The sequence below is a fragment of the Pseudomonas paraveronii genome (assembly GCF_963681955.1).
Classification (GTDB): Bacteria; Pseudomonadota; Gammaproteobacteria; order Pseudomonadales; family Pseudomonadaceae; genus Aquipseudomonas; species Aquipseudomonas paraveronii.
This window is the reverse complement of record NZ_OY817130.1, coordinates 4500655-4615997: the sequence shown is the minus strand read 5'-3', so window position 1 is coordinate 4615997 and position 115343 is coordinate 4500655. Positions and strand designations below refer to the sequence as shown.

Annotated in this window: 110 protein-coding genes (2 of these 110 only partly in view); 71 read left to right on the top strand and 39 right to left on the bottom strand. The window is 61.1% G+C overall.

Annotated elements, in window-relative coordinates:
• A protein-coding gene (locus U5A08_RS21250) for a UDP-2,3-diacylglucosamine diphosphatase (protein WP_198718044.1) crosses the window boundary here: on the top strand, positions 1–707 show its 3' portion. 103 nt of this gene lie to the left of the window's left edge; the window shows 707 of its 810 coding nt (coding positions 104–810); its start codon lies beyond the left edge, outside the window; the stop codon is at positions 705–707.
• A 67-nt stretch (positions 708–774) separates the two neighbouring features.
• Here U5A08_RS21250 and U5A08_RS21245 read toward each other — a convergent pair whose 3' ends face one another.
• The 3 genes from U5A08_RS21245 to phhA form a co-directional block, all read right to left on the bottom strand.
• On the bottom strand, positions 775–1971 hold the full coding sequence (locus U5A08_RS21245; protein WP_321848446.1) for an amino acid aminotransferase: 1197 nt from the start codon (positions 1969–1971) through the stop codon (positions 775–777).
• Complete coding sequence (locus tag U5A08_RS21240; protein WP_198718042.1) at positions 1971–2327, bottom strand: 4a-hydroxytetrahydrobiopterin dehydratase; 357 nt, start codon at positions 2325–2327, stop codon at positions 1971–1973. The genes U5A08_RS21245 and U5A08_RS21240 overlap by 1 nt, the downstream gene beginning before the upstream one ends.
• A gap of 105 nt (positions 2328–2432) precedes the next feature.
• Positions 2433–3224, bottom strand: a complete 792-nt coding sequence (phhA, locus tag U5A08_RS21235) for a phenylalanine 4-monooxygenase (RefSeq protein ID WP_198718041.1) — start codon at positions 3222–3224, stop codon at positions 2433–2435.
• 256 nt (positions 3225–3480) lie between these two features.
• On the opposite strand from phhA, the gene U5A08_RS21230 reads away from it, so the two are divergent.
• On the top strand, positions 3481–5067 hold the full coding sequence (locus tag U5A08_RS21230; RefSeq protein WP_321848444.1) for a sigma-54-dependent transcriptional regulator: 1587 nt from the start codon (positions 3481–3483) through the stop codon (positions 5065–5067).
• A gap of 40 nt (positions 5068–5107) precedes the next feature.
• Here the strand turns inward: U5A08_RS21230 and U5A08_RS21225 are convergent, their stop codons facing one another.
• Positions 5108–5890, bottom strand: a complete 783-nt coding sequence (locus U5A08_RS21225) for a hypothetical protein (protein ID WP_321848442.1) — start codon at positions 5888–5890, stop codon at positions 5108–5110.
• A 598-nt stretch (positions 5891–6488) separates the two neighbouring features.
• On the opposite strand from U5A08_RS21225, the gene U5A08_RS21220 reads away from it, so the two are divergent.
• The 36 genes from U5A08_RS21220 (at position 6489) to U5A08_RS21045 (ending at position 41143) form a co-directional block, all read left to right on the top strand.
• On the top strand, positions 6489–7229 hold the full coding sequence (locus U5A08_RS21220; RefSeq protein ID WP_198717168.1) for a flagellar basal body rod protein FlgF: 741 nt from the start codon (positions 6489–6491) through the stop codon (positions 7227–7229).
• Positions 7230–7296: 67 nt separating this feature from the next.
• Positions 7297–8082, top strand: a complete 786-nt coding sequence (gene flgG / locus U5A08_RS21215; protein ID WP_198717167.1) for a flagellar basal-body rod protein FlgG — start codon at positions 7297–7299, stop codon at positions 8080–8082.
• A gap of 53 nt (positions 8083–8135) precedes the next feature.
• A complete protein-coding gene (gene flgH, locus U5A08_RS21210; RefSeq protein WP_198717166.1) occupies positions 8136–8831 on the top strand; it encodes a flagellar basal body L-ring protein FlgH in 696 nt (231 codons plus the stop codon).
• A gap of 27 nt (positions 8832–8858) precedes the next feature.
• Positions 8859–9947 carry a flagellar basal body P-ring protein FlgI gene (locus U5A08_RS21205; protein ID WP_164887039.1) on the top strand — a complete coding sequence of 363 codons (1089 nt, stop codon included), beginning with the start codon at positions 8859–8861 and terminating at the stop codon, positions 9945–9947.
• Between the two features lie 4 nt (positions 9948–9951).
• The gene (gene flgJ / locus U5A08_RS21200; protein ID WP_198717165.1) at positions 9952–11217 is read left to right on the top strand and encodes a flagellar assembly peptidoglycan hydrolase FlgJ; all 1266 of its coding nucleotides are present in this window, start codon (positions 9952–9954) and stop codon (positions 11215–11217) included.
• A 10-nt stretch (positions 11218–11227) separates the two neighbouring features.
• Entirely contained in the window at positions 11228–13273 is a 2046-nt protein-coding gene (gene flgK / locus U5A08_RS21195) for a flagellar hook-associated protein FlgK (RefSeq protein ID WP_321848439.1), read from the top strand.
• A 14-nt stretch (positions 13274–13287) separates the two neighbouring features.
• On the top strand, positions 13288–14883 hold the full coding sequence (locus U5A08_RS21190; RefSeq protein ID WP_198717163.1) for a flagellar hook-associated protein 3: 1596 nt from the start codon (positions 13288–13290) through the stop codon (positions 14881–14883).
• A 279-nt stretch (positions 14884–15162) separates the two neighbouring features.
• Positions 15163–16092 (top strand): ketoacyl-ACP synthase III, encoded by a 930-nt coding sequence (locus U5A08_RS21185; RefSeq protein ID WP_198717162.1) that lies wholly within the window; start codon positions 15163–15165, stop codon positions 16090–16092.
• A 277-nt stretch (positions 16093–16369) separates the two neighbouring features.
• The gene (locus U5A08_RS21180) at positions 16370–18067 is read left to right on the top strand and encodes a flagellin N-terminal helical domain-containing protein (protein ID WP_253397719.1); all 1698 of its coding nucleotides are present in this window, start codon (positions 16370–16372) and stop codon (positions 18065–18067) included.
• Positions 18068–18143: 76 nt separating this feature from the next.
• On the top strand, positions 18144–18488 hold the full coding sequence (locus tag U5A08_RS21175; protein ID WP_253397718.1) for a flagellar protein FlaG: 345 nt from the start codon (positions 18144–18146) through the stop codon (positions 18486–18488).
• A gap of 83 nt (positions 18489–18571) precedes the next feature.
• Positions 18572–19939 carry a flagellar filament capping protein FliD gene (gene fliD / locus U5A08_RS21170; protein ID WP_253397717.1) on the top strand — a complete coding sequence of 456 codons (1368 nt, stop codon included), beginning with the start codon at positions 18572–18574 and terminating at the stop codon, positions 19937–19939.
• Between the two features lie 139 nt (positions 19940–20078).
• A complete protein-coding gene (gene fliS / locus U5A08_RS21165) occupies positions 20079–20468 on the top strand; it encodes a flagellar export chaperone FliS (RefSeq protein ID WP_017845372.1) in 390 nt (129 codons plus the stop codon).
• Positions 20469–20493: 25 nt separating this feature from the next.
• Positions 20494–20790: a flagellar protein FliT gene (fliT, locus tag U5A08_RS21160; protein ID WP_253397716.1), complete on the top strand. Its 297-nt coding sequence runs from the start codon at positions 20494–20496 to the stop codon at positions 20788–20790.
• Positions 20791–20959: 169 nt separating this feature from the next.
• Positions 20960–22435 (top strand): sigma-54 dependent transcriptional regulator, encoded by a 1476-nt coding sequence (locus U5A08_RS21155; RefSeq protein WP_253397715.1) that lies wholly within the window; start codon positions 20960–20962, stop codon positions 22433–22435.
• 110 nt (positions 22436–22545) lie between these two features.
• Positions 22546–23757: a sensor histidine kinase gene (locus U5A08_RS21150; RefSeq protein WP_253400422.1), complete on the top strand. Its 1212-nt coding sequence runs from the start codon at positions 22546–22548 to the stop codon at positions 23755–23757.
• Positions 23758–23763: 6 nt separating this feature from the next.
• Positions 23764–25140, top strand: coding sequence for a sigma-54-dependent transcriptional regulator (locus U5A08_RS21145; RefSeq protein ID WP_253397714.1), 1377 nt, complete (start codon positions 23764–23766; stop codon positions 25138–25140).
• A gap of 131 nt (positions 25141–25271) precedes the next feature.
• Positions 25272–25601 (top strand): flagellar hook-basal body complex protein FliE, encoded by a 330-nt coding sequence (gene fliE, locus U5A08_RS21140; RefSeq protein ID WP_253397712.1) that lies wholly within the window; start codon positions 25272–25274, stop codon positions 25599–25601.
• 16 nt (positions 25602–25617) lie between these two features.
• A complete protein-coding gene (gene fliF, locus U5A08_RS21135; protein WP_253397711.1) occupies positions 25618–27396 on the top strand; it encodes a flagellar basal-body MS-ring/collar protein FliF in 1779 nt (592 codons plus the stop codon).
• Positions 27389–28408, top strand: a complete 1020-nt coding sequence (gene fliG / locus U5A08_RS21130) for a flagellar motor switch protein FliG (protein ID WP_253397709.1) — start codon at positions 27389–27391, stop codon at positions 28406–28408. The genes fliF and fliG overlap by 8 nt, the downstream gene beginning before the upstream one ends.
• 10 nt (positions 28409–28418) lie before the next feature.
• Positions 28419–29183, top strand: coding sequence for a flagellar assembly protein FliH (gene fliH / locus U5A08_RS21125; protein WP_253397707.1), 765 nt, complete (start codon positions 28419–28421; stop codon positions 29181–29183).
• Positions 29173–30531 carry a flagellar protein export ATPase FliI gene (gene fliI / locus U5A08_RS21120; RefSeq protein ID WP_253397705.1) on the top strand — a complete coding sequence of 453 codons (1359 nt, stop codon included), beginning with the start codon at positions 29173–29175 and terminating at the stop codon, positions 30529–30531. Before fliH ends, fliI begins: the two co-directional genes overlap by 11 nt.
• A 3-nt stretch (positions 30532–30534) precedes the next feature.
• Positions 30535–30984, top strand: a complete 450-nt coding sequence (gene fliJ, locus U5A08_RS21115) for a flagellar export protein FliJ (protein WP_198717149.1) — start codon at positions 30535–30537, stop codon at positions 30982–30984.
• Between the two features lie 85 nt (positions 30985–31069).
• Complete coding sequence (locus tag U5A08_RS21110; protein ID WP_198717148.1) at positions 31070–31375, top strand: STAS domain-containing protein; 306 nt, start codon at positions 31070–31072, stop codon at positions 31373–31375.
• A complete protein-coding gene (locus U5A08_RS21105; RefSeq protein WP_253397703.1) occupies positions 31372–33090 on the top strand; it encodes a fused response regulator/phosphatase in 1719 nt (572 codons plus the stop codon). The genes U5A08_RS21110 and U5A08_RS21105 overlap by 4 nt, the downstream gene beginning before the upstream one ends.
• A 30-nt stretch (positions 33091–33120) precedes the next feature.
• On the top strand, positions 33121–33465 hold the full coding sequence (locus tag U5A08_RS21100) for an Hpt domain-containing protein (RefSeq protein WP_198717146.1): 345 nt from the start codon (positions 33121–33123) through the stop codon (positions 33463–33465).
• 97 nt (positions 33466–33562) lie between these two features.
• Positions 33563–34939: a flagellar hook-length control protein FliK gene (locus U5A08_RS21095; RefSeq protein ID WP_321848430.1), complete on the top strand. Its 1377-nt coding sequence runs from the start codon at positions 33563–33565 to the stop codon at positions 34937–34939.
• Between the two features lie 223 nt (positions 34940–35162).
• On the top strand, positions 35163–35669 hold the full coding sequence (gene fliL / locus U5A08_RS21090; RefSeq protein ID WP_247408027.1) for a flagellar basal body-associated protein FliL: 507 nt from the start codon (positions 35163–35165) through the stop codon (positions 35667–35669).
• 9 nt (positions 35670–35678) lie between these two features.
• Positions 35679–36647 (top strand): flagellar motor switch protein FliM, encoded by a 969-nt coding sequence (fliM, locus tag U5A08_RS21085; RefSeq protein ID WP_198717143.1) that lies wholly within the window; start codon positions 35679–35681, stop codon positions 36645–36647.
• A gap of 56 nt (positions 36648–36703) precedes the next feature.
• Positions 36704–37171: a flagellar motor switch protein FliN gene (gene fliN, locus U5A08_RS21080; protein WP_198717142.1), complete on the top strand. Its 468-nt coding sequence runs from the start codon at positions 36704–36706 to the stop codon at positions 37169–37171.
• A 1-nt stretch (position 37172) separates the two neighbouring features.
• Positions 37173–37610, top strand: coding sequence for a flagellar biosynthetic protein FliO (gene fliO, locus U5A08_RS21075; protein ID WP_253397699.1), 438 nt, complete (start codon positions 37173–37175; stop codon positions 37608–37610).
• Positions 37610–38353, top strand: coding sequence for a flagellar type III secretion system pore protein FliP (gene fliP / locus U5A08_RS21070; protein ID WP_198717140.1), 744 nt, complete (start codon positions 37610–37612; stop codon positions 38351–38353). Before fliO ends, fliP begins: the two co-directional genes overlap by 1 nt.
• Positions 38354–38357: 4 nt before the next feature.
• Positions 38358–38627, top strand: a complete 270-nt coding sequence (fliQ, locus tag U5A08_RS21065; RefSeq protein ID WP_253397697.1) for a flagellar biosynthesis protein FliQ — start codon at positions 38358–38360, stop codon at positions 38625–38627.
• 4 nt (positions 38628–38631) lie between these two features.
• Positions 38632–39417, top strand: a complete 786-nt coding sequence (gene fliR / locus U5A08_RS21060; RefSeq protein WP_198717139.1) for a flagellar biosynthetic protein FliR — start codon at positions 38632–38634, stop codon at positions 39415–39417.
• Positions 39418–39420: 3 nt separating this feature from the next.
• On the top strand, positions 39421–40557 hold the full coding sequence (flhB, locus tag U5A08_RS21055; RefSeq protein WP_198717138.1) for a flagellar biosynthesis protein FlhB: 1137 nt from the start codon (positions 39421–39423) through the stop codon (positions 40555–40557).
• A 134-nt stretch (positions 40558–40691) separates the two neighbouring features.
• Positions 40692–40892 (top strand): cold shock domain-containing protein, encoded by a 201-nt coding sequence (locus U5A08_RS21050; RefSeq protein ID WP_198717137.1) that lies wholly within the window; start codon positions 40692–40694, stop codon positions 40890–40892.
• A 44-nt stretch (positions 40893–40936) separates the two neighbouring features.
• Positions 40937–41143 carry a cold-shock protein gene (locus U5A08_RS21045; protein ID WP_198717136.1) on the top strand — a complete coding sequence of 69 codons (207 nt, stop codon included), beginning with the start codon at positions 40937–40939 and terminating at the stop codon, positions 41141–41143.
• A 57-nt stretch (positions 41144–41200) separates the two neighbouring features.
• Here the strand turns inward: U5A08_RS21045 and U5A08_RS21040 are convergent, their stop codons facing one another.
• A complete protein-coding gene (locus U5A08_RS21040) occupies positions 41201–41341 on the bottom strand; it encodes a DUF6124 family protein (RefSeq protein WP_372436518.1) in 141 nt (46 codons plus the stop codon).
• Between the two features lie 227 nt (positions 41342–41568).
• Between U5A08_RS21040 and flhA the strand changes: the two genes are divergently transcribed.
• From flhA to yegS, 15 genes are all read left to right on the top strand, one after another.
• Positions 41569–43683: a flagellar biosynthesis protein FlhA gene (gene flhA / locus U5A08_RS21035; protein ID WP_198717170.1), complete on the top strand. Its 2115-nt coding sequence runs from the start codon at positions 41569–41571 to the stop codon at positions 43681–43683.
• A gap of 11 nt (positions 43684–43694) precedes the next feature.
• Entirely contained in the window at positions 43695–45011 is a 1317-nt protein-coding gene (gene flhF, locus U5A08_RS21030; protein ID WP_253397695.1) for a flagellar biosynthesis GTPase FlhF, read from the top strand.
• A gap of 105 nt (positions 45012–45116) precedes the next feature.
• Complete coding sequence (fleN, locus tag U5A08_RS21025) at positions 45117–45950, top strand: flagellar synthesis regulator FleN (RefSeq protein WP_003192912.1); 834 nt, start codon at positions 45117–45119, stop codon at positions 45948–45950.
• Positions 45947–46687 carry an RNA polymerase sigma factor FliA gene (gene fliA / locus U5A08_RS21020; RefSeq protein WP_198717134.1) on the top strand — a complete coding sequence of 247 codons (741 nt, stop codon included), beginning with the start codon at positions 45947–45949 and terminating at the stop codon, positions 46685–46687. Before fleN ends, fliA begins: the two co-directional genes overlap by 4 nt.
• 167 nt (positions 46688–46854) lie before the next feature.
• Positions 46855–47229: a chemotaxis response regulator CheY gene (locus U5A08_RS21015; RefSeq protein WP_198717133.1), complete on the top strand. Its 375-nt coding sequence runs from the start codon at positions 46855–46857 to the stop codon at positions 47227–47229.
• Positions 47230–47247: 18 nt separating this feature from the next.
• Positions 47248–48036 carry a protein phosphatase CheZ gene (locus U5A08_RS21010; RefSeq protein ID WP_017845401.1) on the top strand — a complete coding sequence of 263 codons (789 nt, stop codon included), beginning with the start codon at positions 47248–47250 and terminating at the stop codon, positions 48034–48036.
• Positions 48037–48047: 11 nt separating this feature from the next.
• Complete coding sequence (locus U5A08_RS21005) at positions 48048–50279, top strand: chemotaxis protein CheA (protein ID WP_321848424.1); 2232 nt, start codon at positions 48048–48050, stop codon at positions 50277–50279.
• Between the two features lie 48 nt (positions 50280–50327).
• Positions 50328–51452 carry a protein-glutamate methylesterase/protein-glutamine glutaminase gene (locus tag U5A08_RS21000; protein ID WP_321848422.1) on the top strand — a complete coding sequence of 375 codons (1125 nt, stop codon included), beginning with the start codon at positions 50328–50330 and terminating at the stop codon, positions 51450–51452.
• Positions 51452–52192 (top strand): flagellar motor protein, encoded by a 741-nt coding sequence (locus U5A08_RS20995; protein ID WP_198717130.1) that lies wholly within the window; start codon positions 51452–51454, stop codon positions 52190–52192. Before U5A08_RS21000 ends, U5A08_RS20995 begins: the two co-directional genes overlap by 1 nt.
• A 15-nt stretch (positions 52193–52207) precedes the next feature.
• The gene (gene motD, locus U5A08_RS20990; RefSeq protein WP_321848421.1) at positions 52208–53095 is read left to right on the top strand and encodes a flagellar motor protein MotD; all 888 of its coding nucleotides are present in this window, start codon (positions 52208–52210) and stop codon (positions 53093–53095) included.
• A 50-nt stretch (positions 53096–53145) separates the two neighbouring features.
• Positions 53146–53934 (top strand): ParA family protein, encoded by a 789-nt coding sequence (locus U5A08_RS20985; protein WP_198717128.1) that lies wholly within the window; start codon positions 53146–53148, stop codon positions 53932–53934.
• Complete coding sequence (locus U5A08_RS20980) at positions 53934–54734, top strand: CheW domain-containing protein (protein ID WP_321848419.1); 801 nt, start codon at positions 53934–53936, stop codon at positions 54732–54734. Before U5A08_RS20985 ends, U5A08_RS20980 begins: the two co-directional genes overlap by 1 nt.
• Positions 54735–54819: 85 nt before the next feature.
• Entirely contained in the window at positions 54820–55302 is a 483-nt protein-coding gene (locus U5A08_RS20975; protein WP_198717126.1) for a chemotaxis protein CheW, read from the top strand.
• Positions 55303–55695: a DUF2802 domain-containing protein gene (locus tag U5A08_RS20970; protein ID WP_198717125.1), complete on the top strand. Its 393-nt coding sequence runs from the start codon at positions 55303–55305 to the stop codon at positions 55693–55695.
• Between the two features lie 143 nt (positions 55696–55838).
• Positions 55839–56759 carry a lipid kinase YegS gene (gene yegS, locus U5A08_RS20965; RefSeq protein ID WP_321848417.1) on the top strand — a complete coding sequence of 307 codons (921 nt, stop codon included), beginning with the start codon at positions 55839–55841 and terminating at the stop codon, positions 56757–56759.
• Here the strand turns inward: yegS and U5A08_RS20960 are convergent.
• The 3 genes from U5A08_RS20960 to U5A08_RS20950 form a co-directional block, all read right to left on the bottom strand.
• Entirely contained in the window at positions 56718–57377 is a 660-nt protein-coding gene (locus U5A08_RS20960) for a response regulator (RefSeq protein WP_198717123.1), read from the bottom strand. The genes yegS and U5A08_RS20960 overlap by 42 nt on opposite strands.
• Positions 57374–58267, bottom strand: a complete 894-nt coding sequence (locus tag U5A08_RS20955) for a sensor histidine kinase (protein ID WP_247406286.1) — start codon at positions 58265–58267, stop codon at positions 57374–57376. The genes U5A08_RS20960 and U5A08_RS20955 overlap by 4 nt, the downstream gene beginning before the upstream one ends.
• Before the next feature lie 281 nt (positions 58268–58548).
• Positions 58549–58995: a hypothetical protein gene (locus U5A08_RS20950; RefSeq protein ID WP_321848414.1), complete on the bottom strand. Its 447-nt coding sequence runs from the start codon at positions 58993–58995 to the stop codon at positions 58549–58551.
• Between the two features lie 554 nt (positions 58996–59549).
• Between U5A08_RS20950 and U5A08_RS20945 the strand changes: the two genes are divergently transcribed.
• Positions 59550–60485 carry a chemotaxis protein CheV gene (locus U5A08_RS20945; protein ID WP_198717120.1) on the top strand — a complete coding sequence of 312 codons (936 nt, stop codon included), beginning with the start codon at positions 59550–59552 and terminating at the stop codon, positions 60483–60485.
• A gap of 40 nt (positions 60486–60525) precedes the next feature.
• Positions 60526–61332 carry an MOSC domain-containing protein gene (locus U5A08_RS20940; protein WP_321848412.1) on the top strand — a complete coding sequence of 269 codons (807 nt, stop codon included), beginning with the start codon at positions 60526–60528 and terminating at the stop codon, positions 61330–61332.
• Positions 61333–61395: 63 nt separating this feature from the next.
• Here U5A08_RS20940 and ppnP read toward each other — a convergent pair whose 3' ends face one another.
• The 8 genes from ppnP to U5A08_RS20900 all read right to left on the bottom strand — a co-directional run bounded on the left by ppnP (position 61396) and on the right by U5A08_RS20900 (position 71517).
• The gene (gene ppnP, locus U5A08_RS20935; RefSeq protein ID WP_198717118.1) at positions 61396–61680 is read right to left on the bottom strand and encodes a pyrimidine/purine nucleoside phosphorylase; all 285 of its coding nucleotides are present in this window, start codon (positions 61678–61680) and stop codon (positions 61396–61398) included.
• A 63-nt stretch (positions 61681–61743) separates the two neighbouring features.
• Positions 61744–62286 (bottom strand): 3'-5' exonuclease, encoded by a 543-nt coding sequence (locus tag U5A08_RS20930; RefSeq protein WP_198717117.1) that lies wholly within the window; start codon positions 62284–62286, stop codon positions 61744–61746.
• A gap of 73 nt (positions 62287–62359) precedes the next feature.
• On the bottom strand, positions 62360–64273 hold the full coding sequence (locus U5A08_RS20925; protein WP_425262812.1) for an acetyl/propionyl/methylcrotonyl-CoA carboxylase subunit alpha: 1914 nt from the start codon (positions 64271–64273) through the stop codon (positions 62360–62362).
• The gene (locus tag U5A08_RS20920) at positions 64270–65037 is read right to left on the bottom strand and encodes an enoyl-CoA hydratase/isomerase family protein (protein ID WP_253397684.1); all 768 of its coding nucleotides are present in this window, start codon (positions 65035–65037) and stop codon (positions 64270–64272) included. The genes U5A08_RS20925 and U5A08_RS20920 overlap by 4 nt, the downstream gene beginning before the upstream one ends.
• Positions 65034–66191 carry a citronellyl-CoA dehydrogenase gene (gene atuD, locus U5A08_RS20915; RefSeq protein WP_253397683.1) on the bottom strand — a complete coding sequence of 386 codons (1158 nt, stop codon included), beginning with the start codon at positions 66189–66191 and terminating at the stop codon, positions 65034–65036. Before atuD ends, U5A08_RS20920 begins: the two co-directional genes overlap by 4 nt.
• A gap of 523 nt (positions 66192–66714) precedes the next feature.
• The gene (locus U5A08_RS20910; RefSeq protein WP_177033629.1) at positions 66715–67731 is read right to left on the bottom strand and encodes an IS110 family RNA-guided transposase; all 1017 of its coding nucleotides are present in this window, start codon (positions 67729–67731) and stop codon (positions 66715–66717) included.
• Between the two features lie 315 nt (positions 67732–68046).
• Positions 68047–69663 (bottom strand): acyl-CoA carboxylase subunit beta, encoded by a 1617-nt coding sequence (locus U5A08_RS20905; protein ID WP_253397682.1) that lies wholly within the window; start codon positions 69661–69663, stop codon positions 68047–68049.
• Between the two features lie 75 nt (positions 69664–69738).
• Positions 69739–71517, bottom strand: a complete 1779-nt coding sequence (locus tag U5A08_RS20900; protein WP_253397681.1) for an acyclic terpene utilization AtuA family protein — start codon at positions 71515–71517, stop codon at positions 69739–69741.
• Positions 71518–71670: 153 nt separating this feature from the next.
• Here U5A08_RS20900 and U5A08_RS20895 point away from each other — a divergent pair, with 153 nt between their 5' ends.
• Both U5A08_RS20895 and U5A08_RS20890 read left to right on the top strand, forming a co-directional pair.
• A complete protein-coding gene (locus U5A08_RS20895) occupies positions 71671–72294 on the top strand; it encodes a TetR/AcrR family transcriptional regulator (RefSeq protein WP_253397679.1) in 624 nt (207 codons plus the stop codon).
• A gap of 93 nt (positions 72295–72387) precedes the next feature.
• Entirely contained in the window at positions 72388–73176 is a 789-nt protein-coding gene (locus U5A08_RS20890; protein ID WP_253397673.1) for a substrate-binding periplasmic protein, read from the top strand.
• 34 nt (positions 73177–73210) lie between these two features.
• Here the strand turns inward: U5A08_RS20890 and U5A08_RS20885 are convergent, their stop codons facing one another.
• Positions 73211–73762 carry an RNA polymerase factor sigma-70 gene (locus U5A08_RS20885; protein WP_198718010.1) on the bottom strand — a complete coding sequence of 184 codons (552 nt, stop codon included), beginning with the start codon at positions 73760–73762 and terminating at the stop codon, positions 73211–73213.
• Between the two features lie 315 nt (positions 73763–74077).
• On the opposite strand from U5A08_RS20885, the gene U5A08_RS20880 reads away from it, so the two are divergent.
• Positions 74078–76759 carry a hypothetical protein gene (locus U5A08_RS20880; protein WP_321848408.1) on the top strand — a complete coding sequence of 894 codons (2682 nt, stop codon included), beginning with the start codon at positions 74078–74080 and terminating at the stop codon, positions 76757–76759.
• A gap of 59 nt (positions 76760–76818) precedes the next feature.
• Here U5A08_RS20880 and dsbG read toward each other — a convergent pair whose 3' ends face one another.
• Genes dsbG through dsbD form a run of 3 tightly spaced genes read right to left on the bottom strand, consistent with a single transcriptional unit; the run spans position 76819 to position 80131 of the window.
• Positions 76819–77583, bottom strand: coding sequence for a thiol:disulfide interchange protein DsbG (gene dsbG, locus U5A08_RS20875; protein WP_198718008.1), 765 nt, complete (start codon positions 77581–77583; stop codon positions 76819–76821).
• Positions 77559–78404, bottom strand: a complete 846-nt coding sequence (locus tag U5A08_RS20870) for a TlpA disulfide reductase family protein (RefSeq protein WP_247406818.1) — start codon at positions 78402–78404, stop codon at positions 77559–77561. Before U5A08_RS20870 ends, dsbG begins: the two co-directional genes overlap by 25 nt.
• A complete protein-coding gene (gene dsbD / locus U5A08_RS20865; RefSeq protein ID WP_321848405.1) occupies positions 78404–80131 on the bottom strand; it encodes a protein-disulfide reductase DsbD in 1728 nt (575 codons plus the stop codon). The genes U5A08_RS20870 and dsbD overlap by 1 nt, the downstream gene beginning before the upstream one ends.
• Positions 80132–80308: 177 nt before the next feature.
• Between dsbD and U5A08_RS20860 the strand changes: the two genes are divergently transcribed.
• The 4 genes from U5A08_RS20860 (at position 80309) to U5A08_RS20845 (ending at position 83657) form a co-directional block, all read left to right on the top strand.
• Positions 80309–80989, top strand: coding sequence for a response regulator (locus tag U5A08_RS20860; protein WP_321848404.1), 681 nt, complete (start codon positions 80309–80311; stop codon positions 80987–80989).
• A complete protein-coding gene (locus tag U5A08_RS20855; protein ID WP_321848402.1) occupies positions 80989–82308 on the top strand; it encodes an ATP-binding protein in 1320 nt (439 codons plus the stop codon). The genes U5A08_RS20860 and U5A08_RS20855 overlap by 1 nt, the downstream gene beginning before the upstream one ends.
• A 124-nt stretch (positions 82309–82432) precedes the next feature.
• Positions 82433–83200, top strand: a complete 768-nt coding sequence (locus U5A08_RS20850; protein ID WP_321848400.1) for an N-acetylmuramoyl-L-alanine amidase — start codon at positions 82433–82435, stop codon at positions 83198–83200.
• A 235-nt stretch (positions 83201–83435) separates the two neighbouring features.
• Positions 83436–83657 carry an MbtH family protein gene (locus U5A08_RS20845; protein WP_253397663.1) on the top strand — a complete coding sequence of 74 codons (222 nt, stop codon included), beginning with the start codon at positions 83436–83438 and terminating at the stop codon, positions 83655–83657.
• Positions 83658–83726: 69 nt separating this feature from the next.
• Here U5A08_RS20845 and U5A08_RS20840 read toward each other — a convergent pair whose 3' ends face one another.
• The 7 genes from U5A08_RS20840 to minC form a co-directional block, all read right to left on the bottom strand.
• Positions 83727–85895, bottom strand: a complete 2169-nt coding sequence (locus U5A08_RS20840) for a mechanosensitive ion channel family protein (RefSeq protein WP_321848397.1) — start codon at positions 85893–85895, stop codon at positions 83727–83729.
• A gap of 72 nt (positions 85896–85967) precedes the next feature.
• Positions 85968–86144 carry a hypothetical protein gene (locus U5A08_RS20835; protein ID WP_253397649.1) on the bottom strand — a complete coding sequence of 59 codons (177 nt, stop codon included), beginning with the start codon at positions 86142–86144 and terminating at the stop codon, positions 85968–85970.
• A 162-nt stretch (positions 86145–86306) separates the two neighbouring features.
• The gene (locus tag U5A08_RS20830) at positions 86307–87596 is read right to left on the bottom strand and encodes a M18 family aminopeptidase (RefSeq protein ID WP_198717262.1); all 1290 of its coding nucleotides are present in this window, start codon (positions 87594–87596) and stop codon (positions 86307–86309) included.
• A 161-nt stretch (positions 87597–87757) separates the two neighbouring features.
• Positions 87758–88393, bottom strand: coding sequence for an RluA family pseudouridine synthase (locus U5A08_RS20825; protein WP_010208822.1), 636 nt, complete (start codon positions 88391–88393; stop codon positions 87758–87760).
• Positions 88394–88489: 96 nt separating this feature from the next.
• Positions 88490–88744, bottom strand: a complete 255-nt coding sequence (minE, locus tag U5A08_RS20820) for a cell division topological specificity factor MinE (protein WP_003175252.1) — start codon at positions 88742–88744, stop codon at positions 88490–88492.
• 3 nt (positions 88745–88747) lie between these two features.
• Positions 88748–89560: a septum site-determining protein MinD gene (gene minD, locus U5A08_RS20815; RefSeq protein ID WP_048721002.1), complete on the bottom strand. Its 813-nt coding sequence runs from the start codon at positions 89558–89560 to the stop codon at positions 88748–88750.
• A gap of 199 nt (positions 89561–89759) precedes the next feature.
• Positions 89760–90497 carry a septum site-determining protein MinC gene (gene minC / locus U5A08_RS20810; protein ID WP_198717263.1) on the bottom strand — a complete coding sequence of 246 codons (738 nt, stop codon included), beginning with the start codon at positions 90495–90497 and terminating at the stop codon, positions 89760–89762.
• A 119-nt stretch (positions 90498–90616) separates the two neighbouring features.
• Between minC and U5A08_RS20805 the strand changes: the two genes are divergently transcribed.
• Positions 90617–91552 carry a lipid A biosynthesis lauroyl acyltransferase gene (locus U5A08_RS20805; RefSeq protein WP_198717264.1) on the top strand — a complete coding sequence of 312 codons (936 nt, stop codon included), beginning with the start codon at positions 90617–90619 and terminating at the stop codon, positions 91550–91552.
• A 30-nt stretch (positions 91553–91582) separates the two neighbouring features.
• The gene (locus U5A08_RS20800) at positions 91583–92737 is read left to right on the top strand and encodes a patatin-like phospholipase family protein (protein ID WP_198717265.1); all 1155 of its coding nucleotides are present in this window, start codon (positions 91583–91585) and stop codon (positions 92735–92737) included.
• 48 nt (positions 92738–92785) lie between these two features.
• Here the strand turns inward: U5A08_RS20800 and U5A08_RS20795 are convergent, their stop codons facing one another.
• The 6 genes from U5A08_RS20795 to puuE all read right to left on the bottom strand — a co-directional run bounded on the left by U5A08_RS20795 (position 92786) and on the right by puuE (position 98570).
• Positions 92786–93571, bottom strand: a complete 786-nt coding sequence (locus tag U5A08_RS20795) for an outer membrane protein OmpK (protein WP_198717266.1) — start codon at positions 93569–93571, stop codon at positions 92786–92788.
• A gap of 560 nt (positions 93572–94131) precedes the next feature.
• Positions 94132–95415, bottom strand: coding sequence for a urate hydroxylase PuuD (locus tag U5A08_RS20790; protein ID WP_321848391.1), 1284 nt, complete (start codon positions 95413–95415; stop codon positions 94132–94134).
• Between the two features lie 51 nt (positions 95416–95466).
• Positions 95467–95970 (bottom strand): ureidoglycolate lyase, encoded by a 504-nt coding sequence (locus U5A08_RS20785; protein ID WP_198717268.1) that lies wholly within the window; start codon positions 95968–95970, stop codon positions 95467–95469.
• 118 nt (positions 95971–96088) lie between these two features.
• On the bottom strand, positions 96089–97090 hold the full coding sequence (alc, locus tag U5A08_RS20780) for an allantoicase (RefSeq protein WP_253397645.1): 1002 nt from the start codon (positions 97088–97090) through the stop codon (positions 96089–96091).
• 41 nt (positions 97091–97131) lie between these two features.
• A complete protein-coding gene (gene uraD, locus U5A08_RS20775) occupies positions 97132–97647 on the bottom strand; it encodes a 2-oxo-4-hydroxy-4-carboxy-5-ureidoimidazoline decarboxylase (RefSeq protein WP_198717270.1) in 516 nt (171 codons plus the stop codon).
• Complete coding sequence (gene puuE, locus U5A08_RS20770) at positions 97644–98570, bottom strand: allantoinase PuuE (protein WP_321848389.1); 927 nt, start codon at positions 98568–98570, stop codon at positions 97644–97646. Before puuE ends, uraD begins: the two co-directional genes overlap by 4 nt.
• Before the next feature lie 389 nt (positions 98571–98959).
• Here puuE and uraH point away from each other — a divergent pair, with 389 nt between their 5' ends.
• Positions 98960–99313, top strand: coding sequence for a hydroxyisourate hydrolase (gene uraH, locus U5A08_RS20765; protein WP_198717272.1), 354 nt, complete (start codon positions 98960–98962; stop codon positions 99311–99313).
• Between the two features lie 142 nt (positions 99314–99455).
• Positions 99456–104726, top strand: coding sequence for a dermonecrotic toxin domain-containing protein (locus tag U5A08_RS20760; protein WP_253397643.1), 5271 nt, complete (start codon positions 99456–99458; stop codon positions 104724–104726).
• On the opposite strand, the gene U5A08_RS20755 is transcribed toward U5A08_RS20760, so the two are convergent.
• The 3 genes from U5A08_RS20755 to U5A08_RS20745 form a co-directional block, all read right to left on the bottom strand.
• A complete protein-coding gene (locus U5A08_RS20755; protein WP_253397642.1) occupies positions 104723–105349 on the bottom strand; it encodes a LysE family translocator in 627 nt (208 codons plus the stop codon). The two genes, U5A08_RS20760 and U5A08_RS20755, sit on opposite strands and share 4 nt — an antisense overlap.
• A gap of 66 nt (positions 105350–105415) precedes the next feature.
• Entirely contained in the window at positions 105416–106747 is a 1332-nt protein-coding gene (locus U5A08_RS20750; RefSeq protein WP_253400420.1) for an NCS2 family permease, read from the bottom strand.
• A gap of 197 nt (positions 106748–106944) precedes the next feature.
• Positions 106945–107379: a MarR family winged helix-turn-helix transcriptional regulator gene (locus U5A08_RS20745; protein ID WP_276194152.1), complete on the bottom strand. Its 435-nt coding sequence runs from the start codon at positions 107377–107379 to the stop codon at positions 106945–106947.
• An 81-nt stretch (positions 107380–107460) separates the two neighbouring features.
• On the opposite strand from U5A08_RS20745, the gene U5A08_RS20740 reads away from it, so the two are divergent.
• Together U5A08_RS20740 and U5A08_RS20735 are read left to right on the top strand one after the other, a co-directional pair.
• Positions 107461–108627, top strand: a complete 1167-nt coding sequence (locus U5A08_RS20740) for an aminotransferase-like domain-containing protein (RefSeq protein WP_321848388.1) — start codon at positions 107461–107463, stop codon at positions 108625–108627.
• 10 nt (positions 108628–108637) lie between these two features.
• The gene (locus U5A08_RS20735; protein WP_321848387.1) at positions 108638–109240 is read left to right on the top strand and encodes a glutathione S-transferase family protein; all 603 of its coding nucleotides are present in this window, start codon (positions 108638–108640) and stop codon (positions 109238–109240) included.
• Position 109241: 1 nt separating this feature from the next.
• Here U5A08_RS20735 and U5A08_RS20730 read toward each other — a convergent pair whose 3' ends face one another.
• Entirely contained in the window at positions 109242–110159 is a 918-nt protein-coding gene (locus U5A08_RS20730; RefSeq protein ID WP_198717279.1) for a LysR family transcriptional regulator, read from the bottom strand.
• Between the two features lie 111 nt (positions 110160–110270).
• Between U5A08_RS20730 and U5A08_RS20725 the strand changes: the two genes are divergently transcribed.
• The 3 genes from U5A08_RS20725 to U5A08_RS20715 are packed head-to-tail and all read left to right on the top strand — an operon-like array spanning position 110271 to position 113213.
• Positions 110271–111563, top strand: a complete 1293-nt coding sequence (locus U5A08_RS20725) for a CitMHS family transporter (RefSeq protein ID WP_321848386.1) — start codon at positions 110271–110273, stop codon at positions 111561–111563.
• Position 111564: 1 nt separating this feature from the next.
• On the top strand, positions 111565–112890 hold the full coding sequence (locus U5A08_RS20720; protein WP_198717281.1) for an acyclic terpene utilization AtuA family protein: 1326 nt from the start codon (positions 111565–111567) through the stop codon (positions 112888–112890).
• A complete protein-coding gene (locus U5A08_RS20715; protein ID WP_198717282.1) occupies positions 112887–113213 on the top strand; it encodes an AtuA-related protein in 327 nt (108 codons plus the stop codon). Before U5A08_RS20720 ends, U5A08_RS20715 begins: the two co-directional genes overlap by 4 nt.
• A gap of 301 nt (positions 113214–113514) precedes the next feature.
• Here the strand turns inward: U5A08_RS20715 and U5A08_RS20710 are convergent.
• Together U5A08_RS20710 and U5A08_RS20705 are read right to left on the bottom strand one after the other, a co-directional pair.
• A protein-coding gene (locus U5A08_RS20710) for an IS3 family transposase (protein ID WP_425262811.1) occupies positions 113515–114889 on the bottom strand; the annotation gives its coding sequence in 2 pieces (ribosomal slippage) (positions 113515–114408 and positions 114410–114889; 1374 coding nt in all).
• A 128-nt stretch (positions 114890–115017) separates the two neighbouring features.
• On the bottom strand, positions 115018–115343 hold the 3' portion of the coding sequence (locus U5A08_RS20705; RefSeq protein ID WP_198717283.1) for a glutathione S-transferase N-terminal domain-containing protein. 46 nt of this gene lie beyond the right edge of the window; 326 of the gene's 372 nt are visible here — the last part of the coding sequence; its start codon lies beyond the right edge, outside the window; its stop codon occupies positions 115018–115020.

Genomic DNA, 115343 nt, shown 5'->3' with positions numbered 1-115343 from the left:
TGTCGCAATTCCTCAAGGGCTACCACGCCGATAAGGTGTACTTGGTCGGCGACATCATCGATGGCTGGAAACTGCGCGGCGGCATGTATTGGCCCCAGGCCCACACCAATGTGATCCGCCGCCTGTTGACCATGGCCAAGCGCGGCACGGAGGTGATCTACGTCACCGGCAACCACGACGAATTCCTGCGCCGCTACTCCAAGCTGATCCTGGGCAACATCCAGTTGGTGGACGAAGCCATCCATGTCACCGCCGATGGTCGCCACCTCCTGGTGATCCACGGCGACCAGTTCGATGTGATCACGCGCTATCACCGCTGGTTGGCGTTCCTCGGTGACTCGGCCTACGAGTTCACCCTGACGTTGAACCGTTGGTTGAATCACTGGCGTGCGCGGTATGGCTACGGCTACTGGTCGCTCTCGGCGTATCTGAAGCACAAGGTGAAGACCGCGGTGAGCTTTATCAGCGATTTCGAAGAAGCCATCGCCCATGAAGTGACCCGGCGCGAATTGCATGGGGTGGTGTGCGGGCATATTCACCACGCGGAGATTCGCAAGGTAGGCGAGGTGGACTACCTCAACTGCGGGGATTGGGTGGAGTCGTGTACGGCGTTGATCGAGCACTGGGATGGGAGTATCGAGTTGTATCGGTTGGCGGATGCGCAGGCCAAAGAGGCGCAGCTGAAATTGGAGAGGGTCGCGGGTTAAGGCCTTGCTCGGCCCAACAAGTGGGCGCGAGCAAGCCCGCTCTCACATGGGGGGCCGATTTCGTCAGTCAGTCTTTGCAGACATCGGCAATCGCTTGCGCCAGCAGGGTCAATCGCGTTGCGTCGATCCCCGCCACATTCGCCCGCCCCGAGCTGACCATATACACGCTGTGCGTCTCGCGCAGTTGCTTGACCTGCTCGGCACTCAAGCCGGTATAGGAAAACATCCCACGTTGCGCGCCGATATGCGCAAACTGCTCGGCCAGCCCGTGTGGCGCGAGGGCCTCGACCAGTCCGGAGCGCAACTGCGCAATACGCGCGCGCATCGCTTCGACTTCGCCGCTCCACTGCGCCTTCAGCTCGGCGTCACCGAGGATCGTCGCGACGACTGCCGCGCCGTGATCCGGTGGGGTTGACCACAGGTTGCGCGCGATATTCGCCAACTGGCTGCGTACATCCGTGAGTTTCTCGGCATTCGCCGCACACACGATCAGCGCGCCGACACGGTCGCTATACAGGCCGAAGTTCTTCGAGCAGGAGCTGGTGATCAGCACTTCCGGCAGCTCGGCCGCGAACAGCCGCACCGCCCAGGCGTCCTGCTCCAGGCCGTCGCCAAAGCCCTGGTAGGCGAAGTCGATCAGCGGCAGCAGGTGGCGCTCGCGCACGATCTGCAAGACCTGGCGCCAGTCCTCCTGGGACAGGTCGAAACCGGTCGGGTTATGGCAGCAGGCATGCAGCAGCACCACGTCGCCCTCGGGCACCGTGGACAAGGTCGCCAGCATTGCGCTCACATCCAGCCGATTGTCCGCGCCGACGTAAGGGTAGTGACCGACCTTGATCCCGGCCTTGGCGAAGATGCTTTCGTGGATCGGCCAGGTTGGGTTGCTCAGCCATACGCCACGGCCAGGCAGGCTGTGGGCGATAAAGTCGGCGCTCAGGCGCAGGGCCCCGGTGCCGCCTGGGGTCTGGGTCGCGCCGGCGCGGTGTTCACGCAGCAGCGCGGACTCGGCGCCGAGCACCAGCTCGCTGATCAACTTGCCGAACGCGGCGTCGCCGTGGCCGCCAATGTAGGTCTTGGTGGTTTGCCGTTCCACCAGGCGCTGCTCGGCGCGCTTCACGGAAGGCGGAATCGGTGTCAGCCCCTGGTCGTCCTTGTATACGCCCACGCCGAGGTCGAACTTGTTCGGGTTGGCATCCTGGGCATACAGGTCCATCAGCCCGAGGATCGGGTCGCCGGGCACGCGGCCAATCGCATCGAAATGCATTACTTGCGGCCCTCGGCATCCTTGGCCACTTCGTCGGTGCGCGCGGCCATGATGAAGTCGTTGCGGTGCAGGCCTTTGATGGAGTGGCTCCACCAGGTCACCGTGACCTTGCCCCACTCGGTGAGCAGGCCTGGGTGGTGGCCTTCAGCTTCGGAGATTGCCCCCATGGAATTGGTAAAGGCCAGGGCGAACCTGAAGTTCTTGAACAGGAAAACCTTCTCCAACTGCATGACGCCATCGCGCACTTCAATGTTCCAGTCGGGGATCTGTTTGAGCAGCACCGGTAGTTCTTCATCGCTGACTTGCGGGGCATCGGCGCGGCAGGCTTCGCAGTGGGCTTGGTTCAAGGTCGTCATGTGGGGTGTCCTGAATTCGAGTGTTTGGAAAACGGTCGTCAGTGGCGTCACCCTAAAGCAACGCGGGACCAGGGAACAGATTCACCTGGTATCAAAACCTACGGTTCACGCCGCTTTGGGTTTGGGGGCGAAGAGCGGTGCGTGCAGACCCAGCTGCATCCCACGCTCGACCATGCCCATGATGTCTTCCTGCGCTACGTCGAACAGGCGCTTGAGCTCGGGCAAGACAAAATATAGCGGTTGCAGGATGTCGATGCGATACGGCGTGCGCATCGCTTCCAGCGGATCGAAGGCTTGATGTTTGGGCTCGGACGACAGGCTGTACACCGTCTCCTTGGGCGACGACAAAATACCGCCACCATAGATGCGCCGACCGGCGGGCGTGTCCACCAGGCCAAATTCGATGGTCATCCAATACAGGCGCGCCAGGTACACCCGCTGCTCCTTGGTGGCCGCGAGGCCGAGCTTGCCGTAGATGTGGGTGAATTCGGCGAACCAGGGATTGGTCAGCAGCGGGCAGTGGCCGAAGATCTCGTGGAAAATATCCGGCTCTTGCAGGTAGTCCAGTTCTTCGTGGGTGCGAATAAAAGTCGCCACCGGAAACTGCTTGTTGGCGAGTAATTCGAAAAACGTCTGGAAGGGAATCAGCGCTGGCACGCGGGTGACTTGCCAGCCGGTGGTCTCGGCCAGCACCGTGTTGATTTCGCTCAGTTGCGGGATGCGATCCAGGGGCAGGCCGAGCTTGTCGATGCCGTCCAGGTATTCCTGGCAGGCGCGTCCCTCAAGCACTTTCAACTGGCGCGTGATCAGGGTGTTCCACACCGCATGTTCTTCCGGCGGGTAGTGGATAAAACCTTGCGCATCGGGCTCGCGGGCCACGTAGTGCGTCTGCTTCATACGGCTCTCCTGCTAGGCATTCGTTCTTGTTATGTCCTGCGATGTACGTATTGATAACCCGGCTGGAGCGAGATTCCATCCGCCTACGCGAGGAGGTTGTAGGAAAATTTACTGCTATTCGTAAAGTATTCGTTACGGATGAGCCGCTAATCGATGGATTGGGCTGTGAAAAGGTCGCCAGGTGTCACATAATCTTGACGATTATCTGCGGCCAGCGACAAAAAGACGCGGCGCCTACCCTTCTTCGGGCCTTTTCATGCGTATCAAAGTGCATTGCCAGAACCGCATTGGCATCCTGCGGGACATTCTCAACCTGTTGGTGGAGTACGGCGTCAACGTCGCCAAGGGCGAGGTCGGCGGTGAGCATGGCAACGCCATTTACCTGTTTTGCCCGAACCTGGTGAACATGCAATTCCAGGCGTTGCGCCCGCAGTTCGAGGCGATTGCCGGGGTGTTTGGTGTAAAGCGTGTAGGGCTGATGCCCAGCGAGCGTCGGCACATGGAGCTCAATGCGCTGCTCGGTGCCCTGGAGTTTCCGGTGCTGTCCATTGATATGGGCGGCTCGATCGTCGCCGCCAACCGCGCGGCCGCGCAGTTGCTCGGGGTGCGGGTGGACGAGGTGCCGGGCATTCCGCTGTCGCGCTACGCCGAGGATTTTGACTTGCCGGAACTGGTGCGCGCGAGCAAATCGCGGATCAATGGCCTGCGGGTCAAGGTCAAGGGTGACGTGTTCCTGGCGGACATCGCGCCGCTGCAGTCGGCCGAACACGACGACAGTGAAGCCATGGCTGGCGCGGTGTTGACCTTGCACCGTGCCGACCGCGTCGGTGAGCGTATTTATAATGTGCGCAAGCAGGAACTGCGTGGCTTCGACAGTATCTTCCAGAGTTCCAAGGTCACGGCTGCGGTGGTTCGTGAAGCGCGGCGCATGGCGCCATTGGATGCGCCGCTATTAATAGAAGGCGAAACCGGCACCGGCAAGGAGCTGCTTGCCCGCGCCTGTCACCTGGCCAGCCCCCGTGGCCAATCACCGTTGATGGCCCTCAATTGTGCCGGCCTGCCAGAGTCGATGGCCGAGACCGAACTGTTTGGCTACGGCCCCGGCGCTTTTGAGGGGGCGCGGGCCGAAGGCAAGCTGGGGCTGCTGGAGCTGACAGCGGGCGGTACGTTGTTTCTTGATGGTGTCGGGGAAATGAGCGCGCGGTTGCAGGTGAAGTTGCTGCGCTTCCTGCAAGACGGTTGCTTTCGCCGAGTCGGCAGTGATGAAGAGGTGTACCTGGACGTGCGGGTGATCTGCGCAACCCAGGTGGACCTTTCGGAACTTTGCGCGCGGGGTGAATTCCGCCAGGACCTTTATCACCGCCTGAACGTGCTGTCGCTGCATATCCCGCCTCTGCGCGAATGCCTCGATGGTCTGGGGCCACTGGTGGAGCACTTTCTCGACCAGGCCAGCCGACAGATCGGTTGCCCGTTGCCCAAACTGGCCCCGGCGGCGATGGATCGGCTCAGCCATTACCACTGGCCGGGCAATGTACGGCAATTGGAAAACGTGCTGTTTCAGGCGGTGTCGTTATGTGAGGGCGGGACGGTCAAGGCTGAACACATTCGCCTGCCGGACTATGGCGTGCGTCAGCCCCTTGGCGATTTTTCCCTGGAGGGCGGCCTGGAAGCCATCGTCGGCCGTTTTGAAAAGGCCGTGCTGGAAAGTCTGTATGCCGAACATCCCAGCAGTCGGCAGTTGGGTAAGCGCCTGGGCGTTTCCCATACAACGATTGCGAATAAACTGCGGGACTATGGCATGAGCAAGGAAAGTGCTGGAAAAAGTCCTGAACACGGCACTTGAAAGGCGCTATGTTCAGGTTGTTCTGCGGTGGCCGACAGCGTTAAAACACCAGGAACCCCCTGTCCGGGCCTATGACGACGGAGCTACCCGTCTCCTTTTCTATCCAGGCCAGATTAGGTTCTTGATTCGGAGTCTCGGGGAAGAGTACGCCCAGGTTGTAGTTCTTGTTTTTCGGCAGTCCCTCAAGGCTCTTAGTAATGTCAGGGGACAGCGCTCCGTACTTTCCGGATCTCAGTTCGTCGGTAGATATCCCTTCATTGGTGCTTTTGGGGTCGAGCATTAACAGGTCGATGTGTTCGAGCAACGCCGCACCATGGGGTGGAAATAATCTACCTTCTTTGCGACTTTCGATTTCGATGGCGGCGCCACCTTTTTGCGGGACCCAAAATACTCCGCCACTCATCATTTCATTCTCTTCTTTAGAGATTGAGACCATTCGGTAATCCTGGTTTTTATCCAGTTTTTCCAGTTCATTGAGTGCGCTGCGCGACAAGGGGCCGAACTTGCCGCTGCGCACATCGTTAGCGGACACGCCAAAGTCGATCTCAAAGGTCCTGCTCGGGAGGCTCTGCAGCAGTTTTTGTAGTGCGAAGACCGTTGGGTTGACGTCGCAGCAGGGCAGTTGTGCGCCAAACTTATTTTCCCAATCCGTGTTTTTCGCGTAATTGTTTGGGGTTAAGTCTGGGGCCGTCTCAAATTGGCGCCGTTGTTCGGAAGGACGGGCGCTTAGCGGCTCAAATATATCGAGAAGGTTGTTATAAGAAAAGTGTGCTTGCCAGTTTGTCGCTTCTTGCATGCAGGGAGAGTTACAAATGCCAGACATTTAAATATCCTTAAGCGTTAATTAGTTGGTAGGGCACGAATGATCGGAAAGTAGTCATGACTGCTTTGCGATGGAGTGAAGTTACGAGGGCTGCATTCAATCGCCAAGCGGGTTTTGATCAGTAAATGTAAAAGGCTATCGGAGTATTCTTGTTTGGGGTTGGGTTTGTCTGATGGTTATAAAAAACAAGAGAATTACATATGCGCTCACTCATTTGCGGTGCCGTCAGGTATGCGGCTTTTTTGGGGCTTGTAATGAGTGGACAATAAAACTTCGGGCCAGTCGTTTCGAGATGGCCAAGGGGGAGGGCAAGTGTCCAGTGGCTTGCCAAGTGTTTCAGCGGTTCGGCTTCGTCCGCGACCATCCAATGCCGTAGCGCTTGAGTACTTGAAAACGCCTGCAGGACTCCAACCTTTGCCGTCAGCGGCATAACTCCGCCGTTTTTTCGACTCCTCCTGGGCCGGCCTTTTTCGACGCCTTGGCGCAAACCCTTGCCCCGCCTGGACTTTCTGCGCTTTTAGAAAGTTGGTTCGCAAATTGCTTAAGTCTCATCAGTACAGCGGTGGGCGGCAAGCGTCCGTCAGAAAGAGGATAGAGCGTGGACAAGTACCTTTACGTGGCGATGACCGGCGCCAGCCAGAATGCTCTGGCGCAGAAGGCCCATGCCAACAATCTGGCGAACATTTCCACCAACGGCTTCCAGCGCGATCTGGAGCAGGCGCGCTCGATGCCGGTGTTCGGCGACAGCTTTCCGGCGCGGGCCTTTGCCCTGACCGAGCGGCCCGCCACCGATTTCTCTCCGGGCGCCATGATCGAAACCGGTCGTGACCTCGATGTGGCGGTCAGCGGTGACGGCTGGATGGCCGTGCAAACCCCAGATGGCGGCGAAGCCTACGTGCGCAGCGCCAGTATGAATGTGGATGCGCTCGGCGTGCTGCGGGCCGGCAATGGTATGCCGATCATGGGCAACGGTGGCCCGATCGCCGTGCCGCCGCAGCAGAAGATCGAGGTGGGCGCCGACGGCACCGTCAGCATCCGTGCGATGGGTGAAGGCCCACGGGTGATGGCTGAAGTGGATCGGATCAAGCTGGTCCAGCCCGACCTCAAGAACATGACCAAAGGCCTGGACGGCACCATCCATACCAAGGACGGCCAGCCGGCCCAGGTCGACGCGAACGTCAAGCTGACCTCGGGTTTCCTGCAGGCGAGCAACGTCAATGCGGTGGAAGAAATGACCGCGGTGCTGGCGCTTTCCAAGCAGTTCGAGCTGCACATCAAGATGATGAACAGCGCTAAAGAAGACGACCAGGCCATGACCCGCGTTCTGGCGATGAGCTGATTGCGGTTTCACTGAATACTAATTTTGCGGCGCAGCGCCAACAAACAGGCGCACGAAGGAGAACAGCATGCTTCCGGCTCTATGGGTTGCCAAAACAGGTCTGTCCGCCCAGGACACCAACCTGACCACTATTTCCAACAACCTGGCGAACGTTTCGACCACGGGTTTCAAACGTGATCGCGCCGAGTTCCAGGACTTGCTCTATCAGATCAAGCGCCAGCCAGGTGCCCAGTCGACCCAGGACAGCGAACTGCCGTCGGGCCTGCAATTGGGTACCGGTGTGCAGATCGTCGGTACCCAGAAAAATTTCACGGCCGGTAACCTGCAGCAAACCGGTCAGCCTCTGGACATGGCGATCAACGGCAAAGGGTTCTTCCAGATCCTGCAACCAGACGGGACTACGTCTTACAGTCGTGATGGTACTTTCCACCTGGACTCCAACGGCCAGGTCGTCACGGCCAGCGGTTTTGCCCTGGAGCCGGCCATCATCGTGCCTGCCAATGCCCAGACCTTCACCGTCGGCAACGATGGCACCGTGTCCATCACCGTGGCTGGCAACCCGGCGTCGCAAGTGATCGGCAACCTGCAAACCGCCGACTTCATCAACCCGGCCGGCCTGCAAGCCATAGGTGGCAACCTGTTCCTGGAAACCGCCTCCAGTGGTGCACCGCAAATCGGCACCCCTGGCCTGAACGGCTTCGGCACCACGCTGCAAAGCACCCTGGAAACCTCCAACGTCAGCACCGTGGAAGAGATGGTCAACATGATCACCACTCAGCGCGCCTACGAGATGAACTCCAAGGTGATTTCCACTGCCGACCAGATGCTTTCGTTCGTTACGCAGAATCTGTAATCAAGTCTATGGGGCGCTCCTTAGGGCGCCTGCAACACCGTGAGGTTAGGGTCATGAATCGCTATGTTTCCGTTCTGGCATTGAGTGGGATTGCCGTGCTCGCGGGCTGTGTCGCCCCGACGCCAAAACCCAATGACCCGTACTACGCGCCGGTGTTGCCGCGCACGCCGTTGCCGGCGGCGGCCAACAATGGCTCGATCTATCAGGCCGGTTTCGAACAGAACCTGTACAGCGACCGCAAGGCGTTCCGGGTCGGTGACATCATCACCATCACCCTCAACGAGAAAACCACGGCCAGCAAGAACGCCAACTCCCAAGTGGACAAGACCAGCAAGACCGGTATTGGCCTGACCTCGTTGTTTGGTGCCGTGCCGAACACCAACAACCCCTTGGGCAGTGGTGACTTGAGCTTGAGCGCAGGCTACAGCGGTGACCGTGCCACCAACGGCAAGAGCTCCGCTGGACAGAACAACAGCCTGACCGGTTCGATCACCGTGACGGTGGCCGATGTATTGCCCAACGGCATCATCGCCGTGCGCGGTGAGAAGTGGATGACCCTCAACAGTGGTGATGAACTGGTGCGCATCGCCGGCATGGTCCGTGCCGACGACATTGCCACCGACAACACCGTATCGTCGACGCGCATTGCCGATGCGCGCATTACCTACTCGGGTACGGGTTCGTTTGCTGATGCGAGTCAGCCGGGCTGGTTCGACCGTTTCTTCCTTAGCCCGCTGTTCCCTTTCTAGGTGGCCACTTTGAAATTCAAACAGCTGATGGCGGCGGCACTGTTGCTGTCCCTGAGCGCAGTCGCCCAGGCCGAACGCCTGAAAGACATCGCCAGCATTTCCGGCGTGCGTTCCAACCAGTTGATCGGCTATGGCCTGGTGGTCGGGCTCAACGGTACGGGTGACCAGACCACCCAGACCCCGTTCACCCTGCAGACCTTCAACAACATGCTCTCGCAGTTCGGCATCAAGGTGCCGTCGGGCTCGGGCACTGTGCAACTGAAAAACGTCGCGGCCGTGTCGATCAGTGCCGACTTGCCGGCGTTCTCCAAGCCGGGTCAGGTAGTGGACATCACCGTGTCGTCCATCGGTAACTCGAAAAGCCTGCGCGGCGGCACCCTGTTGATGACGCCGCTCAAAGGTATCGACGGCAACGTCTACGCCATCGCCCAGGGCAACCTGGTGGTGGGCGGATTTGATGCCGAAGGTCGCGACGGTTCGAAGATTACGGTGAACGTGCCCTCGGCCGGTCGCATCCCCGGCGGCGCCACAGTTGAACGCACCGTGCCCAGCGGCTTCAACCAGGGCAACAGCCTGACCCTGAACCTCAACCGTTCCGACTTCACCACCGCCAAGCGTGTGGTCGACAAGATCAACGACATGCTCGGCCCTGGCGTGGCCCAGGCCATCGACGGCGGCTCGATCCGGGTTACCGCGCCGCTGGACCCGAGCCAGCGTGTGGACTACCTGTCGATCCTGGAAAACCTCGAAGTCGACCCAGGCCAGGCGGTGGCCAAGGTCATCATCAACTCGCGCACCGGCACCATTGTGATCGGCCAGAACGTCAAGGTCTCGCCAGCCGCTGTGACTCACGGCAGCCTGACCGTGACCATCACCGAAGACCCGATCGTCAGCCAGCCTGGGCCGTTGTCCAATGGCCAGACCGCCGTGGTGCCGCGTTCGCGGGTGAATGCCCAGCAAGAAGCCAAGCCGATGTTCAAGTTCGGCCCCGGCACCACCCTGGACGAGATTGTCCGCGCTGTGAACCAGGTGGGCGCAGCGCCCGGCGACTTGATGGCGATCCTCGAAGCCTTGAAACAGGCCGGCGCCTTGCAAGCCGACCTGATCGTGATCTGAGGTCATGGCCATGGATATGCGCAACAGCGGGATCAGCAGCACGGCGGACTCGGGGTCTTATTCCGACTTGAACCGGCTTAACCAGCTCAAGGTCGGTGCCGACAAGAACAGCGACGGCAACATGCGCAAAGTGGCGCAGGAGTTCGAGTCGCTGTTTCTGAGCGAGATGCTCAAGTCCATGCGCTCGGCCACCGATGCCCTGGGCAAGGACAATCCGCTGAACACCCCGGCCGCCAAGCAGTACCAGGAAATGTACGACCAGCAACTGGCCGTCTCGATGTCCCGCGAGGGCGGTGGTATCGGCCTGGCCGACGTGCTGATGCGCCAGATGCAGAAGAACAAACCGGTGGACGCCCAGGCGGCCACCTTGCAGGGGCCGGCGGCGGCTGAGCCGGTGAAAAAAGTCGATGTGCCGACTGAAATCGCCGCCGGCACTCAAGCGGCTGGGCCGTTGGGCCGCTCCAATGGCCAGCGACCGCTGTGGGCCTACCGTGTGGCCGTCGCCGAAGGCGCCAGCGCTCACACCAACGACGTGGCGCTGATGAACCAGCGCCGTATCGCCTTGCCGAGCAAGCTGACCGATCGACTGCTCGCCGGCATCGTGCCGACTGCGCCGGTCGCTATCGATGCCAACCGCGCGCCACTGCGTAACAGCGCCGCGGATGACGGCGTGATCAACAGCAGCGCACGCAGCTTGGCCGTGTCCAGCGGCCGCATGCAGGTCTACGGTCGCGCCGTGGCCCAGCCGCCGCTGGCACCGGCGAAGAAAGCCTTCAGCTCCCAGGATGAATTTGTCGCCACCATGTTGCCGATGGCCAAGGCCGCAGCGGCGCGTATCGGTGTCGATCCGAAGTACCTGGTGGCCCAGGCCGCCCTGGAAACCGGTTGGGGCAAATCGGTAATGCGCGCCGGCGATGGCAGCAGCAGTCACAACCTGTTCGGTATCAAGGCCGGCCAGAGCTGGCAGGGCGGCCAGGCCCGCGCGATCACCAGCGAGTTTCGCGATGGGGCGATGGTCAAGGAAACGGCGCAGTTCCGTTCCTACGATTCCTACCAGGACAGCTTCCATGACCTGGTGACGTTGTTGCAAAGCAATGATCGCTATAAAGAAGTTGTGAAGTCAGCCGACAACCCGGAACAGTTTGTGCGCGAGTTGCAAAAAGCCGGTTATGCCACCGATCCGGATTACGCCAGCAAGATTTCGCAGATTGCCAAAACGATGAACAGCTACCAGAACTACGCTGTCGCGGGCGCAACCATACATTTATAAGGTCTGAACCATGAGTTTGCTCAATATCGGGATGTCGGGGCTGAACGCCGCTCAGGGATCGTTGTCGGTCTTAAGTAACAACATCGCCAACGCTAACACCGCGGGCTACTCACGTCAGCAGACCCTTCAGAACTCCAGCGCCTCGAACGCGTTTGGCGGCGTATTCATCGGCAGTGGTACCACGCTGGCGGATGTGCGGCGCGTGTACAACGAGTACCTGGACACGGCTTACCAGAACAGTACTGCGCTGAATAATGACGCCAAGGCTTATCAGGACCAGATCGGTGCCGTGGATAAGGTCCTGTCGGACAAAAGCACTGGCCTGTCGTCGGTGCTCAGCTCCTTTTTTGCGACCCTGCAGACGGCATCGTCCAATCCCAACGATCTTTCCGCCCGGCAACTGCTGGTCAGCAATGCCCAGACCTTGAGCAATCGCTTCAACTCAATCTCTACCCAGTTGACTCAGCAGAAAGAAACCATCAACAGCCAGTTGAGCACCATGAGTGATCAGGTCAATCAACTGACCTCATCGATTGCCTCGCTCAACAAACAGATCTTCCAGGTTCAGGGTGCGTCGGGTAATGCGCCGGCCAACCTGCTGGATTCGCGCAACGAGGCGGTTCGCTCGCTGAATGAGTTGATCGGGGTAACGGTCACCGAGAAGAACGGCCAGTTCAGCGTGACCACCGGCAGCGGCCAGTCGCTGGTGGAGGGGGGGATTTCCAACACTATTTCGGCTGTGCCGAGTAGCACTGATAACAGTCAGTACACCATCCAGCTGAATGTGAGCGGCACCGCCATGGACCTGGGTTCAGTGGTCAGCGGCGGAAGCATCGGTGGCCTGCTGCGGTATCGCAGTGATGCCTTGATGCCGGCCATCAATGACCTGGGACGTATCGCCATCGCGACTGCGGACACCCTCAACAATCAACTGGGCCAAGGCCTGGATTTGAACGGTGACTTTGGGGTGTCATTGTTCAATGACGTCAACAGCGCGGTCGCCGTTGCTTCGCGCAGCCAGGGCGCTGCGGGGAATAGTGCGGGTTCAGGTAACCTGAATGTGTCGATCAGCGACAGCAGCAAGCTCTCGACCTTCGATTACAAGGTCACCTTCAGCGACAGCACCAACCTCAACAAGGTGACGGTGCTGCGCTCGGATGGCAAGTCCATGGGGGTCGTCGATCTCACCGCCACGCCGCCGACACCGATCGATGGTTTCACCCTGTCGCTGGACGGCAAGGGCCCGATGGCATTGGGAGACAGTTTCAAGGTCAGCCCGACCGCCACTGGCGCAAGCGGCATTGGCGTGGCGCTCACCGACGCGAACAAGCTGGCCTTTGCCGGGCCACTGGCGGGCACCAGCAGCAACACCAACAGCGGCACGGGTACGTTTACCCAGCCCGCCTTGACCGTACCGCTGGATATTCATGGCGGCGCCGACACGGCGCAGTTGCGTGCAGGTATCGAGAACTCGATGCCGGTGAAAATGGTCTTCGGCAAGGCGGCCGCCGATGGCACTCAGCCTTATACCCTGAATGACGCGCAGGGCAATTCAATTGGCACCGGCATCATCATTCCGGGGCAGGGCAACAAGATCACCGTGGATGTGCCGATGCGTGACGCCGCCGGTGCTGTGATCGTGGGCAAGAGCTTCAAGTTCGACACGACGGTCAACGGTTCTCCGGCTGAGGGTGATAGCACCACCTTTGCCTTCAACAGTGGTGGTAAGTCTGACGGCCGTAACGCCCAGGCCCTGCTCGACCTGCAGACCAAGGCCAGTGTCGGTATGGGTGACGGAAACACGGGCGTGAGTCTGGTCGCGGCGAACAGTCGCCTCGTGTCGCAGGTCGGTTCCAAAGCGAGCCAGGCTGGCGTCGACACAACGGCCACCGGCGCGTTGCTCAGTGCCAACAAGGAAGCGCGCAACTCGGTGTCCGGGGTTAACCTGGATGATGAGGCCGGCGACATGATCAGGTTTCAGCAGTACTACACCGCGTCGTCGCAGATCATCAAGGTTGCGCAAGAGACCTTTACCACACTGATTAATGCCATTTAAAGGAGGCTGGGACGATGCGTATCTCTACACAGCAATATTTTGAGACCAGCTCCGCCAAGTACCAGGATAACTATTCCAGTGTGGTCAAGGCGCAGGACCAGGCAAGCTCCGGCGTGCGTGTGCAAACGGCAGCGGATGATCCGGTGGCTGCGGCGCGGCTGTTGATGCTGCAGCAGCAGAAAGACATGCTGGGGCAGTTCAATGGCAATATCGATACGTTGAAGAATTCGCTGAACACTGAAGACGGCGTACTGGAAAATATTAACACTGCGCTGCAAAAGGCCAGTGAGTTGGCGCTGAAGGCCGGTAACGTCGGGATCAGTGATGCCGACCGCAAATCGATTGCCGCCGAGGTTGGCTCGATTGAAGACCAGGTGCTGGGTCTGCTCAATACCAAGGATGCCAACGGTAACTACATGTTTTCCGGGAGCAAGACCGATACGCCGCCTTATTTGCGCAACAACGATGGCACCTACAGTTACCAGGGTGATGACACGCCCTTGAGCCTGAAAGTGGCGGAAAACCTGTCGATATCGATGGGGGATACCGCGAAAACCATGCTCGAAAGCTCGGCGAACACCGGTCGTACCCAGTCGACGCGCGTGCTTGTGCCGCCTGCGGTCGATGACAACAAGGTGACGGTGTCGGCGGGTCTGGTTGCTTCCGGGGCCACCTACAACAGCAGCTTTGCCGATGGCCAGCCATATAAGCTGACGTTCACCAGCAGCACCCAGTACACCGTGAGCGACAGTGCCGGTAACGACATCACCTCCGAGATTCCGGGCAACGGTACTTTTGACTCGACCAAGGAAGGTGCTTCGACCATCAACTTGCGCGGGGTCAAGTTCGACATCGGCTTGGACCTGGGCAAGGGCGTGGCGCCGGGTGCGCCCTCGGATGCACTGGTCAAGGATCGCGAGTTCAGCCTGTCGGTCAAACCGGACACCTTCAGTGTTTCGCGTACCCCAAGCAATCCGACCACGGCGCAATTGAGCGGCGGCCAGGTGACCAACCAGACGGCTTACGCCAGCACCTTTCCCAACGCTGGTGCGGTCGTCAAGTTTGGTGCGGCAGGTGCCTACGATGTCTATGCACAACCGTATACGGCGGACAGCAAGTCCATCGCCAGCGGCACCTTGGCCGTTGGCGATACCTCGATTACGGCCGCAGGCGTGACGTTTGACGTGACCACCGCGCCGGCGCCAGATGATGGCGACCAGTTTACGATCGGGGCCACCAGCAACAAGAACGAAAACGTGCTCGACACCCTCAGCCATTTGCGCAGAACCCTTGAAGCACCGTCGGACGGTAATCCGGCTGCGCAGAAGGAACTCAAGGATGTGGTCGCCCGCTCCATCGGCAACCTGGCCAATGCCTACGGCCAGGTTGACCAAGTGCGTGGTTCCATTGGCGCACGTCTGAACGGTCTGGATATCCAGACTCAGGAGAACACCAGCCTGAGCCTGGCAAATTCCACGACCATGAACGCGTTGGGTAACGTTGACTTCGCTGACGCCGCGATCAATCTGAGCTTGCAGCAAACCATGTTGCAGGCATCGCAACTGGCGTTCGTGAAAATCTCCCAGTTGAGCCTGTTCAATAAGATGTAATCAGCTGGCGGTCACGCAGCGGCTCACCCTGGAAACAGGCTGGGCCGTTGCCGTTTTTGGCACTCAATTGTTCAAAGGTTTTGCACAAACCACAGAAAATTGAGTGACCTGTGAGTCATAAAGCGCATCTTCACTGTATCGTGTGAAAAGGATAAGTCGTCGCAGGGTCTTTGCGTGGCGGCTTTCAGCGAGTTTTTGCGGGGTTATCCCCTTTATTGTCAGCACCCGGCGAGGCAGTTCGCGGGGTGTTCTCCAGCTATTTAGTATTGGGAAGCCACAATGATTGGCATAAAAAGCATCGCCAGTTACGTGCCGGCCGACGGGATCGATAACTACGCCCAGGGTGCCAAATTTGCCAAGGATGAAGAGTTCATCATTGGCAAGATCGGGTCGGCATTCCTGCCGCGCAAGGAAACCACGCAGGAAACCTCTGATCTGTGTGTCGAAGCGGCCAACGCGTTGTTTGCCAACAACCCGCAGTTGAAGCGCGAGTCCATCGACGCGCTGATCGTCGTCACCCAGAACGGCGATGAAGAGGGCCTGCCCCACACCGCCGCCATCGTCCAGGACAAGCTCGGTCTGCCGACTCACGTCGCCGCCTTTGACCTCTCCCTGGGCTGCTCGGGTTACGTCTACGGCATCTACGCGATGAAGGGCTTCATGGAAGCTGCCGGTCTGAAAAACGGCCTGCTGATCACCTCCGACCCGTATTCGAAGATCGTCGACCCGGAAGACCGCAACACCACCATGCTGTTCGGCGATGCCGCCACTGCGACCTGGATGGGCGAAGATGCCCCATGGCTGCTCGGCAAAGCCAAGTTTGGCACCGACGGCTCCGGCGCACCGCACTTGAAGGTCAGCAACGGTGTGTTCTTCATGAATGGCCGCCAGGTGTTCAACTTCGCCTTGCTCAAAGTGCCGGCGCACTTGCACGCGCTGCTCGATGAGTCGGACCTCAAGGCCGACGACATCGATGCCTTCTGCATTCACCAGGGCAGTGCGGCGATTGTCGACGCCGTGGCGCGGCGTTTTGAAGATGCGCCAGTGGACAAGTTCATCAAGGACATGGTCGAGACCGGCAACACCGTGTCATCGAGCATTCCGTTGCTGCTGGAAAAACACGCGATGGACTCCACCTGGAAACGCGTGGCAATCAGCGGATTTGGTGTTGGCCTGTCCTGGGGCTCGGCGATTCTCTATCGGCCGTGACACTTCAATAGGCGGCACGCGCTTCAAACATGAAGACGCCGATGATCGAACGATCATCGGCGTTTTTTATTTGGCGCCAGAAAAGCCAATGAAGTCGGGCCTTTTTGCCTGCATAAACCCTTGAATTACAAGGGGTGGCACGGTGCTAGTAAAAAATTTCAAAAAAACCCTCAAGCAACTGGCTACCACGACGATAACTATTACGTAGGTTCTCTAGGCCACACCCGGCGGTTGCCAGGGCCGGAAGCCGCAGTATCCAATCAACGAGGATTTTGTCATGGCATTATCAGTAAACACCAACATCACTTCCTTGGGTGTCCAGAAGAACCTGAACAAAGCTTCCGACGCTCTGAGCCAGTCGATGAACCGTCTGTCCTCCGGCCTGAAAATCAACAGCGCCAAAGACGACGCTGCCGGCATGCAGATCGCCAACCGTCTGAACAACCAGGTTAAAGGCCTGAACGTTGCGATCGCCAACGCCAACAACGGTGTTTCCATCGCCCAGACTGCTGAAGGCGCAATGCAAGAATCCACCAACACCCTGCAGCGTCTGCGTGAACTCGCCCTGCAAGCGGCGAACGGTGATAAAAGCGACGCTGACCGTGTTTCCCTGCAGCAAGAATTCACCGCTAAAGTGGGCGAGCTGAACCGTATCGCCAGCACCACCACCTTCGGTGGTCGTAACCTGCTGGACGGCTCGTTCAACAACGTAGCGTTCCAGATCGGCGCCAACGCCAACGAGACTATCTCGTTCGGTATGACCGACATCAGCTCTACAGCGCTGAAAGGCAACTACAAAGAAGCTGCTGTAAACGGCGCTGCGATGACTGGCCTGGCGGCTACTGCCACTGGTTCGGTGATCGGTGATAAGGCGACTGTAACAGGTAGTGGTACTGCTACTGCTCTTGCTGCTGGTGATGCGATCACCATTAACGGTACTTCGATCACCCTGGCCTCTGGTGCCGTGGCTGCCGGCGCCGCAGCCGCAGCCGCTTCTGTGACAGCTATCAACGCACAAACAGCCACTACTGGCGTTACTGCGAGTAATAACGCTGGTGTAGTAAGTTTGTCTTCCAGCAGTGCAATTACTATTGGTGCCACTCCTGCTACCGGTCCAACCGCTCTCGGCATGACCGCTGGCACCACCGCCACCGCTACCCCGACTACCCTGGGTGCTGCCGGTTCCGTTTCTGTAAACGGCAATAACGTGACTTGGGCTGCAAACGACACCATCGCGAGCGTCGTGACTAGCCTGACAACCGCTGCCGGTACGGGTGGTGCTGCATCGTTCACCAACGGTCGTTTCCAGGTTACCTCCGGTCAGGGTGCTGACATCAAGCTGGCCAACAACACCAGCGGTTCGCTGTCGCAGTTGGGCCTGGCCGCCGGTACTACTCAGGCCAAGCTGACCGCAGACACCTCGATTAGCCTCAACGGTGTTGAAGTCAAGTTCAAGAAAGGCGATACCGCTGACGCGATCGTTTCTTCGATCAACAGCGCCAGCACCGGTGTTCAAGCCAGCAAAAACACTGACGGCACCCTGAACCTGTTCGCTGACAAAGACATCACCGTCAAGGACGGCAGCGCCGGTACTGGCCTGGCTGCTCTGGGTCTGACCACTGTTGCCGCTGCTGGCACCAAGACCGCTGTGACCATGGAAACTACCGTTTCCGACCTGAACATCCTGTCTGCCGCTTCTTCGCAGCAGGCCATCCAGGCTCTGGACGACGCCATGCAGCAGATCGACAGCCAGCGTTCGCAGCTGGGTGCCGTACAAAACCGCTTCGCCAGCACCGTGGCCAACCTGCAGAGCATTTCGCAGAACTCCACCGCAGCCAAAGGCCGCGTAGAAGACGCTGACTTCGCTTCTGAAGCCGCTGAGCTGACCAAGCAACAAACCCTGCAACAGGCTTCCACTGCGATCCTGTCCCAGGCCAACCAACTGCCATCGTCTGTTCTGAAGCTGCTTCAGTAATAGCGCCAGCGGTTAAATAACGGGAGGGTGCGTTTAACGACGTGCCCTTCCGTTTTTTCAGTTTGGAGGTGATGACATGGACATGAGCATAAAGCTGAGCACGTCTTACCCGGTTGGCAGTACCCAGGCCAGCAGCGCACCTGCACCGCAGGCCAAGCCTGCGGCCAGCAGTGAACCGGCCAAGGCTGAGGAGCCGCAGCGCGTGGCGTTGGAGCAGGCGGTAACTGATATACGAGAGTTTGTGCAGGCAACCCAGCGCAACCTGGATTTTTCCATCGATGACTCCACCGGCAAAGTGGTGGTCAAGGTGATTGCCACCGACAGTGGCGAAGTGATTCGACAAATTCCATCGGAGACCGCGCTGAAGCTGGCGCAGAACCTGAGCGATGCGAGCAGCCTTTTGTTTGATAGCAAGGCTTGAGTTGGCACGAAACATGTTTCTGATTGCGGTCAGAGCGCACAAGCGCCAAAAAATCGGCCGCTGCAGGACAAGGAGAATGGCAAATGGCTAGTTCAACGATTTCCGGCCCGGGTTCGGGCTACGACACGCAGGCTATCGTCAAGGCGTTGGTGGGGGCTGAGCAAGCGCCCAAGCAGCAGCAGATCACCAGCGAGCAAAAAAAAGCTACCGTCCAATTATCGGCGGTTGGTTCGGTCAAGACGGCGCTGGAAGCCTACCAGTCGGCGATCACCAAGTTGAACAATGCCTCCGCATTCAACGGGCTTGCGGCGTCTTCTTCGGAAGAGAAGAACGCCAAGGTCACCCTGGGTGACGGCGCATCCAGCGGCAAGTACGTGTTGAGAGTCTCTAACCTGGCGACCGCTTCGAAAGTTACCACGGCAGTGAATACGGACGGCGCGACGGGCAAGGCCAACAGCACCGACGGAGACCAGACGCTGACGATCAGCCAGTCGGGTAACAACTACGACGTAGTGATTCCTGGCGGTGCGACCCTGCAACAGGTGCGCGAATCGATCAATACCCAGCTCTCGTCCCAGGGGATCAGCGCCAACGTACTGAGTGACTCCAACGGCGCGCGCCTGGTGCTGACCTCGTCCACTATGGGCGTAGGCACCGACATCACCCTCAGTGGTGATTCGGAGCTGGTCACCGGGTATGACAAGGGCACGGCGCCGACCAACGCCAAGTACTTCATCGATGACGTTGAGATGTCATCCGCCAGCAACAAGATTACGTCTGCAATCAGCGGCGTGACCTTGGATCTGTTGGACACTGTTGACACTAGCAAACCGACGACCATCACCGTGGCGAGCAACACCGACACGTTGAAAACCTCGGTGCAATCCTTCGTCACCGCCTACAACGCGCTGATGACTGCCGTTAATACCCAGACCAAAGTCACCGCCACCGGTGATGCGTCCACCACCACCGCCGGTGCGTTGACGGGTGATTCGTCGATGCGTCAATTGGTGAACAGTCTGCGCTCCGAGCTGACCAGCGGCTCCGGTGCGGGCACCATGACCAGCCTGGCGCAGATGGGCATCACCACCGACCAGAAAACCGGGCTGCTGAGCCTGGACGACACCGCGTGGAACAAAGCGGTGGTCAAGGGTGCAGGCGATATCGCCAAGCTGTTCACCGGCGACACAGGCTTGATCACGCGCATGAACAAGGCGACCAACAGCTACGTGGGCACCACGGGCACCCTGGCGACCCGTGCCACCGATCTCAACAACAAGTTGACTGACTTGACCAAAGAGACGGATGACCTGACGCGGCGTATGGATGCCTTGCAGAAATCCCTGACGGCCAAGTACACCGCGATGGACACCATGATCGCGCAGATCAACTCCAGCAGCTCCAGCATCATGACCACGCTCAACTCGCTGAACAATCCGAAGTCGAGCTGATAGCCGGGGCGTTTCGGCGCCCCGCTAAAGATTCGCCGGTGGTCTGACGCTGGACGTCTGGATTAAAGAATTTCGCGGCGCAGTCGAATAACTGGTTAAGCAAACCTATTTAGATTGTCGCCAGTAACGAGGTAGCAACATGAACCCGATGAGAGCCCTTCGCCAGTACCAAAAGGTCAGTTCCCATGCTCAGGTCTCCGAAGCCAGCCCGCACCGTCTGGTGCAGATGCTGATGGAGGGCGGTCTGGACCGCATGGCGCAGGCCAAGGGCGCATTGAGCCGAGGTGATATCGCCCAGAAGGGCCTGATGCTGGGTAAGGCGATCGAAATCATCTCCGGCCTGCGCGACGGGCTTGAGCCAGAAAAGGCCGAAGACCCGGCCGTCGTGCAGCGGTTGGACGCCCTGTATGACTACATGAGTAATCGCTTGGTGGAAGCCAATCGCGTGAATGATGTCGAGATGATCGACGAAGTCGCTCGCCTGCTGATTACGGTAAAGACCGGCTGGGATGCCATCGCTCCACAATAAGGCTTGAGGCCTTGAGGTAAATATCATGAGCCACGCACTGCAACGCATCGATGAAACCCGCGAAGCTCTGATCGGCGCACTGGCTGAACGCAATTGGGAGGCTGTCGGCGAGCTGGACCTGGGTTGCCGCGCGGTCATTGATGAAGTGCTCAGCGACGCGCCAGTGGACGAAGATGCGCTGCGGGAGAAGCTGGAGAGCCTGCTTGTGGTTTACCAGCAATTGCTCGAAGTAACGATGGGCGAGCGCCAGGCAATTTTCGAAGAGATGTCGCAGATCAACCAAGCGAAAAATGCGTCAAAGGTTTACCATCTGTTCGGTTGAACGGGCGCAGTTAATCCGAACGGCGCGTCATATATTTGACTGTGCCAGCATTTTTGACTTAACTAGTGCTGTTTTCAGATTTCAGACGTCTAGTAAGGTAAGAAGTCTTACAGGCATCTAGATAGCCCACACTCTGGGCGGAGCGTTTTACTAGGGAAGTTGCTATTGCATGTGGCGTGAAACCAAAATTCTGCTGATTGATGACGATAGCGTCCGCCGCCGCGATTTAGCGGTGATTTTGAATTTTCTCGGCGAAGAAAATCTTCCCTGCGGTAGCCACGATTGGCAGCAGGCGGTCAGCTCGTTGTCGTCGAGCCGTGAAATCCTTTGTGTGCTGATTGGGACGGTAAACGCTCCTGGCGCAGTTCTGGGCTTGTTAAAGACACTGTCAACCTGGGATGAGTTCCTTCCGGTGTTGCTGATGGGCGATATTTCTTCGCTCGACCTGCCGGAAGACCAGCGCCGCCGCGTGTTGTCCGCCCTGGAAATGCCGCCCAGCTACAGCAAATTGCTCGACTCCCTGCACCGCGCCCAGGTCTATCGCGAAATGTACGACCAGGCCCGTGAGCGTGGTCGCCACCGTGAACCCAATCTGTTTCGCAGCCTCGTCGGCACCAGCCGGGCGATCCAGCACGTGCGCCAGATGATGCAGCAAGTGGCCGATACTGACGCCAGCGTGCTGATCCTCGGCGAGTCGGGCACCGGCAAGGAAGTGGTTGCGCGCAACCTGCATTACCACTCCAAGCGCCGCGACGGGCCGTTTGTGCCGGTCAACTGCGGGGCGATTCCGGCGGAGCTGCTGGAAAGTGAATTGTTCGGCCACGAGAAGGGCGCCTTTACCGGGGCGATCACCAGCCGTGCCGGGCGTTTCGAGCTGGCCAACGGCGGCACCCTGTTCCTCGACGAAATCGGCGACATGCCGCTGCCGATGCAGGTCAAGCTGCTGCGCGTGCTGCAGGAGCGCACCTTTGAGCGCGTGGGCAGCAACAAAACCCAGAGCGTCGACGTGCGCATCATTGCGGCGACCCACAAGAACCTCGAAAGCATGATCGAGGTCGGCAGCTTCCGCGAAGACCTCTACTACCGCCTCAACGTATTCCCGATCGAGATGGCCCCGCTGCGTGAGCGCGTGGAAGACATCCCGCTGCTGATGAACGAACTGATCTCACGCATGGAGCACGAAAAGCGCGGCTCGATTCGCTTCAATTCGGCGGCGATCATGTCCCTGTGCCGCCACGCCTGGCCGGGCAACGTCCGCGAGCTGGCCAACCTGGTGGAGCGTATGGCGATCATGCATCCCTACGGTGTGATCGGCGTGGTCGAGCTGCCGAAGAAATTCCGCTACGTCGACGAAGAAGACGAGCATCTGGTGGACAGCCTGCGCAGTGACATGGAAGAGCGGATTGCCATCAACGGCCATACCCCGGACTTCGGTGCCAACGCCATGCTGCCGCCCGAAGGCCTTGACCTCAAAGACTACCTCGGCAACCTCGAACAAGGGCTGATCCAGCAAGCCCTGGACGACGCCAACGGCATCGTCGCCCGTGCGGCCGAGCGCCTGCGCATCCGTCGAACCACCCTGGTGGAGAAGATGCGCAAGTACGGGATGAGTCGTCGAGACGGTGATGAACAGGCAGATGATTGACGCCTGTTTTTCAAGCCACTGTTTTATAGGTGGTTTTTTTTAGGCACGGGTATTGCTACAGCCCTCGCAACGTTCCGTTTAACTGACGGTCAGCCAAGCGAGAGAGCATGATGCCCCACGCCGCCCAACTATCTTCGGCCCCTGAGCTCCAGGGGCCTGTCCCGACCGCCGAACAGCTCAGCCGACATGGCCTTGAGCAGGCGTTCTCGCTGTTCAGCCAGATGTCCAGCCAACTGAATGACTCCTATAGCCTGTTGGAAGCGCGAGTCTCCGAGCTCAAGGGCGAACTGGCAGTGGTCAGTGCGCAGCGCATGGAAGAGCTGGCCGAGAAAGAGCGCCTGGCCAACCGTCTGCAGAACCTCCTCGACCTGTTGCCCGGCGGCGTGATCGTCATCGACGACCAGGGCCGCGTGCGCGAAGCCAACCCGGCCGCCTGCGACCTGCTCGGGCTGCCGTTGGAAGGCGAGCTATGGCGCCATGTCATCACCCGCTGCTTCGCGCCGCGTGACGATGACGGCCATGAAATCTCGCTCAAGGATGGGCGCCGCCTGTCTATCGCCACGCGCTCCCTGGATGCCGAACCCGGCCAACTGGTGCTGCTCAACGACCTGACTGAAACCCGTCACCTGCAAGACCAACTGGCGCGCCATGAACGCTTGTCGTCGTTGGGCAGGATGGTCGCTTCTTTGGCGCATCAGATCCGCACGCCGTTGTCGGCGGCGTTGATCTACGCCAGTCATTTGACTGATGAGCAATTGCCCGCCGAAACCCAGCAGCGGTTTGCCGGGCGACTCAAGGAGCGTCTGCATGAGTTGGAGCACCAGGTGCGCGACATGCTGGTGTTTGCCCGCGGAGAGTTGCCGCTGACCGACCGCCTCACGCCGTCCGGCCTGATGCAGGCGCTGCAAGCGGCGGCCGCCACCCACGTCCAGGACGCCAATGTGCGCTGGCAGTGCGACAGCCACCAAGGCGAATTGTTGTGCAACCGCGACACGCTGGTGGGCGCGCTGCTCAACCTGATCGAAAACGCGACCCAGGCCAGCGGCCCCGGCGCGCAGCTCAAGGTGCATGTGTATGCCCGCGCGCAAACCCTGCGCCTGTGCATCAGCGACAGCGGCAGCGGCATCGAGCCGGGGGTGCTGCAGCGCCTCGGCGAACCGTTTTTTACTACTAAGACCAACGGTACGGGCCTGGGCCTGACGGTGGTCAAGGCAGTGGCACGTGCCCATCAGGGCGAATTGCAACTGCGTTCCCGCTTGGGGCGTGGCACCTGTGCATTGATGACCTTGCCGCTGTTTTCATGCGCGGCAAGCGCGGAGTAAAAGGCTATGGCTATCAAGGTTTTGTTGGTGGAAGACGATCGTGCCCTGCGTGAGGCATTGGCTGACACGCTGTTGCTGGCGGGCCATGACTATCGGGCGGTCGGTTCTGCCGAGGAAGCCTTGGAGGCGGTGGAGCAAGAGTCCTTCAGCCTGGTGGTCAGTGACGTGAACATGCCTGGCATGGACGGTCACCAGTTGCTCGGCCTGCTACGTGCGCGCCAGCCACAACTGCCGGTGTTGCTGATGACCGCCCATGGCGCCGTCGAGCGCGCGGTGGACGCCATGCGCCAGGGCGCGGCGGATTATCTGGTCAAGCCGTTCGAGCCCAAGGCGTTGATCGAGCTGGTGGCGCGGCATGCTCTGGGGGTGATTCCGGCCGGTGAGAGCGACGGCCCGATTGCCTTCGAGCCCGCCAGTGCACAATTGCTGGAGCTTGCGGCCCGCGTGGCGCGCAGTGACTCCACCGTGTTGATTTCCGGCGAGTCGGGCACCGGCAAGGAAGTGCTGGCGCGCTATATCCACCAGCAGTCGGGCCGCGCCCAACAGCCCTTTATCGCGATCAATTGCGCAGCGATTCCCGACAACATGCTCGAAGCCACGTTGTTCGGCCACGAAAAGGGCTCGTTCACCGGCGCCATCGCGGCCCAGGCGGGCAAGTTCGAACAGGCCGACGGCGGCACCATCCTGCTTGACGAAATTTCGGAAATGCCCCTGGGCCTGCAAGCCAAGTTGCTGCGGGTGTTGCAGGAGCGTGAAGTGGAGCGTGTCGGTGCGCGCAAGCCGATCCAGTTGGATATCCGCGTGGTCGCCACCACTAACCGCGATCTGGCGGGCGAAGTGGCGGCGGGGCGCTTTCGGGAAGACTTGTTCTACCGTCTCTCGGTATTCCCCCTGGCCTGGCGCCCACTACGCGAGCGCCCGGCGGACATCATCCCGCTGGCCGAGCGTCTGCTGAACAACCACGTCAAAAAAATGAAGCACGCCCAGGCGCGGCTGTCGGCCGAAGCCCAGGCCTGCCTGATCAGCTACCCGTGGCCCGGCAACGTGCGGGAACTGGACAACGCGATTCAGCGCGCGTTGATTTTGCAGCAGGGTGGCTTGATCCAGCCCCAGGACTTCTGCCTGGCCATGGGCAGCGGCGCCGCGCCGTTGCCGAGCCTGGCGCCTGCGCCGCTGGTCGCTGAAGCCGAGTCCGCAGGCGCTCTGGGCGACGACCTGCGCCGCCGCGAATTCCAGATGATCATCGACACCCTGCGCGCCGAACGCGGCCGCCGCAAAGAGGCGGCCGAGCGCCTGGGCATCAGCCCGCGCACCTTGCGCTACAAGCTGGCGCAGATGCGCGACGCTGGGATGGACGTGGAAGGCTACCTTTTCGCCACCTGATCGGTAACAAGGTCGACAAGTTTTGTCGCCTTTTCTTACAAGTTGCTACAGAGCTGGCACCCTTGTTGCTACCACCCCTAGTAACTGCTGCGTAGTGTCAAAAAAATGCGGGTCGTCGGAGAGAGAAGGTCATGAGCCAGGGTATTGAGTTCAATCGGTTGATGTTGGATATGCGCTCCATGCAAATGGACGCCATGGCTCAACCGAAATCCGTCGCACAAGCGCCGGAATTGAGCCAAAGCAGTTTCGCCGACATGCTCGGCCAGGCCGTCAACAAAGTCAGTGACACCCAACAAGCCTCCAGCCAGTTGGCGACCGCGTTCGAGATCGGCAAGAGCGGCGTGGACCTGACCGACGTGATGGTCGCTTCGCAGAAAGCCACGGTGTCCTTTCAAGCCTTGACCCAGGTGCGCAACAAACTGGTTCAGGCTTATCAAGACATCATGCAGATGCCGGTTTAAGGGCGAGATTTAAGTCATGGCAGAAGCAGTCGTGGACAACGTACCCGCCAAGACAGACGGCAAACCGCCGCTGTTTGGCCTGTCGTTCCTGGAAAACCTCTCGGAAATGACCATGTTGCGTCAGGTGGGCCTGATGGTCGGCCTGGCTGCCAGCGTGGCGATTGGTTTTGCCGTGGTGCTGTGGTCGCAGCAACCCGATTACCGGCCGCTGTACGGCAGCCTGGCCGGTATGGATTCCAAACAGATCATGGAAACCCTGGCCGCCGCCGACATCGCCTACACCGTGGAGCCAAACTCCGGGGCGCTGCTGGTCAAGGCCGATGATGTCGCCCGTGCCCGCATGAAGCTGGCCGCTGCCGGCGTGACCCCGTCCGACAGCAATATCGGTTTTGAGATCCTCGACAAGGACCAGGGCCTGGGTACCAGCCAGTTCATGGAAGCGACCCGCTACCGTCGTGGCCTGGAAGGCGAACTGGCACGCACCATCTCCAGCCTCAACAACGTCAAGGGCGCCCGCGTCCACCTGGCGATTCCGAAGAGCTCGGTGTTTGTGCGTGATGAGCGCAAGCCAAGTGCCTCGGTATTGGTCGAACTGTTTTCCGGCCGCTCCCTGGAGCCTGGCCAAGTGCTGGCGATCATCAACCTGGTGGCCACCAGCGTTCCCGAATTGAGCAAGTCGCAAATCACCGTGGTCGACCAGAAGGGCAACCTGCTGTCCGACATGGCGGAAAACTCTGCGCTGACCCAGGCCGGCAAGCAGTTCGACTACAGCCGCCGCATGGAAAGCATGCTCACCCAGCGTGTCCACAACATCCTGCAACCGGTGCTGGGTAACGATCGCTACAAGGCCGAAGTGTCCGCCGACGTGGATTTCAGCGCGGTCGAATCGACCTCCGAGCAGTTCAACCCGGACCAGCCGGCCCTGCGCAGCGAGCAATCGACCAGCGAACAACGCACCGCCAGCAGCGGCCCGCAAGGTGTGCCGGGAGCCCTGAGCAATCAGCCGCCAGCCCCGGCTTCGGCCCCGCAGACCACCGGCGGTGCCGCCGCGACCGCTGGCGCCATTGCCGCTGGCCAGCCACTGCTGGACGCCAACGGTCAGCAGATCATGGACCCGGCCACCGGTCAGCCGATGCTCGCGCCCTACCCGGCGGACAAGCGTAACCAGTCGACCAAGAACTTCGAACTCGACCGCTCCATCAGCCACACCAAGCAGCAACAGGGCCGGATCAATCGCCTGTCGGTGTCGGTGGTGGTCGATGATCAGGTCAAGATCGCCGCCGCTGATGGCGCCGTCACACGCGCCCCGTGGAGCGCCGACGAATTGGCGCGCTTCACTCGCCTGGTGCAGGATGCCGTCGGTTTCGACGCCAGCCGGGGTGACAGCGTCAGCGTGATCAACATGCCGTTCTCCGCCGAGCGTGGCGAAGTCATTGCTGAAGCGGCGTTCTACACCCAGCCGTGGTTCTGGGACATCGTCAAGCAAGTGCTGGGCGTGTTGTTCATCGTACTGCTGGTGTTCGGCGTGCTGCGTCCGGTGCTCAACAACATCACCGGCAATGGCAAGAAACAACTGGCAACCTTCGCTGGCAGCGATGTCGAGTTGGGTGGCATGGGCGGCCTGGACGGCGAACTGGCCAACGACCGCGTCAGCCTCGGCGGCCCGCAAAGCATCCTGTTGCCAAGCCCGAGCGAAGGCTATGACGCTCAGTTGAACGCAATCAAGAGTCTGGTGGCAGAAGACCCGGGCCGTGTGGCCCAGGTCGTGAAAGAGTGGATTAACGCAGATGAGTGATAATCGAGCCGCTGTTGCCAAACTCACCAAGGTCGACAAAGCCGCAGTCCTGCTGCTGTCCCTGGGTGAAACCGACGCCGCACAAGTGCTGCGCCACATGGGCCCCAAAGAGGTCCAGCGCGTGGGCGTGGCCATGGCGCAGATGCGCAACGTTCACCGTGAGCAGGTCGAGCAGGTGATGAGCGAGTTCGTCGAGATCGTCGGCGACCAGACCAGCCTGGGCGTCGGCTCCGACAGCTACATCCGCAAGATGCTCACCTCGGCCCTCGGCGAAGACAAAGCCAACGGCCTGATCGACCGCATCCTGCTGGGCGGCAACACCAGCGGCCTCGACAGCCTGAAATGGATGGAGCCGCGCGCCGTCGCCGACGTGATCCGCTACGAGCACCCGCAGATCCAGGCGATCGTGGTGGCGTACCTCGACCCCGACCAGGCCGGCGAAGTGCTCGGCCACTTCGACCACAAAGTGCGCCTGGACATCATCCTGCGCGTGTCGTCGTTAAACACCGTGCAGCCGGCGGCCCTGAAAGAACTCAACACGATTCTCGAGAAGCAGTTCTCGGGCAATTCGAATGCTGCGCGCACCACCTTGGGCGGTATCAAGCGCGCAGCCGACATCATGAACTTCCTCGACAGCTCGGTCGAAGGCCAGTTGATGGACTCGATCCGCGAGATCGACGACACCCTGTCCGGCCAGATCGAAGACCTCATGTTCGTGTTCAACAACCTCTCCGATGTCGACGACCGTGGCATCCAGGCGCTGCTGCGCGAAGTCTCCTCCGACGTGCTGGTGCTGGCCCTCAAGGGGTCGGACGAAGGCGTCAAGGAGAAGATCTTCAAGAACATGTCCAAGCGCGCCTCCGAACTGTTGCGCGACGACCTGGAAGCCAAAGGCCCGGTACGCGTCAGCGACGTGGAAACCGCCCAGAAGGAAATCCTCACGATTGCCCGCCGTATGGCCGAAGCCGGAGAAATCGTTCTCGGCGGGAAGGGCGGCGAAGAAATGATCTAAGGCGCTTTCCATGTCGAACAAAGATGAGTCGCCCAGCGATCTGATTCGCGCGCGGGACGTGGGCGGGTTCGACATCTGGTCGTTGCCCAGCTTCGACCCGCATGTGCCGGAGCCCGAACCTGAGCCAGTGGTGGAAACACCGGTGGAAATGGAAGAAGTGCCGCTGGATGAAGTCCAGCCGCTGACCCTTGAAGAGTTGGAAAGCATTCGCCAGGAGGCCTACAACGAAGGCTTCGCCGCTGGCGAAAAAGATGGTTTTCGCAGCACCACGCTCAAGGTGCGCCAGGAAGCCGAGGCCGCCTTGAGCGTCAAGCTGGCCAGCCTCGAACGCCTGATGGGCAGCCTGTTCGAACCCATCGCCGAGCAGGATTCGCAGATCGAAAAAGCCATGGTCGGGTTGGTCGAGCACATCGCCCGCCAGGTGATCCAGCGTGAGCTGGTGCTGGACTCCAGTCAGATCGAAAGCGTCATGCGTGAAGCCCTCAAGCTGCTGCCCCTGGGTGTCGGCAATGTGCGGCTGCACATCAACCCGCAGGATTTCGAACAGGTCAAAGCCCTGCGCGAGCGCCATGAAGAAACCTGGCGCATCGTCGAAGATGCGGCGCTGCAGCCCGGTGGTTGCCGCGTCGAGACCGAATACAGCCGCATCGACGCCACGGTGGAAACGCGCATCAGCCAGATCATGGCCCAGTTGCTGGACCAGGTTCACGAGCAGGTCCTGAACCCGGCCGAACCTGACATGAGCGTGGACCTGGACGCCCCCGATGCGCCTTGATCGCACCAGCTTCGCCAAGCGCCTGAGCGGGTATGCCGAGGCCACCAAGTTGCCCGGCCAGCCGATCCTCGAAGGGCGCTTGCTGCGCATGGTTGGCCTGACCCTCGAAGCCGAAGGCCTGCGCGCCGCCATGGGCAGCCGCTGCCTGGTGATCAACGACGACAGCTACCACCCGGTGCAGGTCGAAGCCGAGGTGATGGGCTTTTCCGGCAGCAAGATTTTCCTGATGCCGGTGGGCAGCCTGGCGGGCATCGCCCCCGGCGCCCGCGTGGTGCCGCTGGCCGATACCGGCCGCCTGCCCATGGGCATGAGCATGCTCGGCCGCGTGCTGGACGGTGCCGGTCGTGCGCTGGACGGCAAGGGCGGCATGAAGGCCGAAGACTGGGTGCCGATGGATGGCCCCACCATCAACCCGCTCAAGCGCAACCCCATCAGCCAGCCGTTGGACGTGGGCATTCGCAGCATCAACGGTTTATTGACGGTCGGTCGCGGTCAGCGCCTCGGCCTGTTCGCCGGTACTGGCGTGGGTAAGTCGGTGTTGCTGGGCATGATGACCCGCTTTACCGAGGCCGACATCATTGTGGTGGGGCTGATCGGCGAACGGGGTCGGGAAGTGAAGGAGTTCATCGAGCATAGCCTCGGTGAAGAAGGCCTCAAGCGTTCCGTCGTCGTTGCGTCCCCGGCCGACGATGCGCCGCTGATGCGTTTGCGCGCCGCCATGTACTGCACGCGCATCGCCGAATATTTTCGCGACAAGGGCAAGAACGTCCTGTTGCTGATGGACTCCCTCACGCGTTTCGCCCAGGCCCAGCGGGAAATCGCCCTGGCCATCGGCGAGCCTCCGGCCACCAAGGGCTATCCGCCGTCGGTGTTTGCCAAGCTGCCCAAGCTGGTGGAGCGCGCCGGTAATGCCGAGGCGGGGGGCGGCTCGATCACCGCGTTCTACACCGTGTTGTCTGAAGGCGATGACCAGCAAGACCCGATTGCCGACTCGGCGCGGGGCGTGCTCGACGGCCACATCGTGCTGTCGCGGCGCCTGGCGGAAGAGGGGCACTACCCGGCGATCGACATCGAAGCGTCCATCAGCCGGGTGATGCCGTCGGTGGTCACGCCGGAGCACATGGCCCGTGCCCAGCAGTTCAAGCAGTTGTGGTCGCGCTACCAGCAAAGTCGCGACCTGATCAGCGTTGGCGCCTATGTGGCCGGCGGCGATCGTGAGACCGACCTGGCGATTGCCCTGCAACCGCAATTGGTCACCTACCTGCGCCAAGGCCTCAACGACAACATCAGCATGGGCGAAAGCGAAGCGCACCTGCAGTCCATCTTCGCCCCCGCGCCAGGCGGCTAAGCCATGGCCAGCAGCCGCTCCTCACGCTTGGCCCCGGTGGTGGACATGGCCGAAAAGGCCGAAAAAACCGCGGTCCAGCGCCTGGGTTACTTTCAGGGCCAGGTGCGCCTGGCACAAAGTAAGCTCGGCGACCTGGAGCGCTTTCGCGGCGAGTACCAGCAGCAGTGGATCGAGCGCGGCACCAAAGGCGTGTCCGGCCAGTGGCTGATGGGCTACCAGGGCTTTCTCAACCAGCTTGAAACCGCTGTCGGCCAGCAGCGCGAGAGCCTGGCCTGGCACCAGAACAACCTCGACAAGGCCCGCGAGAGCTGGCAGCAGGCGTATGCCCGGGTCGAAGGGTTGCGCAAGCTGGTGCAGCGCTATATCGACGAGGCGCGGGCGCTTGAGGATAAGCGCGAGCAAAAACTGCTCGATGAGTTGTCCCAGCGCCTGCCGCGCCAGAATCCCTACTAGCGCCAAGCCCTCTACTCAATGTGTTGCCCACATCCGGTTAGCCTGCTACACCTTGTATCTAGGCCTATGACAAGGAAGCAGTCACATGTCAATCGAGTCAGAAGTATCCCTGGATGGGAAGAAGTTGACGATCGCAATCAAGGGCCGGTTCGATTTCGGCAGCCATCAACTCTTTCGCGACGCCTACGAGCGTTTCTACAAGGTGCCGCAGGTTTATATCGTCGACCTGAAAGACGCCACCTACATGGACAGTTCCGCCCTGGGCATGCTCCTGCTGCTGCGCGATCATGCCGGGGGGGATGATGCGGAAGTCCGGGTGATCAACAGCAGCGCCGATGTGCGCAAGATCCTCGCGATTTCCAACTTCGACAAACTGTTCGATATCCATTGAGCGCGCTGGCCCCGGTCCTCGAACCGCTGACCATCCTGATCGCCGAAGACAGCGCCGCCGACCTGCTGTTGCTGTCGACCATCGTCCGGCGCCAGGGCCACCAGGTGCTCACTGCCAGCAACGGCGCACAAGCCGTCGAGCTGTTTGCCCGCGAACGCCCGCAACTGGTGCTGATGGACGCCCTGATGCCGGTGATGGATGGCTTTGAGGCCGCGCGGCGGATCAAGCAACTGGCGGGCGAGGCCCTGGTGCCGATCATCTTCCTCACCTCCCTGCGCCAAAGCGAAGCCCTGGCCCAATGCCTGGATGCCGGTGGCGATGACTTCTTGCCCAAACCCTATAACCCGCTGATTCTCGCGGCCAAGATCAATGCGATGGACCGCCTGCGCCGTCTGCAGGCCACGGTGTTGCAGCAGCGTGACCTGATCGCCAAGCACCATGACTACCTGCTGCATGAGCAACGCGTGGCCAAAGCGGTGTTCGACAAGGTCGCCCATTCGGGTTGCATCAACGCGGCGCCGAACATTCGCTACCTGCAATCGCCCTATGCGCTGTTCAACGGCGACTTGTTGTTGGCGGCCTACACGCCGGCGGGTGACATGCATGTGCTGCTCGGCGACTTCACCGGGCACGGCCTGCCAGCGGCGGTCGGCGCCATGCCGTTGGCCGAAGTGTTCTATGGCATGACGGCCAAGGGCTACGGGCTGACGCAGATCCTGCGGGAGATGAACGCCAAGCTCAAACGCATCCTGCCGGTGGACATGTTCTGCTGCGCGACGCTGTTGTGCCTGAGTGCGCAACGGCGTGCGGTGGAAGTCTGGAATGGCGGCATGCCCGAGGGCTATGTGCATGAAGTCGCCACGGCTAAGCGCACGCCGCTGATATCACGGCACTTGCCGTTGGGCGTGCTGTCAGCGCAGGCGTTCGATGATCGCACGGAAGTCTGGCCGATGGCCCTGGGCGACCGCGTATTTCTGCTCTCCGATGGCGTGCTGGATACCGCCGATGCCAACGAACAATTGTTCGGCGCCGAGCGCTTGCAGCAGGTGTTTGCCGCCAATCGTGAGCCTGACCGCTTGTTCGAGGATATCGAGCAGGCCCTGGCGGCGTTTCGCGGTGAGGCGCGGGATGACGTGAGCATGGTTGAGATCACCTTGCAGGCCGGCCAGTCGATACGTGCCACGGGGCCGCTGTATGCCGACAGCGGCCAGTCGTGCCCGTTGGATTGGTCGGTGAGTTTCGAATTTCGCGCCGAGACCCTCAGGCGTTACAACCCGTTGCCCTATCTGTTGCAACTGCTGCTGGAGATCCACGGCCTGCGCGAGCAGAGCGGGGCGCTCTACAGCGTGATGGCCGAACTGTATTCCAACGCCCTGGAGCATGGCGTGCTGGGCCTGGACTCGCGGCTCAAGCGCAATGCTGAAGGTTTTGCGCAGTATTACCGCCAGCGCAATGAGCGGCTGGTGCAACTCAACAGCGGTTATGTGCGTGTGCATGTGCAGGTAGAGCCCACCGCTACGGGCGGCAGGTTGACCTTGCGCATCGAAGACAGCGGCCCCGGATTCGATGTGGAACAGGTACTGGCTCGCCCGCTGGATGTTGACCGTCTGTCTGGTCGCGGCTTGGGCCTGGTGCGTCAACTGAGCAGCGATGTACGCTGGTCCGACGGCGGGCGCAGTGTCTGCGTGGAGTTTTGCTGGGAGGCTCTGGCATAATCCGCCGATTCTTGATCAAGGAGCGAACAAGTGGTTGAGGTTCATCTGGACCCGGACGTGTTATCGGGTTTGCAGGAAGTCATGGAAGGCGAGTACCCCAAATTGCTCGATACCTTTCTCGATGATTCGCAAAAGCGCGTCGAAGCGCTGCGCAAGGCTCGTGACGATGCCAAGGCGTTGGCGCGCATCGCCCATAGTTTCAAGGGCAGCAGTGGTAATCTCGGTGCGGTGCGGTTGGCGCACTTGTGCCAGCGCTTGGAGTCTGAGTCCGTCGAGGCTGCAGCGGACCTGGGGGCCTTGGTCGATCAGATCGACCATGAGTTTGCGCTGGTCAAGCCGCTGTATGAGTCGGAGCGCCAGCGCTTCCAGCTTTAATTTCAGGCGTGGCAGGGCTTTTCCGAAGAGCTGGCCCGACTCTTGCTCTATCTCCTGATACTGCATCCCCGATTCCCATGCAGTGGAGACCTTACCTATGCCAGTCGCCCCTAATTCGCTCCTTCAGGCTGCCCCTGCGGCCAAGTCTCAAGCACCTGCCGCCAATCCACCGGCGGCGGCCGCGGAGCCGCAGGACAAGGGCCCTGGCTTTGCTCAGGTGTTCGCCAGCCAGGGTTCGAAGCCCTCGGCCAAGGCCGACGACAACGCGGCCAAACCCGCGCGCGACAAGCCTGCTGGCGCGAGTGCCAAGCCTGTTGCCGGCAACGATAAGCCTGTCGCGAACAACGATAAACCTGCCGCCGGTACGCCAGCGGTTGCCGATAGCGGCAAACCCTTGCCTGCCGACCCGCCGGCCAACCCCGCCAACCCCGCCGACAGCGCCAGCAGTGATCAAAACCCGCCCGCCGACCCGGCCCTGGCGCAGCAGCCTGCGGCAGACCCGGTGGCTGATCCGGCGCTGATTGTCACGGTCACGCCGGTTGCTGTGCCGGTGCCGGTGGAAACGCCAGCCTCGGCTGCCGCCACCAAGGATAGCAAGGCCCAGCCGGTGGTCACGGCAGCGCTGGCAGCGACCGATGTGGCCAAGCCGGCCTTCGATCCCACGGCAGACCCTCTGGACGCCATGCCAGCGGTACGCCTGGCGATGGAGCAGGGCGGCCATGTGTCCGCCAGCAGTCAGACCCCGCAGAGCGCCGCACCGACGTCCCAGGACCAGCCGACCGCCGCGCAGAACTTCGCCACCGGCATGGCTAACATGGTGGATCAGCAAGCCAGCAAGGACAGCACCGACCAGGGTGGTGACAAAGCCTTCAGCGGGCTGATCGAAGACGGCCTCAAGGATTTGAAGAGCGCGAGCAGCGACACCCGTGTCGATGACTTCGCCAACCGCCTGGCCGCACTGACCCAGGCCGCCACGCCGAAAACCGCCAACGCTTTGCCGCCGGTGACCAACGCACCGCTGGCCATGCATCAGAGCGGCTGGACCGAGGAAGTCGTCAACCGCGTGATGTACCTGTCCAGCGCCAACCTCAAGTCGGCAGAGATCCAGCTACAGCCGGCCGAACTCGGGCGCCTGGATATCAAGGTCAACATGACGGCCGACCAGCAGGCCCAAGTCACCTTCATGAGTGGTCACGCGGTGGTGCGTGAAGCACTGGAAACCCAGTCCGGCCGTTTGCGCGAGATGTTTGCCCAGCAGGGCATGGGGCAGGTCGACGTCAATGTGTCCGACCAGTCCCGTGGCTGGCAGGGCCAGGGCCAACAGCAACAGAACCAGAGCCAGGCGAACGGTGTCAGTGGCCGTGGCGGTCGGGGTGACAGCGGCGACGTTGCCGATCATGCCGAAGTGGCCGCGGCCGTCGCGCCGGTGACGGCCACCGTGATCGGCTCCAGCGCCGTTGACTATTACGCCTGATTCAGGCTCAACACCGGCCTGAGTGTGGGAGGGGGCTTGCCCCCGATAGCGGAGTTCCAGTCGACCGATTCGTTGACGGGCACACCGCCATCGGGAGCAAGCCCCCTCCCACAAAGGACCTGTGGCGTGGCCGCTGTCCTGCTGTGGCTGACAACTCTGGCATAACACTTGCTCTTGCCTTTCCGTAGATCTATGAATCCCCAAATAGTGACGGATTATTGGCATGGCGAAGAGCGAAGACGCAGCACAAGCACCCGCAGGTAAGGGCAAGGGCAAGCTCAAGCTTATCCTGTTGATTGTCCTGGGCCTGGTCCTGGCGATCGGCGCGTCCGTGGGCGGCACTTGGTACATCATGCACAGCAGTGCGAGCAAACCGGCACCCGCCGCCGAAACTGCCAGTAACGTCAAGCAACCGGCAATCTTCGAGCCGATGCTTCCGGCCTTTGTCGCCAACTTCAATCAGAACGGTCGTCAACGCTACCTGCAGGTGAGCATCACCTTACTGGCGCGCAACCAGGCGGACCTTGAGGCGCTCAAGGTGCATATGCCGGTGATCCGCAACAACCTGGTGATGCTGTTTTCCGCGCAAAGTTTCGACAGCCTGGCCACCCCGGTGGGCCAGGAAATGTTGCGCCAGAAGGTCACTGCCAGCGTGCAGGAAGTGGCCCAGAAAGAGCTCGGCAAAGTGGTGGTCGAGCAGGCGCTCTTCACTAATTTCGTATTGCAGTAGGATCACGACATGGCCGTGCAAGACCTGCTGTCCCAGGATGAAATCGATGCGCTGCTGCATGGCGTGGACGATGGTCTGGTACAGACCGAAATGGCTGCCGAGCCCGGCAGCGTCAAAAGTTATGACCTGACCAGCCAGGATCGCATCGTCCGTGGACGCATGCCGACCCTGGAAATGATCAATGAGCGTTTTGCCCGTTACACCCGCATCAGCATGTTCAACATGCTGCGCCGCTCGGCAGACGTGGCGGTGGGCGGCGTGCAGGTGATGAAGTTCGGCGAATATGTACACTCGCTGTACGTGCCTACCAGCCTCAATCTGGTCAAGATCAAGCCATTGCGCGGCACTGCGTTGTTCATCCTCGACGCCAAGCTGGTGTTCAAACTGGTGGACAACTTCTTCGGCGGCGACGGCCGTCACGCCAAGATCGAAGGCCGCGAGTTCACCCCTACTGAGCTGCGCGTGGTACGCATGGTGCTGGAGCAGGCCTTCATCGACTTGAAGGAAGCCTGGCAGGCGATCATGGAGGTCAATTTCGAGTACATCAACTCGGAAGTGAACCCGGCCATGGCCAACATCGTCGGCCCCAGCGAAGCCATTGTGGTGTCCACCTTCCACATCGAACTCGATGGCGGTGGCGGCGACCTGCACGTGACCATGCCGTACTCGATGATCGAACCGGTGCGCGAAATGCTCGACGCCGGCTTCCAGTCCGACCTCGACGATCAGGACGAACGCTGGGTCAAGGCCCTGCGCGAAGACCTGCTGGACGTCGACGTGCCCCTGAGCGCCACCGTGGCCCGTCGTCAGTTGCGCCTGCGGGATATTTTGCACATGCAGCCGGGCGACGTGATTCCCGTCGAGTTGCCGGAAGAACTGATCATGCGCGCCAGCGGCGTGCCGTCGTTCAAGGTCAAGCTCGGTTCGCACAAGGGCAACCTGGCACTGCAAGTGGTGGAGCCGATCAACCGGCGCTGAGTCACCCGTATTGATGCACCCCTATTTATGAATGTTTGCTCCGCCGAGGACATGTAATGGCTACCGAACACGAAAACACTTCCGCCGAAGACCAGGCCCTGGCTGACGAATGGGCTGCGGCCCTGGAAGAAACCGGCGATGTTGGCCAGGACGATATCGACGCGCTGCTGGCGGCCGATGCCTCCACCGCGCCGGCCAGTAACCGCCTGCCTCTGGAAGAATTCGGCAGCGTGCCGAAGAACAACGACCCGGTGACCCTCGACGGCCCGAACCTGGACGTGATTCTCGACATCCCGGTGTCGATCTCGATGGAAGTCGGCAGCACCGACATCAACATCCGCAACCTGCTGCAGCTCAACCAGGGCTCGGTGATCGAGCTGGATCGCCTGGCCGGTGAGCCGTTGGACGTGTTGGTCAACGGCACGCTGATCGCCCATGGCGAAGTGGTGGTGGTCAACGAAAAGTTCGGCATTCGCCTGACCGACGTGATCAGCCCGAGCGAACGCATCAAGAAGCTGCGCTGACATGAAGTATTCGATGGCGGGACTGTTTCTGGCGCTGCCATTGAGCGCCCTGGCGGCCGAGCCGGTCGCGCAAGCGGCCGCCGCCCCCGTGGTGAGCAGCGGCATCGGTGGCCAACTGACCCAGTTGGTGCTGGGCCTGTTGCTGGTGGTCGGGCTGATTTTCGTGCTGGCCTGGCTGATGCGCCGTGTGCAGAGCATCGGTCCGGGCAACGCCCAGGTCATCGAGATGATCGGTTCGCGCGCCCTCGGCCCGCGTGATCGGCTGGTGCTGGTGCAGGTCGGCGAGGAACAGATCCTGCTGGGCATCACGCCTGGCCGCATCACCCCGCTGCACGTGCTCAAGACCCCGGTCAACGTCGCCCCGACCCAGGCCGCCACGCCAGAATTCGCCCAGCGCCTGATGGAGTTGCTGGGCAAGGATCAGAAGGATAAGAAGTAATGCGCGTTTTATTGACGCTCATGCTGTGGCTGGCCGCGCCATTGGCGTTCGCCGCCGACCCGTTGTCGATCCCGGCGATTACCCTGGGCACCAACGCGGCCGGGGCCCAGGAGTATTCGGTCAGCCTGCAGATCCTGCTGATCATGACGGCGCTGAGTTTTATCCCGGCGTTTGTCATGCTGATGACCAGCTTCACCCGGATCATCATCGTATTCTCGATCCTGCGTCAGGCCCTGGGCCTGCAACAGACACCATCGAACCAGATCCTCACCGGCATGGCGCTGTTCTTGACGATGTTCATCATGGCGCCGGTATTCGACAAGGTGAACCAGCAAGCCCTGCAGCCTTACCTTGCGGAAAAGCTCACGGCGCAAGACGCCATCGACAAGGCCCAGGGCCCGATCAAGGACTTCATGCTGTCGCAGACCCGCTCCAGCGACCTTGAGCTGTTTGTGCGTCTGTCCAAGCGCACCGACATTGCCACCCCGGATCAGGCACCGCTGACGATCCTGGTGCCGGCGTTCGTCACCTCGGAATTGAAGACGGCGTTCCAGATCGGTTTCATGATCTTTATCCCGTTCCTGATCATCGACCTGGTGGTGGCGAGCGTGCTGATGGCCATGGGGATGATGATGCTGTCGCCGCTGATCATCTCGTTGCCGTTCAAGATCATGCTGTTTGTGCTGGTGGACGGTTGGGCGCTGATTATCGGCACGTTGGCCAGCAGTTTCGGCGGAGTGTAGGGCAATGACCCCAGAAATTGCCGTCGACCTGTTCCGTGAAGCGTTGTGGCTGACCACCATGATGGTCGCCGTGCTGGTGGTGCCGAGCCTGTTGGTCGGCCTGCTGGTGGCGATGTTCCAGGCCGCGACCCAGATCAACGAACAAACCCTGAGCTTCCTGCCGCGCCTGCTGGTGATGCTGGTCACGTTGATTGTCGCCGGCCCGTGGCTGGTGCAGACCTTCATGGAATACATCCTGCAGTTGTACGGCAGTATTCCGCAGTTGATCGGCTGACCGCATGCAATCGCTGCTGGCGTTGACCGACACCCAGATCAGTACCTGGGTGGCTTCGTTTATCCTGCCGCTGTTCCGGGTCACGGCGGTGCTGATGAGCATGCCGGTGTTCGGCACCACCCTGGTACCACGGCGCATCCGCCTGTATTTCGCGGTGGCGATCACCGTGGTCCTGGTGCCGGGCTTGCCGCCGATGCCGCCCGTCAACGCACTGGACCTCAGTGCGCTGATGCTGATTGCCGAGCAGATCCTCATCGGCTCGCTGCTGGGCTTCTCCCTGCAGCTATTCTTCCAGGCCTTCGTGATTGCCGGGCAAATCATCTCAATCCAGATGGGCATGGGCTTTGCGTCCATGGTCGACCCCACCAACGGCGTGTCGGCAGCAGTGATCGGACAGTTCCTGACCATGCTGGTGACCTTGCTGTTCCTGGCCATGAACGGCCACCTGGTGGTGTTCGAGGTGCTGACCGAAAGTTTCACCACCTTGCCGGTCGGCTCGGGGCTGGTGGTCAATCACTTCTGGGAACTGGTGGGGCGCCTCAGTTGGGTGTTGGGCGCGTCACTGTTGCTGGTGCTGCCGGCGATCACTGCGCTGTTGGTGGTCAACATCGCCTTTGGCGTGATGACCCGCGCGGCGCCGCAACTGAATATCTTCTCTATCGGTTTCCCGTTGACCCTGGTGTTGGGCATGGGGATTTTCTGGATCGGCATGGCCGACATTCTCAATCAGTATCAACCGCTGGCGACCGACGCCTTGCAGTTCCTACGTGATCTGGCACGGGCGCGCTGAGCCATGGCCGAGAGCGAGAGTGGTCAGGACAAAACAGAAGACCCCACGGATAAGCGTAAAAAGGACTCCAGGGAAAAGGGTGAGATTGCCCGCTCCAAAGAGCTCAACACCGTTGCGACAATGATGGCCGGTTCCGGCGCCTTGCTGATCTACGGCGGCGGCCTGGCGCTCGACCTGATGGAGTTGATGAAACACAACTTCACCTTGCCCCGCGAAGTGTTGCTCAACCCCGGCGCCATGGGGCAGTACCTGCTGCATTCGGGAAAAATCGCCATACTGGCGGTGCAGCCGATTTTGATCACCTTGCTCCTGGCTGCGCTGATCGGCCCCGTCGCCCTTGGCGGATGGCTGTTCGCTGCGAGCAGCATGGCGCCAAAATTCAGCCGCATGAACCCCGCCGCCGGGCTCAAGCGCATGTTTTCCGCCAAGGCGTTGGTGGAACTGCTAAAGGCGTTGGCCAAGTTCATCCTGATTCTGTTCGTGGCGCTGGCGGTATTGTCCTCCGACATCGATGACCTGCTGCGCATCGCCCATGAACCGCTGGAGTCAGCGATCATCCACAGCGTGCAAGTGGTGGGCTGGAGTGCGTTATGGCTGGCTGCCGGGCTGATCCTGATCGCCGCCGTGGATGCACCGATCCAGCTGTGGGAAAGCCACAAGAAACTGTTGATGACCAAGCAGGAAGTGCGCGACGAACACAAGGACCAGGAAGGTCGCCCCGAGGTCAAACAGCGCATTCGCCAACTGCAGCGCGAAATGTCTCAGCGCAAGATGATGGCTTCGGTGCCCGACGCCGACGTGGTGATCACCAACCCGACCCACTACGCGGTGGCCCTCAAGTACGACCCGGAGAAGGGCGGCGCGCCGATGCTGCTGGCCAAGGGCAGCGACTTCACCGCGCTGAAGATCCGCGAAATCGCCGTGGCCAACGACATTCTGTTGCTGGAATCGCCGGAACTGGCGCGGTCGATCTTCTACTCCACCGACCTCGACCAGGAAATCCCTGCCGGGCTATACCTGGCGGTGGCGCAGGTGTTGGCGTATGTCTATCAGATTCGCCAGTACCGTGCGGGCAAAGGCAAGCGGCCTGATCCGCTTAAAGACCTGCCGATTCCGCCGGACTTGCGCCGCGATTCTTGACGGGTCGTTCAAATTGGCACTGTGCCATTCGTCGTAAAACCTTCCTGACCTGTCAACTTTGACAGTAGCCAGCATCGCTTGCTCGCGGTTCTATTGCCTCAGGTACTGCGCAGCAAAATGCCGGGAGTGGAGCGATGCAGCTATTCACAGGCTGGGTTAAGTCTTATGACCAGCAGACCGGATTGGGTTCGATTGCGCTGGATAGTGGGGGAGAGGAGGTGTCGGTAGATCTGTGCAGTTCGGATAGACGTCTGCTTTCGCAAGGCCAGAAAGTGGCCTTCCGGATGATCCATCGACCCGATGGCATCTATGCATGCGATATCGAACTGATCTGACGGCACCTGTGTAAGTCCTTGATTGAAGTGTACGGAGAACGGCCATGGCAACGGGCACTGTGAAATGGTTTAACGCGGAGAAGGGGTTTGGGTTTATCAGCCAGGATGGCGGCGGCGATGTGTTCGTCCATTTTTCCGCCATCCAGGCAGAGGGTTTCAAGTCTCTTGAAGAGGGCCAGAAAGTGGAGTTTCTCGTCGAAAAAGGGCCTAAGGGCGATCAGGCCACGAGCGTGAAAACCCTCTCTAAATAACGTCGGCTGGTTTGATCGTTCCCACGCAGAGCGTCGGAGCGATCCACCATCAGGTCGTTAAGTGCCCGCGATCGTTCCACCGGTGGTGCTATTGAGCGCCCGCTCTGCCAGTAACTGGGCCAGTTCGACTAATTGTGCAATTCCTCGTGCCCCCTCGCGTCGAATCCCTTCCTGCTCAAACGAAAAGTCATTGAGCAATCCATTGGCTCAAGCAAGTGTTTCGCTGAGGCCTGCCAGCAGGTCTTCGGTCATTTGAATCAGTTGATCCCCGACCTGCTCGTCCGTCAGTCAGTCCTCGTCATAAGGGATCTGCGACCTCACGCAAAAGTTGGAAGGCTTCTTGCAATACCGCCTTCAGGACGCCCTCTGGCGTCAAAACTTTGCTTCAAGGAACGCGAGGAATACCGGTGGTAGATCGCTCTCAAATGCTCAACACGGCCCGTGGCACCCTGACTGACTTGTCGCGGGGCAATCTGGGTGTGCCGTTGTTGTTGCTGGTGATGCTGGCAATGATGATGTTGCCAATACCGCCGTTCCTGCTCGACGTGTTCTTCACCTTCAACATTGCCTTGTCCGTCGTCGTGTTGCTGGTCTGCGTCTATGCCCTGCGGCCGCTCGACTTTGCGGTCTTTCCGACCATCCTGCTGATCGCCACGCTGCTGCGGTTGGCGCTGAACGTGGCGTCCACGCGGGTGGTGATGCTCAACGGCCAGGACGGTCACGCCGCCGCGGGTAAGGTGATCCAGGCCTTCGGTGAGGTGGTGATCGGCGGTAACTACGTGGTCGGTATCGTGGTGTTCGCGATCCTGATGATCATCAACTTCGTGGTGGTGACCAAGGGCGCCGGGCGGATTTCCGAGGTGAGCGCGCGCTTTACCCTCGATGCCATGCCCGGCAAACAGATGGCCATCGACGCCGACCTCAACGCCGGCCTGATCGACCAGAACCAGGCCAAGTCGCGCCGCTTGGAAGTGGCTCAGGAAGCCGAGTTCTACGGTTCCATGGACGGTGCCAGCAAATTCGTGCGCGGCGATGCCATCGCCGGCCTGTTGATTCTGTTCATCAACCTGATCGGCGGCATGGCGGTCGGGATCTTCCAGCACGGCATGACCTTTGGCGATGCGGGCAAGGTCTACGCCTTGCTGACCATTGGTGACGGTTTAGTGGCGCAATTGCCATCACTGTTGTTATCCACAGCTGCGGCGATCATGGTGACCCGTGCGTCGGGCTCCGAAGACATGGGCAAGCAGATCAGCCGGCAGATGTTTGCCTCGCCCAAGGCCCTGGCCGTGGCGGCAGGCATCATGGCGATCATGGGCCTTGTGCCCGGCATGCCCCACGTCTCGTTCTTGAGCATGGCGGCTTTGGCCGGCGGCGGCGCCTACCTGTTCTGGAAAAAGCAGAACGTGATCAAAGTGACTGCCCAGCAAGAAATCGCGCGCCAGCAGGAACTGCTGCCGTCGCCGGCCCGCGCCCAGGAAACCAAGGAGTTGGGCTGGGACGATGTGACCCCGATCGACATGATCGGCCTGGAAGTCGGCTACCGCCTGATTCCATTGGTCGACCGCAACCAGGGCGGCCAATTGCTCGCGCGGATCAAGGGCGTGCGCAAGAAGCTGTCCCAGGACCTGGGCTTCCTGATGCCCACCGTGCATATCCGCGACAACCTCGACCTGGCCCCCAGCGCCTACCGCCTGACCCTGATGGGCGTGATCCTCGCCGAAGCCGAGATCTACCCCGACCGCGAGCTGGCGATCAACCCAGGCCAGGTGTTCGGCACGCTGAACGGTATAACCGCCAAAGATCCGGCTTTTGGTCTGGAGGCGGTCTGGATCGAAGTCAGCCAGCGCAGCCAGGCGCAGTCCCTCGGGTACACCGTGGTGGACGCCAGCACCGTGGTCGCCACGCACCTCAACCAGATTCTGTACAAGCACTCCCACGAGCTGATCGGCCACGAAGAAGTCCAGCAATTAATGGGTTTGCTGGCCAAGGCGTCGCCAAAACTCGCCGAAGAGCTGGTGCCGGGCGTGCTGTCGCTGTCGCAATTGCTCAAAGTGTTGCAGGCGCTGCTGTCCGAACAAGTGCCGGTGCGCGACATTCGCAGCATCGCCGAGGCCATCGCCAACAATGCCGCCAAGAGTCAAGATACCGCCGCCCTGGTGGCTGCGGTGCGCGTCGGATTGTCCCGCGCTATCGTGCAAAGCATTGTAGGGGTTGAGTCTGAGCTGCCTGTGATCACCTTGGAGCCAAGGTTGGAACAAATATTGCTCAATAGTATTCAGAAGGCAGGACAAGGTCAGGAAGAGGGCGTTCTGCTGGAGCCAAGCATGGCTGAAAAACTGCAGCGTTCGTTGATCGACGCCGCACAGCGCCAGGAAATGCAGGGCCAACCGGTGATTCTGCTGGTGGCAGGTCCGGTCCGAGCGATGTTGTCGCGGTTTGGACGCCTGGCAGTGCCGAATTTGCACGTTTTGGCTTATCAGGAAATCCCTGACAACAAGCAAGTGACTATCGTCGCGACAGTAGGGCCCAACGGCTGAGGTAGTGGGTTATGCAAGTAAAGCGTTTTTTCGCCGCCGATATGCGTCAGGCCATGAAACTGGTACGTGACGAGCTGGGCGCCGACGCTGCGATTATCGGTAACCGTCGTATTGCCGGCGGTGTCGAGCTGACGGCTGCCCTGGATTACACCCCTTCGGCGCTGGCCCCGCGTGTCCCGAACATGGAGCTTGAAGACGAGCTGCGCAAGACGGCCTCGCGCATTGTCTCGGCCCAGGCCGAACTGAGCATGCGTGGCGACAGTGATGCGACCACCAATCGCCAGTTGTTCGCCGGCCTGCCGCTGACCGCCGCCGAGCCGTTGATCGAGCCGACGTTCATCGAACCGCCGCGTCCTGCCGCGCCAGCCCCGGCCGCCGCAGTCGACCAGCGTGTGTTCGATTCGATGCGTTTTGAACTCAACGGCCTGCGTGAGCTGCTGGAAGTGCAGCTTGGTTCGCTGGCGTGGACCCAACTGCAAGGCAGCAAACCGCAACAGGCCAACCTGTGGCGTCGCCTGCAACGCATCGGCCTGTCCGGCCCGTTGTCCCGCGATCTGCTGGCGCTGACCACCGAAATCGAAGAGCCTCGCCAGGCCTGGCGCATGTTGCTGGCCCACCTGGCGCGGATGATCGTGACCCCGGAAATCGAACCCCTGGAAGAGGGTGGCGTGATCGCCATGGTCGGCCCTGCCGGCATGGGCAAGACCACCACCCTGGCCAAGCTGGCCGCGCGTTACGTGCTCAAGTACGGCGCCCAGAATATCGCGCTGGTGAGCATGGACAGCTACCGCATCGGTGCCCAGGAGCAGCTCAAGACCCTGGGCCGTATCCTCAATGTGTCGGTGACCCACGTTGACCCGGGCCAGTCCCTGGCCAACGCCCTCGATCCGTTGCTGCGCAAGCGTGTGGTGTTGATCGATACCGCCGGCCTGCAAGCCAGCGACCCGGCGTTGCGCATGCAACTGGAAAGCCTGGCCGGGCGTGGTATCAAGTCGAAAAATTACCTGGTGCTTGCAACCACCAGCCAAAAACAAGTTCTTACCGCTGCGTACCATAGCTACAAGCGCTGTGGCCTGGCCGGATGCATCCTCACCAAGCTCGATGAAACCGCGAGCCTGGGTGAGGTGTTGAGCCTGGCGATCAGTCATGAACTTCCGGTCGCTTACCTGACCGACGGGCCGCGGATTCCAGATGATTTGCATCTGCCGCGCCGTCATCAGTTGGTCAGCCGTGCCGTCAGCGTGCAAATGCAAGAAGAGCCTAGCGAGGAAGCGATGGCCGATATGTTCGCTGACCTTTACCACAACCCGGCAAAACGGGTGGGTTGAGGTCAGCATGAACACCCTGAATTGTATCTACATCGATGGTCTGCAGCGATTCACGCGGCCAACCCATGTAGCCTGCGTCTAAGCAAGACAAGGTAAAGAAATAAAATGGGCAGCATGCATCCCGTACAGGTGATCGCGGTGACCGGCGGCAAAGGTGGCGTCGGGAAAACTAACGTGTCAGTGAATTTGTCCCTGGCCCTGGCAGAGCTTGGCCGTCGTGTCATGCTGCTGGATGCTGACCTGGGATTGGCGAACGTCGACGTTTTGCTGGGGCTCACGCCCAAACATACCCTCGCCGATGTGATCGAGGGCCGCTGTGAGCTGCGCGATGTGCTGCTGCAGGGCCCTGGAGGCATCCGCATCGTGCCGGCCGCCTCGGGCACTCAGAGCATGGTCCACCTGAGCCCGGCGCAGCATGCCGGCCTGATTCAGGCGTTCAGCGATATCGGCGACAACCTCGACGTGCTGGTGATCGACACCGCCGCCGGGATCGGCGAGTCCGTGGTCAGCTTCGTGCGCGCCGCGCAAGAAGTCCTGCTGGTGGTCTGCGATGAACCCACCTCGATCACCGACGCCTACGCCCTGATCAAACTACTGAATCGTGACTACGGCATGAACCGCTTCCGCGTGCTGGCCAATATGGCCCAGAGCCCGCAGGAAGGGCGCAACCTGTTCGCCAAGTTGACCAAGGTCACAGATCGCTTTCTCGATGTCGCCTTACAATACGTCGGCGCAGTTCCCTATGACGAGTGTGTACGCAAGGCTGTGCAAAAGCAGCGTGCAGTCTACGAAGCGTTCCCTCGTTCGAAATGCGCCTTGGCGTTCAAGGCTATTGCTCAGAAGGTCGATACCTGGCCATTGCCCGCCAACCCACGGGGGCATCTGGAGTTTTTCGTCGAGCGATTGGTGCATCAGACGAGCGCAGGACCGGTGCTATGACAGCCAGCGGCTATAACCTTTACAAGAAATCGGCACGTGACTGCCAAGGTGAATTGATCGAGCGCTATGCGCCCCTGGTCAAGCGCATTGCTTATCACTTGCTGGCACGCCTGCCCGCCAGCGTCCAGGTCGAAGACTTGATCCAGGCCGGCATGATCGGCCTGCTCGAAGTGTCGACCAAATACGACGCGAGCAAAGGTGCGAGTTTCGAGACGTATGCGGGTATCCGTATCCGTGGCGCGATGCTCGATGAAGTGCGTAAAGGGGATTGGGCGCCGCGTTCGGTACACCGCAATACGCGCATGGTCAGTGACGCAATTCGTGCAATTGAAGCAAAAACCGGTCGCGACGCTAAAGATCACGAGGTTGCGGCCGAACTCCAATTGAGTCTCGACGATTATTACGGGATTTTGAACGATACCTTGGGCAGCCGCCTGTTCAGTTTCGACGACCTGTTGCAGGACGGCGAACACGAAGGGCTGCACGAGGATGGCGCGAGTACTCATCTCGAGCCGTCGCGTGACCTGGAAGATGAACGCTTTCAGGGGGCGCTGGCGGACGCGATTGCCAATTTGCCGGAGCGTGAGCGACTGGTGTTGGCGCTGTACTACGACGAAGAGCTGAACCTCAAGGAAATCGGTGAGGTCCTGGGGGTCAGCGAATCGCGTGTCAGCCAACTGCACAGCCAGTGCGCAGCCCGCTTGCGGGGACGCCTGGGAGAATGGCGCGCGCGCTGACAGGCAGTGTGGGGACACTGCAAACACTACCGTGAGGGCCCTGGTCTTCGCGGGTGAGTTTCGTGGTGCCCTGGGCAGTCCTTTTTGTGTAACGCCTGTTGATTGAAATGGCGCGTCCAGGTGCTGGGCGCGTTTAAGACTGCTTGGAGGTCGAATTGGACAAGAACATGAAAATCCTCATCGTTGATGACTTCTCAACGATGCGGCGGATCATAAAAAACCTGTTGCGTGACCTTGGGTTCACCAACACGGTCGAGGCGGATGACGGCCTTACGGCGATTCCGATCCTCAACAGCGGGAGCATCGACTTTCTGGTAACCGACTGGAACATGCCCGGCATGACCGGTATCGACTTGCTACGTCATGTGCGCGCCGATGAAAAACTGCGCACTCTTCCCGTGTTGATGGTGACCGCCGAAGCCAAGCGTGAGCAGATCATCGAAGCCGCCCAGGCCGGGGTCAACGGCTACGTGGTCAAGCCATTCACTGCATTGGCCTTGAAAGAGAAGATCGAAAAAATCTTCGAACGCATCCACGGCTAATGCCATCGCGGGGGAGCTATGGAGCATAAAGAAACGTCACAGGGGGACTTTGAGTCGACCCTGAAAAAGCATGCTCACCAACTCGTCGAGAGCCTTGAAAAAGGCCAGTTCGGCGACGCGGTGCAGTTAATCCATGAGCTTAACCAGACCCGTGACCGCGGCCTGTATCAGGAAGTGGGCAAGCTCACGCGCGAGCTGCACAGTGCGATCGTCAATTTTCAGATTGACCCGCACATGCCCCAGGCCGAAGAAATTTCGCAAATCACCGATGCTACTGAACGCCTGTCCTATGTGGTCAGGCTGACTGAAGCGGCGGCTAACCGCACCATGGACCTGGTGGAAAACGCCACGCCCCTGGTCAACGGCATGGCCAATGAAGCCCAGGCCCTCAGCGTTGACTGGGGTCGTTTCATGCGTCGGGAAGTGGGGGCTGAGGAGTTTCGTGAGTTGGCCCGTCGGGTCGAGGGTTTCCTGTCGCGCAGCGAACAGGACAACCACACGGTGTCCAGCAACCTCAATGACATTCTGCTCGCCCAGGATTACCAGGACCTCACCGGTCAGGTGATCAAGCGCGTGACCCAATTGGTCACCGAAGTGGAAAGCAACTTGCTCAAATTGGTGCTTATGGCAGGCCAAGTTGATCGTTTCGCCGGCATCGAACATGACCGCGAAGCGATCCTCTCGGAAAAAGATCCACAAAAACATCTCGCCAAGGGTGAAGGTCCGCAGATTCATGCCGATAAACGTGAAGACGTTATGTCAGGTCAGGATGACGTAGATGACCTGTTATCCAGTTTAGGCTTCTAAGGAGCACACCCATGAGCTTCGGCGCCGATGAAGAAATCCTTCAGGATTTCCTTGTAGAGGCCGGCGAAATTTTAGAGCAACTGTCCGAACAACTGGTCGAGCTGGAAAGCCGACCGGATGATGCGAACCTGCTCAATGCAATTTTTCGCGGTTTTCACACTGTAAAAGGGGGCGCCGGCTTCCTCCAGCTCCATGAGCTGGTGGAGTGCTGCCACATCGCCGAGAACGTGTTCGACATCCTGCGCAAGGGTGAGCGTCACGTTGATTCGGAGCTGATGGACGTGATTCTCGAAGCACTGGATGCGGTCAACGGCATGTTCAGCGAAGTCCGCGAACGTGCCCCGATCACCGCCGCCACTCCGGAACTGCTGGCCGCCCTGGCGCGCCTGGCTGAACCTGCCGACACCTCGGCCGCGCCGGTGGTGGAAGCGGTTCCGGAGCCTGTGGTCGAAGCCGAAGTGGATGTCACCGACAGCGAGTTCGAGCAACTGCTCGACTCCCTCAATGCGGTCAAGGCTGAAGCCGAAGCGCCGCAAGCAGTTGCAGCAGTTGCAGCAGTCGCTGCGCCCGCCGCGCCGACCAGCGAAGATATTACCGACGCAGAATTTGAATCCCTGCTCGATCAGTTGCACGGCAAAGGCCAGTTCGCCGCCGACGCCGTTGCCCCCACCGCTGCGCCGCAAGCGCCGGCGGCCACCGCCGGCACCGACATTACCGACGACGAATTCGAAGCCTTGCTCGACCAGTTGCATGGCAAGGGCGCCTTTGCTGCCGATGCCTTGCCGGAAGTCGCTGCGACTGCCGCCGCACCTGCTGCCAGTGCAGCACCTGCCGGCGACGGGCTGATTTCCGATCACGAATTCGAAGCGTTGCTCGACGAATTGCACGGCAAGGGCAAGTTCACCGAAGTGGCCCCGGCCGCAGCGGCGACGGCCGCTCCGGTAGCCGCCAAACCAGCGCCGGCCAAAGCCGCAGCACCTGCTGCTGCCGCCAAGCCGGCGCCGGCCCCAGCTGCTGCTCCCGCATCCGCGCGAGCCCCAGCGGCGGCCGTGGCCGACAAGCCCGCCAGTGAAGCCGAAACCACCGTGCGCGTGGATACCGCGCGCCTGGACGACATCATGAACATGGTCGGCGAACTGGTGCTGGTGCGTAACCGCCTGGTGCGCCTGGGCTTGAGCAGCGGCGACGAAGCCATGCAGAAGGCCGTGTCGAACCTCGATGTGGTCACCGCCGACCTGCAGACCGCAGTGATGAAGACGCGGATGCAGCCGATCAAGAAAGTCTTCGGCCGCTTCCCGCGCCTGGTTCGCGACCTGGCACGTCAGCTCAAGAAAGAGATCAACCTGGAACTGGTGGGTGAAGAAACCGACCTCGACAAAAACCTTGTCGAGGCCCTGGCCGACCCGCTGGTCCACTTGGTGCGCAACGCCGTCGACCACGGCGTAGAAACCCCGGAAGAACGCGAAGCCGCGGGCAAGTCCCGTGGCGGCAAGGTGATTCTGGCGGCGGAGCAAGAGGGCGACCATATCCTGCTGTCGATCACCGATGACGGCAAAGGCATGGACCCGGCGATCCTGCGGGGTATCGCGGTCAAGCGTGGCGTGATGGACAAAGACGCCGCCGACCGCCTGACCGACACCGAGTGCTACAACCTGATCTTCGCCCCGGGCTTCTCGACCAAGACCGAGATTTCCGACGTGTCGGGCCGTGGCGTGGGCATGGACGTGGTGAAAACCAAGATCAGCCAGCTCAACGGTTCGATCAATATCTACTCGACCAAGGGCCTGGGCTCGAAGATCGTCATCAAGGTGCCGTTGACCCTGGCGATCATGCCGACCCTGATGGTGATGCTGGGCAACCAGGCCTTCGCCTTCCCGCTGGTCAACGTCAACGAAATCTTCCACCTCGACCTGTCTCGCACCAACGTGGTGGACGGCCAGGAAGTGGTGATCGTGCGCGACAAGGCGTTGCCCCTGTTCTACCTCAAGCGCTGGCTGGTCGCCTCGGCTGCCCATGAAGAGCAGCGCGAAGGCCATGTGGTGATTCTCTCCGTGGGCACCCAGCGCATCGGCTTTGTCGTCGATCAACTGGTCGGCCAGGAAGAAGTGGTCATCAAGCCTTTGGGCAAAATGCTGCAGGGAACCCCGGGCATGTCGGGTGCGACCATCACCGGTGACGGTCGCATCGCATTGATTCTCGATGTTCCGAGCATGCTCAAGCGTTACGCCGCACGGCGTATTTGATTCTGGTGGGGCAGGGCGGTATTGCCCGCCCCGCCTAACGGAGTGTTTATGGTAGTCAAGGTCCTGGTGGTGGACGATTCAGGTTTCTTCCGCCGCCGCGTCTCGGAAATTCTTTCCGCCGATCCAACGATCCAGGTGGTCGGTACGGCCACCAACGGCAAAGAGGCGATTGATCAAGCCATAGCGTTGAAGCCGGACGTGATCACCATGGACTACGAGATGCCGATGATGGATGGCATCACCGCAGTCCGGCACATCATGCAGCGCTGCCCGACCCCGGTGTTGATGTTCTCCTCGCTGACCCATGAAGGCGCCCGGGTCACCCTGGATGCGTTGGACGCCGGCGCAGTGGACTTCCTGCCGAAGAATTTCGAAGACATCTCGCGCAACCCCGAGAAGGTCAAGCAGATGCTGTGCGAGAAGGTCCACAGCATTTCGCGCAGCAACCGTCGCAGCCTGTTCAGCGCCCCGGCGCCCGCGCCGGTCGCAGCCCCGGCCACACCCACCGGCACCGCGTTTGGTCGCCCGGCACCGGCGCCTGTGGCCCGGCCTGCCGTAGCACCTGCGCGCACGCCTGCGCCCAGCGCCCATTCGCCGGCACCGAAACGCAAGGCGTATAAACTGGTCGCCATCGGCACCTCGACCGGCGGCCCGGTCGCCCTGCAACGGGTATTGACCCAACTGCCGGCCAACTTTCCGGCGCCGATCGTACTGATCCAGCACATGCCCGCCGCGTTCACCAAGGCCTTTGCCGAGCGCCTGGACAAGCTGTGCCGCATCAGCGTCAAGGAAGCCGAGGATGGCGACATTCTGCGTCCAGGCCTGGCGCTGCTGGCCCCTGGGGGCAAGCAGATGATGGTCGATGGCCGTGGTGCGATCAAAATCCTGCCAGGCGATGAGCGCCTCAACTACAAGCCCTGCGTGGACATCACCTTCGGTTCGGCAGCCAAGTCCTACGGCGACAAAGTTCTGGCGGTGGTGCTCACCGGCATGGGCGCCGACGGTCGTGAAGGCGCGCGCCTGCTCAAACAGGGCGGCAGTGCAATCTGGGCCCAGGACGAAGCCAGTTGCGTGATCTATGGCATGCCGATGGCTATCGTCAAGGCTGACCTGGCCGACGCCGTCTACAGCCTGGACGATATCGGCAAGCATTTGGTGGAGGCCTGCCTCTGATGGATGTACTGAGCCTGATCGGCATCACCATGGCATTTGTCGCGATCATCGGCGGCAACTACCTCGAAGGCGGGCACCTCGGTGCCCTGGCCAACGGCCCGGCGGCGCTGATCGTGATCGGTGGCACCGTCGGCGCGGCGTTGCTGCAGTCGCCCTTGAGTTCGTTCAAGCGAGCCATGCAGATCCTGATCTGGATCATTTTCCCGCCGCGTGTCGACCTGGCCGGTGGTATCGACCGCGTGGTCAACTGGAGCCTCACCGCACGCAAGGAAGGCCTGCTGGGCCTGGAAGGCGTGGCCGACGCCGAGCCCGACAGCTACGCGCGCAAAGGCCTGCAATTGCTGGTGGACGGCGCCGAGCCGGAGGCGATTCGCAGCATCCTGGAAGTGGATTTCTACACCCAGGAAAGTCGCGATATCAATGCCGCCAAAGTCTTTGAAAGCATGGGCGGCTACGCGCCGACCATCGGCATCATCGGTGCGGTGATGGGCCTGATCCACGTGATGGGCAACCTGGCCGATCCGTCGCAACTGGGCAGCGGCATTGCTGTGGCGTTTGTCGCCACCATCTACGGTGTGGCGAGTGCCAACCTGGTGTTGTTGCCGGTCGCCAGCAAGCTCAAGTCGATTGCCACGCGCCAGTCGCGTTACCGTGAAATGCTGCTCGAAGGCATCCTGTCGATTGCCGAGGGCGAGAACCCGCGCTCCATCGAATTGAAGCTCCAGGGCTTCATGGACTGATGGGAGGTATTGGTTGTGAGCCGTCGCCGTCGCGAGCCTGAAGAACACGTCAACCATGAACGCTGGCTGGTGTCCTACGCGGACTTCATCACCTTGCTGTTTGCGTTTTTCGTGGTGATGTACTCCATCTCGTCGATCAACGAAGGCAAGTACAAAGTCATTTCCCAAGCCCTGATCGGCGTGTTCAACGACGCCGACCGTTCGCTCAAGCCGATCCCTATCGGCGAAGAGCGGCCCAAGACCGTGACCCCGGCCAAGCCGCTGGTCAACGACAGCGATGAGACCTCCGCCGGCATGGGCGGCACCGGCGACCCGCTGAAAAGCATCGCCGACGATATCAGTGCCGCGTTTGGCGACCTGATCAGCTCCAACCAGATGACCGTGCGCGGCAATGAGTTGTGGGTGGAGATCGAGCTCAATTCGAGCCTGCTGTTTGCCAGCGCCGATGCCATGCCCAGCGACCAGGCGTTCACCATCATCGACAAGGTGGCGGCGATCCTCAAACCGTTTGAAAACCCGATCCACGTGGAAGGCTTTACCGACAATTTCCCGATCAGTACCGCGCAGTACCCGACCAACTGGGAGCTGTCGTCGGCCCGGGCGGCGAGCATCGTGCGTATGCTCGCGATGCAGGGTGTGAACCCCGGTCGCCTGGCGTCGGTCGGCTACGGCGAGTTCCAGCCGGTGGCCAATAACGCCACGGTCGAAGGCCGCGCCCGCAACCGCCGGGTGGTGCTGGTGGTCTCGCGCAACCTGGATGTACGCCGCAGCCTGACCGGCACCGGCACGGCAAATGCGAGCCCGGACGCAGCATTGAAGCGGGCTGGCACACAAACTGCACCGGCCTCTGCAAAGCCGCCGGTACGGCAAAGCTCCGTCAATTCTCCGTCACCGGCTCAATAACTTATGCACTGTCTCGGTCGCGCCTGTGCCCACCGGGAGGAACCAACCGAATGAGAGTCTGGGCAGTTGCCAATCAAAAAGGTGGAGTCGGCAAGACCACCACCTCCATCGCCTTAGCCGGCTTGCTGGCTGATGCGGGCAAGCGCGTGGTCGTGGTCGACCTGGATCCCCACGGCTCAATGACCAGCTATTTCGGCTACGACCCGGACGCGCTGGAGCACAGCAGCTATGACCTGTTCCTGCACAAGGGCAACGTGCCGAGCGATCTGCCCGGACAACTGCTGCTGCCCACTAGCAATGAAAGCATTTCCCTGCTGCCGTCGAGTACCGCCCTGGCCACCCTTGAACGCCAGTCGCCGGGGCAGAGCGGCCTGGGCCTGGTGATCGCCAAGACCCTGGCGCAGCTATGGCAGGACTTCGACTACGCGATCATCGACAGCCCGCCGTTGCTCGGTGTGCTGATGGTCAACGCCTTGGCGGCCAGCCAGCAATTGGTGATCCCGGTACAGACCGAGCACCTGGCGGTCAAAGGCCTGGAGCGTATGGTCAGCACCCTGGCGATGATCAATCGCTCACGCAAACAGGCGCTGCCGTTCAGCATCGTGCCGACGTTGTTCGACCGCCGCACCCAGGCGTCCCTCGGCACCTTGCGCGTACTGCGCGATGCCTACCCGGACACCATCTGGGAAGGCTACATTCCGGTGGACACGCGCCTGCGCGACGCCAGCCGTGCGGGCCTGACCCCTTCGCAGTTCGACGGTAAAAGTCGCGGCGTGTTGGCGTATCGCGCGCTGCTCAAGCACCTGCTGTCGCAACAACTTGTGGCGCAGGTGGCGTGATGAACCGTCCCGTCGAACTCAAGGTCAAGACCCGGCCGCAACTGGCACTGGAATCCTACCTGGATGCCTTGCTGCAGGAAGCGACCGCCGAAGACCTGCCGGAACCGATCCTGGCTCTTGAACCCGTCGTCGAAGCGCCAAGCACACTGGATGAATTCCAGTTGGCGGTGCTGGAAGAACAGGCGCGTGATGCGCAAGTTGTGGTACCGACGATTGCACCTGTTGTGGCTGCACCTGTTGTGGTTGCGCCTGTGGTGGTCGAGCCGGTGGTTGAAGTTCACATGCCGCCGAGCATCACACCGCCGCCGGTCACCGGTGAAGGCCGTCCGGCGTGGGCCGCAGAGCCGTTCGAATGCCTGCTGTTTGACGTCGCCGGGTTGACCCTGGCAGTGCCGCTGGTGTGCCTGGGCTCGATCTACTCGCTGGAAGGTCAGGAGTTGACGCCGCTGTTCGGGCAACCGGAATGGTTCCTCGGCATCCTGCCCAGCCAGGCCGGCAACCTCAAGGTGCTGGACACCGCGCGCTGGGTGATGCCCGATCGCTACCGCGATGACTTCCGCCAGGGCTTGCAATACGTGATCTCGGTGCAGGGCTACGAGTGGGGGCTGGCGGTGCATCAAGTCAGCCGCTCGTTGCGCCTGGACCCGAATGAAATCAAATGGCGCAGCCACCGGGGCCAGCGCCCCTGGTTGGCGGGCACCGTGATCGAACACATGTGCGCGTTGCTCGACGTCGCCGAACTGGCCGAGCTGATCGCCAGCGGCGCCGTCAAGTCGATGCCGGGCCAGCAACGCAGTTAATTGAACAAGATCGGCCGCACGGTTGTGCGGCCACAGCGAAGAAGCACACACGCCGTGTCCAACGGCATTTGAAGGGGTCAGGGGTATGAATAAGTCAGCGTCCGCACAAGGTTTGGATGATCCGATCCTGCAATGGGTTACCTTCAAACTGGACAACGAGTCCTACGGCATCAACGTCATGCGCGTGCAGGAAGTGCTGCGCTACACCGAAATCGCTCCGGTTCCGGGGGCGCCAAGCTACGTGCTGGGCATCATCAACCTGCGCGGCAACGTGGTGACCGTGATCGACACCCGCCAGCGTTTCGGCCTGATACCGACCGAAGTCAACGACAACACCCGTATCGTCATCATCGAGGCCGACAAGCAAGTGGTCGGGATCATGGTCGACAGCGTGGCCGAAGTGGTTTACCTGCGCCAATCGGAAGTGGAAACCGCGCCGAACGTGGGTAACGAAGAGTCGGCCAAGTTCATCCAGGGCGTCTGCAACAAGAACGGCGAACTGCTGATTCTGGTCGAGCTGGACAAGATGATGAGCGAAGAAGAATGGTCGGATCTGGAGAGCATCTGATTGTTCCTTGAAGCAGCGGTGATCGTCCTGGCCCTGTTGTGGGCCGGGACATTGGCGTTTTTGCTGCGCTCAGTGCGCCAGCAACGCGAGTGGGTGGCGCAACAGGCCGAACGCGACGCCGTGCGTGATCGGCGCGTGGTCGAGTTGGCCAAGCGCGTTGATCACTTCCAGCAAAGTGCCGTGCGGGTCGGGGATGAGGTGCATGAATTGCGCGCGATCCTCGCACCCATGCCGGATAAGTTGGAGCAGTTGGAACAGCGTGATCCAGCGAACCTGTCTTTTGCCCAGGCGGCGAAGCTGGTGGGCATGGGCGCGACCGTGGATGAACTGACGCAGTCGTGTGGGTTGACCCAGGCTGAGGCGCAGTTGATGAGCAAGTTGCACAAAAGCTGATTGCGGCCTGGCAGGTTTATACCTATCCAACGGTAGGCGCTGGGTGTTGCCCGCAGCCAATTAAATTCCAAACCCGATGGCTTTTTTCATCTCCTCAAAGGTCAACATCCTTCAAGTACCTTTGACCCCAGGAGAGTTCCCCCATGACCGCGCATAAAGCCCTGTTGATCCTCCACGGCAAGCAAGCCCTCAACGAGGACGTGCGCGCCGCCGTGCTGGCTCGGCGTGAGCAGGGCTGGGAGCTGGCGGTGCGGGTGACGTGGGAGGGCGGCGACGCACAGCGGTTGGTCAAAGAGGCCCTCGACGGCGGGTACACGCGCATCATTGCCGGCGGTGGTGACGGCACCTTGCGTGATGTCGCCGAGGCGATGGCCCAGGCCGAGACCGACGCCAGCCTGGTGCTGATGCCTTTGGGCACCGCCAATGATTTTGCGCGCGCCGCCGGTGTACCGCTGCAGCCCGACCAGGCCCTGGCGCTGCTGGACGTGTCGGCCAGGGCGATCGACCTCGGCCGCGTCGGTGGGCAAGTCTTCCTCAACATGGCCACCGGTGGCTTTGGCAGCCAGGTCACCGCCAACACCTCCGAAGAACTGAAGAAAGTGCTGGGCGGCGCGGCCTATTTGTTCACCGGTTTGTCGCGCTTCAGCGAGCTGAAGGCGGCGTATGGCGAGCTGGAAGGCCCGGGTTTCCATTGGAAAGGCGAGCTGCTCGCGCTGGGTATCGGCAACGGCCGCCAGGCAGGCGGTGGGCATGTGCTGTGCCCTGGCGCACTGGTGGACGATGGGTTGCTGGATATCAGCATTTTGCCGGCGCCCCAGGAAGTGGTCGGCACCCTGCGTGAACTGATGAACAATGGCTGGGGCCTGGACACCATGTTTGTCCGCGCGCGCCTGCCGTGGGTCAACATCAAGGTCGCGCAAGGCTTGTACATCAACCTGGATGGCGAACCGCTGGAGGGCGATGACCTGCACTTCGAGATCGTGCCCAAGGCCCTGCGCGTGCACTTGCCGCCGGGCTCGCCCCTAGTCGTCCAGGCTGATGATCTGCTCGCGCACGGCAAATAACACCAGGCCCGCCACATCAAAAATCTGCAGGCGCTTCATGATTTGCGAGCGGTGGGCTTCTACGGTCTTGATGCTCAGCCCCAGGCCGTGGGCGATTTCCCGGGTGGATTTGCCGCGCACGATCAGGCGCAGGATTTCCAGTTGGCGAGCGGTGAGATTATGGTTGTGGGCGACCGCAGAGGCCGGGGCCTGGTTGCGCACCAGCGCCTGTTTGATCACGGTGTGGGCAATCGCCGGGCTCAGGTAGCGCTCGTCGTTGCTCAGCGCCAGCAGTGCTTGCTCCAGCTCGTTGGCGGTGGTGTCCTTGAGCAGGTAGCCGTGGGCGCCGGACTCCAGCGCACGCATGATCAGCTCTGGGTCGGTGTGCATCGACAGGATCAGCACCTTGCTCTTGGGATAGGCCGTCTTGAGTTGACGCAACGCATCCAGGCCGCCGGTGTGTTTCATCGACAGGTCCAGCAGCACGATATCCGGCAATAGGGCGCTGAATGTTTCCAGCACCTGTGCACCATCGCTGGCTTCGCCAATCACGGTGTAGCCGGGAATATCCTGGACCAGTGCGCGTACGCCGGCCCTGATCAGTGCGTGGTCATCCACCAGGAGTAAAGTGCGGGTCACTCGAGAACCTTCCGGGAGCTGGCCCGTTCGAGGGCGCGCGGCGCCCAGGGGAAAAGCGCGTCGATCCGCGTGCCTTTGCCTGGCTGGCTGCTGACGGACAACGAGCCCCCCAGTTGATCAATCCGCTCGGACATGCCGGCCATGCCCCGTTGGCCTTCCAGGCCTGGGTTGATGGCGGGCGAAAAGCCCAGGCCGTCATCACTGATAAACAGCGACAGGCCCTGGGGCAGGCGTTGCAGGCGTACCAGCAGGTTTTGCGCCTGGGCATGGCGCAGCATGTTGGTTACCGCTTCCTGGGTGATGCGAAAAGCGGCCACGGCCATTTCTTCGGGAATGCCGGTCAGCCGCTGCTGACATTCCAGGCTCCAGTGAATCGGGGTGTTTTCCAGGGTCTTGAGCAGGTGCGCGCGCAGGCTGGCTTCCAGACCCAGGCTGGCCAACTGGCGTGGGTTGAGAATGGCGGACACGTCGCGCACCTTGGCCAGCGTCTCGTTCAGGGTGTTGCACAGCACCGTGCATTGGCCCTGCAGGTCTTCCGGCAGGCGGCGCTTGAGCCATTCGCTTTGCAGCTTGGCGGCGGTGAGCAATTGGCCGATATCGTCGTGTAGCTCACGGCTGAGGCGGTGCCGCTCGTTTTCCTGGACCTGCAACAGGCGGTCGGCCAGTTCCTGGGGCTGGAACTTGATCGATTTACGTGAATTCCAATGCCGCAGGCCCAACACCACCAGGGTGGCCAGGTTGAGTAGCAGCACCGTCAACGGCAAGGGGGCGGAGCGGGCGTAGGCCCACAGCCCCAGCAACAGCGAGCACAGGCACAACACGAGAACCAGTCGACGGGCATTACTGCGGGAGGCGGATTTGGCGAGGAGTGACTTGAGGCTGGCGTACATAGCGGATGCTTTTCACGTTTTATGCATCATGAAGTTGGGTCACTTCGAGGGCGGCATGGTACCACTTTGCTTACCGTTGGTCGCCAGGCGTCATTCGTACAGTGTGGGGCGCATGCCTATTCAGAAAAGTTGTCTATCGGCGGTTGTTTTGTATCGATTGTCTTTATAGCGCAGGCAACTTGGTTGCCTGCAACTTATTGCAGGGCACATTAGTTATTCTTGTCGTTTTTGGGCAAGACGCTGGATAAAAGCGACACCTTAGCGGTTAACGGTGCAGCCTTTCATGGGGCATGGAGCAGGCGCTGCTGTGGCTTATTGGCGAAGTCCTTTTGCGGGATCTGGAGAGTGACCGTCGCAATCAGTGAGGTTTGTTCGCTTTCGTCCAAACGCAGTTCACCGGTGCGGGTGTCGATCAGCTCCAGTTGCCACGCCAGTAATGTCAGGCAATTGTGCAAGGCATCGAGAGCCTGGTCGTGCAGTTGCAAAGGGCTCTCTGCGTTGGCAATCAGGTACTGGATATGCCGCGAGAACTCGCTGATCGCCTGCAAGGCCAGGTCGTCGGCTTTTTCGGCGAGCTTCGTCAGGCTGTAATTCATGCAGTCGATGGCATCGCTGTCATTACGAATCAAATGCAGATGGCTCAGGCACTCTTCCGACTTGCTCAGCAGCTTTTCGGCCTCCAGCAAGAACTCGGGAAGTGCAGTTTGCCACTCGTTCGCGCTATTCATCAGGCAAGTCTCCACAACGTAAGGTCGGGTGATGAGATGTCGCACCGCGTGAATGGCGTAAAACTACCGCTGAAAGATGACTGAAATCTGTAGGTCGCTTCTGAGATTTTAGTAGGACGTTTATTTGAATGATCGTGCGAGGCGCGAACCGTCCTCGTCATCCGGGTCGATTGCACAACTTCGATTGCCGACACGTGAGTGTCTGTAAGACCGGTGGGCCGTGGGCTTGCGATGGCAAACAAAAGCCTGACTCCATTCATGCAATGAGAATGGCGTCACATTAATGGCTATTAGATATCGCGAATATCAGGTTGGACCTGATTGCGCATAGGGGAATCCCTTACACGGCGGAACCTCGCGTCGATTTAAATGTCGCGCAATGTTGCCGTTCTGCCAAATAATGAGGCCTGCGCAGTAAAGCATGATGTCAGTGTGACATCAATCGATTTGCGTGGCACTTTACAGGGGTCAAGGTCTGGCGCTTGCCGCCGATAACAAGCTTAGTGAACCGCATAATCCCTTAGCGCGACCTGCGCGCATATCAGGAGCTTTTAATGGCCGGCATTCTCGACACGGTAGATCAACGCACGCAACTGGTGGGTGAGAATCGCCTGGAGATTCTCATGTTTCGCCTGGCCGGGCGGCAGCTGTTCGCGATCAACGTATTCAAGGTGCAGGAAGTCTTGCAACTGCCCAAGCTGACCTTGATGCCCCAGCGCCACCCGTTTGTGTGCGGCGTGGTCAACCTGCGAGGCCAGACCCTGCCGGTGATCGACCTGTCCCAGGCCATCGGCATGCGCCCGTTGGTGCCGGGGCCCAACAGCACCATCATCGTCACCGAGTACAACCGCTCGGTGCAGGCGTTCCTGGTGGGCGGCGTCGACCGCATCGTCAACATGAACTGGGAAGCCATCCTGCCGCCGCCGACCAGCGCCGGGCGCCAGCACTACCTCACCGCCATCAGCAAGGTCGATGACCAGTTGGTGGAAATCATCGACGTGGAAAAAGTCCTGGCCGAGATCGTGCCGTACAACGCCAAGGTCTCCCGCGAAAAACTCGATGACCCGATACTGGAACGCGCCCGTGGCCGTGAAGTGCTGCTGGTGGACGACTCCAATGTTGCGCTGTCGCAATTGCGTGACACCCTGGGCCAGTTGGGGGTGAAAATGCACATCGCCAGCGACGGCCTCAAGGCGCTGAACATGCTCAAGGCCTGGGCCGACACCGGCCAGGTGATGACCGACAAATTGCTGATGATCTTCACTGACGCCGAAATGCCCGAGATGGACGGCTACCGCCTGACCACCGAAATCCGCAGCGACGCGCGCCTGCGTGGGCTGTACGTGGTGCTGCACACCTCGCTGTCGGGCAGCTTCAACGAGTCGATGGTGAAGAAGGTCGGGTGCGACAATTTCCTGTCCAAATTCCAGCCGGACAAGCTGGTAGATGTGGTGCGCGAGCGACTGATGCTGGACGTCGTATCGGCTTGACCTTAGGGTGACGGTTTTGCCCCCTCAGGAATGCAGGCCCATGCTTCGTCTCAGCGCGCTGTACCGTTACCCCTTGAAATCCGGCAAGGCTGAAATCTTGCAGCAGATCGGCCTGGATAAACTCGGCCTGGACGGTGATCGACGCTGGATGCTGGTGGACGAGGCCAGCGGGCGCTTTTTGACGCAGCGCGCCGTGGCGAAGATGAGCCAGTTGTCGGCGCTTTGGAACCGCAGCGGTGGCCTGACCCTCAGTTCGCCTGGCTACGCGGCGCTGGACGTGGCGCTGCCCGGCAGCGAGGCCGAGCTGCGCGGTGTGACCATCTGGCGCGACACCTTGCGCGTGCCGGATGCGGGCGATGCAGCCGGCGCCTGGGTCAGCGACTTTATCGGCAAGCCGACGCGGCTGGTACACGTCCCGCTGGAGCGCGCCCGCACCACACAAGCCGGTTATGGCAAGGACGATGATCAGGTCGCGTTTGCCGACGGTTACCCGTTGCTGTTGATCGGCCAGGCCTCCCTGGACGACCTGTCCCGGCACGTCGGCCGGCCTATGGACATGCTGCGTTTTCGCCCCAACCTGGTGATTGACGGCGCCGACGCGTTCGCCGAAGACGGCTGGAAACGCCTGCGTATCGGCGATGTCGAGTTTCGCGTGGTCAAACCGTGCTCACGCTGCATTCTCACCACCATCGACCCGCACACCGGTGAGCGCAGTGCCGACCGCGAACCCTTTGTGACGCTGGAGGCCTATCGCAAGACCGAAGACGGCGCGATGTTCGGCCAGAACCTGGTCAACGATGGCGTGGGCCGCCTCGAAGTGGGCATGCCGGTGACTGTTCTCGAGTAATTGGCCTGCCAAAAAAATGCCCGTCTCGCAGGAGACGGGCATTTTTTCGCGCTGCGGAACCGCTTAGCCGCGGTATTCGCACAGGTAAGCAGTGTCGACGGCGACCTTCAACTGGAACTTGCTGTTGGCCGGAACGTGGAACAGGCTGCCGGCGGCAAAGGTTTCCCAGGTGCTGCTGTCGGGCAGTTTGACGCTCAGGGCGCCGGACACTACGTGCATGATTTCACGCTGGGCGGTGCCGAATTCGTATTCGCCCGGGGCCATGACGCCGATGGTCGCCGGACCTTCTGCGGTGCCGAAAGCGATCGACTTGACGGTGCCGTCGAAGTACTCGTTGACTTTAAACATGGGCGAATCCTCGGAAAAGGGTCTGGAAAGGTCAGCCAGTATGCCCAAGGGCAGGGGAGCTGCCTAGACCGGCAAAATCAGCGGCAACAGGCGTGCGGTGTTGCGCGCATCCTCCAGCGCCCGATGTTGCTGGCCTTGGAACTGCATCCCCGCCAATTGCAGGGCGCCATTGAGCCCCGGTGGCTTGTCCAGGCGCCGGGCCTTGGCGAAGCGTTGCTTGAGGTTGACATGGGGGGTTTGGGCCAGCGCGCTGCTCAGGCCATGGCGCTGCCACTCCAGTTCGAGCTGCTGGCGATCGTAGTCGCCCCAACTGGCCCAGCCTTCCAGGCGCGCCTGATGCTGGCCCAGCCAGCGCTCGAACAGCGCCCACACTTCGCTGAAGGGCGCGGCGCCGTCCATATTCGCCTGGGTGATATGGGTCAGCTTGCGGCAAAAGGGCGTCAGCAATGGCCGACGCTGCGGCCGCACAAAGCGCTGGAAATGATCGCGCTCGCGACCCTGGCGGTTGACCAGGCTCGCGCCGATCTCGATGACTTCCATCTCTGTCACGGGCCAGCCGCCTTCATCCGTTGTGGCTTCAAGGTCAATAATCAGCCAATGAGGCATCGTGCAGGTTCCCGTACTCTTCCCGTCCTGATGGGGATAGAGCGTAGCCCGGCCGTGTAGTTCCGCCCAGGCTTTATTCGATCTCCAGCAACACCTGGCGATTGCGCACCTGATCGCCGGTCATGACCAGCACGGCCTTAATCACACCGTCGATGCCGGCCTTCAGCGGATGCTCCATTTTCATCGCTTCGAGTACCAGCAGCAGCTGCCCCTGGGTCACGCGTTCACCGGCACGCACGCGCACCTCGACGATGGCCCCGTCCATCGGTGCCTTGACCATGCCGCCGCTGGCCGGCGGCTGGCGGCTGGCGACGTGTTGGGTGCGGTTGGTCACGCTCACGCCGGGTAGCCGCAGCTGGGCACCGTCGAGGTGGTAGGCGCTGCGGCGGCGGATGCCGTCGATCACCGCGGTGGCCCAGCGGACGTCGCTGCTGAGGTGGCGGATCTCGATGCCGTTGGCTTGCAGACGATGGTCGGCCAGGACGCTGACCGTGATGTCCTGGACCTCATCGTCGACGGCCAACTGATAGGTCCACGGCACGTCAGCGCTGTTACGCCACCCCGATAAAGCCGGGGCATGGGCCTGAGCGCTGTGTTGATAAAACAGCGCGGCCGCCAGGGCCAACTGTTCGGCGGTTGCGTTCGTGCGGCGAATGTCGCTGAAGTGCTCGGCGATCAACGCGGTGCTGAAATCGCCTTGGATAAACTGCGGGTGCTTGAGCAGGTCGGCCAATAGCTGCTGGTTGGTCGTCACGCCCAGCAGCACGCTGTCCTCCACGGCGCGCAGCAGCTTGCGCCGCGCCTCCTCGCGGGTGGCGCCATGGGCGATGATCTTGCCGAGCATCGGGTCATAGAACGGGCTGATGCGCTGACCTTCCAGAACACCATGGTCAATCCGCACACCCGCGGCGGGTTCCCAGCGCAACACCGCGCCGGTCTGCGGTAAAAAGCCCTGGGCCGGGTCTTCGGCGTACAGGCGCACTTCCATGGCGTGGCCGCTGAGGCTGACTTCAGATTGCGTTAACGGCAGTGGTTGGCCGGCGGCAATTTGCAGTTGCCAGTCGACCAAGTCGAGGCCGCTGATCAACTCGGTGACCGGGTGTTCGACTTGCAGGCGCGTGTTCATTTCCAGGAAGTAGAACCGGCCGTCGCGGTCGAGCAGGAACTCCACCGTGCCGGCGCCGACGTAATTCACCGCACGCCCGGCCTTGAGCGCCGCGTCGCCCATGGCCTGGCGCAGGGCTGGGGTCATCACCGGGCAGGGCGCTTCTTCAATGATTTTTTGATGGCGGCGCTGGACCGAGCAGTCGCGTTCGCCGAGGTAGATCAGGTTGCCGTGGCTGTCGCCGAACAGCTGGATTTCGACATGGCGCGGCTCGATCAGCGCCTGTTCCAGGATCAGTTCGTCACTGCCGAACGCATTCAGGGCTTCGGAGCGGGCGGTGCGCAGTTGCTCATGCAAATGTTCGCGCTGATGCACCAGGCGCATTCCGCGACCGCCGCCCCCGGCGCTGGCCTTGATCATCAGCGGGTAGCCAATGCGTTCGGCTTCTATTTGCAACGTGGCGTCGTCCTGGGCGCGGCCTTGATAGCCGGCGATGCACGGTACGCCGGCCTCGAGCATGGCGAGTTTGGACAGGCGTTTGCTGCCCATCAGCTCAATGGCCTCGACGCTGGGGCCGATAAAGGTCAGCCCGGCGCTTGTGCAGGCGCGGGCGAAATCGGGGTTTTCAGAGAGAAAGCCGTAGCCGGGGTGGACCGCGTCGGCGCCCGTGCGGTGGGCCGCGCTGAGGATCGCTGGAATATTCAGATAGGACTGCTGCACCGGCGCCGGGCCGATATTCACGGCTTCGTCGGCCATCTGCACGTGCGCGGCCTGGGCGTCGGCGTCGCTGTAGACCGCCACGGTTCGGTAGCCCAATGCCTGGGCGGTGCGCTGGATGCGGCAGGCGATTTCGCCGCGGTTGGCGATCAGGATCTTGTTCATTCGGCCCACCGTGGCTTGCGCTTTTGCACAAAGGCCTGGGTGCCTTCGAGCCCTTCTTCGCCCGTCACCGCTTCAGCGAACCACGCGGCGGCCTGGTCCAACAACGCCCCCGTTGGTTGCTCCACGCTGGCCAGCAACAACGCCTTGGTCCGCCCATTGGCCTCCGGCGCGCAGCGCAACACCTGGCCCAGTACTTCATCCAGGCGTTCGGCCAACGCCTGCGGATCGCGCTCGACAAAATGCACCACGCCCAACCGTTCAGCCTCGACCCCGTCGAACCGCGCCGCCGTCAGCGCCAGCCGTCGCGCGTGCGTCAAACCGATGCGCTTGACCACAAACGGCGCGATCTGCGCGGGCAGCAAGCCCAGGCTGGTCTCCGGCAAGCCGAACTGCGCCTGGTGATCGGCCAGCGCGATATCACTGACGCACGCCAAGCCAAAGCCGCCGCCCAGCACCGCGCCTTGCAGCACCACGATCACCACTTGGGGCACGGCTTCAACTTCCTGCAGCAAGGTGCCGAATGCGCGGTTCAACGCCTGCAATTGCGCCTTGTCGTCAGCGCTGAGCAGGTCTTTGACGTCCGCCCCGGCACAGAAATGCCCGGCCGCGCCACTGATCACCAGGGCGCGGACCTGATCGTCCAACTGCGCCAGCACCGCACGCAGTTCATTGACCATCTCCAGGCTCATCGCGTTGCGGCTTTGCGGCCGGTTGAGGGTGATGTGCAGCACACCGTTATGGGGTTCGAGCAGCAGGGTGTTCATGGTTTTTTCCCCGGCAGGGTGCCCATCAGTTTGCAGATAATGCCCAGCATGATTTCGTCGGCGCCGCCGCCAATCGACACCAGGCGCACATCGCGATAGGCGCGGGCCACCGGGTTGTCCCACATAAAGCCCATGCCGCCCCAGTATTGCAGGCAACTGTCGCTGACTTCGCGGCCCAGCCGCCCGGCCTTGAGCTTGGCCATGGAGGCCAGGCGCGTGACGTCCTGGCCCTTGATGTATTGCTCGGTGGCCTGGTAGACCAGGGCGCGCAGGCATTCGATTTCGGTGGCCAGTTCGGCCAGGCGAAAGTGAATCACCTGATTGTCGATCAGTGCTTTGCCGAAGGTCTGGCGCTCTTTGCAGTATTCGATCGTGCTGTCGATGCAGGACTCCAGGCCCTTGATCATATTGGCCGCGCCAAACAGGCGTTCTTCCTGGAATTGCAGCATCTGCATCATGAAACCGGCGCCTTCGTGGCCGATGCGGTTGCGTTGCGGCACGCGCACGTCGTCGAAGAACACCTGGGCGGTCTCGGAGCTGTGCATGCCGAGTTTTTCCAAGGGCGGGCTGACGCTGATCCCCGGCGTGTTCATCGGCACCATGATCAGCGATTTGTTGATGTGCGGCTTGTCGTCGGAGGTGTTGGCCAGCAGGCACATGAAGTCGGCGCTCGGCGAGTTGGTGATCCACATTTTGCTGCCGTTGATCACGTAGTCGTCGCCGTTCTTGCGTGCCTGGGTTTTCAGCCCGGCCACATCGGACCCGGCGCCGGCTTCCGAGACGCCGATGCAACCGACTTGCTCGCCGCGGATGGCCGGGCGCAGGAATTCTTCGCGCAGTGCGTCGCAGCCGAAGCGGGCGAGGGCGGGGGTGCACATGTCGGTCTGTACGCCGATGGACATGGGGATGCCGCCGCAGTGGATGCTGCCGAATTCTTCGGCGGCGACGATTGAGTAGCTGTAGTCCAGGCCCATGCCGCCGAATTGTTCGGGTTTGGAGATGCCCAGTAGGCCGAGGTCGCCGGCCTTGCGGAAGAGGTCGTGGATGGGGAAGCGGCCGGCTTTTTCCCATGCGTCGACGTGGGGGTTGATCTCGCGGTCGACGAAGGCGCGGACGGTGCGGCGCAGTGCCTGGTGTTCTTGGGTGAAGATCATTTTTATTGTTCTCCCTGTGGGCGTTCTTCGGGCGTGCATGGCTCCATCTGCGGGAGCTGGTTTGCTGGCGGTCTTACAGCGGGTAGATATCCAATGGGCTCACCTCGCTCGAAATTGGGCTCACCTCGCTCCAAATGTGGGAGGGGGCTTGCCCCCGATGGCGGCCTCTGGGCCGACCATTTTTTTGGGTTGAGTACATATCCGTTTCTTTGGTAACGGCTGCTATAGGTTCCGCTCTTACAGCGGGTCACTTTTGGAAAAGAGCCCCAAAAGTAACCAAATGTATGGTCAGCCCACCTTTTGCTATCCAGTCACGATGAACGGTAAATCAGGCTTGCGCTAATGTATCCGGGCTCCTTGTGAGCGCGGTTACGCGTTCGGCCCTTGATGAGTATTCGCTCCTGCCTGTCCTTAAAAGCGCTTCAGCTTCGAAAGCTATTTTGCTTATCAGGTTCTCAGCCAGGGTATCTGCCGTTTATCGCCATCAATTACTGACGTCGCAAAAGCCGGTGGTAAAGCTGGGTCACACGGTGAAATGCCCGTTGTAGGTGCCACCTTTGGTCAGCAGCGCCCAGACAATCCTGGCCATTTTATTAGCCAGCGCACAGGCAACTTTGTTAAGAGGTTTCCGAGCCAGTAGGTTTCTGGCCCAGACTCCAAGGGCGTCGTTTCGCTTATCGATTCGATAAAGCAGGGTTTGGGCGCCCTGCATCAGCAAGGTTCTCAAATACCGATCCCCGCGCTTGCTGATACCCAGGAGCGTGGTTTGCCCTCCGGTTGAGTATTGCCGTGGCACCAGCCCCAACGAAGCCGAAAAATCTCGGGACGATTTATATATCGAAGCGTCCCCGACATCGGCCACCAGCGCGCTAGCGATGAGGGGGCCTATGCCGGGGATGCTCTGTAATCTTTTGCCAGCGTCACTCCCGTTCACCTGCTGCTTGATCTCGATATCCAGTGCTTTGATTTCGCTGGTCAATTGACGAATGTCATCAAGCATCCGACTAATAGCCTGCCGCAGGCGCAGCGGTAGATTGTGCTCTTCCATCAATGCAGGAACCCGATCCAGCGCGGCATAGCCAGCGGGAAAGATAACGCCAAACTCCAGTAAGAACCCGTGCACCTGGTTGATCACTCCAGTGCGCCGACTCACCAGTGATTTACGCAGTTTATGCACGGTCGACAACACCTGCTGATCAACCGACTTGACCTGTACAGAGCGCGTTCTGGGACGTGATGCGGCCTCACAGATAGCCTCGGCATCAATGAAGTCGTTCTTGTTGCCGGTGACGTAAGCCTTCACATGCTGCGGCGCTATCAGTTGGACCTGATGACCGAGCTTGGTGATTTCTCTGGCAAGAAACTGTGACCCGCCACAGGATTCCATGGCGACTTTGCAGGGGGGCATTTGTGCAAGTAATGGCAGCAACTGGCTTCGATTGAGCTTCTTGCGCAGTACCTGATGGCCTTGTGCGTCCTGGCCGTGTAAGTGGAAGCTGTTCTTGCCAATGTCGATGCCTAGAAGCGTTACGCTGTTCATGAGAAAACCTCCTCAGGAAAAGTGAGAACCTCAGTAGTGTAGACCTGAGGTTCTCGCCGGGCTGACCATCTCATTAGGGCTCTTGCCCCACCACTCGGCACCTCGCCTAGGCTCGGTGTGCCCGAACGCAGGCTTGAATCCGTGGGCCGCCGTCATGGGCCATCCCTGGCCCAGGACGGCTAACCCGGCGTCCTGCCGGGTTGCCCACGGATTCAAGCCTGCGTTCGGCCAGCGTGGTTTAACGGGGCGCCTAAGATCAAAATCAAAAGCAGAGCAACAGCAGAGCAAACGCAGCGTTTCGTTGTCTTGATTACTTTAGAACCGCGCTACGCCAAAGCTGTTCGGCTGCAACGCGCGCATGTCGGCTTCATGGCAGATATCCAGCAGGAATCCCAGCAATGTGCGGGTATCCCGTGGGTCGATCAGGCCGTCATCCCATAGGTTCGCACTGCCGTACAGCGCGGTGGATTGGCTGTCGAGTTTCTGTGCGGTGACCTGTTCCAGCATGTCCAGCATCTTGGGGTCGGGTACCAGGCCGTCCTTCAGTTGTTTGGCTTCGGTGACGATGCGCAGCACCTTGCCGGCCTGGGCGCCGCCCATCACGGCGGTGCGGCTGTTGGGCCAGGCGAAGATGAAGCGCGGGTCGAGGCCGCGGCCGCACATGGCGTAGTTGCCGGCGCCGTAGGAGCCGCCGACCACCACGGTGAGTTTAGGCACGCGGGCATTGGCCACCGCCTGGATCATCTTCGCGCCGTGCTTGATCACGCCTTGCTGTTCCGCCTCGGTGCCGACCATGAAGCCGGTGGTGTTGTGCAGGAACAGCAGCGGCGTGCGGCTCTGGTCGCACAGTTGGATGAATTGCGCGGCCTTGCTCGCACCCTTGGGCGTGATCGGGCCGTTATTGCCGATCACGCCGACGGCGCGGCCCTGGATGTGCAGGTGGCCGCAGACGGTATGCGCGTCGAACTCGCCCTTGAACTCGAGGACGTTCGAACCGTCGGCCAGGCGCGCGAGGATTTCGCGGACGTCGTAGGGTTTTTTCGGGTCGTCGGGGATCAGCCCGAGCAGTTCGTCGATGGGGTACAGCGGCTCGGCATACGTGCGTTTCGGGATGAGCGGCAGGCGCTCGTTCCACGGCAGCAGGCTGACGATCTCGCGCACGATGCGTACCCCGTCGGCGTCGTTTTCCGCCAGGTATTCGGCGGTGCCAGCGGTTTGCGCGTGCATCTCGGCGCCGCCCAGTGCTTCATCGGTGGCGACTTCGCCGGTCGCGGCCTTGAGCAGCGGCGGGCCGGCCAGGAACAGCTTGGCCTTGCCGCGTACCACCACCACGTAATCCGACAGCCCCGGCTGATACGCGCCGCCCGCCGTGGCCGAACCGTGGACCACGGTGATCTGTGGCAAGCCCATAGCCGACATGCGCGCCTGGTTGGCGAAGCTGCGCGCGCCTTCGACGAAAATCTCCGCCGCGTAGTTGAGGTTCGCGCCGCCGCTTTCGGCGAGGGTCACCACCGGCAGGTGGTTTTCCATGGCGATCTGTTGCAGGCGCAGGGATTTTTTCAGGCCCGTGGGGGAGAGGGTGCCACCCTTGATCGCGCTGTTATTCGCCACCACCAGCACGCGCACGCCGCTGACGTAACCGATGCCGGCGATCAACCCGCCGCCGGCGGCGCTGCCGTCCTTGTCATCATGCAGTTTGTAGCCGGCCAGGCTGGCCAGTTCCAGGAACGGTGCGCCAGGGTCCAGCAGCAGGTTGAGGCGCTCGCGCGGCAGCAATTGCCCGCGTTTGTCGAACTTGGGCTTGGCTTGCTGCGCCTTGCTCAACAGGTTCTGCTCCAACAGGCGCAGGTGCTGCAGGCTCGCCAGCAGCGCGTCGCGGTTGCGGGCGAAGTCGGGGCTGTGGGCGTCGATCAGGGTTTCGATCACCGGCATGGTTTATGACTCCCCTTTGAGGACATCCGACAGGTCGGCTTTGAAGATCGAGTCGAAGGCCACGGCAACGCTCCTTTAGGTGAGTTGATCGGCGATGTGTTGCGGCACGGCGATAGGGATCTCCAGCAACTGCTGGGCGAAGGCCTTGCCTTGCGGGTCGATGCGCAGGCTGGCGATGCCGCCACCGCCCAGGGCGTTTTCCAGCAGGAAGTTGAGGCTGTGGCTGCCGGGCAGGTACCAGCGCTCGACGCGACCGTGGATCGGATCGAGTACGTGGCGCATCCAGTCGACGACCACTTCAGGGGTCAGGGCTTCGGCAATCCACGGCAGGTATGCCGGGTCGCGGGCAATCACCCCGATATTGCTGTGGTTGCCCTTGTCGCCGGAGCGGGCCACCGCGAGTTTCACCAGCGGCACGTTGGCGTCGGCGCGGCCTTGGGGTTTGGGCGGATCGATGGCGGCCGCCAGCGTGCCCAGTACGTGGGTGGCCGGGAGGGCGCAAGGGTGACGCTCACCCTGGAAATCAATCGCCAGCTCGCAAGACGATTTATCGATCAGAAACGAAAACAGCCGAATCAACGGATACACCGTCGGCCGCCCGCCGACGATACCGGTCAGCCCCGGCGCCATGCCGGTCGCGGCCTGGGCGATTTCGCGGGCGAACAGCAGCAGCGCCGGCTTGCTCGGGTGGCGCACCGCCAGCTTCACCACCACCTCGCGGCAGTCCTGGCGTTGGGCATGGGCACCGTAGGTGGCTTCGCTGCCGAGCTGTTCGATATTCACCTCGGTGTAGGGCGCCCAGCCGCGCAGGCTGAACAGTTCCGAGGTCTTGTTGATAATCGCCTGGCTGACCCGCTCGGCCTTGGCCACCGCATCGATCCCGGCAATCAGGCAACTGGCGGTGCAGCGAAAGCCATCCGGGTAGGTGGCACTGACCTTGTAATGGTCGGTCGGCGGCAAACCCTTGGCCCCGTGCAGACGCACACTGTGTTTGCCTTGCTGCTGCAATTTGACCTGGCTGAAATCGCAGATCACATCGGGCAGCAAGTAGGCACGCGGGTCGCCGATTTCGTAGAGCAGTTGTTCGGCCACGCTCAGCTCGCTGATCAACCCGCCGCTGCCCGCGACTTTATTCACGCTGAACTGGCCGTCGGCGCTGACGTCGACGATGGGAAACCCGATGTGTTCGTAGTCTGGCACGTCGCGCCAATCGGTGAAGTTGCCGCCGGTACACTGCGCGCCGCATTCGATGATATGCCCGGCCAGGGCCGCCTGGGCGAGGCGGTCGTAGTCCTGCCACGACCAGTTGAATGCGTGTACCAACGCGGCGCTGACCACCGCGCTGTCGACCACCCGCCCGGTGATGACGATATCCGCGCCCAGCTCAAGGGCGCGGACAATGCCCGGCGCGCCGAGGTAAGCATTGGCGGACACGCACAGCGGCGGCAGCGGCGCGCCGTTGAACATGTCGGCGGTGCCGTGCAGGTGTTTGAGTTGGGGTTGCAGGTCATCGCCCAGCAGCACGGCGATTTTCAGCGGCAGTTGCGCCGCATCGCAGGCCGCTTGCAGGGCGGCGGCGCAAGCCTGGGGGTGGATGCCCCCCGCGTTGCTGATCACGCGGATGCCCTGGCGCTGGATCTCGGCCAGCAGCGGCGTCAGCACGTCGACAAAGTCCGTGGCGTAGCCGGCCTGGGGATCTTTCATCCGCGCAGCGGCGAGGATCGACATGGTGACTTCCGCCAGGTAGTCGAACACCAGGTAGTCCAGCTTGCCGCCATGCACCAACTGGGCGGCGGCGGTGCAGGTGTCGCCCCAGAAGGCGCTGGCGCAGCCGATACGAACCGTCTTGCTCATGAGAAATCCTTCCTCGAATGGCAGGTGATGAGACTACCAAGCAAGCGCTTGGTTTGTAAACTCCAGGCACAGTTTTCGGCCAAGCGCTTGCTTGGCTGGCAGTCACGGCCTAAATTGCCGCCCAAGACGTCAGTAGAAGTAGAGGAGAGCAGCATGGATGAGCAAAAAGCCCTGCGGGTGATGCGCACCATGGTCGACGGCGGCCAATTGACCGACCCCGAGAGTGCCCGGGGCAAGTTGCTGCAAACCGCGGCTCACCTGTTTCGCAACAAGGGCTTCGAACGTACCACCGTGCGCGACCTGGCCGGCGCCGTAGGCATCCAGTCCGGCAGCATCTTTCATCACTTCAAGAGCAAGGACGAGATCCTGCGTGCGGTCATGGAAGAAACCATCCACTACAACACCGCGCTGATGCGTGCTTCGCTGGAAGAAGCGAACACCGTGCGCGAACGGGTGCTGGCGCTGATTCGCTGCGAATTGCAGTCGATTATGGGCGGCAGCGGCGAAGCCATGGCGGTGCTGGTGTACGAGTGGCGTTCGCTGTCGGCCGAAGGCCAGGCCCAGGTGCTCGCCTTGCGTGATGTGTATGAGGCGATCTGGCTGCAGGTGCTGGGCGAGGCCAAGGCCGCCGGCTACATCAAGGGGGACGTGTTTATCACCCGGCGCTTCCTCACCGGCGCCTTGTCCTGGACCACCACCTGGTTCCGCGCCGAGGGCAGCCTGACCCTGGAACAGTTGGCCGAAGAGGCGTTGTTGATGGTTTTGAAGGCTGATTGAGGCGCAGGCTGTTAATTTGGCGGTGGAAAGTTGTCTCGACCGGCGAAAACGCCTAGCTTACTGCCATCAGCATGTTAAACGGTGTGTGCCTTAATGTTTTCGCCATTGCGATTGGCTGCAGGACTTACTTTATGGGCACTGGGCACGGCGGCGTGGATGCCGGCTTCGGCTGCGCAATTGGTGAGGATCGGCGCTGCGCATTTTCCACCCTACACCGTGCGCCCCGAACAGGGCGCCGACACCGGGTTGCTGCCGCAGTTGGTCGAAGCCCTGAACGCCTCGCAAGGCGATTATCAGTTCGTGCTGGTGCCGACCTCGATCCCGCGGCGCTTTCGCGATTTTGAGCAGGGCCGGGTCGACGTGGCGATTTTCGAAAACCCCGACTGGGGCTGGCAGAAAATCCCCCACACTGCGGTCGACATGGGCCTGGAAGATGCCGAAATCTTCGTCGCCCAGCGTGAGCCCGATCGCGACCAGAGTTATTTCGCCAGCCTTGGCGGCAAGCGCCTGGCGGTGTTCAGCGGTTATCACTACGCCTTCGCCCACTTCAATGCCGACCCCAAGTTCATGGCCGAGCACTTCAACGCGACGTTGACCTATTCCCATGACAGCAACCTGCTGATGGTCGCTCGCGGCCGCGCCGATATCGCCCTGGTGACCCGCTCGTACCTGAGTGATTTTCTGGTGCGCAACGCCGATATGGCTGCACAATTCCTGATCTCGCAGCGCGTCGACCAGGTGTACCACCATTACGCCTTGCTACGGCCCAAGGCGCCGATCAGCGGGCCGGCGTTTGCCGAATTACTCAAACGTTTGCGCGATGACGGCGAGTTGCTGAAGATATTCGAGCCCTACCGCATCGATGTGACCGCAGTACCCTGAGGTTGCAGGCGATCAAAATGTGCAAGGGCGCGCTTCAGATCCGCCGCGCAAACGTATCGCTGTGACTGCCCGACACCTTGCGGCAATGCACCAGCGCATCGCGAATCATGAAGTTGACCAGGGTCGGTGAGACGCCGAGTTCCTTGGCGATGTCCTTTTGCGGCACGCCGTGCAGGCGGTACATCTCGAACGCATAGCGGGTGCGCTGGGGCAGTTCCGTCAGGGCGTCGGCGATGTTCTCCAGGGTGTTGAAATTGATGTGCGAAGTTTCCGGTGACGCGCCCTGAATCACCACATTCAAGCCTTCCTCTTCGGTCCCCGAATATTTGAGCTCCAGGGCCTGTTTGCGATAGTGATCGATCGCCAGGTTGCGCACGATCTGGAACAGATAACTCAATTGGGCCTTGAACGATGAGGTGATCGTCGGCGCCGCTTGCAGCCGGAAGTAGGCGTCCTGCACGACGTCTTCGGCCCGGGAGCGGCAGCCGGTAATACGTGCTGCGATCTTCACCAGAATCAGCCGATTATCGACGAATGCCTGGAGCAGCGGTGAGTCGCACCTGCCTGTGGATACTTGTTCCGTCATGGAAATCACCTTGCCAAAAAGAGGTTAGGGGAGGGCGTCCTTGCTGAGGCCTCCTACACATCGGGCAGTAAATTATGATGAATGATAATTATTGTCAAATGGGAATTTAATCCAATAAGCGGATTGGTTGAGTGATTTGATGGTGGGGCTGGAGGGATTTTGAAGCAGCCGTCTGTCGGCAAGACCGTGGGTCAGCGGCACAACTGTCAATTCTGACAGTAGGCAAGGTGCTTGATCCAAGCGTTAGATAAACAGAGTTTCTGGCCCGCGAGGGCCGGCCCCGATGCTTATATAACGCTGGACAGGAGTCTTATTGTGGCTAAAAAACCGATCCCTAAAACTACACCTTCCGCGCAAACGGCGAGGGTTGCGTCTCCTCCGACAGCCAACGCAGCCGCTGCGGAGTTGCCCGTTGCGACAATCGAATTCGCCCAGAACAACAGTGTGCTTTATCCCCTGGAGGCGGCCCAAGGTACGACCGCGACGCTGACGCTGCCGGCCGGCAGCACACAGGTCGTTGTGCATTTCGCGATCAAAGACCAGGCCAGCCCGACATTCCCGCCGATCAATGTGGCGAGCGGCGACGTGGCCGAAATTCCCTGGCAATGGATCAGTACCTGCATCGGGCATACGGTGTTGATCTGGTACGAGGCCGTCGTCGGTGGCGTGCGCAAAGAATCGCTGGTGCTTGAGCTTGAGATTCAGCAAGTTCGCGAAGAGGATCTGCGTGAGTCAATGCCTGAGTTTGCGCATGCCAAGTTGGAGTGGAGTACGTTGTGGCTGAACATGTTCACCTTCGAGGGCGATGAAACCATCCGGATCAAAGCCTGGCCGATGATCCAGGCCGGGCAGCGTTTGTTTGTGGTGGTTGCCGGCAATCAGCATCAGGTGCCGTTCAGATTTACCTGGGCGGCCTATGACCACCTTGTGACCGAGGCGGAAGCGCATCTGGGGTTTGTGTTCGAGTTCAGTTTGTTGCGTGACTGGCTCTCACGCCTGGAAGATTACTCGTCCCTGACCTGCCATTGTGGGGTTATCTGGGACGGCACCGGGCCGGCTGCCCCGGTGTCGACTGATAACCCGTTGCCTGAAAACGCTCAGGATTTCCACCAGCGCTCGACGACGTTGCTGCGTGTTGATCCGCAGCTCGATTTGTCTGCGCCTCACCTGCGCGAGTCGGTGGAGGTGCATCCTGATGACTGGCAGGTCAATCCGATCAATACGGTCAGTGGGGGGCACGTATTCATCACCTATGAAGGTATGACCGAAGGTGATCATGTTTGTGCTCACGCTTATGGGCCGAGTTATGGGCCTGTATCCCTGGGTTGCCAGGACGTGACGGCGGAAGATTCGAGCCTGTCATTTGATTTGGCTCCCGATATCATCGCAGCCCTGTTCAATCAGACGATGACGCTGAACTACAGCGTCCAATTCAACAATAACCTGCCTCGGTTTTCTCCTGACCGTGCGATCAAAGTACTGTCGCCTCAACTGACCACCCCGAGTATCGAAGAGGCAACGGCGGGCGAAGTCGACCTCACCACGTTTGAGGGTAACGCCACGGGGCTGGTGCCGATCTGGGATTATGCCGTGCAGGGGCAATGTTGCTGGATGTGGGTGAGCGGTATGAGTGCCGACGACAGTCCTTACCAGTTCGACATCCTGAGGGATGAACCCCTGACGGCGCAGTGGCTCAGGGGTGGGGTTGATGCGTCCATCCCACGGGCAGAACTGAAAAAACTGGCGGACTGCGGCGAGTTCGTCCTGCACTTTGCCGCGAGCTTTGATGGCGTGTGCAATCGGGCGACGGCCCTCGAATTTACACCGAAGTCTTTCAAGCTTGTTCCGGAATACATGGTGTTGCTGGCGCCCACCGTCATCGAGGCGGTGGGCAGCGACTTGACCGCCTGGAACGGACGCGACGGTGTACATGTGGCGGTGGATTATGTCGGCAGCCACCCCAGCCAGAGCATCAGCGTGGACTGGACCCGACCCGACGGCAGTCGCTGGCCGTTGGCCGCCGAGCCTGGCAGCACGGCGGGCGCGGTCATCTTCTTCGTGCCGCGCGAAGCGGTGATCGAGAGCATCGGCAAAACGGTGAAGATCAATTACACCGTGACCCGCGTCTGCCAGATGCAGACCTCGGCTGATTTGAACTTGCACGTCAGCGTTCCGGTTCCGGTGCGTCTGCCGATGCCGGTTGTGCCGCAGGCTACACCTCCCGCCGTTCAAGGCGCTATGTTGGATCTGCGTAATTTCCCTGGGGATGTTGATATCACTATCGATCCGTGGTGGTTCATTCTGCTTGGGCAGAGTGGCTGGTTACAGTGTTCGGGGACCAAAACGGACGGTTCGCCATACACAATAAAAGTCATGACCCGGGAACCGATAAAAAGAGACGACTTGAACGGAGTATCGCGGATTTTGCCTCGCGTTGAATTGGAGAAGTTGCTTATAAATTCTACGTTGACTATTACTTTCAAAGTGGCGACAGATGAAGGTTCACTTGAGACTGATGCGGTGGTTTTTCCAACGTTGAGTCTTAGGGTTGGGAGAGAGTACCGGGATTTAACTGACTTCAATGATAGAGATTTTCGCGGTTGGGAAGTCGGGACAGGGGCTCCGGACCCAAGGGATATTAGCCTGGAGCCGGCGGGTAATGGCTTTGTTGTGAAAAACTACACGTATTCAACGAATAATATCGGCCCTATCTTGCAAAGGACGTTTAGGGATCTTGAAACGGGGCGTGCCTATCGTTTTTCAGTCAAGGCCCGCCGAATTAACCATAATAATCCTTGGCCGAAGTTGTCCTTGCGTCAAGATTCTGTGCAAAAAACCGGCGTCACAGAGTTGGTCGATCAGGCATGGCACACGCTCAGTTTCACTTTCGTGGCTGCCTCTGCGACTGTGTTACTGGATATTTACAGCCATGAAGCCGCTGCAGAACTGTCAGGGAATGACTACTATATGGATGATTTTTTGGTTGAGGAAGTTTAAATATCCCCAAAGTGAATACCCGCATTTTTGCGGGTATTCGTTTAATACAGGGCGATGCGTTATTCTTTGACACCCAATATTTTCACCAACTTATCCGGCGACGGCGCCCCTTGCTGTTGCTGCAACCCGCCCTTGTCATCCAGATAGAAAATCGCCGGCGTCGCCGACAACTCCAGTTCCTCCATCAACTTCATGTTGGCATCGAGCTTGGCTTCAATATTGGCAGGGATTTTGTCCAGCGCCTGTAACTTGCTGCCCTTGCCGGCGGCTTCGTGTGCTTGCAGGGCTTTTTGCGGGTCTTGGCTGGCCAGCAGGGCGGCGGATTTGCCTGGGCTGTCTTCGCGGATGATGCCGACCATGATGTGGCGCAACTGCACCTTGCCGGCCTTGACCCACGGCCGCGCCTGTTCCCAGAACATGTTGCAGTACGGGCAGTTGGGGTCGCTGAACAGGTAGACCGTGCGCGGCGCGTTGGTGTCGCCGTCCTGGATCCAGCTGCTTTTTTCCATCTTGGCCCAGACTTCCTTGGCCATCGGCGCGTACACCAGTTTTTCCAGGGGCGCGTTGCTCAGGTCATTGCCCTGGGCGTCATACAGGGTGCCGGCGAGCACGCTTTTGCCGTCGGCGCTCAGGTACAGCGCCATGCCGCGGTTCTGGTACTGCGCGGCGTAGCCGGTGAGGCCGCTGGGAGCGTCGAACTTGCCGAGGATCTTGGCGCCCTTGGCTTCGATCTGTTTGATCGGTGCCGGCCAGTCTTCGGCCTGGGCCAGGGTGGCGGCCAGCGTGAGTGGCAGCAGGGTCAGCAAGTGGCGGAGGCGAGGCATGTCGGTTTCCTTTCAGTGGCGATGTCGAAGGGTTCCATGGCGCGGGCCAGGCTGGCCTGGGACAGTTCACCGAGGTGGCTGTTGATCAGGCGTCCATCGGCTTGGTAGAACAGCGTGGTCGGCAAGGCCATGGAGCCCACGGCCTGGCCGAGGCGGCCGCTGGCGTCGAACAAGACGTTGTCCAGGGTCAGGCCCTGGGTGGCCAGGTAGGTGCTGACGCTTTGCATGCTTTCGGCCTGGTTGACGAACAGGAAGGTCACGTCGGGGCGTTGGCGTTGGGCGCGTTCCAGTACCGGCATTTCCCGGCGGCACGGCGGGCACCAGGTGGCCCACAGGTTGATCACCAGCGGGCCGCCCTGGTAGTCCGCCAGTTGCACCACCTCGCCATTCGCGTTGCGCAGGGTGATGTCCGGCAGGCGCGAGCCTTTGTCATACAGGCTCAGCGACAGGCTGGTCATGCCCCAGAACAGCAGGCCGGTGATCACCCCGGCACTCAATGGTTTGCGTAGGGCCGGGCGGCGCCAGCCGTACAGCAGCGCGCCGAGGATCAGTGCAATGACGCCGGGCCAGGCGAGAAAGCCGCCGTCGCGCAGGTCGACGATCTGCAACGGGTCGTTGCGGTAGTAACTCCAGTACATCAGCACAAAGCTGATGCGGGCTGCCAACATGCCCAGCAGGAACAGGTAGAACAGCACCGACTCCGGGTTTTCCCCGCCACGCTTGGCCACGCGCCATCCCACCAGGGTGGCGAGAATCAGCGCGCTGATCAGCAGGATGTGATTCAGCGCGATGGCGAAGGTGCCGATGGTCAGGGTCAGCATCAGCGGGCGTCCCGCGTCTGGGTCCAGCGTTGCAGGAACGTATCGGCATCGACTTCGCCGGTAATGCGCCGGGCGCGGCGTTCTTCACCGTCCGGGCCGATCCACACAAAGCTCGGTGGCCCCGGCACTTTGTAGCGGCCGAGCAGTGCGCGGCTGGCGGCGTTGTCGGCGGTGACGTCGAGGCGCAGCAGGCGCACGTCTTTCAGGGCGTCCATCACGTGGGGTTTGCCGAACACCTGTTTTTCCATGATTTTGCACGACACGCACCAGTCGGCGTAGTAATCGACCAGTACCCATTGGCCCTGGGCCTTGGCGCTGTCGAGCTGGCTTTGCAGCACGGCCGGGTCGTTGATGGTCATGAACGCCTCGTGGGCACTTGGCGCGCTGGTGGTCCGCGAGCCGCTGTAGACCTTCAGCGGTTGCCACACGTCGTCGCTGCCACCCGCCGCACCGACCAGCAGCAGGCCGCCCCACAACCCGAGCACCACGGAAACGGCGCCGGACAGCATGGCGACACGCCCGAAATCCTGGGCCAGGCGCCAGCCGCAATAGGCCATGGCCATGGCCAGCGCGCCCCACAGGCCGAGCCACAGGTTTTCCCCGACCACCGGGCGAATCATCAGCACGGCGGTGGCCAGGAACAGGAAGCCGAACACGCCCTTGAGCACATTCATCCAGGTGCCCGGCTTGGGCAGGAAGCGGTTGCCCACGGTCACCAGCAGCAACAGCGGAATGCCGATGCCGATGCCCATGGCGAACAGGATCAGCCCGCCGTGCAGGGCGTTGCCGCTCTGGGCGATATAGAGCAGGGCGCCGGCCAGGGGCGCGGTCATGCAGGGGCCGACCAACAGGCCGGACAGCGCGCCAAGTACCCCGGCGCCGATCAGGCTGCCGCCACGCTGGTTGCGGCTGACGTTGTCCAGACGATCACGCACGGCCACCGGCAGTTGCAGTTCAAAGAAGCCGAACATCGGCAGGGCCAGGATTACAAACAAGGCGGCGAAGCTGCCGAGTATCCACGGGGTTTGCAGCAGCGCCGCCAGGTTGCTGCCGAGCGACGCGGCCAGTACGCCCAGCGCGGCATACACCAGCGCCATGCACACCACGTAGCTGCCGGCCAACGCAAAACCGCGACGCGGGCTGGCCCCGCTGCCGACCACCAGGCCGGCGAGGATCGGCAACATCGGCAACGAACACGGGGCAAACGCCAGCAACAGGCCCAGGCCGAAGAACACCAGCAGGCTCCACCCCAGGCTGCGCTGCTGCAGGCCGCTGGCCAGGCTCTGGTCCTGGGCTTGTGCGGTGGCGGCGACGGCCGGGTTGCCGCCCAGGTCCACGGTCATCGACTGTGGCGGGTAACACAGGCCGGCATCGGCACAGCCCTGCCAGCCCAGCTTGACCTGGCCGGTCGTCCCCGCCGGAATCTTCACTTCGAGGCCTTGGCGGTACACTTGCTGCTCGCCGAAGAACTCATCGCTATGGGCTTCACCCTCGGGCAGCGCGGGTTTTTCGGCGAGGCCGTCGAACTTCATGCGCTGCTGGTACAGGTAATAACCATCGGCTATCTGCCAAAATAGCTGGGTTTCGCCGGACTCCAGGCGTTCGGAGGTAAAGGTGAAGGCCTTGGCTACCGGGAGGAAATCGGGTTTGGTCTCGAACGGGTTACCCGGCACGGCCTGGGCGAATCCCGCGAACAACATCAGCAGTAGGGTAAATAGATGCCGCATGGTCAAGCCTTAGTTCGATGCAAGTGAGGCACACAATGTGTGGCGTTGATTAACCGATGATTAACCGGACGCTATTCTAGAGTGTAGGGAATATCTGATGTTGCGAACTTTGGCGGCATAATGCGCGCTTAATCGATCTGTCTTCTAATCACCCCCATCTTTCATGAAGGGTTCAGCATGCACGTACTGGTCTGTGAAGACGACGAACTGATCGCCAGCGGCATCGTGGCCGGCCTCGGCGCCCAGGGCTTTACCGTCGAGCGCGTCGCCAGCGCCGCCGCCGCACGGGCGATGCTCAAGGCTGCCGAATTCGACATCATGGTGCTCGACCTCGGGCTGCCCGACGAAGACGGCCTCAAGTTGCTGCAACAGCAGCGCAGCCAGGGCCTGGAAATTCCGGTGCTGATCCTCACCGCACGGGATTCGGTGACCAACCGCGTCGACGGCCTGCAAGCCGGTGCCGACGATTACCTGCTCAAACCCTTCGACTTGCGCGAGCTCGCCGCGCGCCTGCAAACCTTGCTGCGCCGCGTGGCCGGGCGCAGCGTCAACCTGATCGAGCACGGCCGCCTCAGTTACGACCCGAGCAGCCGCGAAACCCTGCTGGCCGGGCAGCCCGTGGACCTTTCCCGCCGCGAACAAGCGCTGTTGCAGGCGCTGCTGCACAACAAGGGCCGCGTGCTCTCCAGCGAACAGCTCAAAGACAGCGTCTACGGCTTCAACGACGAACTGGAAAGCAACGCCCTCAACGTGCATATCCACCATTTGCGGCGCAAATTGGGCAACGGCATCGTCGAAACAGTACGTGGCCTGGGTTACCGCCTGGGCCCGGCGGATGGTGGAGATAGCACCCCGTGATGAGCCTGCGCCTGCGCCTGACCTTCAAGCTCGGCGCCGCTTTTGTGTTGATCTGGGCGCTGGCGGCGGCCTGGATGCTCAACGATCTGCGTAACCAGATGATGTTCTCCCTCGACCAGCGCCTGGTTGCGTCGGCGCGCATGGTCGCCGGTTTGATGGAGCAGATGCCGGGCCTGGCGAGCAGCGCCGAGGGCAAACACTTCAGCGCCGAGCAACTGAACGTGCCGGGCGGCATGGCCTGTCAGGTCAGTTCCTTGCGCGGCGAAGTGTTGGCGCGCAGCCACACCACGCCGGACCAGGGGCTGGAATCCCATCGCAGCGGTTTTCGCGACCAGATCATTGACGGCGCGGCGTGGCGCAGCTTCACCCTGGCCCGTGGCGATCTGTTCATTACCACCGCCGACCGCCAGGTCGAGCGTGAGGCGTTGAACCTGTCGATCCTGCTGGCGGCCTCGGTGCCGGTCGGTGTGGCGTTGTTGGGCTGCCTGTGCCTGCTGTGGCTGGGGATCGGTCAAAGCCTGCAGCCGCTCAATCGCATGCGTGACGCCTTGATGCGACGCAGTGCCGATTCCCTCGAACCGTTGCAGATCCACCCGCTGCCCAGCGAGTTGAAACCGCTGCTCGACACTCAGAACCAACTGTTGCAGCGCATCGCCAAGACCATCGAACGCGAACGGCGCCTCACCGGCGACGCCGCCCACGAACTGCGCAGTCCGCTGACCGCGATCAAGACCCACCTGCAAGTGGCGCGCATGACCGAAGGCGCGGCCCGCGATCAGTCCCTGGCCCATGCCGAGGAGGGGGCCGACCGCCTGCATCGCACCCTCGAGCAATTGCTCTTGCTGGCGCGGGTGGAGGGCAGCCTGTCGTTCGATGACGGCTTGCAGTCCAGCGCCGAGCAAGTCGCGCGGTTGGCGATCCAGGACGCCAACGCCGGCGACAACCAGCGCATCGACCTGATCCTGCCGGAAAACCTCAGCGACACCCCGGTGGAAATGCCAGTGGGCCTGGCCGTCGCCGCCCTGCGCAACCTGCTGGACAACGCCTTGCGCCACACCCCGGCCGATACCCGGGTGGAGCTCAGTGTGTTGATGGCCGGCGATCAGGTGGTGTTCCGCGTGCGTGACCATGGTCAACAGATCGCCAGCGAAGACCTGCAGTACCTGACCCAGCGCTTCTGGCGCAACGGCAACAGCGAGGGTTGTGGCCTGGGCCTGGCGATTGTGCAGGCGATTGTCCAGCGCTGCTCCTGCTCGTTGACGTTCGATAGCCAGCCGGATGGCCTGCGGGTCGATTTGGGTATGCCGCTGCGGCGCTGATCAGCGTTCTTTCGCGTGCCAAATAGTTACCGCCCGCCTGACGTTCAACCCTTCAGGATGGCGGTCATTGTTTTGCGCTTGAACGGGCCGAATGACTCGGCCTGTACCGAAAAGGACGATTCTTATGTTGGTCATCGATACCAGTTTCCCCGCCAAGGACTTCAACGAACGCAACGGCGAGCCCGTGGCGCAAGTGGTCCTGCATTACACCGCCGCGCCGTTTATGTCATCCCTGCACACCCTGACGCGACACGGTGTCAGTGCGCACTATCTGCTGCCTGATCCGGCTGAGCCCGGCTACCGCGCCGCCGGTTATGACGAGTTGCGCGTGTTCCGCCTGGTGGATGAGGCGCAGCGCGCCTGGCATGCCGGGGTGAGCCACTGGGGCGGGCGGGACAACCTCAATAGTCGCGCGATCGGCATCGAGATCGTCAACCAGGCGCGCGATGAGGACGGCGTGTTTACTTTTCCTGCGTACCCTCGGGAGCAGGTGGATGTATTGATCGAATTGCTGCGCGACATCCTTGCGCGTTACCCGCACATCGGCCCGAGCGAGATCCTCGGGCATTCGGATGTGGCGTATTGGCGCAAGAGTGATCCGGGGCCACGCTTGCCTTGGCGTTGCCTGTTCGAGGCGGGCGTAGGGGCCTGGTTCGATGAGGCGACGCGGGCGATGTACCAGCGCCGATTTTGTGTCGGGTTACCGCCCGAGGTGGAAGTGGAACGCGCCTTTCAGCGCTACGGGTATAAACCGGCGCAGAATCGCCAGGCGTTCGAGCTGCGGACCCGCGCGTTTCAAATGCACTTTCGGGCCAGGGATTATTGTGGGTGCCTGGATGCCGAGACGTGTGCGATTTTGTATGCGCTGAACGACAAGTACCGGGGGCTTTGACGTCAAGCGTTGCCTCATTTGGCGCTTCATCCATCCGTAACCTGCTCAACGACCCGGAAGACGGCGTGTTGTTGCCTGCGGCGGTGATTGTCGAAGGATCAGGTCGCCGAGATTTTCGGGCGTGCCTTGGCGGCAGCGGTCGCCGGCCTCTAATTTTTCGCCAGCCTGGTACGTTTCTATAGATATCAGCGCTGCGCGTGGTGCGCAGCCAGCCTTTGAACGATGGAGAACAGCAATGACCTCAGCATTTGACCGCGACGACATCCTGTTTCAGGTAGTGGTCAACCATGAAGAACAGTATTCCATCTGGCCCGACTACAAGGCCGTGCCGGAAGGCTGGCGTAACGCGGGCAAGAGCGGCCTGAAGCAAGAGTGCCTGGACTACATCGAAGAAGTCTGGACCGATATGCGTCCGTTGAGCCTGCGCCAGAAAATGGACGGCGCCGCGCTGGCCTGAGCCCACCCCACTGAAATCAGCGAATCTCCAATGTGGGGGCTAGGCAGCACCCACATCGCGCCTGAAGGCTCAGGCGTTCTTCTCTTTCTCCAGCCCGCCCGAAGCGCCGGTCACCACCTGCACACTCAGGCGCGGTGTGGCCAGGTCCAGCCCGGCCTCGTCCAGATGGCGTTTGAGCGACAGGTTGAACGCCCGCGATACTTCCCATTGCTTGATCGGCGCAGTCTTGAAGCGCGCCCGCAGAATCGCGCTGCCCGACTCGAAACTTTCCACGCCCTGAATCTCCAGCGGTGACCAGATATTGCGGCGTTGCAGCGGGTCGTTGCGCATCTGCTGGCCGACGTCGCGCATCAACTTGATCGCATCGTCGATGTCCATGTTGTAGGGGATCGCCACCCGAAAGATCGCGTAGCCGAACTCACGGGAGTAGTTCTTGATGCTCTTGATCTCGCTGAACGGGATGGTATGCACGATGCCGTCGATGTCGCGCAGGCGCACGGTACGGATGGTCAGGCCTTCGACTGTGCCGAGGTGGCCGCCGACGTCCACGTAGTCATCGATGGCCAGGGAGTCTTCGATGATGATGAACAGGCCGGTGATCAAGTCCGCCACCAGCGACTGCGCGCCAAAGCCGATGGCCAGACCGATCACACCGGCACCGGCCAGCAGCGGCGTGACGTTCATGCCCATGTTGGCCAGGGCGACGATGGCCGCGATGATGAAGATGGTCACGAACAGCACGTTGCGGATCAGCGGCATCATGGTCTGCGCGCGCGCGTTGGCCAGGCCTTTGCGCGAGCGGGTGAGGGCGTGGTGGATCGCGGTGTCGCTGAGAATCCAGATCAGCCAGGCAAACAGCAGCGTGCCGCCGAGGCCGAACAGCTTGACGCTGATTTCATGGCCGTCACCTTCGGTGAAGCGGATCAACGACCAGCCCCAGACCCTTAGCCCCAGCTCGATAAACGTCAGCCACACCACCAGGTGGGCGAGGGTGTAGAGGAAGCTCTTCAGGCGTTCGGAGTACAGCGCATGGCGCTTGTGCCCGCGTTGCGGCTTGAGGGCATGGCGGCGTACCAGGCCGTTGATCACCATGCACAGCACCAGCAACACCGTGCATAGCAATGACTGACGCAAGGCGTTGCTGGTGTCGCCGGCGGAGACGAAGGTGGCGAACAGCGAGATGCAGACCAACAGCAGGGCTGGGATGTACCAGAAGGTGCCGATGATTTCGATCGCATCGCTGAGGGCGCGGCGGGTCAGGCGACGGGACAGCGGCTGGTTGCGGATCAGGTGCGCAATCGGCCGGCGAAAGCGCAGGATAAACACACCGGTGGACAGCGCGGCCATCACATTGGCGACAGTTGCCGCCGTGTGCGCCAGGTGCTGGCCCAGCGCGACGACCAGCCTGGGGTCACCCAAGGCTTCGCCAAAGGCGGCAAAACTGCCGATCAACCACAACGGCCGGAACGCCTGGCGCCGCAGGATATACAACGCGCGACGGCGATGCGGGCCGTCCAGCACGGAGAATGCGATCACGCAGATTGCCGAGAAACAGGTGCCGACCACCAGCGCATATGCCAGCACCATCGCCAGGGATTTGCCCAGGGACGAGGGCAGCGCGTAACTCAGGTACACGGTGATCACCAGTGCGATCAGCCACGGCCCCAGTTTGCGTAGGGCGAAGCGCAGCATGTCCCAGGTGCGCGGGTGTTGCGGCAGTTCTTCGGGCAGGCCGAAGCGCTCGCGCACACGGTGGCTGAGCCAGATCAGCGCGGCGGCCAGCAGGCTCCACACGGCGAGGATCAGGGCAAAACCGAAGATGATCGGCAGCCATTCGCTGGCCGGCAGCATCAAGGCCTTGAGTTCATCCGTGGCCATGTCCACTTCATCGGACCAGCGTCCCAGCGGGCTGTCGACACCGGAGAATTGCTGCTCAAGGCCAGACAGCGTGCTGCCGATCAGCCCGAGCACGCCTTGTTCGGCGGCCGGCTGGGCCTTTTGCGTGGCCTGGCGCAGCTTTTTCAGGTCGCTCAGCAGTTGGGTGCGCTGCTGGTCGTTTTCCAGGGTCTTGATCACCTCGTCCAGCGACTGCCCCAGCGGCAACTCGGCCTGGGGTTGCGGCTTGCTGGTGCCACCCAGCAGCCCGGGCAAGCCAACGGCCTGGGCCGGAGCGAGCGGGAGCAGGGTGAGCAGGGCGATCAGCAAGCAGCGGGGCAGGGCAAACAGACGGGAAAGCACGAGGCGGTCAACCTTGAAAACGACGAATTGACCGAGTGTACGAGGCCCCTATGCCCAATGCGAGGGCATTTGTTATTCAGCGAGTTTAGCGAGGATCTTGTAAACCACGGTGCCCAGGATCAACAGCATGCCGACCCACATGCCAAACACACCGAGCGGCTTGTCACGAAAATTGAAACCGACCGCGAGCATGGTCATGCCGATCAGGATAGGGATGAGCATGGTGTGGAAGGAGGACATGGTGATCATGAGGCGATGGCCTTCTCAGAGTGGGAATATTGACAAGTCTAGGTGGGATTGCGGGAAATGCAGGTGATATAGATCAGGTGTACGCGAAGCCAAATGTGGGAGGGGGCGGTGCGACGATTCGACTTGCCCCTCCCACATGGTTAACTGCTTTCAGCCTTTGGCTCAGGGCAGATCGCGGCTTGCGTAGAACGCGCCGAGCACTTTCACCAGATGCGCCAGGTCATGGCTGCCGCACAGCTCGCGAATGGAGTGCATGGCGAACGTCGGCAAGCCGATGTCGACGGTGCGCACGCCCAGGTGGCTGGCGGTGATCGGGCCGATGGTCGAGCCGCAGCCCATGTCGCTGCGCACCACAAAACTCTGCACTGGCACTTCCTCGGCCATGCACAGGTGGCGGAAGAAACCGGCGGTTTCGCTGTTGGTGGCGTAGCGCTGGTTGCTGTTGACCTTGATCACCGGCCCGGCATTGAGTTTCGGGCCGTGGTTGGCGTCATGCTTGTCGGCATAGTTCGGGTGGATGCCGTGGGCATTGTCGGCCGATACCAGCAGCGATTTCTGAATGGTGCGTACAAACTCGTCACCTTCGGGCAACAGGCGCCGCAGGGTCTGCTCCAGCATCGGGCCGTCGGCACCGCAGGCCGAGCAGGAGCCGACTTCTTCGTGGTCGTTGCACACCAGCACGCAGGTTTCATCGGTCTCGCTGGTGAGCAAGGCTTGCAGGCCGGCGTAGCACGACAGCAGGTTGTCCAGGCGGGCGCCGGCGATGAAGTCGCCATTGAGGCCGATCACGGCGGCGCTTTGGGTGTCGTAGAAGCTCAGCTCGTAGTCGAGCACCACGTCGGCGTTCAGCCCGTGCTCGCGGGCCAACTGCTCGGTGAGCACGGCGCGGAAGTCCACGCGCTCGTCACCGGCAAACTGCGCGAGGATCGGTGGCAGTTCGGTCTGGGCATTGATTGCCCAGCCCTGGTTGGCTTCACGGTTCAGGTGGATGGCCAGGTTGGGGATGATGGCAATCGGCAGTTTGAAGTCGATCAGTTGGCTTTCGACCTTGCCGTCGCGGCGGAAGGTCACGCGGCCGGCCAGGGACAGGTCGCGGTCGAACCACGGTGCTAGCAATGCGCCGCCATAGACTTCGACGCCCAACTGCCAGAAGCCCTGGCGTTGCAGCTCGGGCTGGGGCTTGACCCGCAGGCACGGGCTGTCGGTGTGGGCGCCGACCAGGCGGATGCCGCCCTGCAGCGGCGAGTGGCGGCCGAGCTTGAAGGCGATGATCGCGGAGTCGTTGCGGGTCACGTAATAGCGACCGTTGGCCTCGGTGGTCCAAGTGTCGCGCTCGTCGAGACGCTGGTAACCGGCCGCTTCGAGACGCTGGGCCAGGGCAGCCGTGGCATGAAAGGGAGTAGGGGAGGCCTTGAGGAAGTCGATCAGGCCTTGATTCAACGCTTCGCGCATAAATAGCTCCAGACAGCAATGCGCGGAGTTTACCGTTCGATGGCGAGAAGTGCACAGCACAAATGTGGGCGGGGGCTTGCCCCCGATGGCGGAGTGTCAGTCACTGCATTTGTTCACTGACCCACTGCAATCCCCTCCCAGATTTGACGGTGTTTACAGCTTTAGAAGGGGGCCGGGCACTCGAAGCGCAGCCGCTCGCCGCTTTGCGGGTGAGTGAAGCTCAGCATGCTCGCGTGCAGGCACAGGCGCGGCCAGGCGGCCAGGGCTTGTTCATGGGCATACAAGCCATCACCGAGCAGCGGGTGGCCGATAGACAACATATGCACGCGCAACTGGTGCGAGCGCCCGGTGATTGGCGTCAGCTCGACGCGGCACCAGTCACCGCAACGTTCCAGCACCTTCCAGAAGGTCAGCGCGTGCTTGCCGAACTCGTGGTCGACCACATGGCGTGGCTTGGTCGGCGGATCGTAGCGCAGGGGCAGATCGATGCTGCCGCTGTCCAGTTCCGGTTGACCCCAAGCCAGGGCGGTGTAGGCCTTTTCGGTTTCGCGGTCATGAAACTGGCGGGACAGTTCGCGATGGGTGTCGGCGTCCCGCGCGAGCAGGATGATCCCTGAGGTTTCCCAATCCAGTCGATGGACGATTCTGGCCTCTGGGTAGCCGTTTTCCTGCAGGCGAGTGATCAGGCAGTCCTTGTTGTCGTCGGCGCGGCCAGGCACCGAGAGCAGCAAAGTCGGCTTGTTCACCACCAGGACAGCGTCGTCCTGGTAGAGGATATGGATGTTGGACAACGGCATTAAACAGCCTCGTAACAAACGCCAACGGCGGCTCGACCACCCGGCTCCCGCAAAGGGATCAAGGTGACGGAGCCGCCGTGGCGACCGCCCGTTCGATCAACGATCAGGCAGGGTGATATTGAGTTCCAGAATCGAGCAACTGCCGTCGTTTTCCAGGGCGACATGCACGTCGTCGTTGCCGATATTGACGTACTTGCGGATCACCTCGACCAGTTCCTTCTGCAAGGCTGGCAGGTAGTCCGGCGTGCTGCGTTGGCCGCGTTCGTGCGCCACGATGATCTGTAGACGCTCTTTCGCTACCGACGCGGTACTTGGCTTTTTGTTTGCGCGAAAGAAGTCGAGAAATTTCATTATTTAGTTGCCTCCAAAGATACGCTCGAAGAATCCCTTCTTCTGTACATCGAGGAAGCGATGTTCCACGGTTTTGCCCAGCAAGCGATCGACGGCATCGCTGTACGCCTGGCCGGCGTCGCTCTGGTCGTCGAGAATCACCGGTACGCCTTGGTTGGAGGCTTTCAGTACGGCTTGCGATTCTGGAATCACGCCCAGTAGGGTCACGGCCAGGATGTCCTTGACGTCTTCAACGCCGAGCATTTCGCCTTTGCTGACGCGCTCCGGGTTGTAGCGGGTCAGCAGCAAGTGCTCCTTGATCGGCTCCTGGCCGTCTTCGGCGCGCTTGGACTTGCTGGCCAGCAGGCCGAGCATGCGGTCCGAGTCACGTACCGAGGAGACTTCCGGGTTGGTTACCACGATGGCTTCATCGGCGAAGTACATCGCCAGGTGAGCACCGGTTTCGATACCGGCCGGGGAGTCGCACACCACGTATTCGAAGGTTTCCTTCAGTTCAGCGAGGACTTTGCCCACGCCTTCCTTGGTCAACGCTTCTTTGTCGCGGGTCTGGCTGGCGGCCAGTACGTACAGGTTCTCAAGGCGCTTGTCCTTGATCAGGGCCTGTTGCAGGTTGGCTTCGCCGTTGACCACGTTGACGAAGTCATACACCACGCGGCGTTCGCAGCCCATGATCAGGTCGAGGTTACGCAAACCGACGTCGAAGTCGACGATGACTGTCTTGTGGCCGCGCAGAGCGAGGCCGGTACCGATAGCGGCGCTGGTGGTGGTCTTACCCACACCACCCTTGCCGGATGTAACCACGAGAATCTTGGCCAAGGTGTTTCACCCCTAAGGAAAAAGGACTTTCAGTCCCTGAAAAACATCTCTTGGAACTCGCTGCAGGCGGACAGCCTTTGTAGGGAAAAGATGTGGTTTCCGCAGGGAAACGCCAACTTCAAATGAGTCCTACGCAAGTCTTGCCGGTTTCGCTGTGCTATCAGAGTCTAGAGATGCTTGGAAAATGCGGCAGTATCCGTTAAAGACGGATGATGTTCAACACATCACCCGACAGGCTGACTTGTACTGCTGCGCCCCACAGCGGGTCACGGCGCAAGTCTTCTGAAACCTTGTACTGGCCCGCGATCGACACCAGCTCAGCGGTCAATTGCTGGCAAAAAATACGCGCCTTGGTATCACCCTTGATGCCGGCGAGGGCACGCCCGCGCATGGGGCCGTATACATGGATGTTGCCATCGGCCAGAAGTTCCGCGCCCGGACTGACCGACGCGATCACCACCAGGTCGCCGCCCTGGGCGTAAATCTGCTGCCCGCCGCGCACGGGGGAGGTGATGATCTTGGTCGGTTTGACCGTAGGCTCCGGTGGTTTTTCCGGTTTTTTCTTCACTTCACCGGCCAACGGATCGAGCGGACGCTCGCGGGCACCCGACGGTGGCAGTACTGGCAGTTCAATTGCGATGGCTGCGGCAATGTCTTCGATACGGTTGGCACGAATCGCCAGGGTGCGCAGGCCATGGGAGCGGCAAACGCGCATCAGGCCCGGCAGGTCGATCGTGCCTTCGCCGGCTGGCAGTTTGTCGAGGGCCAGCACCAGTGGGGCATTGTTGAAAAAATTCGGCGCCAGGGCGACCTTGGCGGCGAGCTGGCGATCCAGTGCGTCGAGGTCATTGCGGGCCAATTCCAGCACGGTAATGGCGAGCATGCTGCCTTTCAGCTGGAACACGGGATCTTGGTCTAGCGGTTCGGTTTGGCTCATGGTCGGCAAAAGCGGCTTGTCACGAAAAGTGTCGAGACTTATAACGAGAACAACCACTGGCCGCAAGCCGAGTCGAACCGTTGTAGAATGCGCGGCCCATGTCTTTACCGGAATCTGTAATGGATCGCCCGCGTTTTCGAGCTGTATTTTTTCATCCGCGATTTTGGCTGTTATGGCTGGGACTCGGCCTGCTGTGGCTGGTCACTCAATTGCCGTACCGTGCGCTGCTGACCATTGGTCGCCTGCTGGGTGCCGGCATGTACCGCGTGGCCGGCGAACGGCGCCGCATCGCCGCACGCAACCTGGAGCTGTGCTTCCCGGAAAAGTCCGCACAAGCGCGTAAACACTTGCTCAAGGAAAACTTCGCCTCCACCGGCATCGCCTTCTTTGAAATGGCCATGAGTTGGTGGTGGTCGCGCCAGCGTCTGGCGCGGCTGGCCCACGTCGAAGGCCTGGAGCACCTCAAGCAGGCCCAGTTGGACGGCAAGGGCGTGATCCTCATGGCCCTGCATTTCACCACCCTGGAAATCGGCGCGGCCCTGCTCGGGCAAAAGCACACCATCGACGGCATGTACCGCGAGCACGGCAACCCGCTGTTCGACTTTATCCAGCGCCGTGGCCGCGAGCGCCACAACCTCGACTCCCTGGCCGTGGAGCGTGAAGACGTGCGTGGCATGCTCAAGCTGCTGCGCGCCGGCCGGGCCATCTGGTACGCACCGGACCAGGACTACGGCGCCAAGCAAAGTATCTTCGTGCCGCTGTTCGGCATCCAGGCCGCCACCGTGCCCGCCACCAGCAAGTTTGCCCGCCTGGGCAAGGCGCTGGTGGTGCCGTTTACCCAGGAACGCCTGGCCGACGGCAGCGGTTATCGCCTGGTGATCCACCCACCGTTGACGGATTTTCCCGGCGAGAGCGATGAGATCGATTGCCTGCGGATCAACCAGTGGGTCGAAACCTCGGTGCGCGAATGCCCCGAGCAATACCTGTGGACCCATCGCCGCTTCAAGAGCCGGCCGCCGGGCGAGCCCAAACTGTACGAAAAACGCCGTCGATAAGACCTGCTTTTCCCCCCATGGAGTAATGCGATGCGCCAAGCTGAACCGGTCACAGGCTTGATTCTTTCCGGCGGCGGGGCGCGAGCGGCGTATCAGGTGGGGGTACTGGCGGCGATTGCCGAGTTGCTGCCGCCGGGCGCGGCCAATCCGTTTCCGGTGATCGTCGGTACATCGGCCGGCGCGATCAACGCGGTGAGCCTGGCCAGCGGCGCCATGGACTTCACTGCGGCGATCGAGCGTCTGACGGCGTTCTGGCAGGGGTTTCGCAGCCATCTGGTGCTGCGCAGCGACTGGCCGGGGGTGATTCACCAGGCCGGTCGCTTCTGTTTCCACAGCCTGCTCGGCCTGGGCGCCCAGGTGCCGGTGGCGCTGCTCAACAGCTCGCCGCTGCGCGATTTGTTGCACGACAAACTGCACCTGGACGGCATTGACGAAGCCATCCGCGACAAACACCTGAAGGCGGTAGCGGTCACGGCCTTCGGTTACGAATCCGGGCAAGCGGTGACGTTCTACCAGGGCGGCGGCACCATCGATGCCTGGTTGCGCCATCGGCGTATCGGTGTGCCCACCCAACTCACGGTTGAACACCTGTTGGCCAGTTCGGCGATTCCCTTGCTGTTTGCCCCGGTCAAACTCAAACATGAGTATTTCGGCGATGGCGCCGTGCGGCAATCGGCGCCTATCAGCCCGGCCTTGCACCTGGGCGCCAACCGCGTGCTGGTGGTGGGCGTCAGCGGCAACCCGCGCGGCGTCGAGCATGAACACTCGTTGCAGCGTGCCTACACTGGCCAGCAGCCGACCTTGGCGCAGATCGGTGGGCACATGCTTAACAGCACGTTCATTGACAGCCTGGAAAGTGATATCGAATTGCTGGAGCGCTTGAACCAGTTCAGCCATTTCCAACCGATCGACAGCGCGGCCCAGGGCCTGGCGCCGGTGGACGTGCTGGTGATTGCGCCGAGTCAGCCGATCGATGAAATTGCGGCGCGGCATCGGCAGGAATTGCCGGCGGCGTTGCGTCTGTTCCTGCGGGGGCCGGGTGCGACCAAGACCAGCGGGGCGGGGGTGCTCAGTTATTTGCTGTTCGAGGCGGGGTATTGCAGCGAATTGATCGAGTTGGGGCGCAGTGATGCCCTGGCCAAGCGCGAGGAAATAACGCGGTTCCTGGGCCTGTTGCCGATCTGAAGGTGGGAGGAGGCAAGCCCCCCTCCCACATGAATCGGCGGTGTTCAATCAGAAGTGGTACTTGACCAGGAAGCTCGCCGTATCCTGAGTGGTCTTGAACGCGCCGGAATCTTCGATCCCGTATTTGTTCTTCCAGTAGTCGTATTCAAAACCGACATACAGTTGTTTCTCGCCCCAGTTCATCGCCTTGCCCAGGTCATATTTGACCTGCGGGTTGAAGTGCAGGTTGGCGTGATAAGTGCCACGGGCGTTCTTGTCGTTGTCCACCACCCAATCCATATAGCCGTCGATGAGGATGTTGGAGTTGCCCACCGGGAGGGTGTACGACCACACCGGGGTGATCTGCCATACGCCGTCGCCTGCGCGATTGCCTTCGGTCTGGCGCTGATAGAAGTTCAACTGGAAGTAGTCGAAACCGGGGATGTTCAGGTCGAAGCCCGGGCCCACCAGGTACGATTCGTTATCGCCTTCACCGAACTCATAAGTGAACGCCAGCAATACATCTTTGATCGGGCCGAAGGACAAGTCTTTGTCGAAAATCTTGCCGAACGACAGGCGTGGAGTGAACTCGCCGTAGTAAGTACTGGGGCCGACGTTGCCGTCTTCCTTACCGTTGTAAAAGATGCGGTCGAGGAAGAAGAAGTTGTCGCCGTACTTCCACGCATCGGCGTGTTCAAACGTGACGGTCTGTTGGATCTGCGGGTTGACGGTAAAGTTTTTGCCCCACAGGTACGTCAGGCTGTTGTTCTGCCACTGCAATAGGTCACCGGCCACAGCTTGGCCACCAGCCAGCAGGGTTCCTGCCAGCATCAGGCCTTTGAACATAGGTTTCATTCGGTTGCTCCCGAGTTAAAGTTTTATGGTTTTTCTTCTATGTCGGCGCTCTGGTGTGGCGCCTTTTGGTTCGCTGAAAAAATCGTCTGTTCGGTCAGCTTTGATGCTTTAGCAAGAGCTGCGCCAAGGTGCTAAAAAACCCAAAAAAATGTCGTCGACGGCAACGGATGCAGTCGAGCTCAGGGGACTTTTGCGCACTTGGGCCGCAGACCGCAGGCCGGGATAAGTTGGCCTTATAGTCAGCTTTTATATTCGCTGTTTTTTTTGAGTCGATTCGAGCGGGCGCGGAGAATACTGGCTCCAAAGCCTTGGCTCAAGTGCGCTGTTAGAGCGCGTGCGGGGCGAGAATGGGGCACGGCGTGTGGCTGTTCCCCGTTGGATGGCATGCATGTTGGGGTTCCTGTTCTTTATTGTTTTTCTGGAACGAAGGAATCAATGCGTGTGGACGACGGCGGGTGGTTCAGAGCCGCGAGGATGTTGAACAGCACATTCAGCGACAACGCAGGCCGGATGTGGGAGGGAGCAAGCCCCCGCCCACAGGTTAGTCCTGCGCTAATCCGTTAATTTGTGCGCGCCCCCTGATTGATCCAGGTGCCGATCAGATCGCGTTCCTGCTGGGTCATCTGGGTGATGTTGCCCAGTGGCATGATCTGGCTCGCCACGGCCTGCGCCTGAATACGCGCAGCCTGCTGCTGGATCTGCGTCGGTGTGTCGAACATCACGCCCGCCGGTGCAGTGCTGAACAGCGGGCTGCTGGGCCTGGCCGAATGGCAGACGGCGCAGCGTGCCTGGATCACACCATGCACCTTGTCGAAATCAATCGTCGCCTGGGCGGGCGCGGCTGCAGCAGCGGGGGCGGCGGGCGCAGCGGGTTTCAGGCCACCGCCCAGCGCGGTTTCCGGCAACGGTTGGTACTCGATGGCTGCCGGTGTCTTGGCCACGTCCGTGACCGGCTTGGGCCCGGTGACATACGCCAGGCAAATCATCGCCAACGCGCCCACCGGCAAGGTCCAGGCATATTTCTGGCTGTTGTGCCGGGTGTTGAAGTAATGCCGCACCAACACCGCCGCCACGGCAATCCCCGCCAGGATCAGCCAGTTGTACTGGCTGCCGTAAGTGCTCGGGAAGTGGTTGCTGATCATGATGAACAGCACCGGCAAGGTGAAGTAGTTGTTGTGTCGTGAGCGCAGCAAGCCCTTGGCCGGCAAGGCCGGGTCCGGCGTGCGGTTCTGCGCGATTGCCGCCACCAGCGCGCGTTGCGCCGGCATGATGATGCGGAACACGTTGCCGACCATGATGGTGCCGATGATCGCCCCCACATGCAGGTACGCGCCGCGGCCGCTGAACACTTTGCTGAAGCCATACGCCGCCGCGATCAATAGCACGAACAAGGTCAGGCCGAGCAGCGCCGGGCGTTTGCCCAGGGCCGAGTCGCAGAGAAACGAGTAGATGAACCAGCCAGCGAGCAGTGAGCCGATGCCCAACAACACGCCTTCGGTGCCGCTCAGGCTGCTGCCAGGGGCGAGCAGGTACAGCGTAGGGTTGAGGTAGAACACCACGCACAGCAGCGCGACGCCCGACATCCAGGTGAAATAGGCTTCCCATTTGAACCAGTGCAGGTTGTCCGGCATGGTCGGCGGAGCCAGTTTGTATTTTTCCAGGTGGTAGATACCGCCACCGTGGATCGCCCACAAGTCACCGGCCAGGCCGTCCTTGGGGTTGACGCGGTTGAGGTTGTTTTCCAGCCAGACGAAGTAAAACGACGCGCCGATCCAGGCGACGCCAGTGATCATGTGAACCCAGCGCACGCTAAGGTTCAGCCATTCCAACAGATGTGCTTCCACAGTCTTTACCTCTCGCTTGTCGCCCTTGTTGTCGGGTGATCAGGCCTTCTCTTATTGGTGGGGGGCGAGGATCAACCGCTCATCCTCTTTGAAAAAATGCTCATCGCAGTTATTGCCGGTGCCACTGCGATCAACCACCAGGAAGTCATCCCGCTTTTCGATCGTCAGCACCGGGTGGTGCCAGACGCCGCGATGGTAATTAATGCCCTGCCTGCCGTTGGTGACGAAGGCGCGGACCAAGCCTGATACCGGTGCATCGCCAAGTGGCGCGACCACGATCAGAAAGGGGTTGCCGAGCAGCGGTATGAACGCCTGGCTGCCCAGCGGGTGTCTCTCCAGCATGCACACGGTCAGTGGCATTTGCAGCGCGTCGGCGCGGAAAATGCTGATGATGGCGTGGTCTTCCGGCGTTGCGGTTTCGACCGTCGCCAGTTTGTGGAAGCGCATGGTCGAACCGTTGTTGATCATGAAGTGATCGCTGCCGTCGGTTTCGATAACGTCTCCGAAGGGGGCGAAGGCTTCTTTGGTCAGGGGTTCGATCATCAGTGTGCGCATGGCTGTCTTCTTAAGTTTTTGAATGTGATGGTGTCTGATCTACCGCTATCGCGGGCAAGCCCGGCTCGCACATTTGTCCGCGTACCCCTGTGGGAGCCGGGCTTGCCCGCGATTGGGCTCACGCCGATTTAGCGACCTTGCCCAATACTCGCAGGCGACTCACACCACCATCCGGGAACACGTTCAGGCGGATGTGGGTGATCGGGCCCAGCGCCTTGATCTGCTCGGCGAAGGTGTGTTCGGCGTGCATTTCCAGCTTCTGCGCCGGCAGCAGTTCGCGCCAGAACAGCGACTGGGTTTCGATCTGGCTGTCGGTGCCGCCTTTGACGAATGCGGCCTGGATCGAGCAGGTGTCCGGGTAGTTGCCCTTGAAGTGCAGGGTGTCGACGATGATTTTTTCGATCTCGCCCGCATGCCCCAGCGCGACGATCACCCAGTCATTGCCTGGCGTGCGACGGCGGGCGGTTTCCCAGCCATCGCCCATGTTGACGCCACGGCCCGGATTGAGGAGGTTGCCCATGCGGCCGAAGTGTTCGTCGGAGCAGGCCAGGGCGCGGCCGCCGTTCAGCGCGGCAGCCAGGTCGACCTGTTCGTTGTCGCCCACCGCCGACCAGTCGCGGAACGGCACACCGTACACACGCAGACGGGCCACGCCGCCATCCGGGTAGATGTTGAAGCGCAGGTGGCTGAATGCCTGGTCGTGGTTGATTGCGTGGTAGTGGTGGCTGTTGCCTTGCAGCTCGACGGCCGACAGCACTTCCACCCACTCGGTGCTGTCGTCCGGCTCGCCCGAGGCCAGGAAGCAGGCTTCCAGGGAGGCCGACGGCGGGAAGTTACCGGTGAAGAATGAAGTGTCGATGTCCACGCCCTTGATCGAGCCGGCGGCGCCCAGGCGGATCACTGCGCTGTCGTAGCCTTCGAAGCGTTTGCGGCGTGACTCCCAGCCGTCCATCCACTTGCCGTTATCATCGAAAACGCCTTCCTTCCACACGGCCGGGGTCGGCTGGAACAGGCGGTTGGCGTCGGCGAACCAGTCATCGGTCACCGAGATGATCTTGGTGCCGAGGCGGGCGTCGGCGAGGTTGACGAACTTCTCGAACGGTAAGGGTTGCGCTTTCATTCTTCTTGTCTGCCTTGGATAGAGTGGCTGGGGATGGTCGTTTAGAGGGTCAGTAAGCGGAACAGCGCGATCTTGTTGATCTCGTCCAGCGCGCACTTGAACTCGGTGTCTACCGGGTTATGGATGCGCGATTCGAACGCGTTGATGATCTGATGCCGGTTGCTGCCTTTTACCGCCATGATGAAGGGAAACTTGAACTTGGCTTTGTAGGCCTCGTTCAGCTCGGTGAAGCGTGAGAACTCTTCGGCCGTGCATTGGTGAATACCGGCGCCGGCTTGTTCCTGGGTGCTGGCTTCGGTCAGTTGGCCCTGGATGGCCGCACGGCCGGCCAGGTCCGGGTGAGCGTTGATCAGCGCCAGTTGCCGGGTGTGATCGGCGCTCAAGAGGATGTCGCTCATGCGTTGGTGCAGGGTTTCGACCGCGTCGAGTGAGGCGTCCTGGCCCAGGTCGAAAGCCTTTTCAGCCACCCACGGCGAATGTTCGTAGATGTCGGCAAAGGCGCTGATGAATGCATCGCGGCTCAGGCTCGACGGTTTCAAGGTCTGGAACGCGGTCATTGCGCCGCTCCCTTGTAAGGGTGCGTGGCGTGCCAGTGACGGGCAATGTCGACACGGCGGGTGAACCACACCTGTTCATGGCCCTTGGCGTATTCGATAAAGCGCTTCAACGACGCAAGGCGCGCCGGGCGGCCGATCAGGCGGCAGTGCAGGCCGATGGAAAGCATCTTCGGCGCGTCGGCTCCTTCGGCGTAGAGCACGTCGAACGCGTCTTTGAGGTACTCGAAAAAGTCATCGCCCTTGTTGAAGCCCTGCACCTGGGTGAAACGCATGTCGTTGGTGTCCAGGGTGTAAGGGATCACCAGGTGCGGCTTGCCGGTGGGGGTGTTGGGTTCCCAGTAGGGCAGGTCGTCGTCATAGGTGTCGCAGTCATAGAGGAAGCCGCCTTCCTCCATCACCAGGCGCCGCGTGTTCGGGCCGGTGCGGCCGGTGTACCAGCCCAGCGGGCGTTCGCCGGTCAGCTCGGTGAGGATGCGGATGGCTTCGAGCATATGCTCGCGTTCCTGGGCCTCGTCCATGTACTGGTAGTCGATCCAGCGATAGCCGTGGCTGCAGATCTCATGGCCGGCGGCGACCATTGCGCGGATCACGTCCGGATGGCGCTGGGCGGCCATGGCCACGGCGAAGACGGTCAGCGGGATATCGAATGCTTTAAACAATTTGAGGACGCGCCACACGCCGGCACGGCTGCCGTATTCGTACAGCGACTCCATGCTCATGTTGCGCTCGCCCTGCAGCGGCTGGGCCGAGACCATTTCCGAAAGGAAGGCTTCGGACTCTTTGTCACCGTGCAAAATATTGCGCTCGCCGCCTTCTTCGTAGTTGAGTACAAAAGACAACGCGATGCGTGCCTTGCCCGGCCAGTGGGGGTGAGGAGGGTTACTGCCGTAACCGATCAGGTCGCGTGGGTAGTCAGCGCTCACTGCAGTCTTCCTTCTTGTGCGTGGTAGCGGTGTGTGTGGCGGCCGGGCAGTGGAAAGACTGAGTGGCGTCACAGTGATGAGTGATTGTATACAACTTATTGCCCACTTTGTAAGCCTGGATTTCTGCCTTTTTTCTGCCACGCTCACCTTCAAGGGTGTAGCAAGAAACTTGCCTGACTGGTCAGCTAATGGACAAAAGGTTGTTTAAAAGCAAGGATTACTCGTGAATCGGCCGGTCGAGCAAGGTCGACTGGAGGATCGTAGGGTTTGTGGTTTTTATTGTGTACAATTTTTTTAAAAAGTGTCTTAATCAGCCGGCGCCGGCTTTTTCGCTGCACAAAAAAAGTGCGGCATTCACTTCTACTGACCTCGGGAGGCGCGTACACGCCATGGGACGTTTGACCACACACGTTTTGGACGCCGCTCACGGCTGTCCCGGCAGCACCATCAAGGTTGAGCTGTACCGCGTCGACGGCGCGCAACTGGAGCTGATCGCCAGCGCCGTGACCAACAGTGACGGCCGCTGCGACGCACCGTTGCTCCAAGGCGACGACTACCGCAGCGGTGTGTACCAGCTGCAATTCAGCGCCGGCGACTATTACCGTGCCCGTGGCGTGCAATTGCCAGAGCCGGCCTTCCTCGACGTGGTGGTGCTGCGCTTCGGCATCAGCGCTGAACAGGATCACTACCATGTGCCCCTGCTGATTTCGCCCTACAGTTACTCCACCTACCGCGGTAGCTGAGCGCCACCCCAAAGCTCTTCGCTGGTTTTTCGCCCGCCGACACGGCGGGCTTTTCATGCCGCTTGCGCGTGCAACTATCTAGCGCCTTTTGCACGGAGGCACTGCCTAGGCTGGGCGTTTTCCTCATGCAGAAGAAAACACCATGACCTCGTCCCCCGATCACGTGAGCGTTTCAGCCGATACCGCTACTGCCGACGACCCGGACCTCGCTGCCCAAGCGCAATCGCAGGCGATTCGCGAGCAGTTGAAACGGCGGATCAATGCCCATACCCATCCCAGTCGCCTGATCAATCAGATCGGTCTTGCCGACGCGCGCTGCATCACCGCGACGCGGACACTGGCACGCCTGATAGGACGCTCGCCCAAAGTCTTGACGGTCATTCGCGCCGAGCTGCGCAAAGCGTTCGAGATGGACCCGGACCACCTGTTGTTCACCGAGCCCAAGCCGCCAGCCGTGCCGCGCAAAGTCGACAGCCTGACCGATCGGGCGCTGGCGTTGCTGGTCCTGCCGACGGTGGTGATCAACGTCAATCAGTTCACCACCCTGAGCGTTAAAGACGAGCCGAACCGGCGCTTGCCTTATACGCCGCTGGAAGCACTGCGCCGTGTGATCGCGCTGAGGCTGTTTGAGCGGCTGGCCCATGCGGTCAGCGTCTATTGGGACACCCTGGCGCAGGGTTCCTGGCTCACTCGCCGGGAGCGCTGGGTCGAGTTGCACAAGGCGCTCTTCGCCGACCGGGCGTTTATGGCGCGGCAGTTGGAGCAGCTATCGAGTGCGGCATGGGACATGGTTCAGGCCCTGATCGATGCCCCCACCGCCGAGGCCCGCCAGCGTGCGGGCGGGGCTTGGGCCACGCTGCAAGTGGGGCAGTTGCTGTGGCCGGGTACGCCTCCGGTAGCGATTCCCGGGGTCTTGCATCTTTATCGAGAAGGCGACCCCTGCGAGGCACCGCATGTGGTCTATCTGCCGGGAGAGGGCTGCAACTTCTACGAGTACCCGTCCTACACGGCCCTGCAGGACGGCCTGCTGGTGTTGGACCGGTCCCGGTTCCACGCGCTCTGGCAGTGCTTGCCGCTGAGTCGGCGCAATGACTTATGCCGGCCAACAGTCTTGTCTGCGGCGCACCGCTTTGTTCGCGGCCTGCCGCTGATGGACGACGCGCTGACGCTGGGCGCCCAGGCGTTGCTGACCGGGCAATGGAGCAACGAGCTGGCTTGTGCGGTGAAGATCAATTACGCGCACGTGTTTTCTGAGCAACGGCCTCGGCCTCAGCCGCTGGACGCCGCACCTTTTCTGGCACAGGTGGAGGGGGCGAGGCGGCAACTGGTCGGTGGCGCTCGGCTCGGCGTTATTGGCGATCAATTGCTCAACTGGGACCGACAACGACGAGGCGCAGAAATCATCTTCGCCAGCACGGCGTCCGGCCTGGCTCTGCGCGCCGCTGAGCGTCAGGTCAAACGCTACGAAAAAGCGCTGGTTGCGCTGCTGGTCCCGGACGATCCCTGCGCGGACACGCTTGCGTACCAGATAATCGTGGCGCTGGTGGGCCAACTCAAGGCGCATGCCGACGTGTTGAATACACTGATGCGGGATGGGCAGCATCGGTTGCTCGATTTGGCTTTTTGGGCCGAGCGTCCCGACGGCGCGGGTACGCCCAGGCGCGTGTCGCTGTTCATGCGCACCCAAACCGAGGCCCTGCGCTGCGAGGTTGAGTTGCAACACCGGCTCAAGCTGATCAGTACGGCGCATCGCGACCTGATGATCGAAGTGGTGGAACAGCCGTCGCCCAGCCAACGCCTTGGCAGTCAGACCCAAGTACTGTCGATCGCGGTGGGCAGCGAACCGGACGCCTTTTACGCCCTCCATAACGTCTGGGTGGTGACCACGGGCGCGGCGGTAAGGCGCCCGTCGCGCCAGCTCCCGGTGGTGGTGTACGCGTTTGGAATCGAAGGCGGGGTCAAGGCGTTTGCCGGACTGGACGCCTTGACCCAAAGCCTCAAGGCAAGCCTGAGCAGCCTTGACGACTCGGTGCTTTGGGGCTGCGTCGAACACGATAAGCGGCGTGACTTACGCGCACATGCGGCCTGTGGAACCCTCGGCGTGCGCTACGTTGAGATCAAGGGCAAGCCTGCGCTGGTGGCGCTCAAGAAACTGCTGGGCTGCTACGACCGCTTGAAACAAAGCCGCGAAGACATCACGCGTATTTTCAGTGAAGTGACGGATGCCGAGCTCAGCCGCTCGCTGCTGATGGTCGAGCTGGAAGAGCAGCTGAATATTCCGCTCAATGACGCCCTGAGTCAGGCTCTGGCCAACATCGAGCTGCTGCGCACGGCGGCGTCTGACGCGAAGAAACTGCCCACTTGGTTGGCGCACGCGACCCAGGCCCAGCGTAGAGCCTTCAAGCGCTTGCTGCGGCTGTACCTGGGCAGCGCCTTTGCGTTTAAAGGCCGACTTGAGCAACGCCTGCCTGACCTGGACACGTTCGCCCGGCGCGCGTTGATCGCCCGTTTGCGCCAGGACGGTTTCTTCCCGCCGTTGGACATCGACCAACCGTTGATTGATATGCCGGATGATGTCCACGGTGCCTTTTGTGGATGGATCAGCGGCTGTACGGTGGGTGATCGCAACATCGTGCTGACCCCAACCGCAGCGCGCACGACCTTCAGCCTGCTGCAACTGACGCTGCATAACCTCGACCCACTGGCGCCCTGGACCGCTTGGCGATTCAGTCACGCGCGCTATCTGCAACCTGAGTGGAAGCAACGCCTGAATGCCGCTTACTTGACCCGTATGGTGTCCTCGCTGGATATCGGTGGTCAGTACGACACCTTGATCAACCGGGTTTTCTATCCGCGTATTGAAGCCGATCGCGAGCTCAGCAACGGACGGATTCCCGAACTGTTGAATCGCGCCTTGCGCGCGGGCGTTGAGTATCACCTGTTCTGCGCGACTCAGCAGGGGCTGACGGCGACGGCACAAAGCGTATTCAAGACCGCGATGGCGGCCCGCACACCGCAAGACCTGTCGAACAACCAGCACCAGTTGCAGCTGTACGTGGTTCATCTGGTGGGCCACACGATGCAGCATGATCGCTATGTCGCAGGGATCGTGGTGGTGCATGACCGGCGCTCCGAACTGTGCCTGGTTTACTGGCCCGATGCGCCGTCGTCCCTGGTCCTGACCGAGTACGATAGCCTGCAACGGGCCCAGGCTGAATTGAACCGCATCGGCGCGTTACCGGATAACGTCAAGGCGTTGGCGCGACAGGTCGCACCGGGTTGGGCATTCGAGGCGATCCCCCAGCCTGCGGAGGGCGGCGGTGCACACGTCCAGGCTGCAAAAACGCTTAAAGCCATACCGGCTTTTTTCATGGTGAAAGGGATCTGGCGCGGGATCGAGTTTGTTCGTTCATTCAGCATCAAGCACTTGGAGCCTGCGGCGGTGCTTGAGGAGATCGAAGCCCAAACCCTTGAGCAGATCGCCAGCGATCCGCAGGACTGGCTGGGGTTTGTGGCTACGCCCCACAGCAACGCCGAGGCGTTGCTCTACCACGCCAGCGTGCTGGATTTGCAACGGCGGACCCAAGCCGCCAGCCATTCCGGCAAGGCGCTGGCGAGCTATCGAACCCGCCGTCTGAGTGAGCAGGGCGACACCCGCGCGCGGGCGGTGGTGGGGTTTTTCTCACCGTTGTACGGGATGTTCAATGACTTCTATGAGTTGCTGCGCGTATCGCGCAGTTATCACCGTTTCGGCGACCCCCACGATGCGGTCGATGTGGGTTTTATGAGCGCCTTTATGGCGATCGACCTGCTGCTGAACTTAATCCCCGGCCCGAAGAAGGTGGGCCGTGCCGGCGCAGGTATTGCGCGGCCGGTGCTGAGAGGGTTGCTGGGGCGCATACATCGTTTGCGGATGACGGTACACAGCGGGGTGTCCCGCACGGCGTCGTCCCCCGTGACCCAGTTGAAAGCCTTGGAGCGGTTCAAAATCAAGGGGGTGCCGGAGGGCGCCATTGCGCTGAAAGGGCCGGGCGAGTCGGGCGTCTATGTGAAAAATGGTGAGCCCTTTGTGGCGGATGACACGCACTATTACCCCCTTTACCGGCGTGGGGACGAACCGGTATTTCGCCTGAAAAACACGCAGGCGCCGGGGCAAGACGAACTGATTTTGCACCTCCATCAGCCCAAGGAATGGTCACTCGGCGCGGACGCCCCGCAACCGGTGGCGGGCACAAGTTCCGGCGTGCTCAACCCATGGCGCGCGCCGCCGACGCCACCGCCGCCCGACTGGTGGCCCGCGACTGCACGGGTTGCTACGGAAGACGCCATTCGCCAGTCATCCACGACGTCGAGCTACTGGTCGAATTGGCGGACTTCACTTCAGAGCCCGGATGCGCCTTCTCCGGTTCCCGAGGTGTTTCATATTGCGTCGGACAGCCGAGGGTTTCCCCACAATGTCCTTCGGGTGGCCCCGCCGAATACCGGCGTGATGGACCCTATGAGCGGCTATTACAGGATGCTCCCTCAGGGGGATCAGGCGCCGTTGGACGGCATCGTGTTTATCCACAGGAATGAGCCAATGGTGTCATTGGCCAGTTTTGACATTGAGCGCTGGACCAGCGTGGATATTCTGGAGCAGCCTTTCCCGGTGACACGTAGCCCTGCGGGTGAATGGCTGGTCCATGCGCCCCTGTTCGATAAGCCTTTGCCGGAGTATGTGGGCGCGGTGTTCCCCACCATGACGCTCTCCAGTCGACAGTTTACCGCCGCAAGGTTGATTGAGTTGGCAGGCCCATCCCGCCCGGCAACGGCCACGCATCTGCTCAATATCCGCGCGACGCTGGACAACTGGTCGCCTCCAGCCCCCGCGAGGGCGGGTCAGACGGATGATTTGCTGAGAATGCTGCGGTCCACCGAAAGGGGCAAAAGAACCTTTCACATCGGTTTTGACGGCAAGGCACCGGGCTTCACTCGCGTCGATTTCAAGGTGACCGACTTGGACCCTGCGCTGCGATCCGGCGGCCGCGAGATGGGACCTCGGCGAGACATTGCACAGTGCGCGGCGATCAAACGTGTGCTGGAACAGCAGGGGTTCAGCGTCGAGGAGCTTCTGGTAAGGCACGGCAACAAGACCACCCGTGATTTATTCGTGACTCATCCTCTTTCCGGTTCAAACCGGGTGTACTACGTGTCCGTTCATTGGCTTGAGCTGGGGTCTATCAAGTTGGAACGCCGGCTGACGGATCGTTGGTTCAATATTGCGATCAGCAATAATCCGACGTCGGTGGCGTTGGCTGCCGTCAAGAGTGCGATGAACGACAAGCGCCTGTTTCGAATCGTAGCGGGCATCCAATGGCCTACTGCAGGAGACGCCCTTCCGAGCGTCTATTTCGCTAAAGTGACCCCGTCCTAGCGGTTGATCAGCGACGCAACGCCAGCGGCCCCGAACAGCCCGGCACTGGTGCGGTTGAACCAGCTCTGGCCGTTGCCGCTGCGCAAATACCGCGCAGCACCGTGGGCGCCAAGACCGTAGGCGAGCTTGCACAGCAGGTCGAGTACGGTCCAGGTGGCGATCATGACGAGCAACTGCGGCAGAAACGGCCGGTCGCTGCTGAGGAACTGCGGCAGGAAGGCGGCGAAGAACAGGATGTCCTTCGGGTTGCTCGCGCCCAGCACAAACGCACGGCCAAACAAGGCGCGAAAACGCGGCGTGGCGACGGCCTGGGGCACCACCGCGCCCCGGGCCGGTTGGCGCGATTGCTGCCAGCTCTGCCAGGCGAGGTAAAACAGGTAGAGCGCGCCGACCATCTTCAAGGCGCTGAACAGCTGTTCCGACGCCAACAACAGCGCGCCCAGCCCCAGTGCCGAGGCACTCAACAGGCAGATCGAGGCAAACACGCCGCCGAGAAACGCCGGGTACGAACGGCGCAGGCCGTAGTTGAGGCTGTTGCTGATCATCAGCAACGACAGCGGGCCGGGAATCAGGATCACGATCAACGCCGCGCCACTGAACAGCAGCCAGGTTTCCAGGTTCATTTACAGTGCTCCTTTGATGCCAAAGCCTCACCCGAGGGTGAGGCGGTTTCTTTGTGCGTTCCCGAACTACAGGAAGATAAATTTTGCGATAAAAATCGCGCACAACACCCATAGGCTGATGGAGATTTCGCGGTACTTGCCGGTGCCGGCCTTGAGCGCCACATACGTGATAAAGCCCAGGGCGATCCCGTCGGCGACTGAGAAGGTCAGCGGCATCATGATCGCGGTGACGATAGCCGGAATGCTGTCGGTGGCTTCGTCCCAGTTGATATGGGCCATGCTCGCCATCATCAGCATCGCCACATAAATCAGCGCACCGGCGGTGGCGTAAGCCGGAATCATGCCGGCCAGCGGCGCGAAAAACATCGCCGCCACAAACAGCACGCCCACCGTCACAGCGGTCAGCCCGGTACGGCCACCGGCGGCGACACCGGCGGCGCTTTCCACATAGCTGGTCACCGGCGGCACGCCGACCATGGCGCCGAATACGCTGGAGGCGCTGTCGGCCTTCAACGCACGGGACAGGTTGTGGATCTTGCCGTCGGCGTTCACCAGACCGGCGCGTTGCGCGACGCCCATCAAGGTCCCGGCGGTGTCGAACATGTGTACAAACAAGAAGGCAAATACCACGCTGATCATGCTCACATTGAACACACCCTTAACGTCCATGGCCAGCCAGGTCGGCGCCAGGCTCGGCGGGGTGGAGAGGATGCCGTTGTAGTGAACCAGGCCCAGGCCCCAGCCGGCGAGGGTCACGGCGATGATGCTGATGAGGATCGCGCCGAACACCCGGTGGTAGCTGAGGATCGCGATCAGTAGAAAGCAGATGGCCGCCAGCAACGGCGCTGGCTCGTGCAGCGAACCGAGCTTGATCAGGGTGGCCGGGCTGTCGACGATGATGCCGGCGGTTTTCAGGCCGATCACCCCGAGAAACAACCCCACACCGGCGCCCATCGCGTGGCGCAGGCTCACCGGAATGCTGTTGAGCAGCCATTCACGGATGCGCGACAGCGTCAGCAGCATGAACAACACGCCGGAGATAAACACCGCACCGAGTGCCGTCTCCCAGGTGTAGCCCATGGTCCCGACCACGGTGTAGGTAAAGAACGCGTTCAAACCCATGCCCGGCGCCAGGCCCACCGGCCAGTTGGCGTACAGGCCCATCAACAGGCACCCCAGCGCGGCGGCGATGCAGGTGGCGACGAACGCGGCGCCGTGATCGATCCCGGCGTCGGCCATGATGTTCGGGTTGACGAAGATGATGTAGGCCATGGTGATGAACGTCGTGAGGCCGGCGATCAACTCGGTCTTCACTGTGGTGCCATGCAAGCGCAGTTTGAACAGGCGTTCCAGCCAGCCAGGGTTCGTGAGGGAGAGGTCCGGCGGGGCGAGGTCCAGCGGGGCTTCGGATTTGCGGCTATCCACAGCGAGTACTCCTCAAGCATTTTATTGTTATGGCCAGCGCCTAGGCGCTGTGAGGTACTGGCGGGTTTTGTTGACTAATTGGTCAGGAACTCGCACGAAGCGAATTATGCTTTTGTATACAAATAAAGCAAATAATGTTTTCGATTGTCTGCGCAAAAATGGATGAAAGGCTAATTCACCGCACTCAGCGCCAGATTGACCGCCAGCCAGCCGTTCACCGCTTCTTCCCCCGCCTCATTGAAGGCGCGCTGCAACAGCTTCACCTGTTCACGGCGTAAGGATTGCTCGAAGCGCAGGCCTTCGGTGCTCAATTCCAGCAGGCGTTTGCGCTTGTCGGTCTCGGACGCGACGCTCTCCACCAGGTGCATTTCCTGTAATTGGCGCAGCGGCATGTTCAGCGCCTGCTTGCTCACGCCGAGCAATTCCAGCAGCTCCTTCACGTTCAGGCCGGGGTAGCGCGCGATAAAAAACACGATGCGCTGATGCACCCGGCTCAGGCCACGGCGCTCCAGCATTTCGTCGGCCTTGGCGGTGAACGCCTGGTAGCCGAAGAAGAACGCCTCCATGGCTTTTTGCTGGCTGGTCTGGTTTTTAAGGTCAAGCATATTGACGTATCCACTGAAGTCGTCGTAATTTCGGTCAACCAGTTTGACGTATTTCCCACAGGCTTTGCTACCGGTGACCCTATGGCCTTCTCAGAACGTGTTACACGCCTCAAAAGCTCCCTGATCCGTGAAATCCTCGCGGCGGCCCAGCGCCCGGAAGTGATGTCGTTCGCCGGCGGGTTGCCTGCCGAAGCGATGTTGCCCGCGTTGAACTGGGACGACATGCCGTTGAATATCGGCCAATACGGCATGAGTGAAGGCGAGCCGCAGCTGCGTGAATTGCTCGCCGCCGAGGCGCGCGCACTCGGCGTGCCGTGCCAGGCCAGCCAGGTGCTGGTGGTCAGCGGCTCGCAGCAGACCCTGGACCTGGCGGCCAAGCTGTATATCGACAAGGGCACGAAAATCCTCTTGGAAGGCCCGACCTACCTGGCCGCGCTGCAGATTTTCCAACTGTTCGGCGCCGAGTGTCTCACCGTGCAACTGGAAGCCGACGGCCCGGACCTGGCCGCGCTGCGCACAAATCTGGAACGCCACCGCCCGGCGTTCATCTACCTGATCCCGACGTTCCAGAACCCGTCGGCCGTGCGTTACAGCGAGGCCAAGCGCGAAGCCGTCGCGGCGTTGCTCGACGAGTTCGGCGTGACCCTGATCGAAGACGAACCCTACCGCGAACTGACCTTCGACGGCGGCAGTGCACAGCCCATCGCCGGCCGTCTGAAAAAGGCCAGTTGGATCTACACCGGTACCGTGTCCAAAACATTGTTGCCTGGCCTGCGCGTCGGTTACCTGATCACCAGCCCCGACCTGTTCCCGCACCTGCTCAAGCTCAAGCAGTCGGCCGACCTGCACACCAATCGCATCGGCCAGTGGCAGGCGATGCGGTGGATCGGCAGCGAAAAGTATCAACAGCACCTGGTGGAACTGCGCAGTTTCTATCGCCAGCGCCGCGACTCATTCCAGGCCGCATTGGTGCGACATTTCAACGATCTGGCGGACTGGCAGGTGCCCCAGGGCGGATTATTCTTCTGGCTGACCTTGAAACAACCGCTCGATACCCGCACCTTGTTGGCACCTGCACTCGATCAGAACGTCGCGTTCATGCCCGGTGAACCGTTTTTTTCCGAGCCGGACCAGCACCTTGGCTCACTGCGGCTCAATTTCAGCCATATCGACCCGTCCCGTTTGGACGAAGGTCTCAAGCGCCTGGCCGCAGTGGTCCGTCAAGCACAGCACGCGCAAGCGGCATAAGGGGAGCCCCATGTACAAGGTTTATGGCGATCACAAGTCGGGCAACTGCTACAAGGTCAAATTGATGCTCAACCTGTTGGGCATCCCGTATCAATGGGTGGATGTCGACATCCTCAACGGCGGCACCGAGACCCCTGAGTTCCTGGCCAAGAACCCCAACGGCAAGATCCCGGTGCTGGAACTTGAAGACGGCACCTGCCTGTGGGAATCCAACGCGATCCTCAACTTCCTCGCCGATGGCAGCGAGTTTCTGCCCACCGAACCGCGCCTGCGCACCCAGGTGTTGCAGTGGCAGTTCTTCGAGCAGTACAGCCATGAGCCGTATATTGCGGTGGCGCGGTTTATCCAGCTGTATTTGGGCTTGCCGCAGGATCGCCTCGACGAATACAACACCAGTCACAAGGGCGGCTACAAGGCGTTGAGGGTGATGGAGCGTCAGTTGCAAAGCACGCCGTACCTGGTGGGCGAGCAGTATTCGATTGCCGATATTGCGCTGTATGCCTACACCCATGTGGCGCATGAGGGCGGTTTTGACTTGACGCCTTACCCGGCCGTGCAGGCGTGGCTGAAGCGGGTGGCCAGCCATCCCAAGCATGTGGCCATGCTTGACTGACTCACTCGGTCAACGGTGGGAGGGGGCTCAGTGGTGTGTCGGATAATTGCTCATGCAGTAAGTCGAAACAGCGCTGCGCCGCCGGGCTCAGGCCCATCCCGCTGCGACTGATCAGCCCGATCTCCCGGTTCACGCCGGGATGATCGATGCTGATGCGCTTCAACCCCTCCAGGCTGTCCGCCGCCGACTCCGGCAACACACTGATCCCCAAGCCCTGACGCACCAGCGCCAACACCGTCGACATGTAGTTGGCCTCCATGCCTGCGTTCATCGTCAGGCGTGTCTGATCAAATAACGCCTCGACGTGTTCGCGCACGCTGCTGTCGCGCCCGGTCAGGATGATCGGCTGATCCGCCAGTTGCTCCAGGGTCAACGTCCGATGGCGGGCGAGCGGATGATCCAGCGGTACAAACGCGCACAACCGATCATTGAGCACCGGCACAAACGCCAGCCCGTGGCTCAGTCGTGCGCGCACGCCGATGCCGAAATCCACCTCGCCCGAGCGTACCTGGGCGTGAATGCGGTGGGCCACCAAGTCATGCAGGCGCACTTCGATTCCGCCAAACCGTTCGCGAAACAGGCGCAGCGCGGGCGGCAGGGCGCCTGCGCAGACCGAGGGCAGGGCGGCGATAGTCACCACGCCCCGGCGCAGGGCGGCGAGGTCGCGGGAGCCGGTGACGATGTTGTCCAGGTCCAGCAGCAGTTTTTCCATCGGCCCGCGCGCCTCCTGGCCGGCGGCGGTGATGCTCACATGTCGCGGGCTGCGGTCGAGCAGGGCGACGCCGAGCCAGTCTTCCAGTTGCTGAACTTGCACGGTGAGCGCGGACGGCGACAGGTGCAGTTCGTTGGCCGCCTTGGTAAAGCTGCCGGTGCGCGCGACGGCGAGGAAGGCGTGGATGTGTTGGATTGAATTCTTCATTTTGTTTTTCCGAACACCAGCGGGTGAATATTCCAATTTACAAAGTCTAACGCGCTTCCAATACTCCAGGGAAAACAATAACCGGCCACCAAGGCCGCTCTGGAGTAACCCATGCTCGCTACCCTGGGTGTCATTACCATCCTTTGCTTGCTCGCTGCCGTCATGAGCAAACGCCTCTCGCCCCTGGTGGCGCTGATCGCCTTGCCGATCATCGCCGCGCTGCTCGGTGGGTTTGGCCTGCAAACCAGTGCCTTCGTCATTACCGGTATCAAGAACGTCGCCCCGGTGGTGGGCATGTTTGTGTTCGCGATCCTGTTTTTCGGGATCATGACCGATGCCGGCATGCTGGACCCCATCATCGATCGCATCCTGCGCACAGTAGGGACGCGCCCGACACGCATTGTCGTTGGCACCGCGACCCTGGCCCTGCTGGTCCACCTGGACGGCTCCGGCGCGGTGACGTTTCTGGTGACGGTGCCGGCGATGCTGCCGCTGTATACGCGGCTGGGCATCGAAAAACGCATCCTCGCCTGCGTCTGCGCGATGGCCGCCGGGGTCAACTTCCTACCGTGGACCGGCCCGGTGCTGCGCTCGTCGGCCGCGTTGCATGTGCCGGTGGCGGACCTGTTCCAGCCGCTGATCCCGGTGCAGATCGTCGGCTTGATCTTCGTCTTCGCCTGCGCCTGGTGGCTTGGCCATCGTGAGGAAAAACGCCTGGGCCTGGGCGCCGGTTCGACGGTGGACGCGATGCCGCAACGGGTGCTCAGCGACGACGACATCAAGCTGCGTCGCCCACGGCTGTTCTGGGTCAACCTGCTTCTGACCGTGCTGGTCATGGTGGTGATGATTGCCGGCTGGGTCGACCCGGTGGTGATGTTCATGCTCGGTACCGTGGTCGCGCTGTGCATCAACTACCCGAATGTCGACGCCCAGCGTGCACGCATCGATGCCCATGCAAAAACGGCGCTGACCATGGCCAGTATCCTGCTCGCCGCCGGGGTGTTCACCGGCATCATGCAAGGCACCGGCATGCTCAAGGCGATTGCCGAAGTGGCGGTGGCGCAGATTCCGGCTGGCCATGGCAAGTTGATCCCGGCGGTGGTGGGCTTTATTTCCATGCCGCTGAGCATGTTGTTTGACCCTGATTCCTACTATTTCGGCGTGATGCCGGTGATCGCCGAAGTCGGCAAGGCCCTGGGCGTCGACCCGCTGCAAGTGGCCCAGGCCTCGTTGCTCGGCGTACACACCACCGGTTTCCCGGTCAGCCCGCTGACCCCCGCGACCTTCCTGTTGGTGGGCCTGTGCAAGATCGAACTGGCCGATCACCAGCGCTTCACCATTCCGTTTCTGTTCGCCGCGTCGGTGTTGATGACCCTGACGGCGTTGCTCTTGGGAGTGTTTTGAGATGAAAACCTTGCGCATCGGTTCCGGCGCCGGCTACTCCGGCGACCGTATCGAACCTGCCGTGGAACTGGCCGAACTTGGCGACCTGGATTATCTGGTTTTCGAATGCCTGGCCGAACGCACCATCGCCTTGGCGCAACAGGCGCGCATCAGCGATCCACAGGGCGGGTATGACCCGCTGCTGAGTGAACGCATGCGCCGGGTGCTGCCCTTTGTGGGCGAGCATGAAGGTCGTCGGCGCTTGCGGGTGATCACCAATATGGGCGCGGCCAACCCGGTGTCGGCGGCCCGTGAAGTGCGGCGCATCGCCAGCGAACTGGGCCTGGCCCTCAAGGTCGTGGCGGTGGTGGGCGATGATGTGCTCGACGTGTTGCGCCCCGAGCAGGTGTTGGATAACGGCCAGACGCTCGGCTCGCTGGGCGCGCGGCTGATTTCCGCGAACGCCTACCTGGGCGTCGACGGCATTCTGGATGCGTTGCACGCCGGGGCCGATGTGGTGATCACCGGGCGTGTTGCGGACCCCTCGTTGTTCCTGGCGCCGCAGATGTTTGAGTTTGGTTGGGCGGCGCACGATTGGCCGCGCCTGGGGCGGGGCACGCTGGTCGGGCATTTGCTCGAATGCGCGGGGCAGGTCAGCGGTGGTTATTTCGCCGATCCCGGGTTCAAGGACGTGGATGACCTGGCGCGCCTGGGCTTCCCCTTGGCCGAGATCGATGCCGAGGGTAACGCCGTGATCACCAAAGTGAGCGGGTCCGGCGGGCGCGTCAGCCGCGCCACGTGTACTGAGCAACTGATCTACGAAGTGCATGACCCGGCGGCATACCTGACGCCGGACGTGACGGCCGACTTTTCCCGCGTGAGCTTTGTCGAGGAAAGCGTCGACCGGGTACGCGCCCAGGGCGCTGCCGGACGGGCGCGGCCAGAGCGGTTGAAAGTCAGCGTGGGTTATCTGGACGGGTGGATCGGCGAGGGGCAGATGTCCTACGGCGGCCCGGGCGCCGTCGCACGCGCCCAACTGGCGCGGGAAGTGGTGCTCAAGCGTCTGGAACTGATGGGCGTGAAGATGCAGGACGTGCGCGCCGAGTTGATCGGCATGGACTCGCTGCACGGCCCGCGCAGCAGCGTCGAGCCGTGGGAAGTGCGCCTGCGCGTGGCCGCGCGCTGTGAAGAGCGCAGCGAAGCGGTGCGGGTTGGCAATGAAGTGGAAACCCTCTACACCAACGGCCCGTCCGGCGGCGGCGGTGCCAGCAAGAGCGTGCGCCAGGTGGTGGCGGTGGCATCGTTGTTGTTGCCGCGCGGCGCAGTCAACCCGAGGATCGAAGCATGAAGCTGCATACCCTGGCCCATTCCCGCACCGGGGATAAGGGCGACACCTCGAATATCTCGATCATTGCCTATCGCGCCGAGGATTATCCGCGGCTCTGCGAACAGCTCACGGCCGAGCGTGTGGCGGCGTTCTTCGCCGGTTTGTTGGAACCGGGAGCGGCGCCGGTACGGCGCTATGAGTTGCCCAATGTCCAGGCGCTGAACTTCGTGTTGCCGGGGATCTTGCGCGGCGGAGTGACCCGCTCGCTGGCGCTGGATGCCCATGGCAAATGCCTGGGGTCGGCGCTGCTGGATCTGGACCTGGATTTGCCAACACCGAACTAAATGTGGGAGGGGGCTTGCCCCCGATGAGGGCGTGTCAGTCGTCGAATATATCAACTGACACTCCGCGATCGGGGGCAAGCCCCCTCCCACATTCGAACTGCGGCGCCATCAAGCACCGCACTCCATCACATCAACTCAGCGCGCCGTCACGAGCAAGCCGGAGTCGCCAGCGTTTCAGGCGGACTACGACGCCGCATCCCAAGCGCTGGTGCCTTCCCAAGACTGACACAACACAAAATGTGGGAGGGGGCTTGCCCCCGATAACGGTGTGAAGTGCGCCCCAAAAGTTGGACAGTGATTGTTAGGCTACAGCGGACCGGGCTCTGTACGCTACAGGGCTCAGTCCGCCAAGCTTCGTTTTGATTCGTTTATGGTTGTAGTAATGGATGTATTCAGCCAGTCCAGCCTGCAACTGAGCCACGCTGTCGAAGCTTTCCCGGTAGTAAAATTCTGACTTCAACGTACCAAAGAAGCTCTCCATTGTGGCGTTGTCATAGCAGTTTCCTCTGCGTGACATGCTCTGTTCCAACCCTGCTTTTTCTAGTTGATCCCGGTACTTTGGGTATCGATAGTGCCAACCCTGATCCGAGTGCAGCATGGGTTTGACGCCCTCAGGCAAGCGCTCAAGAGCTTGTTCCAGCATGTCGCCCACCAACGCATATTGGGGGCGTGTGGCGGTCTGATAAGCCACGATTTCTCCGTTGTACAAGTCTAAAACTGGAGACAGATACAGCTTTCCGCCAGCCACTTTGAACTCGGTGACATCCGTTACCCATTTCTGATTCGGTTGTTCAGCCTCGAACTGACGAGCCAGGGTATTGGGCGAGACTTTTCCCATCGGCCCTCGATACGATCTGTATTTCTTCGGTCGTACCGTACATTTCAGACTCAACTCCCCCATCAGTCGCCGCACCGTTTTACTGTTGATCAACTGTCCGTTGCTGCGCAGAGCTAAAGTCATACGACGATAGCCGAAGCGCCCCTTATGCTCGTCTTGAAGGCTCTGGATAGAGGCTTTCAGCGAAACGAACCGGTCTGCTCCGTCCATCGCCTTGAGTTGGTAGTAGTACGTGCTGCGGGCGAGCCCAACCAGTTTGAGCAAAGGGTCCAAAGGGAAGCTTTGCCTCAACTCAGAGACTAATCGGGCTTTTTCTTCGCTTCTTTCTCGCGCCTCATTACCGCCTCGCCTAACTCCCCAAGCTTTTTAGGTAGGCGTTCTCCATGCGCAAATACTGGAGTTCATCAAGTAAAGCCTTGTGAGCACGCTCTTGGTCGGTGAGTGGGGCAGCCGTTTTTCGAGGTTTAGCTGGTGGTTTGGACATAGCGATATTCAATCCTTTTTCCCCTGAGGCCAGGGCTTCAATACCGCCACTGTAATACTGCTGCTGCCATCTGCCCACTTGGGTAGAGTCACCCAGATTGAAGAGTGCCGCTGCGCGGCGAAAAGAGAGGGAGTCACGCCACATGCGTTGCAGAACGGAGAACTTGAACAAAGCACTATAACGTCCACCGGAACTACTCAGACTGGCCTCACCGTGCAGCCGGTAAGCTTCCACCCAGCGGCGAAGCAAAGTGGGGTCCATTTGAAATCGGGCTGCAATATGGCGAAAGCCACGGCCTCGCTCTAGGAAGGCGGTAATGGCGGAAAGTTTGAACTGCGCGGCGTACTTGCTCATGAAAAAGCCCCAGGAGTTGGATGAGTGTCCAACTTTTGGGGCGCACTTCAGTGTGTCAGCCGGCATCTAATTGACTGATACACCACCATCGGGCAAGCCCCCTCCCACATTGGATCGGCGCAGGTCTGTCAGATGGCGGCGAAACGCTTGTCCAGGTAATCGATGATCACCTTGGAGTCATACATCCAGGTGGTTTGGCCATTCTCTTCGATGCGCAGGCACGGCACTTTGATCTTGCCACCTTGTTCCAGCAGGGCCTGGCGATCCTGTTCGTTGTTCTTCGCATCCTTCAACGCTACCGGCACATTCAGGCGATGCAGGGTACGACGGGTCTTCACGCAGAACGGGCAAGCGTGGAACTGATACAGGGTCAGCTCTTTGGCGGCCGCGTTGACCTGCGCCTGCTGCTCGGCGGGGCGCTGCTTTTTGCGTGGGCGGGTAATGTAGTCGCCCG

Coding starts and splice junctions, on each gene's coding strand:
- U5A08_RS20755 (WP_253397642.1), bottom strand. CDS start 105,349: ATGAACCTGGAAACCTGGCTGCTGTTCAGTGGCGCGGCGTTGATCGTG.
- uraH (WP_198717272.1), top strand. CDS start 98,960: ATGGGACGTTTGACCACACACGTTTTGGACGCCGCTCACGGCTGTCCC.
- fliQ (WP_253397697.1), top strand. CDS start 38,358: ATGACCCCAGAAATTGCCGTCGACCTGTTCCGTGAAGCGTTGTGGCTG.
- U5A08_RS20740 (WP_321848388.1), top strand. CDS start 107,461: ATGGCCTTCTCAGAACGTGTTACACGCCTCAAAAGCTCCCTGATCCGT.
- minC (WP_198717263.1), bottom strand. CDS start 90,497: ATGAGCCAAACCGAACCGCTAGACCAAGATCCCGTGTTCCAGCTGAAA.
- U5A08_RS20980 (WP_321848419.1), top strand. CDS start 53,934: ATGAACCGTCCCGTCGAACTCAAGGTCAAGACCCGGCCGCAACTGGCA.
- fliS (WP_017845372.1), top strand. CDS start 20,079: ATGAACCCGATGAGAGCCCTTCGCCAGTACCAAAAGGTCAGTTCCCAT.
- U5A08_RS21180 (WP_253397719.1), top strand. CDS start 16,370: ATGGCATTATCAGTAAACACCAACATCACTTCCTTGGGTGTCCAGAAG.
- U5A08_RS21045 (WP_198717136.1), top strand. CDS start 40,937: ATGGCAACGGGCACTGTGAAATGGTTTAACGCGGAGAAGGGGTTTGGG.
- flgJ (WP_198717165.1), top strand. CDS start 9,952: ATGGCCATGGATATGCGCAACAGCGGGATCAGCAGCACGGCGGACTCG.
- U5A08_RS21145 (WP_253397714.1), top strand. CDS start 23,764: ATGGCTATCAAGGTTTTGTTGGTGGAAGACGATCGTGCCCTGCGTGAG.
- U5A08_RS21245 (WP_321848446.1), bottom strand. CDS start 1,971: ATGCATTTCGATGCGATTGGCCGCGTGCCCGGCGACCCGATCCTCGGG.
- U5A08_RS20850 (WP_321848400.1), top strand. CDS start 82,433: ATGTTGGTCATCGATACCAGTTTCCCCGCCAAGGACTTCAACGAACGC.
- fliM (WP_198717143.1), top strand. CDS start 35,679: ATGGCCGTGCAAGACCTGCTGTCCCAGGATGAAATCGATGCGCTGCTG.
- U5A08_RS21175 (WP_253397718.1), top strand. CDS start 18,144: ATGGACATGAGCATAAAGCTGAGCACGTCTTACCCGGTTGGCAGTACC.
- fliP (WP_198717140.1), top strand. CDS start 37,610: ATGCGCGTTTTATTGACGCTCATGCTGTGGCTGGCCGCGCCATTGGCG.
- fliI (WP_253397705.1), top strand. CDS start 29,173: ATGCGCCTTGATCGCACCAGCTTCGCCAAGCGCCTGAGCGGGTATGCC.
- yegS (WP_321848417.1), top strand. CDS start 55,839: ATGACCGCGCATAAAGCCCTGTTGATCCTCCACGGCAAGCAAGCCCTC.
- U5A08_RS20760 (WP_253397643.1), top strand. CDS start 99,456: ATGACCTCGTCCCCCGATCACGTGAGCGTTTCAGCCGATACCGCTACT.
- U5A08_RS20930 (WP_198717117.1), bottom strand. CDS start 62,286: ATGCCTCATTGGCTGATTATTGACCTTGAAGCCACAACGGATGAAGGC.
- U5A08_RS20945 (WP_198717120.1), top strand. CDS start 59,550: ATGGCCGGCATTCTCGACACGGTAGATCAACGCACGCAACTGGTGGGT.
- U5A08_RS20925 (WP_425262812.1), bottom strand. CDS start 64,273: ATGAACAAGATCCTGATCGCCAACCGCGGCGAAATCGCCTGCCGCATC.
- U5A08_RS21050 (WP_198717137.1), top strand. CDS start 40,692: ATGCAGCTATTCACAGGCTGGGTTAAGTCTTATGACCAGCAGACCGGA.
- U5A08_RS20825 (WP_010208822.1), bottom strand. CDS start 88,393: ATGCCGTTGTCCAACATCCATATCCTCTACCAGGACGACGCTGTCCTG.
- U5A08_RS20745 (WP_276194152.1), bottom strand. CDS start 107,379: ATGCTTGACCTTAAAAACCAGACCAGCCAGCAAAAAGCCATGGAGGCG.
- flhA (WP_198717170.1), top strand. CDS start 41,569: ATGCTCAACACGGCCCGTGGCACCCTGACTGACTTGTCGCGGGGCAAT.
- U5A08_RS20855 (WP_321848402.1), top strand. CDS start 80,989: ATGAGCCTGCGCCTGCGCCTGACCTTCAAGCTCGGCGCCGCTTTTGTG.
- U5A08_RS20905 (WP_253397682.1), bottom strand. CDS start 69,663: ATGCCGGTGATCGAAACCCTGATCGACGCCCACAGCCCCGACTTCGCC.
- U5A08_RS20735 (WP_321848387.1), top strand. CDS start 108,638: ATGTACAAGGTTTATGGCGATCACAAGTCGGGCAACTGCTACAAGGTC.
- U5A08_RS20725 (WP_321848386.1), top strand. CDS start 110,271: ATGCTCGCTACCCTGGGTGTCATTACCATCCTTTGCTTGCTCGCTGCC.
- flhB (WP_198717138.1), top strand. CDS start 39,421: ATGGCCGAGAGCGAGAGTGGTCAGGACAAAACAGAAGACCCCACGGAT.
- fliN (WP_198717142.1), top strand. CDS start 36,704: ATGGCTACCGAACACGAAAACACTTCCGCCGAAGACCAGGCCCTGGCT.
- U5A08_RS21010 (WP_017845401.1), top strand. CDS start 47,248: ATGGAGCATAAAGAAACGTCACAGGGGGACTTTGAGTCGACCCTGAAA.
- U5A08_RS20920 (WP_253397684.1), bottom strand. CDS start 65,037: ATGAACACCCTGCTGCTCGAACCCCATAACGGTGTGCTGCACATCACC.
- U5A08_RS21015 (WP_198717133.1), top strand. CDS start 46,855: ATGAAAATCCTCATCGTTGATGACTTCTCAACGATGCGGCGGATCATA.
- U5A08_RS20955 (WP_247406286.1), bottom strand. CDS start 58,267: ATGTACGCCAGCCTCAAGTCACTCCTCGCCAAATCCGCCTCCCGCAGT.
- flgH (WP_198717166.1), top strand. CDS start 8,136: ATGAATCGCTATGTTTCCGTTCTGGCATTGAGTGGGATTGCCGTGCTC.
- U5A08_RS20910 (WP_177033629.1), bottom strand. CDS start 67,731: ATGAACAGCGTAACGCTTCTAGGCATCGACATTGGCAAGAACAGCTTC.
- fliR (WP_198717139.1), top strand. CDS start 38,632: ATGCAATCGCTGCTGGCGTTGACCGACACCCAGATCAGTACCTGGGTG.
- U5A08_RS21240 (WP_198718042.1), bottom strand. CDS start 2,327: ATGACGACCTTGAACCAAGCCCACTGCGAAGCCTGCCGCGCCGATGCC.
- phhA (WP_198718041.1), bottom strand. CDS start 3,224: ATGAAGCAGACGCACTACGTGGCCCGCGAGCCCGATGCGCAAGGTTTT.
- fleN (WP_003192912.1), top strand. CDS start 45,117: ATGGGCAGCATGCATCCCGTACAGGTGATCGCGGTGACCGGCGGCAAA.
- minE (WP_003175252.1), bottom strand. CDS start 88,744: ATGAAATTTCTCGACTTCTTTCGCGCAAACAAAAAGCCAAGTACCGCG.
- U5A08_RS20890 (WP_253397673.1), top strand. CDS start 72,388: ATGTTTTCGCCATTGCGATTGGCTGCAGGACTTACTTTATGGGCACTG.
- U5A08_RS21000 (WP_321848422.1), top strand. CDS start 50,328: ATGGTAGTCAAGGTCCTGGTGGTGGACGATTCAGGTTTCTTCCGCCGC.
- U5A08_RS21205 (WP_164887039.1), top strand. CDS start 8,859: ATGGCGGCGGCACTGTTGCTGTCCCTGAGCGCAGTCGCCCAGGCCGAA.
- U5A08_RS21185 (WP_198717162.1), top strand. CDS start 15,163: ATGATTGGCATAAAAAGCATCGCCAGTTACGTGCCGGCCGACGGGATC.
- U5A08_RS20860 (WP_321848404.1), top strand. CDS start 80,309: ATGCACGTACTGGTCTGTGAAGACGACGAACTGATCGCCAGCGGCATC.
- U5A08_RS21005 (WP_321848424.1), top strand. CDS start 48,048: ATGAGCTTCGGCGCCGATGAAGAAATCCTTCAGGATTTCCTTGTAGAG.
- dsbD (WP_321848405.1), bottom strand. CDS start 80,131: ATGCGGCATCTATTTACCCTACTGCTGATGTTGTTCGCGGGATTCGCC.
- U5A08_RS21150 (WP_253400422.1), top strand. CDS start 22,546: ATGCCCCACGCCGCCCAACTATCTTCGGCCCCTGAGCTCCAGGGGCCT.
- fliH (WP_253397707.1), top strand. CDS start 28,419: ATGTCGAACAAAGATGAGTCGCCCAGCGATCTGATTCGCGCGCGGGAC.
- U5A08_RS20715 (WP_198717282.1), top strand. CDS start 112,887: ATGAAGCTGCATACCCTGGCCCATTCCCGCACCGGGGATAAGGGCGAC.
- U5A08_RS21155 (WP_253397715.1), top strand. CDS start 20,960: ATGTGGCGTGAAACCAAAATTCTGCTGATTGATGACGATAGCGTCCGC.
- U5A08_RS20885 (WP_198718010.1), bottom strand. CDS start 73,762: ATGACGGAACAAGTATCCACAGGCAGGTGCGACTCACCGCTGCTCCAG.
- U5A08_RS21095 (WP_321848430.1), top strand. CDS start 33,563: ATGCCAGTCGCCCCTAATTCGCTCCTTCAGGCTGCCCCTGCGGCCAAG.
- flgG (WP_198717167.1), top strand. CDS start 7,297: ATGCTTCCGGCTCTATGGGTTGCCAAAACAGGTCTGTCCGCCCAGGAC.
- U5A08_RS20900 (WP_253397681.1), bottom strand. CDS start 71,517: ATGAGCAAGACGGTTCGTATCGGCTGCGCCAGCGCCTTCTGGGGCGAC.
- U5A08_RS20950 (WP_321848414.1), bottom strand. CDS start 58,995: ATGAATAGCGCGAACGAGTGGCAAACTGCACTTCCCGAGTTCTTGCTG.
- alc (WP_253397645.1), bottom strand. CDS start 97,090: ATGAAAGCGCAACCCTTACCGTTCGAGAAGTTCGTCAACCTCGCCGAC.
- fliE (WP_253397712.1), top strand. CDS start 25,272: ATGAGCCAGGGTATTGAGTTCAATCGGTTGATGTTGGATATGCGCTCC.
- atuD (WP_253397683.1), bottom strand. CDS start 66,191: ATGATCTTCACCCAAGAACACCAGGCACTGCGCCGCACCGTCCGCGCC.
- dsbG (WP_198718008.1), bottom strand. CDS start 77,583: ATGCCTCGCCTCCGCCACTTGCTGACCCTGCTGCCACTCACGCTGGCC.
- fliF (WP_253397711.1), top strand. CDS start 25,618: ATGGCAGAAGCAGTCGTGGACAACGTACCCGCCAAGACAGACGGCAAA.
- U5A08_RS20730 (WP_198717279.1), bottom strand. CDS start 110,159: ATGAAGAATTCAATCCAACACATCCACGCCTTCCTCGCCGTCGCGCGC.
- flgK (WP_321848439.1), top strand. CDS start 11,228: ATGAGTTTGCTCAATATCGGGATGTCGGGGCTGAACGCCGCTCAGGGA.
- U5A08_RS20975 (WP_198717126.1), top strand. CDS start 54,820: ATGAATAAGTCAGCGTCCGCACAAGGTTTGGATGATCCGATCCTGCAA.
- uraD (WP_198717270.1), bottom strand. CDS start 97,647: ATGACCGCGTTCCAGACCTTGAAACCGTCGAGCCTGAGCCGCGATGCA.
- ppnP (WP_198717118.1), bottom strand. CDS start 61,680: ATGTTTAAAGTCAACGAGTACTTCGACGGCACCGTCAAGTCGATCGCT.
- U5A08_RS21110 (WP_198717148.1), top strand. CDS start 31,070: ATGTCAATCGAGTCAGAAGTATCCCTGGATGGGAAGAAGTTGACGATC.
- U5A08_RS20835 (WP_253397649.1), bottom strand. CDS start 86,144: ATGATCACCATGTCCTCCTTCCACACCATGCTCATCCCTATCCTGATC.
- fliL (WP_247408027.1), top strand. CDS start 35,163: ATGGCGAAGAGCGAAGACGCAGCACAAGCACCCGCAGGTAAGGGCAAG.
- fliO (WP_253397699.1), top strand. CDS start 37,173: ATGAAGTATTCGATGGCGGGACTGTTTCTGGCGCTGCCATTGAGCGCC.
- U5A08_RS20940 (WP_321848412.1), top strand. CDS start 60,526: ATGCTTCGTCTCAGCGCGCTGTACCGTTACCCCTTGAAATCCGGCAAG.
- U5A08_RS21190 (WP_198717163.1), top strand. CDS start 13,288: ATGCGTATCTCTACACAGCAATATTTTGAGACCAGCTCCGCCAAGTAC.
- flhF (WP_253397695.1), top strand. CDS start 43,695: ATGCAAGTAAAGCGTTTTTTCGCCGCCGATATGCGTCAGGCCATGAAA.
- fliA (WP_198717134.1), top strand. CDS start 45,947: ATGACAGCCAGCGGCTATAACCTTTACAAGAAATCGGCACGTGACTGC.
- U5A08_RS20830 (WP_198717262.1), bottom strand. CDS start 87,596: ATGCGCGAAGCGTTGAATCAAGGCCTGATCGACTTCCTCAAGGCCTCC.
- U5A08_RS20785 (WP_198717268.1), bottom strand. CDS start 95,970: ATGCGCACACTGATGATCGAACCCCTGACCAAAGAAGCCTTCGCCCCC.
- U5A08_RS20795 (WP_198717266.1), bottom strand. CDS start 93,571: ATGAAACCTATGTTCAAAGGCCTGATGCTGGCAGGAACCCTGCTGGCT.
- U5A08_RS21230 (WP_321848444.1), top strand. CDS start 3,481: ATGCGTATCAAAGTGCATTGCCAGAACCGCATTGGCATCCTGCGGGAC.
- U5A08_RS20800 (WP_198717265.1), top strand. CDS start 91,583: ATGCGCCAAGCTGAACCGGTCACAGGCTTGATTCTTTCCGGCGGCGGG.
- U5A08_RS21225 (WP_321848442.1), bottom strand. CDS start 5,890: ATGTCTGGCATTTGTAACTCTCCCTGCATGCAAGAAGCGACAAACTGG.
- U5A08_RS20845 (WP_253397663.1), top strand. CDS start 83,436: ATGACCTCAGCATTTGACCGCGACGACATCCTGTTTCAGGTAGTGGTC.
- fliJ (WP_198717149.1), top strand. CDS start 30,535: ATGGCCAGCAGCCGCTCCTCACGCTTGGCCCCGGTGGTGGACATGGCC.
- U5A08_RS20720 (WP_198717281.1), top strand. CDS start 111,565: ATGAAAACCTTGCGCATCGGTTCCGGCGCCGGCTACTCCGGCGACCGT.
- fliG (WP_253397709.1), top strand. CDS start 27,389: ATGAGTGATAATCGAGCCGCTGTTGCCAAACTCACCAAGGTCGACAAA.
- U5A08_RS20870 (WP_247406818.1), bottom strand. CDS start 78,404: ATGCTGACCCTGACCATCGGCACCTTCGCCATCGCGCTGAATCACATC.
- U5A08_RS20985 (WP_198717128.1), top strand. CDS start 53,146: ATGAGAGTCTGGGCAGTTGCCAATCAAAAAGGTGGAGTCGGCAAGACC.
- U5A08_RS20895 (WP_253397679.1), top strand. CDS start 71,671: ATGGATGAGCAAAAAGCCCTGCGGGTGATGCGCACCATGGTCGACGGC.
- fliD (WP_253397717.1), top strand. CDS start 18,572: ATGGCTAGTTCAACGATTTCCGGCCCGGGTTCGGGCTACGACACGCAG.
- U5A08_RS20805 (WP_198717264.1), top strand. CDS start 90,617: ATGGATCGCCCGCGTTTTCGAGCTGTATTTTTTCATCCGCGATTTTGG.
- U5A08_RS20995 (WP_198717130.1), top strand. CDS start 51,452: ATGGATGTACTGAGCCTGATCGGCATCACCATGGCATTTGTCGCGATC.
- fliT (WP_253397716.1), top strand. CDS start 20,494: ATGAGCCACGCACTGCAACGCATCGATGAAACCCGCGAAGCTCTGATC.